Source organism: Agromyces kandeliae, from assembly GCF_009674665.1.
GTDB classification, from domain to species: Bacteria; Actinomycetota; Actinomycetes; order Actinomycetales; family Microbacteriaceae; genus Agromyces; species Agromyces kandeliae.
This window is the reverse complement of sequence record NZ_WKJD01000016.1, coordinates 170,193-281,379: the sequence shown is the minus strand read 5'-3', so window position 1 is coordinate 281,379 and position 111,187 is coordinate 170,193. Positions and strand designations below refer to the sequence as shown.

The following is a 111,187-nucleotide window of genomic DNA, read 5'->3' as shown; positions in this document are numbered from 1 at the left end:
TGTTCATCAAGCGGCTCAGCGAGCGCATGCTCGACCGTGACATGACCGTCGAGCTGACCGTCCCGGCCAAGGAGCGGCTGATCGAGGTCGGGTTCGACCCGGCGCTCGGCGCCCGGCCGCTGCGCCGCGCGGTGCAGCACGAGGTCGAGGACCGCCTGTCGGAGAAGATCCTGCACGGCGAGCTCAACTCGGGCGACCACGTGCACGTCGACTTCAAGGACGGCGAGTTCGTCTTCACGACCACGCAGCGGGCACTGCCCGTCGGCGTCGGGGTGAACACGGGCGCCGCGATCGGCACCGGGCCGGCGACGCCCGACCTGGCCGCCGGCCAGTAACCCCGAACCACGACGAGGGGCGGATGCTGCGGCATCCGCCCCTTCGTCGTCTCGGGCGCGCTACGGCGATATCGTCGAATGGTCGTTCCCCGGACCTGGACTGCGAGGCGAGCCGTCATGAGACATCCGTTGCTGGACTGGGCCGATGCGAGCCTGGCCGAGATCCTCCACGACCTCGAGCGACTGGTGAGGGTCGAGTCGCCGTCCGCCGACCACGCCGCGGTCGCACGATCGGCCGACGTCGTCGCCGAGATCGGCGAGCAGCGGATCGGCTTCGCCCCCGAACGCATCGTCGTCGACGGATGCACCCACCTCCGTTGGCATCTCGGCTCCCCTGAGCCCGATGCCCCGCGCGTGCTCCTGCTCGCCCACCACGACACCGTCTGGCCGATCGGCTCGCTCGAGACCCACCCGTTCTCCCTCCAGGACGGCGTGGTCCGCGGGCCCGGGTGCTTCGACATGCTGACCGGGCTGGTCATGGCCGTCCACGCCGCGGCCCACCTCGGGCATCTCCCCGATGCCGCCGTGACCCTGCTGGTCACCGGCGACGAGGAGCTCGGGTCGCAGACGTCGCGCGCGCTGATCGAGCAGGAGGCCGACGGATGCGTCGCCGCCCTCGTGCTCGAGGCGAGCGGGGACGGTGGCGCGCTGAAGATCGGACGCAAGGGCACGTCGACCTACCGCGTCGAGATCGCGGGCCGGGCCGCGCACGCGGGCCTCGAACCCGAGAAGGGCCTCAACGCGACCCTCGAGCTCGCGCACCAGGTCGGCGTCGTCGCCGGGTTCGCGGATGCCTCGGTCGGCACGTCGGTCACGCCGACCGTCGCCCGCAGCGGCACGACCATCAACACGGTGCCCGCGCACGCCTCGTTCGACGTCGACGTGCGCGCCCTCACGGTGGAGGAGCAGGAACGCGTCGACGCGGCGTTCCGCTCGCTCGTCTCGTCGACCGGGGCACGCATCGCGGTGCACGGCGGCGTGGGGCGCCCGCCGCTCGAGATCGCCGCCACCGAGGGCGTCTGGCGTCGGGCGCGCGCCGTCGCCGACGAGCTCGGGATGTCGCTGCCCGACGCGATCGTCGTCGGCGGCGCATCCGACGGCAACTTCACCGCCGGGATCGGCGTGCCCACCCTCGACGGGCTCGGCGCCGTCGGCGGGGGAGCGCACGCCGACCACGAGCACGTCATGGTCGAGGACATCCCCGCGCGTACCGCGCTGCTCACCGGGCTCATCGTCGACCTGCTCGGCGTGGACGGGCCGGGCTCGTCCGGCGCAATACGATGAGCGGATGACGCAACCGCCCATCACCGTGCGCCGGGCGCGCACGCCCGACGTGCCGAAGATCGTGGACCTCGTCGAGCCGCTCGTCGCCCGACGCATCCTGCTCGGCAAGGAGCGCGTCGACCTCTACGGCGCGGTGCAGGAGTTCCGCGTCGCCGAGACGTCCGACGGCACGGTCGTCGGCTGCGGAGCGCTGCATGTCATGTGGGAGGACCTCGGCGAGATCCGGACGCTCGCCGTGGGCGAGGAGTGGCTCGGCCACGGGGTCGGCCACGCGCTCCTCGCCGCGCTCGAGTCCGATGCCCGCGAACTCGGCCTGAGTCGCCTGTTCTGCCTGACGTTCGAGGTGTCGTTCTTCGGTCGGCACGGCTTCGAGGACATGGGTGCGGAGAGCGTCGATCCGGAACTGTACGCCGAGCTCGTGCGGTCGCACGACGAGGGTGTCGCGGAGTTCCTCGACCTCGCGCGGGTCAAGCAGAACACGCTCGGCAACACGCGGATGCTGAAAGTCCTCTGAGCGTTCCTCATCGGCGTCGGGGCACGCCGCGCGCCCGCGCGTCCCGCTTCGCCGCGCGGCCGTAGCCTGAGCCCATGTCGACCAACCGTCCCGCGTCAGGGCGCCTGCCCGCTGCCGTGTACCGGCGCCGTCGGCTCATGGTGCTCCTGGGCCTCGTCGCGGTGATCGTCGCGGTCGTGCTCGTCTTCGTGCGCCCGGGCGCGAGCCAGGGCGACACCGTCGGCGCGACCACGCCCGCGAGCGCGCCGCCGACGGCTCCGACGACCGACGGCGCGACCGCGACGGATGCCGCCGAGCCGCCGGCGAGCGAACCCGCGGCCGAGCCCGCCGCCGATGGCGATCCCTGCAGGGCGGACCAGATCACGGTGGAGGCCGTCACCGATGCGGCCGTCTATGCGGCGGGCGAACAGCCGAAGCTCTCGGTCACGATCACGAACACGGGCTCCAACTCGTGCGTCATGAACGTCGGCACGGCGGCGCAGGTGTTCACCGTCACGAGCGGGGCGGACACGTACTGGACCTCGACCGACTGCCAGGTCGACCCGGTCGACGCCGAGGTCTCGATCGAGCCCGGCACGCCGGTCTCCTCGAGCGAACCCATCACGTGGGACCGCACGCGGTCGAGCGCCGACACCTGCGGCGGCGAGCGGACGAGCGTCCCCGCCGGTGGCGCGTCGTACCACCTGAACGTCAGCATGAGCGGGTTCGAGTCGTCGACGTCGAAGCAGTTCCTGCTCTACTGACCTGCGTGATTCGCACGCCCGTCGACGCAGGTCGCCGCTGCGCGGATGTGTCCGCGTGTGACGGCCTTCCGTTGATCTCGCGAGGATTGCTCAGCAGGATCGGACGTGGACTAACCATCCTGCGGTCCAAGGGGTCCGCGGCGTTACCTCGCGCCGCGGACCTCCGCTGCGGGTCTGTGCTGCGGCTCGCGCCGCGGACCTCCGCTGCGGGGCCGGCCCCTGCACCCGCGGCCGTTCGAGTGCACCGGCCTCGGTAGGCTGGGAGGATGGCCGGTGCGAAGCGTTCGAAGCCCAAGCAGCCCGTCGAGTTCCGCTCGCAGGCGCTCGCCGAGGCCCTCGAGCGGCAGGACATGGCGGCGGTCGCGCTGGCCCTCCGCAACGGCAACACGGTCGTTCCGCTCATCAAGCCCGGACCCCGCGACACGCCGCTCGACGGCGGCGAGGTGTGGACGTACCGTGATCCGAATTCGGGCGAGGTCGCGCTGCTGCTTTTCAGCGACGCCGCGCACAAGCCGGCGAACCTCCCGCCGGCCGTCGGGTTGCAGAGCCCGGCGTGGCTGAAGTCGTTCCTCACCCGGTACGAGTCGACGATCACCACGGTGTTCCTCGACATCGCCGGCCCGCACCCGATGCAGGCGTCGCCGGCCGAGCTGCTGAAGGCGCTCTCGGTCTAGAACGCCGCGTCGAGCTCGCGCTCGCGCGCCCCGGATGCCACCAGCATCGCCCGTTCGACGGCGGCACGCACGCTGCCGAGGTCGTCGTCGAGCAGCGCCCGGTAGCCGAGACGCGCCGCCTCCGCGGCGCGCTGCCGGGCCGACGCGACCGGTCGCACCTCGCCGGCGAGGCTGATCTCGCCGACCGCGGCGAGGTCGTGCGGCACGGCACGGTCGCGCATCGCGCTCGCGATCGCGACGGCGATCGCGAGGTCGGCCGCCGGCTCGATGAGGCGCACGCCGCCGACCGTGGAGACGTACACGTCGTGCTCGCCGAGCTGGCGGAGGCCCGCGCGTCGCTCGAGCACCGCGATGATCATGGCGACGCGCGACGGGTCGACGCCGTTCACGACGCGTCGCGGCTGCGGCGCCTTCGTGCCGACGACGAGCGCCTGCACCTCGACGGGCAGCGCTCGTCGGCCCTCGAGTGCGACGGTCACGCACGTGCCGCTCACGGCGTTCCGTGAGCGGCTCAGGAAGAGCCCGGACGGGTCGGGCACCTCGGCGATGCCGTCGCCCGTCATCTCGAAGCAGCCGACCTCGTCGGTCGGCCCGAATCGGTTCTTCAACGCCCGCACGAACCGCAGCGCGGTCTGCCGGTCGCCCTCGAACTGGCAGACGACGTCGACGAGGTGCTCGAGCAGGCGCGGGCCCGCGATCGTGCCGTCCTTCGTGACGTGCCCGACGAGCAGCACGGGGAGCTGTCGCTCCTTGGCGACGCGGATGAGGGTCGAGGCGACTTCGCGGACCTGGCTCGGCTGCCCGGGCAGCCCGTCGGAGAGCGCGCTCGACACGGTCTGGACCGAATCGACGATGAGCAGCTCAGGGGAGACCTGGTCGACCTGGCCGAGGATCGTGGCGAGGTCGGTGTCGGACGCGAGGTACAGCTCGTCGTGGAGGGCGCCCGTGCGCCCGGCCCGCAGGCGGACCTGCGCAGTCGACTCCTCGGCGCTCACGTAGAGCACGCGGCGGCCCGCCGCGGCGACCCTCGCCGCGACCTCGAGCAGCAGCGTCGACTTGCCGACGCCCGGCTCGCCCGAGAGCAGGATCGCGGCGCCCGCGACGATGCCCCCGCCGAGGACCCGGTCGAACTCGCCCACCCCGCTCGGACGATGGGCCGCGTCTTCGCTCTCGACGATCGCCGAGATGGGCCGCGCGGCACGACCCGCGCTCGGCGCCACGGGCTGCAGGCTGCGGACGATGCCGGTCTCGACGCCCGCCTCGACGACGGTGCCCCACTGCTGGCACTCGGCGCACCTGCCGACCCACTTGACGGTGCTCCACCCGCACTCGGTGCAACGGAACGCGGTCGTGGGCTTCGGCATGCTCCGAGACTAGGTCCGGCCCCCGACATCCGTCGGGACCCTCGCCGCGGCGACCGGCCCCGGGGCATCCGCCACCGCTCGACCCGTCGCCGTCGGCGCGACCTCGTCATCGGCGGGGAACCGCGCCGTGAGCGACGCCAGCATCGCGGGCCGGAAGGCGTCGGCCCAGACCTGGTACCCGTGGTCGTTGGGGTGGAACCAGTCGTTCGCGAAGTGGGTGAAGATGCGCCGCCACCCGCGGACGCGCGTCTCCCGGTGCAGCCGGACGACCTCGAGCCCGCGTTCGGCGGCCACCCGGCGGAGGATGAGGTTCGCCACCGCGACCCTCCGCTCGTTGTGGGGGAAGTAGAAGAAGGGCAGGTCGGCGACGAGCGCGTGCGACGGCACGGCGTCGAAGATGGTGCGGAGGTTCTGCTCGAAGGCCTCCGGATCCCACTTCGCGATGTCGTTCGCGCCGATCGAGACCGTCATGACGTCCGGACGGTACTTGGCGAGCTTCGGCAGTTGGTCCTGGACGGCGAGCGACGTCGTCGCGCCCGAGACGCTGAGGTTCACGACGCGGACGGTCCGCCCGGTGGTGTCGCGGATGAGTCGCGCGAGCAGGCCGACGTAGCTGTGGTCGGGACGGCTCGCCCCGATGCCCTGCGCCGCGCTGTCGCCGAGCGCGACGTAGAGGATCTCGCCCCGGACCTTCGCGTGGTCGCGCCACCACTTCGAGTGCACGGGAAGGGTCTCGTTCAGGATCAGGCTGTTCTCGGTGATCCGTGCGCGGAACCACCGCCAGGTCGCGCGGACCGCGAGCACGACCCCGGCGACGAGTGCGATCGGCACCAGCGCCGCGATGACGGATGCCCCGGGCGGACGTTCCTCGACCATGGCGCGACGCTAGGGCCGGTGTCTGAACGGTCGCTGAACGGACGCGGTCGTGGGGCCGTCGCGCGGCGGGCAGCCGGGGCATCCGCTCGTTTTGGCGCCTCGCGCGGAGGCCGCTATCATCGTTCTCGGTACCGTGTCCGAGCGGCCGAAGGTGCAACTCTCGAAAAGTTGTGTGCGTGAAAGCGCACCGTGGGTTCAAATCCCACCGGTACCGCCATCCTGAACCCCCGTTCCTCTTGGAGCGGGGGTTCAGTCGTTTCCGCGGTCCTCCGGAGGCCGCGTCGCCCCGAACTCGATCCCGGGCCGAGACGTTCGGGAGGACGAATCCGCCGCTCCCCGGCGTGTCGGCCAGGGACACGCCGAGAGACGCGCGGAAGTTCCTCCCGTGGGATCCGGGCCGGGCCGGGCCGGGCGGGGTGGAGTGGGGGATGGGAATCGGCCGAGCGTGGGCGTGGCGTGGCGTGGGCGTGGCGTGGGCGTCGGGCGAGCGTGGGCAGGTCGGAGCGGCAGGGCCCGCGGGAGCGGAGCGGCCGAGCGAACGCATCACCAGCCGCTGCGCGTCGGCGTGTGGCCGTCACGCGCCTCCTCGGGCATGGGCATCTCGGCGCGGACGCCGAGGAGGCGCACGGCCCGGCTCGCGTCGCGCTTGGCCGCGAGGTCGAGCACGTGGGCGAGCACTTCGGCCGGGTCGGCCGTCGGCGGCGCGATGCGGCGGCTGAACGTCTTCGTCGTGAACGGGACGTAGCGCACCTTGAGCGTGAGCCCGATGACGGGTCTGCCCTCGGCGGCGACATCGGCCATCACGTGCGCGACGAGGTCGCCGAGGGCCGCGTCGATCTCCGCCGGCTCGGTGAGGTCCTGTTGGTACGTGGTCTCGCGGCTGTGCCCTCGGGCCACCCACGGCGTGTCGTCGACGACGCGCGTGCCCTCCCCGCGCCCGACCTGGCGGTACCACGGCCCCATGCGCGGCCCGAACTCGCCGACCAGCACGTCGAGGTCGGCGTCGGCGAGCTGGGCCACGGTCTCGATGCCGTGCCCGGCGAGCCTGCGAGCGACGCGGGGCCCGACGCCCCAGAGCGCCGTCGTCGGGCGCTCGCCCATCACGGTCATCCAGTTCGCGGCGGTGAGCCGGAACACCCCGCCGGGCTTGCCGAAGCCCGTGGCGACCTTCGCGCGCAGCAGCGTGTCGCCGATGCCGACGCTGCAGTGCAGGCCCGTGCGCGCGAGCACGGCGCGCTGCAGGTCGCGGGCAGTGGCCTCGGGGAAGGCGGCGTCCACGCCGACGAACGCCTCGTCCCAGCCGAGCACCTGCACCACGGTGCCGGGGTGGGCCCGCAGCGTCTCCATGACCTCGGCGGACGCCGCGATGTAGGCGGGCGCGTCGACGGGCAGGATCACGGCGTCCGGCGCCTTCCGCGCGGCGAGGCGCAACGGCATCCCCGATCCCACGCCGAACTCGCGGGCCTCGTACGACGCGGTCGACACGACGGCGCGCTCGGTCGGGTCGCCCCGGCCGCCGACGATCACCGGCCGCCCGGCGAGCTCCGGATGCCGCAGCACCTCGACCGCGGCGATGAACTGGTCGAGGTCGACGTGCAGCACCCAGGAGTGCGCGCGTGCCCCCATGCAGCCAGACTCGCGCCGCTCGGGCACGGCCCGCAAGTACCGGAGATCGACACACCCGCACAACCTCTTGCACTCAGGAAGCATTCAGGAGGACAGTTGGCACCAACGGAAGGAGAATCGATGAGTTTCCTCGCATTCCTGCTCCTCGGCCTCATCGCCGGAGCGATCGCCAAGCTGATCCTGCCCGGTAAGCAGGGCGGCGGCTGGTTCATCACCCTCCTGCTCGGCGTCATCGGCGCCCTGCTCGGCGGGTGGCTCGGGAGCGTGCTGTTCGGCGTCGGCCTCGAGGAGTTCTGGGACCTCAGCACCTGGCTGCTCGCCATCGGCGGCGCCATCATCGTGCTGCTGATCTACGGGCTCATCGTCGGTCGCAGGAAGGCCTGACCCGCGAAGCTCCACCGGACGGCCCGGTCGACCTCGCGTCGACCGGGCCGTCGGACGTCCGGGGCGCCGGTTCGGCGCGACGGACCGCTCAGCCGGCGGGCGACCGGGATCCGTGCGTCGGCGGCACGACGATCGTCGGGCAGCGCGCGTTCGTGACCAGTGCGTGACTGACCGACCCCAGGAACAGCCGCCGCACGGGGCCGAGCCGGCGCGAGCCCACGATCACGGTGTCGTGATCCTGCGCCCGTTGGAGGAGCATCGCCGCGACGGGCCCGGATTCGACGTGCGTCACGATCTCGAGGTCGGGGTACTCGTGCCGGGCGGGGGCGAGTGCGTCCTCGAGCTCCTCGACGTCGTCGCCGACCGTGTGCGATCGGGAGCCGACGTGCATGGCGTGCAGCGCGTCGCCGACGGAGGCGGCGAACGCCGCAGCGAACCGGCACAGGTCCTGGGCGGCCGGCCCGTGGTCGACGGCAACGAGGACCCCCGAGCGGGGCAGCACGTCGCCGGTCGGGATCACCGCGACGGGGCCGTCGGCCATGCCGCAGAGCCGGACCCCGAGGCGCGAACTGTGCCAGAACTCGTCCGTCCGGCCGTTCTCGGCACCGACGACGACGAGCCTGTCGACGCCCGTGCGATCGCAGAGCGCGTCGCCCGGCTCCTCACGCAGCACCTCGAACCGGACGTCGAGCGAGGGATGCTCCGACCTGACCCGCTCGGCTGCCGCCTCGCCCTCCGTCTCGGCGATGCCGACGAGCTCCGCGGTCTCGCGATCATCGCCCGCGATGGAGTTCGGGTCGATCGCGCGCAGGAGCTCGAGCGACCGCGCCCCCTCCGGTTGCCGCTCCGCCCGGGCGATGGCCCAGGCGAGCGCCGCCTCGGACGTCCCGCTTCCGTCCCACCCGACGACCGTCGTCTCGTGCATGTCGCGCCTCCGATCCGCGTTCCACTCCGAGACTGCCCGATCCGTCCCGCCGCCGGAGAGCCGAAGGTCCGCCGGGTCGGGGGGAGCGTTCAGCCCGCCGTGCGGGCGTCGGCGAGTTCGACGAAGCGGCGGAGCATCCGCTGCGGTTCGGTGACGGATGCCGAGTTCACGCGGTCCCGCAGGGCCTCGAGTTCGTGCGCCGGGAAGTACCCGTGATGCCGGTACACCCGGGCGCGGGCGATGAAGTCGGCCGCGGAGACCTCCGGATGGAACTGCGTGGCGTACACGCTGGAACCGGCGCGGTAGACCTGCACCGGGCAACCCGCGGAGCGGGCGAGGTGGACGACGTCGTCGGGCAGGCGGCTCGTGGCCTCCTTGTGGCCGACGAGGGCGTCGAATCGCGCGGGCAGCACCCCCACGACCGGGTCGCTCCGGCCGGCTTCGGTGAGCGTGACCTCGACGGGCGCCGCCTCCTCGCCGTAGAGCGTCCCGACCTCGCCGCCGAGGACCCGGGTCAGGATGCCGATGCCGTAGCACGTGAACAGCACCGGGTGGTCGGTGGCCAGCGCGCGTTCGGCGAGGCGGGCCAGGTCGGCCTCGACGCGGCGCTGCGTCGGGTGCTTGCCGTCCTCCGGGGTCGTCACGTTGTACGGGCTGCCGCCCACGATGACGCCCGAGTACCGGCGCGGATCGAGGTCGCCGATCGACTCGACGTCGAGTCGCACGTGGTCGAGCCGGCCGGCATCGAGACCCGACGCGCGGCGCACCGACTCGTACTCGGGGCCGACCGCCTCGACCTCGGGCCGTGCCGAGAGGAACAGGAAGTCGCGCGTGTCGGTCATCGGCGCTTGCCGCCCTTCCGTCGACCCTGACCGCCGGCCCGGCGGGCGCCGCCGGCTCCGGCGCCGCGCCGCCCATGGGACGTCCGTCCCGAGCCGCCGCCTGCGCCGCGAGCATCGCGGGCGCGGCGGTCTGCGCGCGCGTCGCCGCCGGAGCCCGTGGCATCCGCCTGCCCACCGCTCCGCGAGCTGCGCGCGGTGCGGCCGCGGACGACGCCCACGAACTCCTGGATGTCCTCGTCGTCGCGGGCGACCCGCCAGACGAGCGCGATGCGCGTGGTCGGGGCATCCGCCACCGGGACCGCGACGACGTCGCGCCGATGGTGGAGGCGCGCGACGCCGTGCGGCATCATCGCCCAACCCGTCCCGGCCGCGACGAGCTCGATCGTCATCGCCGGGTCCTCCTGCTCGGGGGCCCGCGGCTCGTCGGCGAGGTCGGCCAGCGCGAGCGACTCCGCGTCGGCGAACGCGTGGTCCTTGGGGAGCACCGCGACCGCGACCTCCTCCCACAGCGGGATGACGTGCAGCTCGTCGTCGTCGACGGGCAGGCGCACGAACGCGAGGTCGGCGTCGCCGGCGCGCACCTCGACGAGCTGGGAATCCTCGTTCACGCGCGTCGCCTCGAGCGGCAGGTCGGGTCGCCGGTCGGCCCAGGCCCGGAGCCACTTCGCGGGGCTCACCCCCGCGACGTACCTCAGCCGCAGCGACACGTCCGACCTCGTTCCCGCCGCGCGCGCGGCCCTCTCAGGCTAGCGCCGGGCGGGCCGGCGCGAGGTCCGATGCACGGCGGGACGCCGACGCGACTACCGTGGAGGGGTGAACGCCGACCAGCCCCGCCAGTCCCAGTCGATGAAGCCGGAGACGGCGGCCAAGAAGCTCGGCGTCCTGCTCGATGCGACGCCCGATGACTTCCGCGCCTCGCCGGTCACGCGCGACGAGCTCGCCGCGATGCAGGCCGACCCGCCCGAGTGGCTCGCGACCCTGCGACGGGAGGGCCCGCACCCGCGGGGCGTCGTCGCCGCGAAGCTGGGCGTCTCCAACTCGGGTCTCGCCCGCGCCGGCATCACCGACCCGCTCACGACCGCCGAGATCAAGGCGCTGCTCGAGGCGCCGCCCGCGTGGCTCGTCGAGGAGCGCGCCCGCCAGGCCGGCGTGCGCGCCGAGAAGCGGCGCATCGCCGAGCGCGACGCGGAGCGTGCGGCGCGCGGCGACGAGGGTCGCGGCGGCGGCGGAGGCGGCGCCGGCGTCTGAGCCCGCGGTCCGAGGCGCGGGGCCGCGACGTGACGTGCCGCTACGCGGTCAGGCGGCGTATCGCGCCGCGAGGAAGGCCCGGACGTCGCCGATCTCGCGGTCGGACACCGAGTGGCCGAGCCCCTCGTACACGCGCTGGTCCAGCGACGCGTGCGCGGGGAGCCACTCCTGCGTGCGCACGACCGAGGTCGAGGGGATCACCTCGTCGACCGTGCCGCGCCCCCAGAAGACGGGCGGCGCGAGTTCCGCCATCCGCTCGTCGCCCTCGCGCGTGCCCGGCAGCGCGAACCCGGCGAGGCTCACGGCGAACGCGAACCGCTCCGGCGCCCGGCGCAGCAGCTCGAGCGCCATCGCCCCGCCCTGCGAGAAGCCGAGCAGGCCGATGGATGCCTCGCCCGGCGCGACGCGGTCGAGCCACTCGATCACGGCGGTCGTCGCCTCCTCGGCACCGGTCATCGCGAACTCCTCGCCCTGCGCGAGGAGCGGGAACCAGGCGTGGCCGTAGCCGGTCGAGATCGGTGCGCGGAGCGAGGCGATCGCGGGCTCGAGCGGCAGGTACGGGCTCAGGCCGAACAGGTCGCCCTCGTGCGAGTTGTAGCCGTGGAGGAGCACCAGGAGGGGCCGTCCGGCCCGGTCGGCCGGTGACGCCGACCACATCACCGCCTCGTCGTCGATCCGCATCCGGGCATCGTACCCCGGCGCGGGGATCCCGACCGTCGTCGGCCGGACGCCGCGGTTCACGGCACTCGCCGGACACGTGGGGCAGAATCGACCCATGGCCGTACGCACCCCGGACCCGGACTGGAATCCCGACGACGAACCGGTCGTCCAGCCTCCCGCCAACCCCGGCTGGCTCTCCGACCTCGAGCTCGCGGAGATCCGCGGCCGACTGCCGCTGCTCTACGTCGAGGCGGTGCCCGTGCGCGTCGACGGCGTCGGGCAGGTCACCGAGGTGGGCGTCCTCCTCCGGGCGAACGCGGTCGGCGAGATGACGCGCACGCTCGTCTCCGGGCGCGTGATGTACGGCGAGACCATCCGCGACGCGCTGTTCCGCCACCTCGAGAAGGACCTCGGTCCGATGGCGTTCCCGCTGCTGCCGGCGAGCCCGGTGCCCGCGACGGTCGCCGAGTACTTCCCGATGCCGGGCATCTCGCCGTTCACCGACGAGCGCCAGCACGCCGTCTCGCTCGCCTACGTCGTGCCCGTGACCGGCACGTGCGAGCCGCGCCAGGACGCGCTCGAGGTCACGTGGGTCTCGCCCGCCGAGGCGGCGAGCGACGCGTTCGGTGACGAGATGGAGGGCGGACGCGGCGCACTGCTGCGGCGCGCGCTCGCCGCGGTCGGCGCCCTCGACTGAGCGGATGCCGCGGGCCGGATGCCGCGGGCCGGATGCCGGCGCCGCCTCCCTGGTCGGGCTGCGCGTCAGCGCACCATCCGCACCTCGTGGATGCTCTCGCCGAGGAACGGCTCGTCGTGGGCGACGCCGTCGGCCGTGAAGCCGTTCCGCTCGTAGAAGTGGACCGCGCGCTCGTTCGCCGACGGCACCCAGAGGTAGACCGAGCCCTCGCCGACCGTCGCGTCGAACAGCTTCTGCCCGATGCCCTTGCCGTGGTGCGCGTCGAGCAGGTGGATGAAGAACAGCTCGCGCTCGCGCGGCGCATCCTCGTCGCGCGCGGGGCCCGAACCGGCGAACCCGACGATCTCGCCCTCGACCAGTGCGGCCACGTGCGTGAACTCGTCGCCCTGGCTCATCCAGTGCGTCCAGAGCTCGGCCATCCGGCGCGGCGAGAGGTTCTCGAGCGTCGCGGCGCTCACCAGCTGGTCGTAGTCCTCGTGCCAGCACTGCGCGTGGACCCGGCCGAGCGCCTCGGCGTCGGAATCACGGATCGGACGGATGACGACTTCGGCAACGACATCGGTGCTCATGGGGCTCAGGCTAACCCGGGCCGCCACCACGGGCGAAATCGACGACGGCCCCGCCACCCGAGCCGGGTGCGGGGCCGTCGAGCGCGCGGAGGGACTCAGCCCTGCGCGCGACGGTTCGTGCGCGTGTTGCGGTTCGGCGAGACGAGGCTGCCGACCCGGAGCGGCTGCTTCTGCGAACCGTGGGCGGATGCTCCGCGCTGCGCGCCGGCCGACTGGCCGCCGCGGGACTGGCCGGAGCCCTGCTTCGGTGCGTGGGCCTTCGCCTCGGCGGGGCGGCCCGAGCGGTCGCGGCGCGGTGCGGCGGGCGCGACATCCGACTGCCCCGCACGGCCTCGCCCGCGGCTCCGGCGGCCCTGGCCGGCAGGCTGCCCGCCGCCCGCTGCCCGCTCGTCGCGTGCGGCCCGCTTGCGCTGGGCGTTCGCGCCCTGCGATCGGCCGCCGCCCTGCTGCGGCTTCGCCTCGCGCGGCGCGGGCGTGACGTACGGGGCGACGTCGCCGACGAGCGCGACGACCTTGGGCGTGGTCGGCACGACCTTCTCGGGCGTCACGCGGATCTCCGCCTTGCGGAGGAGCTTGCCGAGGTCGTCCATCTGGCCGGGCAGTGCGATCGTGACGACGTCGCCCTCGCTGCCGGCGCGCGCGGTGCGGCCCGAACGGTGCAGGTACGCCTTGTGCTCCATGGGCGGGTCGACGTGGATGACGAGCTCGATGTCGTCGACGTGCACGCCGCGCGCGGCGACATCCGTCGCGACCATGACCTTGACCGAGCCGTCGCCGAACGCGGCGAGGTTGCGGTCGCGCTGGGGCTGCGAGAGGTTGCCGTGCAGGTCGACCGCGGGGATGCCCTGCTCGGTCAGCTTCTTCGCGAGCTTCTTCGCGTGGTGCTTGGTGCGCATGAAGAGGATGCGGCGGCCGGTGCCCGACGCGAGGGTCTTCACGAGCTCGTGCTTGGCGTCGGTGTCGGCGACCTGGAACACGTGGTGGGTCATCGCGGCGACCGGCGAGTGCGCCTCGTCGACCGAGTGGAGCACCTCGTTCTGCAGGTAGCGCTTCACGAGCCGGTCCACGCCGTTGTCGAGCGTCGCCGAGAACAGCAGGCGCTGGCCGCCGGAGGGGGTCTTGTCGAGGATGCGCGTCACGACGGGCAGGAAGCCGAGGTCGGCCATGTGGTCGGCCTCGTCGAGCACCGTGATCTCGACCGCGTCGAGGTGGGCGAAGCCCTGCTTCATGAGGTCCTCGAGGCGGCCCGGCGTGGCGACGACGATGTCGACGCCGGCGCGGAGCGCGTCGACCTGGCGCTTCTGGTTGATGCCGCCGAAGATCGTGGTCGCCTTCAGCCCGTAGGCGGCGGCGAGGGGCTCGATGGTCGCGGTGATCTGGGTGGCGAGCTCGCGGGTGGGGGCGAGCACGAGGCCGAGCGGCCGACCGGCGCGGCGGCGGCCGCCGGCGAGGGTCGTGCCGAGGCGCGCGACCATGGGCAGCGCGAACGCGATGGTCTTGCCCGAGCCGGTCTTGCCGCGGCCCAGGACGTCGCGTCCGGCGAGCGTGTCGGGCAGGGTGTCGGCCTGGATGGGGAACGCGGTGGTCTTCCCGTCGGCGGCGAGGGCGGCGACGAGGGGTGCGGGCACGCCGAGCGCGCCGAAGGTGATGTCGGTCAAGGGGGTCCGTTTCGGGAGGGCACGGCCGGGGCGCACCGGTGCGCGATGCGGCAGCGGCGGATGGACCCGGCGGTGGGTGGTGGCGAAGACGCCGGGCGGCGAATCCGTTCGCCGTATGAAGTCAACGGGCTCGAGGCCCGGAAGCGTGTCTACGACGCAGGCGGCGCGTTCGTCGCGCACACCGCCGCCAACCATAGCAGGAGACGGATCCGGAAGGCTGTGCGAGCACTCAGCGCGGCATCCGCTCGCCCACCGGGACGGGCTCGCGGAGCGTGTTCCCCGGGGGTGCGAGCGGGCACGACCACGACGGGTCGTAGGCGCACGACGGGTTGTACGCGAAGTTGAAGTCGACCACGAGGCTGTCGTCGTTGCCGCTCGAGCCGAGGTCGGCGCCCTTGACGGTGTCGAGCAGGTAGCGGCCGCCGCCGTACGTGCCGCCGGGGGCCCCAGCGAGGCCGTCCTTGACGGGCAGGAACAGCCCGCCGCCGTACGAGGCGAGCCGCCACACGTCGAGCGTGCCGAGGTACGGCACCCGCACCGTGCCGACGAGGGAGAACGGGATCTTCCCGTCGTTCGAGCTGTCGACCACCAGCCGCTGCGGTTCGTCCGGCCGGCGCACCTCGAGCTCGAACCGCCAGTCGGGGTCGTACGGCGCGATGTCGAGGCCGGTGAAGCCCGCCCGGTCGTCGGGCAGCAGCGGCGACTGCGGATGCCCCGCGAACAGCTCGTCGCGACCCGAGCGCCACAGCTCGTGCCCCGCCGCCGGGTCGTGCACGCTGAGGTGCCGGACGCCCGCGTACAGCGCGAACACGTGCCGGCGCCAGTCGGAGAGCTGCAGCGCTCCGATCGAGGCGGTCACGATCCGGTGCCCCGCGCGGCCCGCGCGGCCTCGGCACGCTCCGCATCCGCCGTGCCCGGCGGGTCGTACGCCCACGTCGGCGCGAGCTGTCGCAGCCGCCGGCCCCGGTACTGCCAGAACGCCCAGGTCGGGTACCAGTAGAGCGCGTCGAGGGCTCCGGCGCTCGCACGCAGCTGGTCGCGGTAGAGCGTGCGCCCGTCGGGAAGCGGCGAGATCGCCATGCGGTGGTCCCAATGCCGGAACGCCGACAGCGGCCCGGTCACCGCACCGCCCCCGTCGCGGAGCATCCGCACGCCGGCGGGCAGTCCGCCCGGGTACGACACGTCGACGTACTCCTCGCCGCTCGGCGCGACGCCGAACGCGAGCGCGCGCATCCGATGCGGCCCCTCGGGCCACGTCGCCGGGAAGCCCTCGGCCTCCAGCGACTCGAAGTCGAGCCACGGCGCGACCACCTCGCGCAGCACGGCCGGGCTGCGGATCGCGCGCCACGCGGCATCCGCATCGCAGTCCAGGGTCAGCTTCAGCAGCACCCGCATGGCACGACCATAGGGGCGACGGATGGCAGGTCCAAGCGGCCGCGCCGGATTCACGGGCGCCGTACGGCGACCGCCCGGTGGGGTCTCGGACGGCCCCGGTAGGCTCCCGACCATGGCCGACGCCGCCGACTGGCTGCCCTCCCTCGTCGTGTTCGGCACCGCTGCGCTCGCGTTCGCCGCCGGCGTGGTCGGGTTCCGCCGGCTCGGCACCCGGCGCGAGGCGCGCGACGCCGAGGCGGCGCGCGAACTCGAGACCACCGCCATGGCGCGACTGGTCGGCGCCGACGAGGCCGTGCGCGACGCGATGCAGGAGATCCGCTTCGCGGAGGCGCAGTTCGGGCCCGAGACGGCCCGCGGACTGGGCGAGACGGTCGATCGTGCGCGCGGATGGCTGCGCGAGGCCTTCCTGCTGCAGCAGCGCCTCGACGACGCCGATCCCGCCACGGCGGCGGAGCGCCGCACCTGGAGTTCCCGCATCGCCTCGCTGTGCGACTCGGTCGAGCGCGCACTCGACGACGCCGAGGCGGAGCTCTCCGCGCGGCGTGCCGCCGAACGCGGGGCGGCCGACGACACCCCGGCGCTCCGCGAGCGCGAGCGGCGGCTCGTCGCCAGGCGCGCGGATGCCGCATCCGCCCTCGAACGCCTGGGCACGCGGTTCTCGGCGTCGGCGCTCGCCGGAGCCCACGGATCGTTCGCGCGCGCCGACCACGACCTGGCCGCGGCCGCCACCGCGCTCGCCGAGGGCGCACGGAGGATCGCGGATGCCCCAGGAGAACCCGTCGCCGACCTCCTCGACCGGGCCGCCCACGCGCTGCGGCGCGCCGAGGGCGAGCTCGATCGGGTGGAGCACGTGGAACTCGACCTCGCCGGTGCGGCGCACGATGCCGGTGTCGAGGCGGCCGGCCTCGACGAGGAGCTCATCGCCGCGCGCCGCGAGCGCGACGGTGCCGCGGATCCGGAGGCGGGTGCCGCGCTCGCCGCGGCGATCGGCGACCTGTCGCCGCTGCTCGTCGGAAGGGAGCGCCGTGCGGACGACCCGTTCGCCGAGCGCGACCGGCTGCGGACGGCCCGCGACCGGTTGGAGGCGGCGCGCGCGACGGCCCGACGCGCCCAGGACCGGCTCGCCGGCGCTCGCGGCGCGCTGCCCGGTGCGATCGCCATCGCCGAGAGCCAGATCCGCATCGCGGGGGAGGCGCTGGAGCGGGCCCGCGCGTTCGCAGGGGCGGACGCGCGCACCCGGCTCGCGGAGGCGGAACGGCAGCTCGGCATCGCCCGGCGCGAGTCCGACCCGGTCGCCGCGCTCGACGCGGCTCGCCGCGCGGCGTCCAGGGCGAGCGACGCCGAGGCGCTCGCGCAGTACGCGGCGCTCCACCGCTGACGGTCGCGGGACGCCGACCCGCCTACTTGCCGCCGGCGATCAGGATGTCGGCACCCGAGGTGTAGGACGCGTCGTCGGACAGCAGGTACGCGACGGCGCCCGCGATCTCGTGCGGCTCTCCCGGGCGGCCCATCGGGATGTTGCCCGCGCGCTCGTCGGGCGCGTTCGGCCGGCCCGCGGCCGCGTGGATCTCGGTCCGGGTGGTGCCCGGCGAGACCGTGTTCACGCGCACGCCGACGGCCGCGAACTCCTTGGCGAGGCCGGTGGTCATCGCGTTGAGCGCGGCCTTGCTCGCGGCGTACGGGATGTAGGTGTTCGGCGCGCCGTGCGTCGCGGCGCCCGAGGAGATGTTCACGATCGAGCCGCCGACGCCGCCGACGGCGGTCGACATGTGCGCGATCGCCGACCGGCAGAGCACCATCGGCGCGAGCACGTTGATGCGGAACACGAGCTCCGACTCCTCGATCGATCCATCCAGGAACGGCCCGATCAGGCCCGTGATGCCCGCGTTGTTGACGAGCCCCGTCACGCGCCCGAACAGGCGGACCGCCTCGGGCACGATCTCGGCCGCACGGGCGAGGTCGGCGAGGTCGAGCTGCAGGAGCTCGACGCGGGCGCCCGCGGCGCGGCATCCGTCGGCCGCCGACTCGGCCTCGTCGCGGCGCTCGCGGTACGTCAGCACCAGGTCGTGGCCATCGGCCGCGAGCCGCTCGGCGATCGCCCGCCCGATGCCCCGGCCGCCGCCGGTGACGATCGTGACGGGCCGGGTGACGACATCCGAGGTCATGCATCCACCTTACGAGTGGGCGGTCCCGCGGCCATCGCGTAGCCTGACGCGGTGAGCGAGACGACCACGACCGACTCCGCGCCCGCGAGCGCCGCCGCGCCGCCGGCCGCGCAGTCGAAGTACCAGGTGCGATTCGACCTCGGGACCGACGGCGTGCGCCGGATCGCCGGCGAGGCCGACGTCCTCGTCTGGGTCGACCAGGTGGCGGATGCCCCGGGTGTCGCGCAGGCGGCCGAGGACCTCGTTCCGCGGGACGTGCTGGCCGGCACCCCCGCCGCAGTGCTCGTCGCGGGGCTCGCCGACGCCGCGGCCACCGCAGCGTGGATCCTCGCGGAGCAGGAGCGACTGGGGCGCCGCGCCTACCTCGCGATCGTCGCCGCCGGCCGCGCCGACGGCGGCTTCGCAGCCGACGACGTGCTCGCCGCGGGCGCCGTGATCGATGCGCTCGCCGAACTCGGCATCGACGACACGTCGCCGGAGGCGGCCGTCGCGTGCGCGTCGTACACGGGGCTCCGTCGCGCCGTCGCGCACCTCGCGACCGCGTCGGTCGCCGGGCGCGAGGCGATCTCGGCGGGCATCGACCCCGCGGTGCTCCGGCGGGCCGCCACCCGGGACTCGGGTGCGACCGCGCGGGTCGTCAGGCGGCGCTGAGCGCGACCTTGCCCGACTTCCGAGCGCGGTGCGCGCGGACCTTGGCGCGGTTGCCGCAGCGCTGCATCGAGCACCACCGCCGGCTCGCCGCACGCGAGGTGTCGAGGTAGACGATGCCGCAGTCGCCGGCGCAGATGCGCACGCGACCGTGATTCGACTCGCCGAAGCAGTCGACCGCGTCGCGTGCGATCGTCGAGAGCGCCTGGCCGACGGTCTGCACCGACCGACCGGCCTGCCGCGAGCCGCCGTCGAGCGTCGGTGGGATGTCGGGCGTCGCGGCGTACAGGTTCACGATGTCGATGTCGGCCGTCGCCGGTGTCTCGCCACGGCCGGCCGCGAGCGCGAGACGTGCGATCGCGTCTCGGAGCGACGTCGCGTCGAACAGGTCGCGCGAACGCGCGGGAGCGACGGGCATCGGGAAGCGGTCGCGCATCCACGCGGTGAGGTCGTCGGGGGAGTTCAGCCGCGCGGGGGCGACGGCGACGGCGACGGGGATCCCTCCGGTGTAGGCGAAGTCGAGCGCGAACGAACCGGAGTCGAACCACCACCGCCCGCTGTCGTCGGTGAACCACTGGCCGACGGGGATCGAGACGGTCGAGACGGGCACCGGACCAAACTACCGGCTGCACGCGGTCGCGATCGCCACGATCGGGTCACGGTCCGCGGGCGTCCCGCCCGGCTCCGGGGATCGAGCGCAGCTCAGTCGGCCGCCGCGCTCGCGGCCGCGCGCCGCATGGCGGCGGTGATCTCGCGCCGGTGCCACACGATGAGGTTCCGCCGGTCGAACCCCCTGCGGCAGAGTCCGCAGCTGAGGGGCCGGCTCGGCTCGCGGTAGCGGTAGTGCTCATGCCCCACCGGGCATCGACCGACCCAGGGCGCGAGCTCGTCGGCGACCGCGCCGTCGTGCGTGCGCCGGCCGACGTAGCCGATGTCGGCGGCGATCGTCGCCCAGCGCGGCCCGTGGCCCGCGCGCGGACCCGCCATGGCGTGCGCGACCTCGTGCAGCAGGATCTGGTGGATCTCGTCGTCGTCGTACCTGGAGGCGAGGTAGCGCGAGACCGAGATCCGCTTGGCGGTGTAGTTGCAGAGGCCCGCGCGCTTCTTGGCGTTGTCGAAGGCGAAGCTCCACACGGCGGGGTCCAGGTGCAGGGCGATGAGCGCCTCAGCCCAGATCCGAACCCTCGCGAGATCCGCCATGCGATCGAGGATATCCCCGGGAGTACTGCCGGGGGTCGAATCCGGGGTCCCCCGAACGGGGGACCGAGTCAGTCGGCGTCCGCGAGCGGGATCCGCACGAGGCGGTCGTCGCCGTCGCGCGGCGACCCGCGACCGTCGGTGTTGTTGGTGATCGCCCACAGTTCGCCGTCGGGCCCCGGGACCACGTCGCGCATGCGCCCGAGTTCGCCCTCGAACGCGGCGTCGACCTCGGTCGGGGAGGTCAGCGCCGGCGAGGCGAACCAGAGTCGCTCGCCTCGGAGCGCCGCGAGCACGACCGTGTCGCCGACGATCGCGATGCCGCTCGGGCTCGCCTCGGAGGTCGGCCACTGCACGGCGGGGTCGCGGAACCGGTCGTCGTCCGCGCGACCCTCGACGATCGGCCAACCGTAGTTCTCGCCGGGCTCGATGCGATTGAGTTCGTCCCACGTGTTCTGGCCGAACTCCGCCGCCCACATGCCGCCGGCGGCATCCCATGCCAGACCCTGGGGGTTGCGGTGCCCGAGGCTCCAGACGAGGGTGCCCGACGGGTTCCCCGGCGCAGGCTCGCCCTCGGCCGTCATCCGCAGGATCTTGCCGCCGAGCGAGTCCGGATCCTGCGACAGGTCGCCGTCGCCCGCGTCGCCCGTCGTCGCGTACAGGAAGTCGTCGGGGCCGACGGCGAGGCGTCCGCCGTTGTGGCGTCCGCCGCGCGGGATGCCGTCGAGGACGACGTCCGGTTCGCCGAGCCCGAGCTCGCCGGGTTCGCCGGTGAGCGGCATCCGCACGATGCGGTTGTCCGAGTCGGTCGAGAAGTACGCGAAGACGGATGCCCCGTCGTCGCCGTCGCCGGGGAGGAACGCCAGCCCGAGCAGTCCGCCCTCGCCGCCCGCGACCACGTCGGGGAGCACGGCGACCTCGCGGAGTGCGCCGTCGGCGAGCACCTCGACGATCCGCCCGGGATCGCGCTCGCTCACGAGCACGCCGCCGTCCGGCAGGCGGAGGATCGACCACGGCGACTCGAGCCCGGTCGCCAGCGTCTCGACGTCGCCCACCGGCCGCACGGCCGGAGGCGCCGAGACGGCGGGCGTCGTGGTCGGAGCGTCGGACGGCGCGTTCATGACCGGACCGGAGCCCGCATCGGGCGTGCAGCCGGCGAGCAGGGCGCCCGAGCCGGCGAGCATCGTCGTGGCTGCGGCCAGCAGCGCGACCCGGGCTCGGGCCAGCCGTCTCCGTCGGCGCACGAGCGACCTCCCCTGGCCTGTTCGTCGTTCTCCTCCTGCCCAGTCTGCGGGAGGGCGCGGGAGAATGGGAGCATGCAGCGCGCGATCGACCTGAACGCCGACCTCGGCGAATCGTACGGCGCCTGGAGCATGGGCGACGACGAGGCGATGTTCGAGGTCGTCTCGAGCGCGAACGTCGCGTGCGGGTTCCATGCCGGCGACCCGCTGACGATGCTGCGCAGCGCCCGCCTCGCCGTCACCCACGGGGTGGTGCTCGGCGCGCACCCGGGGTACCGCGATCGCGCCGGGTTCGGACGGCGTGCGCTCGACGTCTCCGTCGACGAGTTGGCGGCCGAGGTCGTGTACCAGCTCGGCGCGCTCGACGGCCTCGCTCGGACCGTCGGTGCGACCGTGGCCTACGTGAAGGCGCACGGCGCGCTCTACCACCGGCTCGGTGCCGACGCCGACGCCGCGTCGGCGGTCGCCGATGCGCTCGCCGCGGCCGTTCCGGGCATGGTCGTGCTCGGGCCCCCCGAGAGCGAGCTCGAGCGCGCGGCGGCGGGCGCCGGCATCCGCTACGCGCGTGAGGCCTTCATCGACCGCGGCTACCTCGCCGACGGCCGCCTCGTGCCGCGCGAGCACCCGGACGCGCTCGTGCACGACCCCGCCCGCGCGGCCGACCGCGCGCTCGAGCTGGTCGAGACGGGCGGCATCTCCGCCGCCGACGGCGCCCGGGTGGAGCTCGCGCCCGACTCGCTCTGCCTGCACGGCGACACCCCCGGCTCGGTCGGCATCGCCCGCGCCGTCCGGGCGGCGCTCGCGAGGGCGGGCCACGACGTGCGGCCGTTCGCATGAGCCGTCCCGAGCCGCGGCTGCTGCCCTCGGGGCGTTCGGCCATCCTCGTCGAGTGCGACGGCCTCGACGACGTGCTCGCGCTGCACGACGCGCTCTCCGCCGACCCGCCCGACGGCGTGGTCGAGCTGGTCCCCGCGGCCCGGACGCTCCTCGTCGCCGTCGACCCGGACCGGTTCCCGCTCGAGTCGGCGGCGAGCTGGATCCGGCGTGCGGTGCGCGACGCACTCCCGGCCGTCGCGCCCGCGACCGGCGAGACACCGTCCGACGACCTCGTCATCGAGGTCGACTACCGGGGAGAGGACCTCGCCGACCTCGCCGACCACCTCGGCGTGAGCCCGGGGGACCTCGTCGCCCGCCACGTCGCAACGAGGTGGCGCGTCGCGTTCATCGGCTTCGCGCCGGGATTCGGCTACCTCGTGGCCGACGACTGGCCCTTCGACGTGCCGCGCCTCGACGTCGCGCGCACGCGCGTGCCGCCCGGCGCGGTCGGCCTCGCCGGCGCGTTCTCCGGCGCGTACCCGCGCGAGAGCCCCGGCGGGTGGCGCCTCATCGGGCGCACGGACGCCGCGCTCTGGGACCCGCACGCCGACCCGCCCGCGCTCCTCGTCCCCGGCCGCGTCGTCCGCTTCCGGGAGGCGCGCGCATGACGTCGCTCCGCGTCGAGGCCACCGGCGGACTGGTCCTGGTGCAGGACCTCGGGCGCCCGGGCCACGCCCACCTCGGCGTCGCCCCCTCCGGTGCGCTCGACCGGGGCGCGCTCGCGCTCGCGAACCGGCTCGTCGGCAATCCCGACGGGGTCGCGGGGCTCGAGGTCGTGCTCGGCGGCCTCAGGTTCGCACCCGACCGCGACCTCTGGTTCTCGGTGACCGGCGCCTGGGGGTCGGTGCGGGTCGCCGGCCGCGAGGTCGGGCCCTACCGCGCAGCGCGCGTGCGTGCCGGCGAGTCCGTCGAGATCGGCACCGCCGAACGCGGGCTGCGCTACCTCGTCGCCGTGCGCGGCGGGATCGACGAACCCGTCGTCCTCGGTTCCCGGAGCCGCGACACGCTCGCCGGGATCGGACCCGAGCCCGTCGGCGCGGGGCGCGTGCTCGCGGTGGGGCGCGAGCCCGCGGCATCCGTGCCCCTGCTCGACGACGACGCCGCGTACCCGCCGCCGGTCGGGTCCGTCACGCTCGGGCTGCTGCCCGGGCCGCGGGCCGACTGGGTGACGGATGCCGCGCTCGCCGCGTTGCACGAATCGCGCTGGCGGGTCTCCGCTTCGGCCGATCGCGTCGGGGCCCGCCTCGAGGGCCCGTCGCTCGAGCGCCGCGTGCCGGGCGAGCTGGTCAGCGAGCCGACCGTCGCGGGCTCGATCCAGGTCACCGGTGCGGGCGTGCCGACCGTGCTCCTCGCTGACCGGCCGGTGACCGGGGGGTATCCGGTCGTCGCGATCGTCGAACCCGGCTCCCTCGACCTGCTGGCACAGGTGCGGCCCGGCCAGGAGGTCCGGTTCCGGCACGCCTGAACCGCGGGCGCGTCGTCGGTCGCCGGCCGCTCGCCGCCTCGGGTGCCCGGTCTCGCGGGCCTACGGCCTGGACAGGAACACCGACCGCGCCGGCGGCGGCGACGGCACGGCCGTGGCATCCGTCACGACCGGCGCGCCGGCGATGAAGCGCGCCAGCTCGTCCCCGTCCACGAGCTTCGCGGGCGCCGGGTCGCTCGCGAGGCGACGCGGCAGCCCGGCGAACGGCAGCGGGTCGTGCGAGGCGTACATCACGACGTTGCCGAATCGCCGGCCCTTCAGCATGCCGGTGTCGGCCGCGAGCGCGACGTGCGCGTACACGTGCGAGAGGGTCGCCGCCTGCGACCGGGCGAACGCGAGCCCGGCGCCGTCGGCGACGTTGACCACGACGATGCCGCCCGGGGCGAGCCGCGGCGAGACGAGTCCGTGGAACTCGGCGCTCGTGACGTGGGCGGGCGTGCGCGCTCCCGAGAAGATGTCGACGACCGCGATGTCGACCGCTCCGTCGAGGCCCGCCGGGAGCTTCGCGAGGACCTCGCGGGCGTCGCCGTGGCGCACGCGCACCTGCGCGCCGCGAGGGAACGGCAGGTTGGCTCGCACCAGGTCGACGAGGTCGGACTCCAGCTCGATCACCTGCTGGCGGGACCCTGGCCTCGTCGCGATCACGTACCGGGGCAGCGTGAACGCGCCGCCGCCGAGGTGCAGCGCGGTGATCGGACGCCCCTCCTCGCGCACGAGGTCGATCGCATGGCCGATGCGGCGCACGTACTCGAAGCCCAGCCATTCGGGCTGCTCGAGGTCGACGTGCGACTGCGGGGTCCCGTCGACGGTGAGGGTCCACGAACCCGGGCGCGTGCGCGACTCCTCGAGTCTGGCGAGGTGTCCGCTCACGGCGAGGCGACGTTCGAGTTCCGGCACGGATGCCACGCTACCCGCGCCGGCTCAGCACGCGCCCCACAGCACGGCGTCGAGCCGGGCGCCCTGCAGCACCTCGGCGGGGAACGGGCCCGCATCGCGCAGTCGTTCGACCACGCGCGGCGGGATCGCGGGTCCGGCGACGATCACGGCGTTGCCCTCCTCGGCGCCGGCGAGCACCGCGGGCGAGCCGGCCACCAGGAGGTCGGCCGCGGGGTCGGCGCGCGCGATGCCTCGCGCCTGCGCGGCGAGGCGCGGGCCGCCAGGCTCGTCCGCCACGTTCACGACCATCACGCCCGCCGGGGCGAGCCGCGCGAGGCACGCGCCGAGGAAGGCGGGTTCGTCGACGAACGCGGGGGCCTCGAGCCGCGAGTACAGGTCGACGATCACGAGGTCGAACCGGGGTTCCGGATCGAGGCCCGCGAGCGCGTCGCGCGCGTCGGCGACCATGACCGAGACGCCCGAGGCCTCGGGCAGCGAGAGTCGCTCGGTGACGAGCGCCACGAGCCGGGCGTCGGCCTCGACGACGAGCTGTCGCGAGTCGGGGCGCGTCGCCGCGACGTACCGCGCGAGGCTCATCGCGCCGCCGCCGAGGTGCAGCACCGTGATCGGAGCGCCGGGAGCGGCCAACGCGTCGATGACGTTGCCGATCCGGCGCACGTACTCGAAGAACAGCCGGGTCGGGTCGTCCGCATCGACGTGCGACTGGGCGGCGCCGTCGACGAGCAGCGTCCACCCGGTCGACGAGAAGACGTCGCGCTCGAACTCGATGCGGGGGGCCATGGTGGCATCGTCGCACGCCGAGGGCGGTCCGACCCGTGGATCCTCGACGAGGCGCTCGCCCCGAGGCGGTGCGGTCGGCCTAGGATCGCAGGGACGAGGGAGGCGGGATGACCGAGCTGTACGACGAGGTCGGCGGACCGGACGGCGTGCGCACGGCGGTCGCACTCCTCTACCGGCGGGTCGTCGCCGACGACGAGCTCGGACCCTGGTTCCGGGAGGTCGACCTCGACCGGCTCCGCGCGCACCAGCGCGCCTTCCTCGCCGCGGCGTTCGGCGGGCCCCAGGCGTTCTCGGGTCGCAGCCTCGCCGAGGCGCACGACGGCCTCCAGATCACGGATGCCGCGTTCGACCGCATCGTCGAGACGCTGCTCACGAGCCTCGCCGACCTGGGCGTCGCGCACGATGCCGTGGCGCGGGTCGGCGAACGCCTCGAACTGGTGCGCGGCGACGTCGTCACCGCCTGAGCCGGGTCAGTTCCGGCCGACCATCGGATCGGACGGCAGGTGCAGCTCGCGACGACCGCGGATGCCGAGCTTCGCGTACGTCGACTGCAGGTGGTTGTCCACGGTGCGGGTCGAGAGGAACAGCCGCCCGGCGATCTCGTTCGAGCTCAGGCCCTGCGCCGCGAGCGAGGCGACCTCGCGCTCTCGGGGCGTGAGCGGTTCGGCGCCCTCGGAGAAGCGGAGCAGGGGCGTCCTCGCGCCCTCGCAGGCCGCCGACAGCTCCGCGGCGCGCCGGAGGTCGGCAGCCGACTCACGTCCGCGGCCGCTCGCCCGCGCAGCTTGGCCCGCGGAGGCGTGGGCCTCGGCCGCGTAGAGGAGCGAACCCACGCGCTCCCACTCGGCGGCCGCCGCACGCAGGCCGGCCGGATCGGCTTCGGCCTGGGCGCGGGCGTGCGCCGCCCGCCGTGCGACATCCGGAGCACCGGTCCGCGTGGCCAGCGACTCGAGCCGGTCGGCCGACGACGCGGTGTGAGTCCGCGAGCCGAACCTCGTGACGTGGTGCAGCAGCGAGCTCGCGACGTTCAGCGCGCCGCGCGCCTGCACGAGCTCGGCGCGCTCGAGCACCCGGATCGCGGCGCGGTCGGCGGCACCCTCCGCCGCCTCGATCCAGGCATCGGCCAGCGTCACGACCGAGCTGTCCTGCTCGAGGCCGGCCACGACCCGATCACGGTGATCGCGCGCGATCGCGGGGTCGCCCTGCTCGGCCGCGACGATGGCGAGGAAGCAGCGCGCGAACTCGCGCAACGACGTCGGCCCGTGCACCTCTGCGCCGCCGATCGTGTCGCGGAACCACCGGGCGGCGGTGTCGAGGCGCCCGAGCTGCCAGAAGATCCTGCCCATCGTCAGCTCCGCGATGCGCGCGGTCGGCTCGTCGTCGTCGCGGATCGCATCGTGCAGTGCGTCGACCAGCGTGCCACGGGCATCCCCGAGGCGGTCGGCCGCGACGAGCACGTTCGCGAGGACCACCTCGGCACGGCGCGGCGGCACGGGGGAACCCGCTCGGGCGGCGGCCGAGACGGCGCGCTCGGCACTCGCGACGGCCTCCTCGGTGCGCCCGACGAGGGAGAGCGGAGTCGCACGCGCCAGGTCCAGCATCGCGCGTTCCGGCCCGTCGCCGAGGCGACGACCCGCCTCCTCGACGGCGGCGAGCGCGGCATCGCCGTACTCGAGGTTCGCCTGCAGCGCGGACTTGCCGAGCCCGATCGCCGCGGACTGCCCCGGGAGCTCGCCCTCGAGGCGTTCCAGCAGGTCGAGGGCGCGGACCGTGCCGAGCGGATCACCGCCCAGCACGTCGGCCTGCACCCGCCCGATCGCGGCGAGCAGCGCCTCGTCGGCGCCGTCCGCGGCCGAGGCGCGACGGGCCGCCTCGAGCGCGGTCAGGGCCTCGTCGCCCCGCCCGAGGGACCACAGGATCTCGCCGTGCAGGAGCAGCGTCGGCGCGTCGGCGGCTCCTGCTGCCACCGCCGCTGCGGCGAGCCGCTCCGCCGTGCGGCGATCGTACGCCGAGCGCGCGAGCACGGCGCATCGGGCGAGCAGGGCGGGGTCGCTCGGTCGACCCGCGTCGAGTCGCCACACCGCGACCCGCAGTTCGTCGCCCGGATCCATCGGGCGGGACGCGACGAGGTCGGCCTGCTCGGCGAGGAGCGAGAGCGCGCGGATGCGCGGCATCGCCTCGCGGACGGCGGCCGCGTACTGCGGGTGCGCGAGCCCGACGCGGACCCGCGGCCCCGACTCGTCGACGCGGATGAGTCCACGCAGCTCGAGTGCGGCGAGCGCCTCGGCGGCGCCGGGACGCGCGAGCTCGTCGAAGGCGAGCGGTTCGCACAGCGCGAGGCGTTCGACCGCGTCGCGCTCCGCCTCGTGGAGGCCCCGGAGGCGAGCGCGGATCAGGTCGCGCAGGGCGGGGGTGCCGACGGGGTCCCCGGCCAGGTGCCAGAGCCCTTCGTGCGCGACGAGCGAGCCGGCGTCCCAGGCGCCGATCGCGAGTTCCCTGAGGAATAGCGGATTGCCGTGCGCCGCCCGGTGCAGCTCCACGACGTCGCGATGCGCGATGGCGCCGCCGAGCACCCTGGTGAGCAGTTCCGCGACCTCGTCGACGCCGAGCGGACCGAGGTCGAGCCGGATCGAGTCCGGCGCCGTCGCCACCGGGACCAGCGCGTCGGGGACCGGCTCGGACTCGCGGACCGTGGCTGCCAGCCGGAGCACGGAGGCCTCCACGAGCTGGGCCACGAGGGTCACCGAGACCGGGTCCGCGACCGAGATGTCGTCGAACGCGAGCAGCACGGAGCGGTCGCCGGCGAGCCGGGCGATCGCTGCGTGGGCGACGGCGAACAGCTCCGCCGCGTCGGCGGCGGAGGTGAGCGGGGAACCCGTCTCCCTCGCGAACACGGGTGCCAGGGCCGACAGCGGCACCGCGCTCAGCGCGGGGTTCCCGGTCGCGGTGAGGACCAGCCACCCGTCGTCGTCCAGGTGCTCGGCGACGCCCTGGACCACCCGCGACTTGCCGATCCCCGAGGCGCCGTAGGCGAACACGGCCCTCGTCGCGCCCGCGAGCCCGTCGAGGGCACGACGGACGTCGGCGCCGCGTCCGACGAGCGGCCAGCTCTCGTCGAGCGCGAGGGGCGGCCGGGCCGTCCCCCCGGTGTCCAACGCCACCATCTCGGCCCTTCAGGTTCACCGGCGTGGCCGGTCGTCTCACTGTATTCCGCGACGACGTGAACGTGGTTGCGTCGGCGTGGCCCCCGTACGGGGGATTCGGCCCCGCGATGCGGGTGGGCTCTGGGTAGTCGGGCCGGCGAGGTGAGCAGTCGTCGCCGGCGAATGAGCAGCGCCTGCCCATCCGCCGTGCCGCGGCCCCGGGCAGGCTCGTCATCGGCGGGTGGGACCCGCCCCGCGGATCGGGGATCCGCGCCACCGACTCACCAGGAGACACGAGATGACGCAGGACGACCGGGCCGGCTCGACGAAGCGGGCCGCGCGGGCCAGACGGCTGAGGGGGACGGCCGTCGCGGCGGCCGCGCTGATGACCTCGGCGGGGGCGGTCCTCGTCGCTGCACCCGCGTCGGCCGTGGACAACGCGCCGCCGATCGCCGTGGACGACGTGTTCACCTTCGTGCAGGGCACGACGATGTTCGTGCCGGCGCCCGGCTTCCTCGCGAACGACAGCGACCCCGACGGCGACGCGTTCGTCGGGCACGTCACCGACATCTCCGGATCCGCGTACGGCGTCTCCTGGGGTCCGAACAACGGCAGCATCGTCTACGAACCCGCCCCCGACTTCGTCGGCTCGCTGAGCTTCGGCTACCGACTGCGCGACGAGCACGGCGCCGTCGGCAACTGGGCGACGATCACCCTCGAGGTGCTCCCGAGCGCCGAGCCGGAGCCGAGCGAGCCCGGGGAGCCGAGCGAGCCCGGGGAGCCGGGGGAGCCGGGGGAGCCGGGGGAGTCCGGAGACCCGGGCGAGCCCGGAGACCCGGGCGAGCCGGCAGAGCCCGCAGCGCCGGGGGAGTCCGGAGACCCGGGGGAGTCCGGAGACCCGGGCGAGCCCGCAGCGCCGGGGGAGTCCGGAGACCCGGGGGGGTCCGGAGACCCTGGCGAGCCCGCAGCGCCCGCAGAGCCGGGGGAGCCCGGGGGGCCCGGAGAGCCGAACGAGCCGGGAGCGCCGGAGGAGCCGACCGAGCCGACCGGGCACGGGGAGCCGGAAGGGACCGACGAGCCGACCGAGCCCGTCCCGCACGAGGAGCCCGGGCCGGCCGACGTGGACGAGCCCGCCGAGCCCGCCCGCTCCGCATCCGCCGACGGGCTCGTGACGGCCGCACCCGTCGCCGGCCTCGCCCGCACGGGGGCCGACCCCCGACCGTCGCTCGCGATCGCCGCGATCCTCGCTGCGATCGGGCTCCTCTTCGTCGCCGCCGGGCCGCGCTCGACGCGATGAGCCCCGGGCCGCGGCGGGCGGGGGACCCGCCGCGGCATCCGCTCGGATCCCCCTCGACCGACACGAACACCGAACCAGCACCGGCAACCGGAACAGAAGGAGCAGGACCCATGATGATGTTCAGCCAACTCGGCGACATGGTGAAGACGGTGAAGGCCGCGCCCGGCCTCATCGACCGCGCGAACGCGCTCGCCGACCGGACCCAGGCGTACCGGCAGCAGATGGATGCAATGGCGGCCCAGGCCCTGCACGCGGAGCCCGCAGCGGGGGCGCTCGAGCCCATCGCCGGCGTCGACCTCGATCGCTACGCCCGAATCGTGAAGGGCATCGCCGCCTACGGCTACGACGAGACGAAGCTGCCCGTCGTGGCCCGCATGTTCGGCGTCGATCCCGAGGCGTGGGCGCAGGCCCAGGCCGGCTGGGGCGCCCGGATCCAGGCCGACCGCGGCGTCGGCCGCCGGTTCAACGAGATCTACGCGGCGGTGTGACATGGGCTTCCTCGCAGACCTCCGCACGCTGAATGCGCAGGCGACGGCCGTCAGGGAGCGGATGGACGTCGGTGCGACGCTCGCCGCCGCGCAGCAGTCCCTCGAGCAGGCCGACCGCGTGATGGCCGCGGCCGTCGCCGCGAACGACCCCGCGTCCGATGCCGCGCGCGTCCGCACCACCGCCACGGTGGTATCGGCCCGCCAGCTGCCCATGGCGATCGGCATGGACCTCCTGGTCGAGCTCGAGCTCGTGGCACAGCTCCCGGGCGGCATCCCGGTGCCGGCGTCCCGCACCCAGCCGCTCGCGCCGATCCAGCTCGCTCGCGTGACCCCCGGTTCGATCGTCGACGTGAGCCTCGTTCCGGGTCGACCCGACTCCGTCCGGCTCGAGCTCGGAGCCTGAGCCGGCGGCCGCTCCGGCCGCGACGACGGATGCCGCGTGGGGTGGGCCCACGCGGCATCCGTCGTCGTGCTCACGGGCGCCACCGGGCGGGCGTCGGCCGGTCGCCGGAGCGCGTTCGCGCGGGTTATACCGGAGATGCGCAGACAAATCAAGAATCCGACTGGACACGGCGCGCCATCCGGTCTATGCTTGACCTTTGCGCTCCCAGACCCACTATGCCTTCATATTGCGGTCGGCTTCTGCGTGTCGGGTCTCCCGGCATCCGCACCACGTCTGAGGGGTCAACTCCACCACCACCGACAGTGAACCGGCCCCCGACGGGGCCATGGAGGTCATTTCCTTGGCTGCTGCGCGCAACGCATCCACGCCCACCCCCAAGAACGGACGCGGTGCAAGCCGCCTCTCGTTCGCGAAGGTCACCGACACCCTCACCGTACCCGATCTGCTCGCCCTCCAGACCGAGAGCTTCGACTGGCTCGTCGGCAACGAGGCGTGGCGGGCCCGCGTCGAGGACGCGATCGAGAACGGTCGTCAGGACCTTCCCGAGGCCACCGGCCTCGAGGAGATCTTCGAGGAGATCTCGCCCATCGAGGACCTCGGCGAGACCATGCAGCTCTCGTTCTCGAACCCGGAGCTCGAGCCGCCGAAGTACACGATCGACGAGTGCAAGGAGAAGGGCAAGACCTACTCCGCTCCGCTGTACGTCAACGCGGAGTTCATGAACCACCTCACCGGTGAGATCAAGACCCAGACGGTCTTCATGGGCGACTTCCCGCTCATGACCCCGAAGGGCACGTTCGTCATCAACGGCACCGAGCGCGTCGTCGTCTCGCAGCTCGTCCGCTCGCCCGGCGTCTACTTCGAGCGCACGCCCGACAAGACCTCCGACAAGGACATCTACTCGGCCCGCGTCATCCCCAGCCGTGGCGCCTGGCTCGAGTTCGAGGTCGACAAGCGCGACCAGGTCGGCGTCCGCATCGACCGCAAGCGCAAGCAGTCGGTCACCGTCTTCCTGAAGGCCCTCGGCCTCACCTCCGAGGAGATCCTCGAGGAGTTCGCCGGCTACGAGTCGATCGCGCTGACCCTCGAGAAGGACAACATCCTCACGAAGGAGGAGGCGCTCAAGGACATCTACCGCAAGCTCCGTCCGGGCGAGCAGGTCGCCGCGGAGGCCGCGCGTGCGCTCCTCGACAACTTCTACTTCAACCCGAAGCGCTACGACCTCGCGAAGGTCGGCCGGTACAAGATCAACAACAAGCTCGGGCTCGAGGCGCCGCTCACCGACTCGGTGCTGACGGTCCAGGACATCGTCGCCACGATCAAGTACCTCGTCGCGCTGCACGAGGACCGTCCGACGCTGCCCGGCCGCCGCGGCGGCAAGGCGGTCGACATCCGCCTCGACGTCGACGACATCGACAACTTCGGCAACCGTCGCATCCGCGCGGTGGGCGAGCTGATCCAGAACCAGGTCCGCACGGGCCTGTCCCGCATGGAGCGCGTGGTCCGCGAGCGCATGACCACGCAGGACATCGAGGCGATCACGCCGCAGACCCTGATCAACGTCCGCCCCGTCGTGGCCGCGATCAAGGAGTTCTTCGGAACCTCGCAGCTCTCGCAGTTCATGGACCAGAACAACCCGCTGGCCGGCCTCACGCACAAGCGCCGCCTCTCGGCGCTCGGCCCCGGCGGCCTCTCCCGCGACCGCGCGGGCGTCGAGGTCCGCGACGTCCACCCCTCGCACTACGGCCGCATGTGCCCGATCGAGACCCCGGAAGGCCCGAACATCGGCCTCATCGGCTCGCTCGCGTCGTTCGCGCGCATCAACTCGTTCGGCTTCATCGAGACGCCGTACCGCCGGGTCGAGGACGGCAAGGTCACCGACCGGATCGACTACCTCACCGCGATGGAGGAGGACGACTACATCGTCGCCCAGGCCAACGCGCCGCTCGACGGCAAGGGCCACTTCGTCGAGGAGCGCGTCCTCGCACGTCGCAAGGGCGGCGAGGTCGACCTGTTCCCTGCCGAGGAGATCGGCTACATGGACGTCTCGCCGCGCCAGATGGTGTCGGTGGGCACGTCGCTCATCCCGTTCCTCGAGCACGACGACGCGAACCGCGCCCTCATGGGCGCGAACATGCAGCGCCAGGCGGTGCCGCTGCTGCGCAGCGACTCGCCGTTCGTCGGCACGGGCATGGAGGGCTACGCCGCGATCGACGCAGGTGACGTGATCACCGCCGACCGCGCGGGCGTCGTCGCCGAGGTCTCGGCCGACTCGGTCACGCTGCAGCTCGACGAGGGCGGCACGCAGACCTACTACCTGCGCAAGTTCGACCGCTCGAACCAGGGCACGTCGTACAACAACCGCGTCGTCGTCTCCGCGGGCGACCGCGTCGAGGTCGGCGAGGTCATCGCCGACGGTCCCGCGACCGACGACGGCGAGCTCGCGCTCGGCAAGAACCTCCTCGTGGCGTTCATGCCGTGGGAGGGCCACAACTTCGAGGACGCGATCATCCTCAGCCAGAACCTGGTGAAGGACGACGTCCTCTCCTCGATCCACATCGAGGAGTACGAGGTCGACGCCCGCGACACCAAGCTCGGCAAGGAGGAGATCACCCGCGACCTCCCGAACGTGAGCCCCGACCTGCTGGCCGACCTCGACGAGCGCGGCATCATCCGCATCGGCGCCGAGGTCCGTCCCGGCGACATCCTCGTCGGCAAGGTCACGCCGAAGGGCGAGACCGAGCTGTCGGCCGAGGAGCGCCTGCTCCGCGCGATCTTCAACGAGAAGAGCCGCGAGGTCCGCGACACCTCGCTGAAGGTCCCCCACGGCGAGCAGGGCACGATCATCGGCGTCAAGGTGTTCGACGCGCAGGACGGCGACGACGAGCTCGGCTCGGGCGTCAACCAGCGCGTGATCGTCTACATCGCCCAGAAGCGCAAGATCACCGAGGGCGACAAGCTCGCCGGCCGCCACGGCAACAAGGGCGTCATCTCGAAGATCCTGCCGGTCGAGGACATGCCGTTCCTCGCCGACGGCACGCCGGTCGACGTCATCCTGAACCCGCTCGGCATCCCCGGTCGAATGAACTTCGGCCAGGTGCTCGAGACCCACCTCGGCTGGGTCGCCAAGCAGGGCTGGAAGGTCGAGGGCAACCCGGAGTGGGCCAAGCGCCTGCCCGAGGGCGCCCGCGAGGCCGAGCCCGGCACCAAGGTGGCCACGCCCGTGTTCGACGGCGCGCTCGAGGAGGAGATCGCGGGTCTGCTCGACTCGACCCTCCCGAACCGCGACGGCGAGCGGCTGATCGACTCCAGCGGCAAGACGCAGCTGTTCGACGGCCGTTCGGGCGAGCCGTTCCCGTACCCCGTCTCCGTGGGCTACATGTACATCCTGAAGCTCCACCACCTCGTCGACGACAAGATCCACGCGCGTTCGACCGGACCGTACTCGATGATCACCCAGCAGCCGCTCGGTGGGAAGGCGCAGTTCGGCGGCCAGCGCTTCGGCGAGATGGAGGTGTGGGCGCTCGAGGCCTACGGCGCCGCATACGCGCTGCAGGAGCTCCTCACGATCAAGTCCGACGACATCCTCGGCCGCGTCAAGGTGTACGAGGCCATCGTCAAGGGCGAGAACATCCAGGAGCCCGGCATCCCCGAGTCCTTCAAGGTGCTCATGAAGGAGATGCAGTCGCTGTGCCTGAACGTCGAGGTCCTCTCGGCCGACGGCACCGCGGTGAGCCTCCGCGACACCGATGATGAGGCCTTCCGCGCAGCGGAGGAGCTCGGCATCAACATCTCCGCGCGCTTCGAGTCGTCGAACATCGACGAGATCTGATCCGCCAGGCATACGAGAACGACTTCAGGAATCTAGGAGAGAAATTGCTCGACGCAACGACGTTCGATGAGCTCCGTATCGGCCTGGCGACCGCCGAGGACATCCGCAAGTGGTCCTACGGCGAGGTCAAGAAGCCCGAGACCATCAACTACCGCACGCTGAAGCCCGAGAAGGACGGGCTCTTCGGCGAGCAGATCTTCGGACCCAGCCGCGACTGGGAGTGCGCCTGCGGCAAGTACAAGCGCGTCCGCTTCAAGGGCATCGTCTGCGAGCGATGCGGTGTCGAGGTCACCAAGTCCTCGGTCCGCCGCGAGCGGATGGGCCACATCGAGCTGGCCGCGCCCGTGACGCACATCTGGTACTTCAAGGGCGTGCCCTCGCGCCTCGGGTACCTGCTCGACATGGCGCCGAAGGACCTCGAGAAGGTCATCTACTTCGCCGCGTACATGGTGATCGACGTCGACGACGAGGGTCGTCACGCCGACATGCCCGGCCTCGAGAACGAGCTCCGGCTCGAGATCAAGGCCATCGGCGACGCCCGTGACGCTCGCATCGCCGAGCTCATGCAGCGCAAGGAGGAGGAGCTCGCGGCACTCGAGGCCGAGGGCGCCAAGTCCGACCAGAAGAAGCGCGCCGAGGCCGCGGCCGACAAGGAGATGGCCGGCGTCCGCAAGTCGGGCGACGAGCAGATCGCGCACCTCGAGCGCGTGTGGGAGGACTTCCGCACGCTCAAGGTCGGCGACCTGAAGCCCGAGGACTCGGTCTTCCAGGAGCTCCAGGACCGCTTCGGCATGTACTTCGAGGCCTACATGGGCGCCGAGGCGATCAAGAAGCGCCTCGAGTCGTTCGACCTGGCCGCCGAGGCGCAGGACCTGCACCTGCAGATCGCCGAGGGCAAGGGCCAGAAGAAGATCCGCGCGATCAAGCGTCTCAAGGTCGTCAACTCGTTCCTGCAGACCGGCAACTCGCCGGCCGCGATGGTCCTCGACGTCGTCCCGGTGATCCCGCCGGAGCTGCGCCCGATGGTCCAGCTCGACGGTGGCCGCTTCGCGACCTCCGACCTGAACGACCTCTACCGTCGCGTGATCAACCGCAACAACCGCCTGCGTCGCCTGCTCGACCTCGGCGCGCCCGAGATCATCGTGAACAACGAGAAGCGGATGCTCCAGGAGGCCGTCGACGCGCTGTTCGACAACGGCCGCCGCGGGCGTCCCGTCACGGGCACCGGCAACCGCGCCCTGAAGTCCCTGAGCGACATGCTCAAGGGAAAGCAGGGTCGGTTCCGCCAGAACCTGCTCGGAAAGCGCGTGGACTACTCGGGCCGTTCGGTCATCGTCGTCGGTCCGCAGCTCAAGCTGCACCAGTGCGGCCTGCCGAAGCAGATGGCGCTCGAGCTGTTCAAGCCGTTCGTCATCAAGCGCCTGATCGACCTCAGCCACGCGCAGAACATCAAGGCCGCCAAGCGCATGGTCGAGCGTTCGCGCCCGCAGGTGTGGGACGTGCTCGAGGAGATCATCCGCGAGCGCCCCGTGCTGCTGAACCGCGCGCCCACGCTGCACCGCCTCGGCATCCAGGCCTTCGAGCCGCAGCTGGTCGAGGGCAAGGCCATCCAGCTCCACCCGCTCGTCTGCGCCGCGTTCAACGCGGACTTCGACGGCGACCAGATGGCCGTGCACCTTCCGCTGTCCGTCGAGGCGCAGGCCGAGGCCCGCATCCTCATGCTGGCGTCGAACAACATCCTCAAGCCGTCGGACGGCCGTCCGGTGACCCTGCCCTCGCAGGACATGATCATCGGCCTCCACCACCTGACGACGGTCATCGAGGGCGGTGCCGGTGAGGGCCGTGCGTTCTCGTCGATCGCCGAGGCGGTCCTCGCGTTCGACCAGAACCGACCCGGCGAGCCGGTGCTCGACCTCGGTGCCATGGTGAAGATCCGCCTCGAGGGGCTGCACTTCGCCGAGGGCCAGGAGCCCGAGGGCTTCGTGTCGGGCGAGCCGTTCCTGATGGAGACGACCCTCGGTCGCGCGCTCTTCAACGAGGCGCTCCCGGCGGACTACCCGTTCTTCAACGCGCAGGCGGGCAAGTCGCAGATCTCGCAGATCGTCAACGACCTCGCCGAGCGCTACCCGAAGACCGAGGTGGCTGCGACGCTCGACCGCATCAAGGACGCCGGCTTCCGCTGGGCGACCCGTTCGGGCGTGACCGTCGCACTCTCCGACATCGTCGAGCTGCCGCAGAAGCGGGAGATCGTCTCGAAGTACGAGAAGCAGGCGGCGAAGGTCCAGTCGCAGTTCGAGAAGGGTCTCACGACCGACCTCGAGCGTCGTCAGGAGCTCATCCAGATCTGGACCAAGGCGACCGACGAGGTCGCGAAGGCCATGCAGGAGGAGTTCGCCGCGAACCAGGGCAACACCATCAACCGCATGGTGACCTCGGGTGCTCGTGGTAACTGGCTGCAGGTGCGCAACATCGCCGGCATGCGAGGCCTCGTGAACAACCCGAAGGGTGAGATCATCCCCCGTCCGATCATCTCCTCGTACCGCGAGGGGCTGTCGGTGGCGGAGTACTTCATCGCCACGCACGGTGCCCGCAAGGGCCTGGCCGACACGGCCCTCCGTACGGCCGACTCGGGCTACCTCACGCGTCGTCTGGTCGACGTCTCGCAGGACGTCATCATCCGCGAGGACGACTGCGGCACCTCGAAGGGCCTCGAGCTCCCGATCGCCGCCGTCGACTCGACGGGCGCGCTCGTGCGCGACCCGAACGTCGAGAACTCGGTGTTCGCCCGGTCGCTCGCGACCGACGCCGTGAACGCGAAGGGCGAGGTCGTGGCCGCCGGCGGCGACGACGTCGGCGACGTGCTCATCGACAAGCTCGTCGCGGCGGGCGTCGAGTCGATCAAGGTCCGCTCGGTGCTCACCTGCGAGTCCGCGGTCGGCGTGTGCGCGAAGTGCTACGGCCGTTCGCTCGCGACGGGCAAGCTCGTCGACATCGGCGAGGCCGTCGGCATCATCGCGGCCCAGTCGATCGGCGAGCCGGGCACCCAGCTCACGATGCGCACCTTCCACACCGGTGGTTCGGCCTCGGCCGACGACATCACGCAGGGTCTGCCCCGCGTGCAGGAGCTCTTCGAGGCTCGCACCCCCAAGGGTGCGTCGCCCATCGTCGAGGCCCCCGGTCGGATCACGATCGACGAGACCGAGAAGCAGCGCAAGGTCATCCTCACGCCCGACAACGGCGACGAGCCGATCGCGTACAACGTGCTCAAGCGTTCGACGCTGCTCGTCGAGGACGGCCAGCACGTCGAGCTCGGCCAGCAGCTGATCGTCGGCACCGTCGACCCGAAGGAGGTCCTCCGGGTCAAGGGCGTGCGCGAGGTGCAGAAGCACCTCGTGAACGGCGTGCAGGACGTGTACCGCTCGCAGGGCGTTCCGATCCACGACAAGCACATCGAGGTCATCGTCCGGCAGATGCTCCGCAAGGTGACCGTGGTCGACCACGGCGACACCGACCTGCTGCCGGGTGAGCTCGTCGACCGCTCGCGGTACAACGAGATCAACCGGTCCGCGCTCACGGAGGGCAGGAAGACGGCGTCGGCTCGCCAGGAGGTCATGGGCATCACCAAGGCCTCGCTCGCGACCGAGTCGTGGCTGTCGGCCGCGTCCTTCCAGGAGACGACCCGCGTGCTCACGCAGGCCGCCATGGAGGGCAAGTCCGATCCGCTCGTCGGCCTCAAGGAGAACGTGATCATCGGCAAGCTGATCCCGGCCGGTACGGGCCTCGCCAAGTACCGGAACGTCACCGTCGAGGCGACCGAGGAGGCGAAGGCGGAGCGCTACCCGAACCGCATCTTCTCCGACGACGCGTCGTTCACCGAGGGCGACCTCAGCTTCGTCGACTTCGACTCGTTCTCGAGCGACGACTTCACCCCCGGCAACTACAGCTGATCCCCGCGGGCGGCGGCCCGGCCGCCGCCCGCGCACACGATGGGCCCCGGAGCGATCCGGGGCCCATCGTCGTTCCATCGGGGACCGCCTGATGACGGCACTCAGGTGCGCGGGCTAGTATCTCGGGCGGTCGTCCCCATCCGAATCCGACCCGGAGCCCACATGCCAGACGCTGCCCCCGCCTCCCGCCGATCGAGGACGCTGCTCATCGTCGCCGCGTCCGCGCTGGTGATCGCGGTCGTCGCGCTCGTCGTGGTCCTGGCGCTGCCCGCACCGGGCAGCCAGTCCGCCGAGCCGACGTCGCAGTCCCGTCCCGCGCCGACCGCCGAGGCGGCGCCGGCACCGATCGCCGTCCCGACACCTGAGCCGGTGCGTGACGAGCGGATCCCGACCGACTGCGCGGGCATCTACACGTTCGACTGGTCGAGCACGTTCGCGCCCGGCTACGTGCTGAACCCGGAGTGGTCGACCGCCGATGGTGCTCCGGCGCTGTTCGGCACGGACGACGCGGGCGCGCTGCCGGTGCTGCAGGAGACCTCGCAGCTCACCTGCGCCTGGCTCCCCCCGGAGGGCGGCGACGGACGCGTCGGCCTCGTGACGAACGTCGCGAGCGTGGACGAGGCCCAGACCGCGGCCGCGATCGCGGCGTTCCAGGCGGCCGGCCAGGAGTGCTACCAAGAGGAGGGCGGCACGCGCTGCATCCTCGAATTCGACGGGGTCGCGGGTTCGGCAGGCGAGTCGCACTTCATCCGCGAGGGCCTGTGGATCGCCACGCGCTGGGACGGCCCGGCCGTGAGCGGCTACACGCTCGACATCGTCTCGCAGCTCTTCGCCTGACCTGCGGCCGGGGGCGCGACCGGCACCGCGACGCGCGGGCGACCTCCCGCGCGTGCCTCCCGATCGCACGCCGACGCGTTGCTAGAGTGAGCCGCACCACGGGCGGCCGGTGCTGCCCGGAAGGAGCGGACGATGAGCAGCACGACACCCGGATCCGAGCCCGACCAGCCGGCCGCCGACGACTGGTCCGCGGCCGATGCCACCGACCCGTCGACGGATGACGCGTCGTCCGACGATGTCGCGGCGGAGCAGGCGCGGGTCGACCCGACGGCTCCCGATGCGGAGCACGTCGACCGCGTCGAGCCCCCGGCTGCCGCGCCCGATCCGACCACGTCCGAGGAGGAGCACGACTTCACCGGGACGGAGGGGGCCGAGGAGCCAACGTCCGCCGAGCCGACGTCGGCCGCGGCATCCGAGCCGGTCGCGCCGGCGCAGGCCGATGCCGTCGACGATCGGTCCGAACTCGACGCCGCGGTCGAGCGGGCACGCACCGACCACCCGCCCGTCGCCGACGAGACCGCGATGATCGACGAGCACCCCGAGCCGGTACGCGCCGAGGCCGTCCGCCGTGAGACCGGCGTGCCGGAGACGGTCGGCGCAGCCGGTGTCGGCGCCGCCGCGGGAGCCGGTGCGGCCACGGCGGCCCCGGAGACGCCGGCGCCCCCGATGCCGCAGACGATCTACGTCCAGGCACCCACCCCGCCGAAGGCGAAGGGCAACCGGGGCTTCGGCGTGCTCGTCGGCCTGATCGCGACCGTCGGCTTCGCACTGCTCTACGCGGGGATCTCGTACCTCGTGATCACCTGGTACGGCGCCGGTCGCGGTGACGGCATCCGCGTGTACACCGAGTTCCTCGCGCAGCCGGTGTTCTGGATCCCGGTCGTGTTCTTCTTCCTCTCGTTCGCGCTGCTCGCCGCGATCCTCAACCGCTCCGCGTGGTGGACCTGGGCCGTGTTCGGCCTCGCGGTCGGGATCATCGTGTACTTCTCCTACATCGCGGGTTCGCTCCTCACGGTCGCGGCGTGGCAGTTCACCCCGCAGCAGGCCGCGGACTTCGTCGCCGAGCGCTGGGTCGACCCGTTCGCGATCATCGCGTTCATCGTCGCCCGCGAACTGCCCATCTGGTTCGGCGGGTGGATCGCCGCGCGCGGGCGCACGGTGACGGAGCGGAACGCCCGGGCGCGCGAGGAGTACGACCGCCAGCTCGCGGCCGGACCGCAGCCGGCGACGTCCTCGCGCTAGCGGAGGGAATCGCCCGGCCGCCGACTCCGACGTCCTGCGCGCGACCCGGCGTAGGCTCGGAGCATGGCGTCGAACCCGACCTCCGCGTGGGCCGTCGCCGGCTTCGCGGCGGCACTGGACGTCGCGCTGATCGTGGCGGCGTTCGGGTTCACGAGCCTGCTCGCCGACCTCGAGCCGATCGCCGACCCCGCAGCCGGCCGGCTCGTCGGGCCGATCACGATCGGCGTCGCCGTCGGCGCCCTGCTGCTGCTCCTCGGGGCGTCCCTGACGCGCGGCATGCGCGCCTGGTCGCTCGCCAGCCTCGCGTTCCTCGTCACGTGGGCGACCGGCGTCGTCGCCGGGACGATCGCGTACGCGGCGGCCACCGGCACCATCCTCGCCGCGTTCCTCTTCGCGCTCTCGTTCATGTCGGTCGGATTCGGGCTCATCATCCCGCTCGCGAGCGCGCTCGTCGCCCTCCTCGCCGCGGTCACGGTGCGCGCGGAGGAGGGCGGGGTGGAACGGCCCAGGTGGCCGTGGGAGCGCGACGACGATGAGTGACGCGCGCGCCCGCTGCGGGACATCCGTTCACCGCTTCGCCGGCGCACCCGGCCGCCGGCAGTAGGGTGAACCGCGTGGAGGGATCGGTCGAGGCCCGGGTGAGCCACGAGGTCGACCGCTGGCTGGCGTGGCTGCCGCGGTGGCGACCGGGGACGCACCGCGGTCGCGTGCGCCTCTGCACGCGCTGCTTCGGTTCGCCGATCCTGGCCGCGGCCGGGCTCGACGTCGACGTGCCGCACCCGGTGCAGCACGCGTTCTCGATGCGCATGAAGGGCATCATCGACGTCGCGGTCGACGACTACACGGCGCGCAACCTCCCGATGCTGCATCGCGAGATCCGCCTCGCCGAGGAGCGCAAGGCCAGGCGGCCGTATCGCGCCGGGGAGGGGCTGGACCCGGAGTTCCTCGGGCTCGACCTCGACCCCGACCCGACGCCCGGCGAGCCGTTCCTCTTCACGCTGCAGGGGCTCGAGGCGGATGCCGCGGCCGAGGCCGCCGAGCCGGCGCCGCGTCCGTTCACCCCGCAGGAGAAGGAGGCGCTCCGAGAGGAGGTTCGCCTCGCCGACGACTTCGCCAAGCAGCTCGGGCGACGGATCTGCGCCGAACTCGCGCGGCACCGCCAGCGCATCGCGAACGCGGTCGAGCGACTCGTCGAACCGCAGGTGGCCGAGCTCCTCGCCGACCTCGACCGCGAGCTCGACGCACCCGGATGGAGCAGCTGAGCGCGCGGTCGACGCCGACCGACGTTCGCCGAGGGCGTGCAGGCGCCATTTGACCCCATCGTGACGCCGGATTACCATTGGTCGGGTGTGCGCGTTGCCGCGCGCTCGTGCCGTGCCCGCGGATCCACCGGATCCACGGAGGCGGAGCGGGTTCTCACAGTGCGCACACCAGGGCGCCGGCCCCCGGCCGGAACGCCCCCACGGCATACCCACCACTGAAAAGGCAGCGCCGCTCGGCGGTGCCGGTGGGTCGTGATGTGAAATCCATCAACGCTGTCACCGTGCAGCACAACAAGGAGAAGCAGTGCCAACCATTCAGCAGTTGGTCCGCAAGGGTCGCTCGCCGAAGGTCACCAAGACCAAGGCTCCCGCCCTGAAGGCCAACCCCCAGCAGCGCGGCGTGTGCACGCGTGTGTACACCACCACCCCCAAGAAGCCGAACTCGGCGCTCCGCAAGGTCGCCCGCGTCAAGCTCTCGAACGGCACCGAGGTCACCGCCTACATCCCCGGTGAGGGCCACAACCTGCAGGAGCACTCGATGGTGCTCGTCCGCGGCGGTCGTGTGAAGGACCTCCCGGGTGTCCGCTACAAGATCATCCGCGGTGCGCTCGACACGCAGGCCGTGAAGAACCGCAAGCAGGCTCGCAGCCGCTACGGCGCGAAGATGGAGAAGAAGTAATGCCTCGCAAGGGACCCGCTCCGAAGCGCCCCGTCGTCGCAGACCCCGTCTACGGCTCGCCGGTCGTCAGCCAGCTCGTCAACAAGATCCTCGTCGACGGCAAGAAGGACCTCGCGCAGCGCATCGTCTACGAGGCGCTCGAGAACGTCGCGAACAAGTCCGGCCAGGACGCCGTCGCGGTCCTGAAGAAGGCCCTCGACAACGTGCGCCCGACCCTCGAGGTCCGGTCGCGCCGCGTCGGCGGCTCGACCTACCAGGTCCCCGTCGAGGTCAAGCCGCACCGTGCGAACACCCTGGCGCTGCGCTGGCTCACCAGCTACGCCAAGGCCCGCCGCGAGAAGACCATGACCGAGCGTCTCACCAACGAGATCCTCGACGCCTCGAACGGCCTGGGTGCCGCGGTCAAGCGCCGCGAGGACACCCACAAGATGGCCGAGTCGAACCGCGCCTTCGCCCACTACCGCTGGTAGCGGGCCGAGCGGATGCCGCGGGCCTCGCGCTCGCGGCGGCCACGCGGCATCCGCTCACCCCCCACCCTTCCCTTCCTGAACATCCGGAGGAACCCCGTGGCACTTGACGTGCTCACCGACCTGAACAAGGTCCGCAACATCGGCATCATGGCGCACATCGATGCCGGCAAGACCACCACGACCGAGCGCATCCTGTTCTACACGGGCGTCAACCACAAGATCGGCGAGACGCACGACGGCGCGTCGACCACCGACTGGATGGAGCAGGAGAAGGAGCGCGGCATCACGATCACGTCCGCCGCGGTCACCTGTTTCTGGAACAAGAACCAGATCAACATCATCGACACGCCCGGCCACGTCGACTTCACGGTCGAGGTGGAGCGTTCGCTGCGCGTGCTCGACGGCGCGGTCGCCGTCTTCGACGGCAAGGAGGGCGTCGAGCCCCAGTCCGAGACCGTCTGGCGCCAGGCCGACAAGTACAACGTCCCCCGCATCTGCTTCGTCAACAAGATGGACAAGCTCGGCGCGGACTTCTACTTCACCGTCGACACCATCGTCAAGCGCCTCGGCGCGAAGCCGCTCGTGCTCCAGCTCCCGATCGGCGCCGAGAGCGACTTCGTCGGCGTCATCGACCTGATCGAGATGCGCGCGCTCGTGTGGCCCGGCGACGCCAAGGGCGACGTGACCATGGGCGCCAAGTACGAGGTGCAGGAGATCCCGGCCGACCTCAAGGACAAGGCCGACGAGTACCGCCAGCAGCTGCTCGAGACCGTCGCCGAGACCAGCGACGAGCTGCTCGAGAAGTTCTTCGGCGGCGAGGAGCTCACGGTCGACGAGATCAAGGGCGCGATCCGCAAGCTCACGGTCAACTCCGAGATCTACCCCGTCCTGTGCGGCTCGGCGTTCAAGAACCGCGGCGTGCAGCCGATGCTCGACGCGGTCATCGACTACCTGCCGTCGCCGCTCGACGTGCCCGCGGTCCAGGGCCACGACGTGCGCGACGAGGAGAAGATCATCGAGCGCCACGCCGACGCGACCGAGCCGTTCTCGGCGCTCGCGTTCAAGGTCGCGGTCCACCCGTTCTTCGGTCGCCTCACCTACGTCCGCGTCTACTCCGGCCGTCTCGACTCCGGTGCCCAGGTCATCAACTCGACCAAGGGCAAGAAGGAGCGCATCGGGAAGATCTTCCAGATGCACGCCAACAAGGAGAACCCGGTCGACTCGGTCACGGCGGGCAACATCTACGCCGTCATCGGCCTGAAGGACACCACCACCGGCGACACCCTGTGCGACCCGGACAACCAGGTCGTCCTCGAGTCGATGACCTTCCCGGAGCCCGTCATCGAGGTCGCCATCGAGCCGAAGACCAAGGCCGACCAGGAGAAGCTCGGCACGGCCATCCAGAAGCTCGCCGAGGAGGACCCGACCTTCCGCACCGAGCTCAACCAGGAGACCGGCCAGACGGTCATCAAGGGCATGGGCGAGCTGCACCTCGACATCCTCGTGGACCGCATGAAGCGCGAGTTCAAGGTCGAGGCCAACGTCGGCAAGCCGCAGGTGGCCTACCGCGAGACGATCCGCCGTACGGTGGACCGCCACGACTACACCCACAAGAAGCAGACGGGTGGATCGGGGCAGTTCGCGAAGATCCAGTTCAAGCTCGAGCCGCTCGAGGTCGAGGGCGACAAGACCTACGAGTTCGAGAACGCCGTCACCGGTGGTCGCGTCCCGCGCGAGTACATCCCGTCGGTGGACGCGGGCTTCCAGGACGCGATGCAGGTCGGCATCCTGGCGGGCTACCCGATGGTGGGCGTCAAGGCGACCCTCACCGACGGTGCCGCCCACGACGTCGACTCCTCGGAGATGGCGTTCAAGATCGCCGGTTCGATGGGCTTCAAGGAGGCCGCTCGGAAGGCGAACCCCGTCCTGCTCGAGCCGCTGATGGCCGTCGAGGTCCGTACTCCCGAGGAGTACATGGGCGACGTCATCGGCGACCTGAACTCGCGCCGCGGCCAGATCCAGTCCATGGAGGACGCCGCCGGTGTGAAGGTCGTGCGTGCGCACGTCCCGCTCTCGGAGATGTTCGGCTACATCGGCGACCTGCGGTCCAAGACCTCGGGCCGCGCGGTGTACTCGATGGAGTTCGAGAGCTACGCGGAGGTCCCGAAGGCCGTGGCCGAGGAGATCGTCCAGAAGAACAAGGGCGAGTAGCGCCCGAACGCACGGACCGACAGGTTCGCGTAACATAACAACACAACCCCGTAGCACACCGGTCGCAATCCGGCGCCCGGTGCTGCTACACGGATCCTGAGGAGGACCCACAGTGGCTAAGGCCAAGTTCGAGCGGACCAAGCCGCACGTCAACATCGGAACGATCGGTCACGTCGACCACGGCAAGACCACGCTCACCGCAGCGATCTCCAAGGTGCTCGCCGACAAGTACCCGTCGGCCACCAACGTGCAGCGCGACTTCGCGTCGATCGACTCCGCTCCCGAGGAGCGCCAGCGCGGCATCACGATCAACATCTCGCACGTCGAGTACGAGACGCCGAAGCGCCACTACGCGCACGTCGACGCCCCGGGTCACGCCGACTACATCAAGAACATGATCACCGGCGCGGCCCAGATGGACGGCGCGATCCTCGTGGTCGCGGCGACCGACGGCCCGATGGCCCAGACGCGCGAGCACGTGCTGCTCGCCAAGCAGGTCGGCGTGCCCTACCTGCTCGTCGCGCTGAACAAGGCCGACATGGTCGACGACGAGGAGATCCTGGAGCTCGTCGAGCTCGAGGTCCGCGAGCTGCTCTCGTCGCAGGGCTTCCCCGGCGACGACGCCCCGGTCATCCGCGTCTCGGGCCTCAAGGCGCTCGAGGGCGACGAGAAGTGGGTCAACTCGGTCCTCGAGCTCATGGAGGCCGTCGACGACTCGATCCCCGACCCCGTGCGTGACAAGGACAAGCCGTTCCTCATGCCGATCGAGGACGTCTTCACCATCACCGGTCGTGGCACGGTCGTCACGGGCCGCGCCGAGCGCGGCACGCTGAAGATCAACTCCGAGGTCGAGATCGTCGGCATCCGCCCGACGCAGAAGACCACGGTCACGGGCATCGAGATGTTCCACAAGCAGCTCGACGAGGCATGGGCCGGCGAGAACTGCGGTCTCCTGCTCCGCGGCACCAAGCGCGAGGACGTCGAGCGCGGCCAGGTCGTCGTGGCCCCGGGCTCGGTCACCCCGCACACGAACTTCGAGGGCACTGCCTACATCCTCTCGAAGGACGAGGGCGGCCGTCACAACCCGTTCTACGCGAACTACCGTCCGCAGTTCTACTTCCGCACCACCGACGTCACCGGCGTCATCACGCTGCCCGAGGGCACCGAGATGGTCATGCCCGGCGACACCACCGACATGACGGTCGAGCTCATCCAGCCGATCGCCATGGAGGAGGGCCTCGGCTTCGCCATCCGCGAGGGTGGCCGCACGGTCGGCGCCGGTACCGTCACGAAGATCATCAAGTAATCTTCGCGATCGCGACCTGCAAGGGGTCGGGCCTTCGGGCCCGGCCCCTTCGTCGTGTCGCTACCACATCCGCGCACGGGCGTCCAGATCCGGGAAGGGCGTCCCTCGTCGAGGAGACCTCGGGTTAGCCTTGACCGGATGGTTCCCCCGTCGATCCGAACGCGGGCCGCAGTGCGACCCGAGATCCAGGCCCTCCGTGCGATCGCGGTGTGCGCCGTCGTGCTGCACCACGGGTGGCCCGCGGTCGCGCCCGCCGGCTACATGGGCGTCGACGTCTTCTTCGTCGTCTCGGGGTTCCTCATCACCGCGCTGCTGCTGCGCGAGTCGGCCCGGACGGGGCGCATCTCGCTCAGGGACTTCTACCTCCGCCGCGCACGGCGGATCCTGCCGGCGGCCATGGCCGTGCTCGTCGCCGTCACCGTGCTCACCTACCTGGTCGTTCCGAGGGTGGAATGGCGCTCGTACTTCCGCGAGGTCATCGCGAGCGCGCTCTACTTCGAGAACTGGCTGCTCGCGGCCGACTCGCAGGACCCCGCACGCGACGACCTCGCTTCCACGCCGGTCCAGCACTTCTGGTCGCTCTCGGTCGAGGAGCAGTTCTACCTCGCGTGGCCGCTGCTGATCATCGCCGCCATCGCCTTCGCCGCCCGCCGGTCGCAGGACCCGCGACGCGCGCTGCTCGTCGTGCTCGGCGCCGCGACGATCGCCTCGTTCGCCTGGAACGTCGTCCTCACCGTGCAGGACCACAACCTCGCCTACTTCTCCACGTTCACGCGAGTGTGGGAGTTCGGCGTCGGCGGCATCCTCGCCATCCTCGTCCCGGAGGTCGCGCCCGGTCGGGCACGACTCCGCGCCGCCGTCGGATGGCTCGGGCTCGCGCTCATCGCCGTGCCGATCCTCCTCTTCCGCAGCCCCGAGGTGTTCCCCGGGGTCGTGGTCCTCGTGCCCGTCGCCGGCGCCCTCGCGGTCATCTGGTCGGGCATGCCGGCCGTCGGATGGTCGCCGGCGCGCGTCACCGGGACCTCGGCGGTCCAGTGGACGGGCGACATCTCGTACTCGCTCTACCTCTGGCACTGGCCGATCTTCATGTTCGCGCCGTTCATCACGGGCGTGCCGAGTCCGTCGTGGCTGATGGTCCTGCTCGTGATCGCCGCATTCGCGGTCGCCGCGGCGTCGAAGCGCTGGATCGAGGATCCGGGGAGGTTCGGCGCGGCCGGGGCGCGTCGGCCGCGGTCCGCGCTGCTGCTCGGCTCGGTCGCAACGCTCGCGGCGCTCGTCGTGGCCGCGGGGATCGTCGGACCGAGCGCGGCGGGCGCCGAGGCCTGCGAGCCTCCGGCGCGGACGGGGGAGTGACCCTCCTCGGCAGCGGGGCGGCGCCTCAGATCTCGATGCCGTCGACGGTCGTCCGGAGGTCGATGGACCCCTCCACGCTCCGCGCCACCGTGCACGCCTTCGCGATCGCGCGCGCCATGATCGCCGCCAGCTGCTCGCGATCGGCGGGCTCGAGTGCGGAGAGGTCGACGACGATCTCCTCGTCGATCTCCCGGTACCGGTTGTCGTCCTTCGACGTGCCGTGCGCCCAGACCGTGATCGCGACGTCGTCGCCGAGGCGACGCGCCGCGACCGAGTCCGCGCTCATGCCCGCGCAGCCGGCCAGCGCGAGCTTGAGGAGCTCGCCCGGCGTGAAGTGGCCCGGTGCCTCGACGGGTCCGATGAGCACGGTCGAGCCGCGCTCGTTCAGGCCCTCGTAGGTGCGCCGGCCGGTGCGGGTCACCGAGACGCTGCCCGGTCCGATCCGTTCTCCGACCGCGTGCGCATGCTCCGTCATCGAGTCCTCCCTCGGCTTGCCGTGCACCGATTCCACCACGACGACGGATGCCGCGGCATCCGCTTGACTGGGAGGATGCGGTGAGCCTCGCCACCGCGACACGCCCGGGTTGCACGGGAGTGCCCGCATGTGGCAAACTCGTTGAGTTCAACATTTCGAACGGCGTGCCTTGCTGCGCTCCGTTCGAATCACTGCCAGGCAGTGCATAGCCACCGGAAGCTCCACGGAGTCCCACGGGTCAGGCTAGGCCGCGGGCAGCAGGACACCACAACCGACACCCTCAGATTCGAGCATGGGCTCTGCCTGCGTGCAAACGGCCCATGCCCGTTTTCGCGAGTGCGACACGCCCGAGCGCGGGGGTCGGTTGGGGCTCGAGGTCGAGCGTGTCGAGGCCACCGCACCGCGGGGTGGCTTCGACAGGCTCGATCACCGGCCTTTGACAGAAGAACAGTGGTGCTTCACACGGAGTAGCTACGCGGCGTCCGATGCCCTCGGAAGGGGTAAGACGCCTTGACAGAGAGAGAGTCAGCAATGGCGGGACAGAAGATCCGCATTCGACTGAAGTCGTATGACCACGAGGTCATCGACACCTCGGCGCGCAAGATCGTCGACACGGTGACCCGCGCGGGCGCCACGGTCGTCGGCCCCGTGCCGCTTCCGACCGAGAAGAACGTGGTGTGCGTCATCCGTTCGCCCCACAAGTACAAGGACAGCCGCGAGCACTTCGAGATGCGCACCCACAAGCGCCTGATCGACATCGTGGACCCGACGCCCAAGGCCGTCGACTCGCTCATGCGTCTCGACCTCCCGGCCGACGTCAACATCGAGATCAAGCTCTGAGGTACGACATGTCCACCACTGCAAAGAACGTGAAGGGCCTGCTCGGCACGAAGCTCGGCATGACCCAGGTGTGGGACGAGAACAACAAGCTCATCCCGGTCACCGTCATCGAGATCGCCCCCAACGTGGTCACCCAGCTCCGCACGCAGGAGCGCGACGGCTACGCGGCCGTCCAGATCGCCGCCGGCGCCATCGACCCCCGCAAGGTCACCCAGCCCCTGACCGGTCACTTCGAGGCCGCCGGCGTCACGCCGCGCCGCCACGTGACCGAGGTGCGCACCGCCGACGCCGCGGATTACGCGCTCGGCCAGGAGCTCACCGTCGACGGCACCTTCGAGGCCGGCCAGCTGGTCGACGTCGTCGGCACGTCGAAGGGCAAGGGCTTCGCCGGTGTCATGAAGCGCCACAACTTCGCGGGCGTCTCCGCGTCGCACGGTGCCCACCGCAACCACCGCAAGCCCGGTTCGATCGGCGCCTCGTCGACCCCGAGCCGTGTCTTCAAGGGCATGCGCATGGCCGGCCGAATGGGTGGCGAGCGCGTCACCGTCCTGAACCTCCGCGTGCACGCCGTCGACGCCGAGAAGGGCCTGCTGCTCGTCAAGGGCGCGGTCCCCGGTGCTCGCGGTCGTCTCGTGTTCGTCCGCAACGCTGTGAAGGGAGCCTGAGATGGCTACCGCTGCCACCATCGACGTCCTCGACGTCACCGGCAAGAAGTCCGGCTCGATCGAGCTGCCCGCCGAGCTCTTCGACGTGCAGACCAACGTCCCGCTGATCCACCAGGTCGTCGTCGCCCAGCTCGCCGCCGCGCGTCAGGGCACGCACAAGACCAAGACCCGCGGCGAGGTCTCCGGCGCCGGTCGCAAGCCCTTCAAGCAGAAGGGCACGGGCCGCGCCCGCCAGGGCTCGATCCGCGCGCCGCACATGACCGGCGGCGGCGTCGTCCACGGCCCGCAGCCGCGCGACTACTCGCAGCGCACCCCCAAGAAGATGATCGCCGCAGCCCTGCTCGGCGCCCTCTCCGACCGCGCTCGCGGCGGCCGCATCCACGCGGTCGAGTCGCTCGCCAACGGTGAGACCCCGAAGACGAAGGACGCCGTCGCGCTCCTCGCCGGGATCGCGCCGTCGAAGCACCAGCTCGTCGTGCTCACCCGCGACGAGGAGCTCTCGGAGCGTGCGGTCCGCAACATCCCGACCGTGCACGTCCTGCCGGTCGACCAGCTGAACGCCTACGACGTGCTCGTCTCGGACGACATCGTCTTCAGCAAGGCCGCGCTCGAGGCGTTCGTCGCCGCGAAGCAGGCGAAGAAGGAAGAGGTCTCCGCATGAGCGCCGCGCAGAACAAGGACCCCCGCGACATCATCATCGCGCCGGTGGTCTCGGAGAAGAGCTACAACCTGATCGACGAGGGCAAGTACACGTTCATCGTGGACCCCCGCTCGAACAAGACCGAGATCAAGCTCGCCATCGAGAAGATCTTCAACGTCCAGGTCGCGTCGATCAACACCCTCAACCGTCAGGGCAAGACGCGTCGCACCCGCTTCGGCATGGGCAAGCGCAAGGACACCAAGCGCGCGATCGTCACCCTCAAGTCCGGCTCGATCGACATCTTCACGAACGTCGGCTAAGGAGCAGAGGAACCTCACTATGGCTATTCGCAAGTACAAGCCCACGACCCCGGGTCGTCGCGGTTCGTCGGTCGCCGACTTCGCCGAGATCACGCGCTCGACGCCCGAGAAGTCGCTGCTCCGCCCGCTGTCGAAGTCCGGTGGTCGCAACAACCAGGGCCGCATCACCACCCGCCACGTCGGCGGTGGCCACAAGCGCCAGTACCGCGTCATCGACTTCCGTCGCAACGACAAGGACGGCGTGCCCGCCAAGGTCGCGCACATCGAGTACGACCCGAACCGCACCGCGCGCATCGCGCTGCTGCACTTCGTGGACGGCACCAAGCGCTACATCATCGCTCCCGACAAGCTCAAGCAGGGCGACCTCGTGGAGTCGGGCCCGGCCGCCGACATCAAGCCCGGCAACAACCTGCCGCTGCGCAACATCCCGACCGGTACCGTCATCCACGCCATCGAGCTCCGCCCCGGCGGCGGCGCGAAGATGGCCCGTTCGGCCGGCGCCTCAGTGCGCCTGGTCGCGAAGGACGGCCCCTACGCGCAGCTCCGCCTCCCGTCGGGCGAGATCCGCAACGTCGACGCGCGCTGCCGCGCGACCGTCGGCGAGGTCGGCAACGCCGAGCAGTCGAACATCAACTGGGGCAAGGCCGGCCGCAAGCGCTGGAAGGGCGTCCGCCCGACCGTCCGCGGTGTCGCGATGAACCCGGTCGACCACCCGCACGGTGGTGGCGAGGGCAAGACCTCCGGTGGCCGCCACCCGGTCAGCCCGTGGGGTCAGCCCGAGGGACGCACCCGTCGCCCCAACAAGGAGAGCGACAAGCTCATCGTCCGTCGTCGCACCGTCGGCAAGAAGCGCAAGTAGGAGTAAGAGAAGATGCCTCGCAGCCTCAAGAAGGGCCCCTTCGTCGACGAGCACCTGCTTCGCAAGGTCGCCTCGCAGAACGACGCGGGTTCCAAGAACGTCATCAAGACGTGGTCGCGTCGCTCGATGATCGTCCCGGCCATGCTCGGCCACACGATCGCCGTGCACGACGGCCGCAAGCACATCCCGGTGTTCGTCACCGAGACCATGGTGGGTCACAAGCTCGGCGAGTTCGCGCCCACCCGCACCTTCCGTGGACACGTGAAGGACGACAAGAAGGGCCGCCGCCGCTGACGCGGTGGCGTGAAGGAGGAGAGAAATGGTGGAGTCGATCGCACGCGTGCGTCACATCCGCGTGACCCCCATGAAGGCCCGCCGCGTCGTCAACCTGATCCGCGGCAAGCAGGCACAGGAGGCCCTGGCCATCCTGAAGTTCGCCCCGCAGGGTGCGAGCGAGCCCGTGTACAAGCTCGTCGCCTCGGCCATCGCGAACGCTCGCGTCAAGGCCGATGCCACGAACACCTACCTGGACGAGCAGGACCTCTACGTGAAGACGGCGTACGTCGATGAGGGCACCACCCTCAAGCGTTTCCAGCCGCGCGCGCAGGGTCGTGCCTTCCGCATCAACAAGCGCACGAGCCACATCACCATCGTGCTCGGCACGCCCGAGGAGGGTACGAAGTAATGGGTCAGAAGGTCAACCCGTACGGCTTCCGTCTCGGCATCACCACCGACCACGTGTCGCGGTGGTTCTCAGACTCGACCAAGCCCGGACAGCGCTACGCCGACTACCTCGCCGAGGACGTCAAGATCCGTCGCCTGCTCCAGACGTCGCTCGACCGTGCCGGCGTGAGCCGCATCGAGATCGAGCGCACCCGCGACCGCGTCCGCGTGGACATCCACACGGCTCGCCCGGGTATCGTGATCGGCCGCCGCGGCGCCGAGGCCGAGCGCATCCGCGCCGACCTCGAGAAGCTCACCGGCAAGCAGATCCAGCTCAACATCCTCGAGGTGAAGAACCCCGAGGCCGACGCCCAGCTCGTCGCGCAGGGCATCGCCGAGCAGCTCTCCGCCCGCGTGGCCTTCCGCCGCGCGATGCGCAAGGGCCTGCAGGGCGCGCAGCGCGCCGGCGCCAAGGGTGTCCGCATCCAGGTGTCGGGCCGCCTCGGCGGCGCCGAGATGAGCCGCTCGGAGTTCTACCGCGAGGGTCGCGTGCCGCTGCACACGCTCCGCGCGAACATCGACTACGGCTTCTACGAGGCCAAGACCACCTTCGGTCGCATCGGCGTGAAGGTCTGGATCTACAAGGGCGACATCACCAACAAGGAGCTCGCCCGCGAGCAGGCCTCCCAGAAGCCGTCGCGTGACCGTAACGACCGTCGCCGTGCGCCCCGCGCACAGGAGGCGGCCGCAGCAGGAGTTGAGGCATAACCATGTTGATTCCCCGTCGAGTCAAGTACCGCAAGCAGCACCACCCCGGCCGTTCGGGCCAGGCCACCGGCGGCACGAAGGTCTCCTTCGGCGAGTACGGCATCCAGGCCCTGAGCCCCGCCTACGTGACGAACCGTCAGATCGAGTCCGCTCGTATCGCCATGACGCGTCACATCAAGCGTGGCGGCAAGGTGTGGATCAACATCTACCCCGACCGTCCGCTCACGAAGAAGCCGGCCGAGACCCGCATGGGTTCCGGTAAGGGTTCGCCCGAGTGGTGGGTCGCAAACGTCAAGCCGGGTCGCGTCCTCTTCGAGGTCTCGGGCGTCTCCGAGGAACTCGCTCGCGAGGCCATGACCCGTGCAATCCACAAGCTGCCCCTCAAGGCACGCATCATCAAGCGCGAGGAGGGCGACGCATAATGGCCGTCGGTTCCAAGGAGCTCGCTGTGACCGAGCTCGACACCTTCGAGGACGAGCGTCTCGTCGACGAGCTGAAGAAGGCCAAGGAGGAGCTGTTCAACCTCCGCTTCCAGGCCGCCACCGGCCAGCTCGAGAGCCACGGCCGCCTGCGTGCCGTGAAGCGCGACATCGCCCGCATCTACACGGTCATCCGTGAGCGCGAGCTCGGCATCCGTGCCACGCCCGCGCCGGTCGAGGCGCCCGCAGCGCCCGCGAAGAAGACGAAGAAGGCCAAGGCCGAGGCATCCGCCGACGCCGAGGCCGAGACGAAGGAGGCCTGATCATGGCTGAGACCAAGAAGGCTGCGGCCGAGGTCGCCGAGACGGCCGAGCTCGTCCGCGGCTACCGCAAGGTCCGTCGCGGCTACGTCGTCAGCGACAAGATGGACAAGACCATCGTCGTCGAGGTCGAGGACCGCGTGAAGCACCCGCTGTACGGCAAGGTCATGCGCCGTACGTCGAAGGTCAAGGCGCACGACGAGCAGAACACCGCCGGCATCGGCGACCTCGTCGTGATCTCCGAGACCCGCCCGCTGAGCGCCACCAAGCGCTGGCGCCTGGTCGAGATCGTCGAGAAGGCCAAGTAAGCCCCAGGGCTTGCTTCCCAGAAGGAGTACGAAGTGATTCAGCAGGAATCCCGGCTCAAGGTCGCCGACAACACGGGCGCCAAGGAGCTGCTCACCATCCGCGTGCTCGGCGGTTCCAGCCGCCGCTACGCGGGCCTGGGCGACGTCATCGTCGCCACCGTCAAGGACGCGATCCCTGGCGGCAACGTGAAGAAGGGCGACGTGGTCAAGGCCGTCATCGTCCGCACCGTGAAGGAGACCCGTCGTCCCGACGGCTCCTACATCAAGTTCGACGAGAACGCCGCGGTGATCCTCAAGAACGACGGTGACCCCCGTGGCACCCGCATCTTCGGGCCGGTCGGCCGGGAGCTTCGCGACAAGAAGTTCATGAAGATCATCTCGCTGGCGCCGGAGGTGCTGTAACCATGGCCAAGATCAAGAAGGGCGACCTCGTCGAGGTCATCTCGGGCCGCAGCCAGGCCCGCGGCGGCGACCGCGGCAAGCAGGGTCGCGTCATCGAGGTCCTGGTCGACCAGAACCGCGTCGTCGTCGAGGGCGTGAACTACGTCACGAAGCACGTGCGCGTCGGCCAGACCCAGCGCGGCTCCAAGACCGGTGGCATCGAGACCCACGAGGCGCCGATCCACGTGTCGAACGTCGCGATCGTCGACCCGGAGACCAAGAAGCCGACCCGCGTCGGCTTCCGCACCGAGACGGTCACCAAGGACGGCGTCGAGAAGACGGTCCGCGTCCGCTACGCCAAGAAGTCAGGTAAGGACCTCTAATGACTGACACCGCGACTGCTGCGCCGGCTGGCAAGATCCAGCCGCGCCTCAAGCAGAAGTACAAGACCGACATCACGAAGGCCCTGACCGAGGCGAACGGGTACACCAACCCGCACCAGGTCCCGGGCCTGACGAAGATCGTCGTCAACATGGGTGTCGGCGAGGCCGCGCGCGATGGCAAGGTCATCGACGGCGCGATCGCCGACCTCACGAAGATCACCGGCCAGAAGCCGCAGGTCACCAAGGCCCGCAAGTCCATCGCGCAGTTCAAGCTGCGCGAGGGCCAGCCGATCGGTGCGCACGTCACGCTGCGCGGCGACCGGATGTGGGAGTTCCTCGACCGCCTGCTCTCGCTCGCGCTGCCCCGTATCCGCGACTTCCGCGGCCTCTCGGACCAGCAGTTCGACGGCACCGGCAACTACACGTTCGGTCTCACGGAGCAGTCCGTGTTCCACGAGATCGACCAGGACAAGATCGACCGCGTCCGCGGCATGGACATCACCGTGGTGACCACCGCCAAGACCGACGACGAGGGTCGCGCGCTGCTCAAGGCGCTCGGCTTCCCGTTCAAGTCGAACGAGTCCGCCCAGTAGTTCGTAGTAGACTCTATGAGTTTGTGCCTGCGCCGGCGGGTCTCGGAGCCATCCGAGGCCCCGCCGGCACCGGCATACGGCGGTTCGCAACCGCGTGCCGCCACCACCACAGGTCAGTCCCCGTGTAACGGGTCCTGAAACCTGGTGAACGTAAGGAAACCAGTGTCATGACGATGACCGACCCGGTCGCTGACATGCTGACGCGCCTGCGCAACGCCAACTCCGCGCACCACGACACCGTGTCGATGCCGCACTCCAAGCTCAAGGGGCACATCGCCGAGATCCTCAAGTCCGAGGGCTACATCTCCGGCTTCGAGGTCGCCGACGCGCGCGTGGGCAAGACGCTCACGCTGCAGCTCAAGTTCGGCCCGAACCGCGAGCGCTCGATCGCGGGCATCAAGCGCGTGTCGAAGCCCGGCCTCCGCGTGTACGCGAAGTCGACCGAGATCCCCAAGGTGCTCGGCGGCCTCGGCGTCGCGATCCTGTCCACTTCCAGCGGTCTGCTGACGGACCGCCAGGCCGAGAAGAAGGGCGTGGGTGGGGAAGTCCTCGCCTACGTGTGGTAGATCCATGTCACGAATCGGACGACTTCCCATCGACATCCCCGCCGGTGTCGACGTCAAGGTCGACGGCCGCGCCGTCACCGTGAAGGGCCCGAAGGGCGAGCTCGCACTCACCGTGGCGCAGCCCATCGAGGTCAAGGTCGAGGACAACCAGGTCCTCGTCACCCGCCCCGACGACGAGCGCGAGTCGCGCTCGCTGCACGGTCTCACCCGGAGCCTCATCGCCAACGACATCGTCGGCGTCACCCAGGGCTACTCCAAGGGCCTCGAGATCGTCGGCACCGGGTACCGCGTCGCGCAGAAGGGCAGCGCGGTCGAGTTCGCGCTCGGCTTCTCGCACCCGGTCACCGTCGAGCCGCCCGCCGGCATCACGCTGACGGTCGAGGGCAACAACAAGATCACCGTCTCGGGCATCTCGAAGCAGGCCGTCGGTGAGACCGCCGCCAACATCCGCAAGATCAAGAAGCCCGAGCCCTACAAGGGCAAGGGCATCCGCTACGCCGGCGAGGTCGTGCGTCGCAAGGCCGGAAAGGCTGGTAAGTAATCATGGCCGTCAAGAGCAAGTCGGCTGCGCGTTCGCGCCGCCACACCCGGCTTCGCAAGAAGATCGTCGGCACCGAGCTGCGTCCCCGTCTCGTGGTGACGCGTTCGGCCCGCCACGTCTTCGTGCAGGTCGTCGACGACAGCAAGGGCCACACCGTGGCCTCCGCCTCGACCATGGAGGCAGACCTCCGTGCGTTCGAGGGTGACAAGACCGCCAAGGCGAAGAAGGTCGGCGAGCTCGTCGCCGAGCGCGCGAAGCAGGCCGGCGTCGACGCGGTCGTGTTCGACCGCGGCGGCAACAAGTACGCCGGTCGCGTCGCAGCGATCGCCGACGGAGCGCGAGAGGCAGGACTGAGCCTGTGAGCGAGAACACTGTGAAGGAGACCGAGGTGGCCGCAGAGGCACCCGTCGAGACGGCAGCTTCCTCGGAGCCGCCGCGCAACGAGCGCGAGGGTCGCCGCGGCGGCCGCGATCGCGGCCAGGGCCGCGACCGTCGCGAGCGCGACGCCGAGAAGAGCCAGTTCCTCGAGCGCGTCGTCACCATCAACCGCGTGTCGAAGGTCGTCAAGGGCGGCCGTCGCTTCAGCTTCACGGCGCTCGTCGTCGTGGGTGACGGCAACGGTCTCGTCGGCGTCGGCTACGGCAAGGCGCGCGAGGTGCCGACCGCGATCTCGAAGGGCGTCGAGGAGGCGAAGAAGAACTTCTTCCGCGTCCCGCGCGTCGGCGCGTCGATCCCGCACCCCGTCCAGGGCGAGGCGGCCGCCGGTGTGGTGCTCCTGCGCCCGGCCGGCCCCGGTACCGGTGTCATCGCCGGTGGCCCGGTCCGCGCCGTGCTCGAGTGCGCGGGCATCCACGACGTCCTGAGCAAGTCGCTCGGTTCGTCGAACACCATCAACATCGTGCACGCCACGGTCGAGGCGCTCAAGCAGCTCGAGGAGCCGCGCGCCGTCGCCGCGCGTCGTGGTCTCGACTACGACGAGGTCGCGCCCGCCCGCCTGCTGCGTGCCGAGGCCCAGGCGGCCGAGGCCGCCGCAGCAGCGAAGGCAGGTGCCTGATGGCCAAGCAGCTCAAGGTGACCCAGATCAAGTCCAAGGTGAGCGAGAAGCAGAACCAGCGCGACACGCTGCGCAGCCTCGGTCTCAAGAAGATCGGCCAGAGCGTCGTTCGCGAGGACACCCCCCAGGTGCGCGGCTACGTGAACACGGTCGCCCACCTCGTGACGGTTGAGGAGATCGACTAATGGCTGACGAGACGAAGGACGTCGCCGCCGAGGAGACCCCGAAGAAGGCTCCCGCGAAGAAGGCCGCCGCCAAGCCGGCCGCCGAGAAGAAGGCTCCGGCCAAGCCGGCCGCCGAGAAGAAGGCTCCGGCCAAGGCCGCCGCCAAGTCCGACGACGCGAAGGCCGAGAAGGCCCCCGCGAAGAAGGCTCCGGCGAAGAAGGCCCCGGCCAAGAAGGAGTCGGAGGACGTCGTGCGCGAGCCGGTCCTCAAGGTGCACCACCTGCGCCCGGCGCCCGGCGCCAAGAAGGACCGCACCCGTGTGGGTCGCGGTGAGGGCTCGAAGGGCAAGACCGCCGGTCGCGGCACGAAGGGCACCAAGGCCCGCAACACCGTGCGCCCCGGCTTCGAGGGCGGCCAGCTTCCGTACCACATGCGTGCGCCGAAGCTCCGCGGCTTCAAGAACCCGTTCCGCGTCGAGTACCAGGTGGTCAACCTGGACAAGCTCGCCGAGCTCTACCCGAAGGGCGGCGACGTCACCGTCGACGACCTGGTGGCCAAGGGTGCCGTCCGGAAGAACGAGCGCGTCAAGGTGCTCGGCAACGGCGACATCCAGGTGAAGCTCAACGTCGCGGTCGACAAGGTCTCCGGCTCCGCAGAGCAGAAGATCGTCGCTGCGGGCGGCTCGGTCAAGTAAGGCCGCTGCACCACACACGGAATTCGAGCCTGTCGGGACCTCGCGTATGATTCACGGGGGTCTCGACAGGCTCGAGCCGCATTCATACTGGCTGCGGCGTCAGTAACAGGAGGACGAGTGTTCAACGCCATCGGGCGGATCTTCCGCACCCCCGACCTTCGCCGGAAGATCGGTTTCACGCTGGGCATCATCGCCCTGTTCCGCCTCGGCTCGTTCATCCCGGCGCCGTTCGTGGACTTCGGCAACGTCCAGCAGTGCCTGGCGGCGAACCAGGGGGCGTCCGGCCTCTACGAGCTCGTCAACCTCTTCTCCGGCGGCGCGCTCCTCCAGCTGTCGATCTTCGCGCTGGGCATCATGCCGTACATCACGGCGTCGATCATCGTGCAGCTGCTGCGCGTGGTCATCCCCCACTTCGAGACCCTCTACAAGGAGGGCCAGTCCGGCCAGGCGCGCCTCACGCAGTACACGCGCTACCTGACGATCGCGCTCGGCGTCCTGCAGTCCACGACGCTCATCACGGTGGCCCGCTCGGGCGCGCTGTTCCCGGCGAACTCCGACCCCGCGTGCTCGCAGCTCATCACGAACGACGCCTGGTACGCGATCCTGCTCATGGTCGTCACGATGACCGCCGGCACCGGACTCATCATGTGGATGGGCGAGCTCGTCACCGAGCGCGGCGTCGGCAACGGCATGTCGCTGCTCATCTTCACCTCGATCGCCGCGACGTTCCCGACCTCGCTCTGGGCGATCGGCGTCGCACGCGGCTGGGACGTCTTCGCGCTCGTGCTCGCGATCGGCCTGCTCGTCGTCGTGGCCGTCGTGTTCGTCGAGCAGTCGCAACGGCGAGTCCCGGTCCAGTACGCCAAGCGCATGGTCGGGCGTCGCACGTACGGCGGCAACAACACCTACATCCCGATCAAGGTGAACATGGCCGGCGTCGTGCCCGTCATCTTCGCCTCGTCGCTGCTCTACCTGCCTGCGCTCATCGCGCAGTTCAACCAGCCCGCCGCCGGCGAGGAGCCGCAGGCCTGGGTCGTGTGGATCACGAACTACCTGACGCAGGGCGATCACCCGCTCTACATGCTCCTGTACTTCCTGCTCATCGTCGGCTTCACGTACTTCTACGTGGCGATCACGTTCAACCCCGACGACGTCGCCGAGAACATGAAGAAGTACGGCGGCTTCATCCCCGGCATCCGCGCGGGCCGCCCGACCGCCGAGTACCTCGACTACGTCCTCACGCGCATCACGCTGCCGGGTTCGATCTACCTCGGCCTCATCGCACTGCTGCCGCTCGTCGCGTTCTCGTGGTTCGGCGCGAACCAGAACTTCCCGTTCGGCGGCGCGTCGATCCTGATCATCGTGGGCGTCGGCCTCGAGACCGTGAAGCAGATCGACGCCCAGCTCCAGCAGCGCCACTACGAAGGACTCCTCCGATGACGCAGACCCCCTCAGCCCGCTTCCTCATCGTCGGCCCGCAGGGGTCCGGCAAGGGCACGCAGGGCGTGCTCGTGGCCGAGGCCTTCGGCGTCCCGCAGGTCGCCACCGGCGACATCTTCCGCGAGAACGTCAAGGGCGGCACCGAGCTCGGCAAGCGGGTCCAGGCGATCATCGAGGCCGGCGACCTCGTCCCCGACGAGCTGACCAGCGAGCTGGTCCGCGATCGCCTCGAGCAGGCGGATGCCGCCGACGGCTTCCTCCTCGACGGGTACCCGCGCAACCGCGGCCAGGTCGACGACCTCGGGGCGTTCCTCACGGGCCGGGGCGAGTCGCTCGACGCGGTCATCGAGCTCGTGGTGCCGCGCGAGGAGTCGATCACCCGTCTCCGTCAGCGCGCCCTCGACCAGGGCCGGACGGATGACACGGAGGAGGTCATCGCGAATCGCCTCGCGATCTACGAGCGCGAGACCGCTCCGATCCTCGACGTGTACCGCGAGCACGACCTCGTCGTGCGCATCGACGGCGTCGGAACGCTCGACGAGGTCACGGAGCGCATCTTCGCCGCACTGGCGCAGCGCGGGCTCGAGCCGAACGGCAGCGACGCGCACGGTCGCAGCGCCGGCGCAGCCTGACGGCGCGCCGCGTGTTCGGCCGACTGAAGCTCAAGACGCCGGCCGAGCTGCGCGCCATGGTGCCCGCAGGTGAGGCGACCGCGGCCCTGCTCTCCGCAGCGCGTGAGCGACTCGTCGCAGGCGCCACCCCGCTCGACCTCGACGCCGCGGCCGACGACGTGATCCAGGCGCGCGGCGGCCGCTCGAACTTCCGGCTCGTCCCGGGGTACCGGCACACGCTCTGCGTGTCGGTCGATGACGACGTCGTGCACGGGATCCCCGGCGCGCGGCCGTTCCGGCCCGGCGACATCGTGTCCGTCGACGGCGGCGCGGAGATCGGCGGATGGAACGGCGACGCCGCGTTCACGGTGGTGCTGCCCGACCCCGCCCGGCCCGACGTGGTGCTCGCCCGCGAGCGGCTCGCGGCGGCGGCCGAGCGGTCGCTGTGGGCCGGGATCGCCGCGCTCGCCTCGGCCCGCCACCTGAACGAGGTCGGCGAGGCGATCGAGGCGTCCGTCGAGGCGTCGGGCGACTTCGGCATCCTCGAGGGCTACGGCGGCCACGGCATCGGCCGTTCCATGCACGAGGACCCGTCGGTCTACAACCACGCGGTCCGCGGCCGCGGGCCCCGGGTGCGCCCTGGACTCGTCGTGGCGATCGAGCCGATGATCACGTCGGGCGACCCCGCGACGTTCGTCCGCGAGGACGGCTGGACCGTCGCGACCGCGGACGGCGGGGACGGCGCGCACGTCGAGCACAGCGTCGCCGTGCATGCCGACGGGATCTGGGTGCTCACGGCGCCCGACGGCGGCGCGGCCGGGCTCGCAGAACTGGGCGTGCGGCCGGTGCCGATCGGCTGATCGGCCGCGGCGCGGCATCCGTCAGGTCGCCATGAGGCCGGACAGCTCGGCGAGGAGCCCCGGATAGTCCGTCGCCCCTCGGACCAGCCGGCGGACGTTCTCGGGCTCCGAGAACGCCTCGACGAACTGGTCGAACACCGACTGGAACTCGGCGCGGCCGTCCTCGGCGAACGCGATCAGCGCGACGACGTGCACGTTCGCGTCGCCCCATTCGATCGCCCGCTCGTCGATCGCGATCGCGATGGCGCTCCGGCTGGCCGTCATCGTCATGGCGTGGGGCACGGCGAGCAGGTCGGTGAACGCGGTCGACGACATGCGTTCGCGTTCGAGGGCGCCCTGCACGTACGCGTCGTCGATGACGCCCGCGTCGATGAGGCGCTCGCCGAGCAGGCGGATCACCGCTTCACGATCGCGTCCGCCGACCCCCCGCACGAAGAGCTCGGGCCCGATCGAGTGCGACAGCGTCGAGGCCAGCCGGGCTCGGCGTCGGCCGCGCCGGAGGCGCGCGACCTCCGTGCGCACGCGATCGACGTCGTCGTCCGTCGGGAAGGGCGCGACCGTGACGACCGCCGGCATCGGCGAATCCGGCGGGAGCACCGCGACCACGAGGTCGGCCTCGTCGGGTTCGTCGTCGACGAGGTCGGCCTCGTCGCCCAGTGCGTTCCGCAGCCGCTCGACGAGCAGTGCGCGGGCGTCGTGGTACTCGGGGACGTCGACGGCCACGCGCACGACGTCACCCCTCGATCGGGTGCGCTCGAGCTGCGCGCCGAGGTGCATCGCGAGGTACGCGATCTCGTCGTCGTTGACCGTGATGCCCTCGAGTCGGGCGAGCTCGCTGGCGAGGTAGACCGCGAGGTCGTAGATCAGCGGGTAGGCCGACTTGATGGAGGCGGTGAGCGGGTTGCGCGAGTAGCTCTGCTCGGCGGCCCGGGCTGCCAGGTTCTCGACGTGCAGCGCGAGGCGCTCGATGAACCGGTCGTCGCCGAGTTCGACGAGCCACTCCCGCGAGATGCGCGCGACGATCTCGCGGACGACGGCCTCGCGGGCGGGCCCGTGCTGGGACGTCGCGACGCGCGTGCCGACGAGCCGTGCCAGGTGGTCGAGCTCCGCTCGCGGGAGGCGCACGTCGAACTCCGTGCGCACGAGGCGGTCGAGGAGGCCGGAGAGCGCCGCGGGCGCGGCGGCGGTCGATGCGGCCGCGGCTCCGTCCGCCGCTCCGGCACCCGGCGTCCCGGCGGCGGCGGGAGTCGTCTCGGTGGTCTCAGTGTCCTCCGCATCGACGAGCACGCGATCCCGGCCGACCCGGTCGAGTGCGATCGCGACGTGCAGCAGCACGTCGTCGAGCGCGTACTCGTTCGGCGCGTAGCCGGCCTCGCGGAGGCCCGAGACGAGCGAGGAGCGGAAGCCCTCCATGGACGGGAACCCGGCGCGCAGCGACGACAGGTCGCGGATGCCGCGTCGCCCCTCCTCGCGCACGAGCGAGCCCAGGAGCCGGCGCATGGCCGTCTCGGGGCCCGCGAGTCGGACCCGGCTGCCGTCGCGCACGAGGCTGAGGCCGGAGCCCTGCAGGCGCGCGCGGACCCGGCCGAGGTCGGCCTCGACCGTGGACTCGCTCACGTGCGCCGCCGACGCCACGTCGTGCACGTCGAGCCCGTCGCGGGCGTCGACGAGGTCGCGGATGAGGCGGGCCCGCCGGCCGTCCGGCGTGGCCGCCTCCTCGGCTTCGGAGCGTGCGTGGAGGACCCGCGCCCAGGCCGTGCGGTCCAGGCGGTAGCCGTCGGGTCCGGACTCGACGACCATCTCGCCGGTGCGGTTCGCCTGCGCGACGTAGGACCGGACGGTGCGGTCGGAGACCCCGAGTCGGTCGGCGAGGCGTGCTGCGGTCACCGCGGCGTCGTCGTCGGCGAGGGCCTCGACGAGACGCTCCCAGTTCTCCGACACCTTCGACCTGCTCCGATCATCGCCGCCGCGGCGCGCACGTTCGTCGGGCGGGTGCAGCCCAGTCAACCACCTGCGGGGCGGCCGGGGGAGCGGATGCGACGCATCTTCCGGGGGTGCGGAAGCGGATCTGTTGGCGGCGCTCGCCGGCCGGGGAGCAGACTCTGTGGTGTTCGCGGCATCCGCCGTGACCGATCGAAGAGGACCGGGCCGGGCTCGGCGAGGAGGCCGATGATGCGGATCGTCGTGGTGTGCGGAGCAGGTGCGTCGAGCACCTTCGCCGCGCTGCGCATCCGCCGGGCCGCCGAGGCGCGGGGCATCGCCGCCGACGTCCGAGCGGCCGGCGAGCAGAACCTCGCCGACGCGCTCGAGGGCGCCGATGCGCTGCTCGTGGGCGTGCACCTCGTGCCGCGGCTCGGTTCGCTCGAGCAGCTGGCGATCGAGGCATCCGTGCCCGTCGCCGTGCTGCCCGACGAGACGCGCGCCCTGGACGGCGATGCAGCGCTCGACCTCGCGATCGCGATCATCGGAGCCCGAGCATGAACACGCCCACGCCGCGCAACCCTGTTCCCACAGCGCAGGCACGGGTCTATGGTGAACACGGGAACGGACGCCAGCGACGGAGGCCGGAGACATGGTGGAGCGCACTGTTCGAGTCGGATCGAGCCACGGACTGCACGCCAGGCCGGCGAAGCTCTTCACGCAGGCCGCCGCTGCATCCGGGGCGAGCGTCACGATCGCGAAGGCAGGAGGCGCTCCCGTCAACGCGGCGAGCATCCTCGCCGTCATCGCGCAGGGCATCGACCACGGCGACGAGGTCACCGTGGCCGTCGACGGCGGCGACGAGCAGCGTGTGCTCGACGAGCTCGTCGAGCTGCTCAGCACCGATCACGACGAGTAGCCCGAGGCGTCCGTCGCCCATCGAACCGAACGGGGAGGGCGAGTGATGGAGTTCAGAGGCACCGGCATCGGCCAGGGAGTGGCCGTCGGTCCAGTCGTACGGATGGCCGAGCGGCTGCCGGAACCGGTGGATCGACCGAGCCACCTGGACCCGGCCCGCGAGGAGGAGCGTGCCCGCGCGTCAGTCTCGGTCGTCGCGGACGACCTGCAGCGCAAGGGCGCGCAGGCCGGCGGCGCCGCACAGGACGTGCTCGAGGCGCAGGCCATGATGGCCGAGGACCCGACGCTCATGGACGACGTCGTGAAGCGGCTCGCCGACGGCAAGACCGCCGAGCGCGCCGTGTTCGAGGCGTTCGCGGCGTTCCGCGACCTGCTGACGTCCATGGGCGGCTACATGGGCGAGCGCGCCGCCGACCTCGACGACGTGTCGCAGCGCGTGGTGGCGCACCTGCTCAAGGTGCCGGCGCCGGGCGTGCCCAATCCGGGCCATCCGTTCGTGCTCGTCGCCCGCGACCTCGCGCCGGCCGACACGGCGCTCCTCGACCTGGGCCAGGTGCTGGGACTCGTCACGATCGACGGTGGGCCGACCTCGCATACGGCGATCCTCGCCCGCGAGAAGTCCATCGTCGCGGTGGTCGGGGCAGCGGATGCCGCGAGCCTCGCCGACGGCGACACGGTGATCGTCGACGCCGAGAACGACCTGGTCGTCCAAGCGCCCGCACCCGAAGCCGTCGCGGCGGCGAAGGAGCGGATCGCGGAGCGCGCGGCGCGCGCCGCGGCGCCGATCACGCCGGGCGCGCTCGCCGACGGCACTGCGGTGCCACTGCTGGCGAACCTCGGCTCGGCCGACGGCGCGGCCGGTGCGGTCGAGCTCGGCGCCGAGGGCGTCGGCCTCTTCCGCACCGAGTTCCTCTTCCTCGACGCCGACCGCGCGCCGAGCGTCAGCGAGCAGCAGGAGCAGTACACGCGCATGCTGTCGGCGTTCGCCGGGAAGAAGGTGGTCGTGCGCGTGCTCGACGCCGGTGCGGACAAGCCGCTCGCCTTCCTGAACGACGCCGAGGAGGAGAACCCGGCACTCGGGCTCCGCGGCATCCGTGCCCTTCGCCACGCCGAGGTGATCCTGCGCGAGCAGCTCACCGCGCTCGCTGCGGCCGACGCCGCGACCGACGCCGACCTGTGGGTCATGGCACCGATGATCGCGACCGTCGACGAGACCCGGTACTTCGTCGAGCTCTGCCGCGAGCTCGGCCTGAAGACCGCCGGCGTGATGGTCGAGACGCCGTCCGCGGCGCTCATCGCCGACCGCGTCCTCGGCGTCGCCGACTTCGCGTCGATCGGCACCAACGACCTGACCCAGTACACGATGGCCGCCGACCGGCTGCTCGGCACGGTCGCGAACCTGCAGGACCCGTGGGCACCGGCCGTGCTGCGGCTGGTCGCCGAGGTCGGCGCCGCCGGCGGCCGGCTCGGCAAGCCCGTCGGCATCTGCGGCGAGGCCGCCGCCGATCCGCTCCTCGCCGTGGTCCTCGTCGGACTCGGCGCCACCACCCTGTCGATGTCCCCATCGGCACTCGCAGACGTCCGCGCCTCCCTCGCGCGGTACACCCGGGAGGATGCCGAGCGCATCGCCCGGGCAGCCCTGGCCGCAGAGGGAGCGGTCGAGGCGAAGCAGGCGGCGAAACTGGCCGCCGAATCCGCACCCACCCCCACCGGCACGACCGTGCCGTGACCCAGCACTGGAGGCATCATGACGACGACGTCAGCTGAGGCGAAGCGACCCGGGGGAGCCCGAGTAGCCGTCCAGCGATTCGGAACCTTCCTCAGCGGCATGATCATGCCGAACATCGCGGCGTTCATCGCCTGGGGATTCATCACCGCGCTGTTCATCCAGGTCGGGCCCTTCCCGATCCCGGAGATCGGCGGGTTCCCGAGCCCCGACGGTACGGAGAACATCGGCCTCGTCGGTCCGATGATCACCTACCTGCTGCCGCTCCTCATCGCGAACATGGGCGGCCGGATGGTCTACGACACCCGTGGCGGCGTCGTCGGCACCATCGCGACCGTGGGCGTGATCGTGGGCGCCGGCATCCCGATGTTCATCGGCGCCATGATCATGGGACCGCTCGCGGCCTGGGTCATGAAGCAGGTCGACCGCATCTGGGAGGGCAAGATCAAGGCCGGCTTCGAGATGCTGGTCAACAACTTCTCCGCAGGCATCGTCGGCATGCTGCTCGCGCTCGTCGGCTTCTACGCGTTCGCGCCGGCCGTCACCGCGGTCAGCAACGGCCTCGAGGCCGCGGTGAACTGGCTGGTCCTCGCGGGCCTCCTGCCGCTCGTCTCGATCCTCGTCGAGCCCGGCAAGGTGCTCTTCCTCAACAACGCCATCAACCACGGCGTCTTCACGCCGCTCGGCGTGCAGCAGTCCGAGGAGACCGGCAAGTCGATCCTGTTCCTCATCGAGGCCAACCCCGGCCCCGGTCTCGGCATCCTGCTCGCGTTCGCGATCTTCGGAGTGGGCCTCGCCAGGGCGAGCGCGCCGGGCGCCATCATCATCCAGTTCCTGGGTGGCATCCACGAGATCTACTTCCCGTACGTGCTGATGAAGCCGATGCTCATCATCGCGGCCATCGCGGGCGGCATGACCGGTGTGGCGACGAACGTCCTGTTCTCGAGCGGCCTCCGCGCCCCTGCGGCGCCGGGCAGCATCTTCGCGGTGCTGATCCAGACCGCGTCGGACAGCTACGTCGGCGTCATCCTCTCGGTGGTCCTCGCCGCGACGGTGTCGTTCGTGATCTCCGCGATCATCCTCCGGGCCAGCCGAAAGCGCGACCTCGAGAAGGAGGGCGCCGGCGACCTCTCGGCGGCGATCGCGCAGACCCAGGCCAACAAGGGCAAGGAGTCGAGCGTGCTCTCCGGCCTCCAGTCGGAGGGTGTCGAGGCCGGTGCCGGCCTCATCGCCGAGGGCGAGCAGGCGGCGTTCGAGCACAAGCCGATCCACTCGATCATCTTCGCCTGCGACGCGGGCATGGGTTCGAGCGCGATGGGCGCGACGGTCCTGCGGAACAAGATCAAGAAGGCCGGCATCGACAGCGTCACGGTGACGAACAAGGCGATCGCCAATCTCTCCGACGACGTCGACCTGGTCATCACGCACCAGGACCTCACGGAGCGGGCCAAGCTGCAGTCGCCGAGTGCCCTGCACGTGTCCGTCGAGAACTTCATGAACTCGCCGAAGTACGACGAGATCGTGAACCTCCTCGAGTCGGAGGGCGTCCGCTGACGACCCCGCCCGACGGATGACGCGGCGCCCGAGGCGCGGCCCCACCCCCGGGTGGCGGTCGCGGCTCGGGCGGTCGCGTCGTCCGGCCCGCGGCTCGTGAGCCGCACACCACGCCAGACCTCGACCACGACCACGAAGCCCCGAGGAAGAAGGAGCCACCCATGACCGACCAGATCCTCTCGCCCGGCGACGTCCGCCTGGCCCCCGGCTCGGCGACTCGCGACGAGGCCATCCGGGCCGCCGGCGCGATCCTCGTCGACGCCGGCGCGGTGCGCCCCGAGTACATCGACTCGATGCTCGAGCGCGAGGGCAGCGTCTCGACCTACATGGGCAACTGGCTCGCCATCCCGCACGGCACGAACGAGGCGAAGGACCAGATCCTGCGCTCGGCGCTCTCCTTCATCCGGTACGACGAGCCCGTCGACTGGGGCGGCGAGCAGGCGCGGTTCGTGGTCGGCATCGCCGGGATCGGCGACGAGCACCTCGAGATCCTGTCGAAGATCGCGATGATCTTCTCCGACGAGGACGAGGTCGGCAAGCTCCTGGCCGCCGGCTCATCCGACGAACTCGTCGCGCTCCTCTCCGAGGTGAACGACTCGTGAAGGCGGTCCACTTCGGCGCCGGCAACATCGGCCGCGGCTTCATCGGCCTGCTCCTCCACGATGCCGGCTACGAGGTCGTCTTCGCCGACGTGAACGCCGAGCTGATCGACGCGCTCGCGGCATCCGACCACTACACCGTGCACGAGGTCGGCGTCGGGGCACGCGACCTCGTCGTCGACCGCTATCGGGCGGTCAACAGCCAGACGGATGCCGCGGCCCTCGCCGCCGAACTCGCCGACGCCGACGTGCTCACCACGGCCGTCGGACCGAACATCCTGCGCTTCATCGCTCCGCACGTGCTGCAGGCGCTGCGCGATCGTTCGCCCGACGCGCCACCGCTCGCCGTCATGGCGTGCGAGAACGCGATCGACGCGACGAGCATGCTGCGCGAGGAGACCCGCCACCTGGCCGGACCGGACGAGTGGCTCGAGCTCGAGCGCCGCGCGGTCTTCGCGAACACCGCCGTCGATCGCATCGTGCCCGGCCAGCCCGAGGGCGCCGGTCTCGACGTGACCGTCGAGACGTTCTCGGAGTGGGCGATCGAGGAGCCGCCGTTCGGCGACGCGCCGCCCGTGATCCCGGGCGCGCACTTCGTCGACCGCCTCGGGCCGTACATCGAGCGGAAGCTGTTCACCGTCAACACGGGGCACGCCTCGACGGCGTACTTCGGGTTCCTCGCCGGTCACGAGCGCATCGCCGAGGCGCTCGCCGACGCCTCGGTCGCCGAGCGCGTCGAGCGGGTGCTGCACGAGACGTCCGCCCTCATCGTCGCCAAGCACGGCTTCGGCGAGGGGGAGATGGCCGAGTACCGCGAGGTCATCCTGGCGCGCTTCCGCAATGAGGGGCTGCCCGACACGGTCGAACGAGTGGGGCGCCAGCCGCTTCGGAAGCTCTCGCGACGGGAGCGGTTCATCGCGCCCGCGGCGGAGCTCGCCGAGCGGGGGCTCCCGGTCGACGCGCTGCTCGCCGCCGTCGAGGCGGCGTTGGGCTTCGACGTGCCGGCCGACCCGGAGAGCGTGGAACTGCAGGAGCGGCTGGCGACGGATGCCGCGCCGACGTTCGTGCGCGAGGTGTGCGGGATCGAGCCGGGGCATCCGCTGCACGACCGCCTCGTGGAGGTCGTCGGGCGCCGCACCGCAAGCTGACACGCGGCCCGACTGGCGAATCGCGACCGATTCGCCTATAGTTGACCCTTGGTGTTTTGCACACCCGCTTCGGCATGCCCGATGGGTCCTGCCGAGGTCGTGCATCATCATCGCACGACCGACAACCCAAACTCCAAGCGATAGTGAGGCTATGGCCAAGAAAGACGGCGTCATCGAGATCGAAGGCTCGGTCATCGAGGCACTCCCGAACGCGATGTTCCGGGTGGAGCTGACCAACGGGCACAAGGTGCTCGCCCACATCTCCGGAAAGATGCGCCAGCATTACATCCGCATCCTCCCCGAGGACCGCGTGATCGTGGAGCTGAGCCCGTACGACCTGACCCGCGGCCGCATCGTCTACCGCTACAAGTAAGGGCTGTTCGGAAAGTAACGACCCGCGGCACCCCGCGGGTACGAGGACAGCGAAAAAAGGAACAACGACTGTGAAGGTCAACCCCAGCGTCAAGCGCATCTGCGACAAGTGCAAGGTCATCCGCCGCCACGGCCGCGTCATGGTGATCTGCGAGAACCCGCGCCACAAGCAGCGCCAGGGCTAGTCCCGCGCCGACGCAACCGAACACCGGCACACCCACGAACCCGCGCTGAGGCGCGGGGGACACCCTCGGACGGAGGCCGAGGCACCGGGAGTGCTCCACACCTCCGACTCATCCAACAGGAGAAGCCACCATGGCACGTCTGGCAGGAGTCGACATCCCGCGCGAGAAGCGCGTGGAGATCGCACTGACCTACATCTACGGCGTCGGCCGTACCCGCGCGCTGGAGACGCTCGCGGCGACCGGCATCGACGGGAACATCCGCGTCAAGGACCTCAGCGACGACCAGCTCGTCGCGCTCCGCGACCACATCGAGGGGACCTACAAGGTCGAGGGCGACCTCCGCCGCGAGGTCGCCGCCGACATCCGCCGCAAGGTCGAGATCGGCTCCTACGAGGGCATCCGCCACCGCCGCGGTCTTCCGGTCCGCGGTCAGCGCACCAAGACCAACGCTCGTACCCGCAAGGGTCCGAAGCGCACCGTCGCCGGCAAGAAGAAGCCCGGCCGCAAGTAACCGCTCGCGCCAAGATCTAGGAGATTTCGACAATGGCAGCACCCAAGGCGGCGACTCGCAAGCCGCGCAAGAAGGAAAAGAAGAACATCGCCGTGGGCCAGGCCCACATCAAGTCGACGTTCAACAACACCATCGTGTCGATCACCGACACGAACGGTGCCGTGATCAGCTGGGCCTCCTCCGGTGGCGTCGGCTTCAAGGGTTCGCGCAAGTCGACCCCGTTCGCCGCACAGCTCGCCGCCGAGTCGGCCGCCCGCCAGGCGCAGGAGCACGGCATGAAGAAGGTCGACGTCTTCGTCAAGGGCCCGGGCTCGGGACGCGAGACCGCGATCCGCTCGCTCCAGGCCGCAGGCCTCGAGGTCGGCAGCATCAACGACGTGACGCCCCAGGCGCACAACGGCTGCCGCCCCCCGAAGCGCCGCCGCGTCTAGTTCCTCGAGCCGTCGATCGGAGGGCGCTGCATCGCGCGCGCCCTCCGGTCGGCGGGTTCCGTTCCCTCTACAACTCAAGATCCTCGAACTCGCAGGTGTCATATAGCGGACACCCTGCCGAAAGGAATCACCAGTGCTGATCGCACAGCGTCCGACGCTCACCGAAGAGAACATCTCGGAGTTCCGTTCGCGTTTCGTGATCGAGCCCCTCGAGCCGGGCTTCGGTTACACCCTGGGGAACTCGCTCCGTCGCACCCTCCTCTCCTCGATCCCCGGCGCCGCCGTGACGAGCATCCGCATCGACGGCGTGCTCCACGAGTTCTCGACCGTCCCGGGCGTGAAGGAGGATGTCACCGAGATCATCCTCAACATCAAGAACCTGGTCGTCTCCAGCGAGCACGACGAGCCCATCACGGCGTACCTGCGCAAGCAGGGCTCCGGTGAGGTCACCGCCGCCGACATCTCCGCTCCGGCGGGCGTCGAGGTGCACAACCCCGAGCTGGTCATCGCGACGCTCAACGACTCGGCGAAGTTCGAGCTCGAGCTCACGATCGAGCGCGGCCGCGGCTACGTCTCGGCCAGCCAGAACCGCAACGAGTACTCCGAGGCCGGCCAGATCCCGGTCGACTCGATCTACTCGCCGGTCCTCAAGGTCACCTACCGCGTCGAGGCCACCCGCGCCGGCGAGCGCACCGACTTCGACCGCCTCGTGGTCGACGTCGAGTCGAAGCCGGCGATCTCGCCGCGCGACGCGATCGCCTCGGCGGGCCGCACGCTCGTCGAGCTGTTCGGCCTCGCCCGCGAGCTCAACAGCGCCGCCGAGGGCATCGAGATCGGCCCCGCGCCGGTCGACGCCGTGCTCTCGAGCGAGCTGTCGATCCCGATCGAGGACCTCGACCTGTCGGTCCGCTCGTACAACTGCCTCAAGCGCGAGGGCATCAACACGGTGTCGGAGCTCGTGGCCCTGTCGGAGTCGCAGCTGATGAACATCCGCAACTTCGGCCAGAAGTCGGTCGACGAGGTCAAGGACAAGCTCACCGAGATGGGCCTCTCGCTCAAGGACTCGGTCCCCGGCTTCGACGGCGCCCACTTCTACACGGGCTTCGACGACGAGAACTAGCAGGCCACGGGCCGCACCAACCCCACACCACTGGAGATAACGAACCATGCCGAAGCCCACGAAGGGCCCCCGCCTCGGAGGCGGACCCGCGCACGAGCGCCTGCTGCTCGCCAACCTCGCCGCCGCGCTGTTCACGCACAAGCGGATCACCACGACCGAGACCAAGGCCAAGCGCCTGCGTCCGTTCGCCGAGCGCCTGGTGACCTTCGCCAAGCGGGGCGACCTGCACGCGCGCCGTCGCGTGCTCGCCGTGATCGGCGACAAGTCGGTCGTCCACGAGCTGTTCGCGGTCATCGCCCCGCAGGTCGCCGACCGTGAAGGCGGCTACACCCGCATCACCAAGATCGGCAACCGCAAGGGCGACAACGCCCCCATGGCCGTCATCGAGCTCGTGCTCGAGCCGGTCGAGCCGAAGCAGCGCGCCGCGAAGCCGGCCGCCGCCGAGGCGCCCGCCGAGGAGACCCCGGCCGAGACGCCCGAGGCCGAGGTGACCGAGGCCGAGGCCGCGGTCGACGAGGCCGCCGGCGCCGAGGCGTCGGAGGAGTCGGCCGAGGCGCCCGCCGAGGAGACCGAGGCGGCCGAGGCGAAGTAGCCCCGCGCACCACGCACCCGGAGCCCCCGCAGCGATCGCTGCGGGGGCTCCGTGCGTTCGCGGCGCGCGACGACACGCCCGTAGGCTTGAGGGCGTGGGAGCACACGGATGACGCTGCGGATCCGGCTCGACCTCGCCTACCAGGGCACGGGATTCGCGGGATGGAGCCGGCAGCCCTCGCTGCGCACGGTGCAGGGCGTGCTCGAAGGGGCGCTCGCGACGCTGTTCCGGCGCCAGGGGTCCGCGCCTCGCCTCGTCGTGGCCGGTCGCACCGACGCCGGAGTGCACGCGGCCGGGCAGGTGGCCCACATCGACGTCGATCCCGACGCGTTCGAGGACGTGACGCGCCCGAAGCGCGGCGGATCGGGGGGCCGGCCCGCCCCGGATCCGTACGGCGTCCTCGTGCGTCGGCTCACGGGCATCCTCGGCTCGTCGGACGACGACCTCGTCGTCCGCGCCGCGCGGCGGGCGCCCGACGGGTTCGACGCACGCTTCTCCGCGGTCTGGCGTCGCTACGCGTACCGGATCGCAGACCTCGGAGCCGAGCACGATCCACTGCAGCGGCACCGCACCGTCTGGTATCCGCGGTCCCTCGACGCGGAGTCGATGGACGTCGCGGCCCAGACGCTGCTCGGCCTCGGTGACTTCGCGGCGTTCTGCAAGCCCCGGGAGGAGGCGACGACGATCCGCACGCTCCAGTCGTACCGGTGGCGCCGCGACGACGACGGCGTGCTCGTCGCCGCCCTGCAGGCCGACGCGTTCTGCCACTCGATGGTCCGTGCGCTCGTCGGGGCGTGCCTCGCGGTGGGCGAGGGGCGGCTGGATGTCTCGGGGCCGGCGGAGCTCATGCAGGCGGGAGAGCGCACGAGCGCCTTCAAGGTCCTCCCCGCCAAGGGGCTCACGCTCACCGAGGTCGGATACCCGGCCGACGAGGAGCTCGCCGATCGCGCGGAGCAGACCCGGGCACGTCGGGAATTGCACGCCGACGGTGTCGTCGGCTAGAGTATCCCTTTGGTGCCGTCGACTGCGTCGGTACCCGATGTTGAGCCCTCCACCGGAGCGTTCCACCCGCATCGCGGGAGAACCCCCACCGGAGTGGGATTCACGAACCCCTCACTCGATCAGAAAGCAGCACTACTGTGACGCGCACCTACACCCCGAAGGCGAACGAGATCCAGCGCGACTGGGTCGTCATCGACGCCACCGACATCGTGCTCGGCCGCCTCGCGAGCCACGCCGCCTCGATCCTCCGCGGCAAGCACAAGGCGATCTTCGCCAACCACGTCGACACCGGTGACTTCGTCATCATCGTCAACGCCGGCAAGGTGGCCCTCACCGGCCAGAAGCTCGAGCAGAAGAAGGCCTACCGCCACTCCGGCTACCCGGGCGGCCTGAAGGCCGTCGGCTACGCCGAGCTCCTCGAGAAGAACCCGGTCCGCGCCGTCGAGAAGGCGATCCGCGGCATGCTGCCGAAGAACTCGCTCGGTCGCGCCCAGATCAAGAAGCTGAAGGTCTACGCCGGCCCGGAGCACCCGCACGCGGCCCAGCAGCCGAAGCCGTACACCCTCACCCAGGTCGCCCAGTAAGCCCGGCGCCGAGCGAAAAAGGACTCAGACACCACCATGGCGAAGATCGCAGACCAGATCGACCAGGCTCCTGAGAGCTACACCACCGAGTCGGCTCCGGCCGCCGCACCCGCGGCGCGTCCCGTGCTGAACGTCTCGGGCGCGGCCGTCGGCCGCCGCAAGCAGGCCATCGCGCGCGTGCGCGTCGTGCCCGGTGCGGGCAGCATCACGGTCAACGGCCGTGAGTTCGCGGACTACTTCCCGAACAAGCTCCACCAGCAGCTCATCACCGACCCGTTCACCGTGCTCGAGCTCTCCGGCTCGTACGACGTGGTCGCGCGCATCACCGGCGGCGGCCCCTCGGGCCAGGCCGGTGCGCTCCGCCTCGCGATCGCCCGTGCGCTCAACGAGATCGACCGCGAGAACAACCGTCCGACCCTCAAGAAGGCCGGCTTCCTCACGCGTGACGCCCGCGTCATCGAGCGCAAGAAGGCCGGTCTCAAGAAGGCCCGCAAGGCGCCCCAGTTCTCGAAGCGCTAGTCTTCGGATCCCTGGATGCCTCGGCTCTTCGGAACCGACGGGGTCCGGGGCCTGGCCAACCGTGAACTCACGGCTGACCTGGCCCTGGGCCTCGCCCAGGCGGCTGCGGCCGTCCTCACGCAGGGTCGTCACGCCGACGAACTGCGCGCCGCCGGCCGTCGGCCGGTGGCCATCGTCGCGCGCGATCCGCGCGTGTCCGGCGAGTTCCTGACGGCCGCCGTCTCGGCCGGCCTCGCCAGCTCGGGCGTCGACGTGCTCGACGCCGGCGTCATCCCGACGCCCGCGACCGCATTCCTCATCGACAGCATCGCCGCCGACTTCGGCGTGATGATCTCCGCGTCGCACAACCCCGCTCCCGACAACGGGATCAAGTTCTTCTCGTTCGGCGGCACGAAGCTCCCCGACGAGGTCGAGGACCGCATCGAGTCCTACCTCGGCAAGCAGAAGCTCGCCCCGACCGGCGACGGCGTCGGTCGCATCCGCCGCTTCGCCGACGCGGAGGACCGCTACGTCGTCCACCTGCTCGGCACCCTCCCCGCTCGCCTCGACGGGCTGAAGGTCGTGCTCGACTGCGCGCACGGCGCCGCCGCCGGAGTGTCGCCCGAGACCTTCCGCGACGCCGGCGCGGAGGTGATCGTGATCGGCGCCGACCCCGACGGCATGAACATCAACGACGGCGTCGGATCGACGCACCTCGAGCCCCTCCAGCGGGCCGTGCTCGAGCACGGCGCCGACATCGGCATCGCGCACGACGGCGACGCCGACCGGTGCCTCGCGGTCGACGCCGACGGCAACGTCATCGACGGCGACCGGATCATGGCGATCCTCGCGGTGTCGATGCACGACCGTGGAACGCTCACCGACGACACGCTCGTGGTGACCGTGATGTCGAACCTCGGCCTGAAGCGTGCGATGGCCGATCGCGGCATCCGCGTGATCGAGACGAAGGTCGGCGACCGGTACGTGCTCGAGGCGCTCGCGGCGGGCGGCTACGCCCTCGGCGGCGAGCAGTCCGGCCACGTCATCATGACCGAGTTCGCCACCACCGGCGACGGCGTGCTCACCGGACTGCACCTCGTGGCGGAGATGGCCCGCACGGGCAAGACGCTGGCCGAGCTCGCCTCGGTCATGACGGTCTACCCGCAGGTGCTCGTGAACGTGCGCGACGTCGACCACCACGGCCTCGCCGACGACGCGGTCATCGCCGGGACGGTGCGCGAGGTCGAGGCGGAGCTCGGCGACACCGGCCGTGTGCTGCTCCGGCCGTCGGGGACCGAGCCGATGGTGCGCGTCATGGTCGAGGCCGCGGACCAGGAGGCCGCAGAGGCCCACGCGGACCGGCTCGCCGAGGTCGTGCGGGAGCGGCTCTCCCGCTGACGCGGGCTCGCGGCATCCGCCTCGGTCGCCGGCTCGGACCGCGGCTCAGAGCTTGCGGAGCAGGACGCTCGAGACTGTGTGGTCGGCGTCCTTCCGCAGCACGAGGGAGGCGCGCGACCGCGTCGGCCGGATGTTCTGCAGCAGGTTCGGTTCGTTGATCGACTGCCAGATCGAGCGTGCTCGCGACCGGGCCTCGTCCTCGGTGAGGCTCGCGTAGCGGTGGAAGTAGGAGCGCGGGTTCGAGAACGCGCCGCGCTGGAGCTTCAGGAAGCGCTCCTCGTACCACCGCGCGATGTCGCGCGTGCGCGCATCGACGTAGATCGTGAAGTCGAACAGGTCGCTCACCGCGAGGCGGTGCCCCGGCCCGGGCGGCTGGAGGACGTTGAGCCCCTCGATGATCAGCACGTCGGGCCGGCGCACCGTGATGTGGGCGTCGGGGACGATGTCGTAGGCGAGGTGCGAGTAGAACGGGGAACGCACCTCGGGTGCGCCGGCCTTGACGTCGCTCACGAACCGGAGGAGCGCGCGCCGGTCGTAGGACTCGGGGAAGCCCTTGCGCGCCATCAGCCCGCGGCGCTCGAGTTCGGCGTTCGGGAAGAGGAAGCCGTCGGTCGTCACCAGCTCGACGCGGGGAGTGTGCTCCCAGCGCGCGAGGAGCTCGCGGAGCAGGCGCGCGATCGTCGACTTGCCGACCGCGACGGAGCCGGCGACCCCGATGACGAACGGCGTCGACTCGAAGCGCTCGCGGAGGAACGTGCTCGTGACCTCGTGCAGCGCCTTGGTGCCGCCGACGTAGAGGTTCAGCAGCCGGCTGAGCGGCAGGTAGACCTCGGACACCTCGCGAGGGTCGAGCGGTTCGCCGAGGCCTCGGAGCTGCACGATCTCGGTCTCGCGGAGGGGTGACGGCATGGACGGCGCGAGCGCCGCCCATGTGGCGCGGTCGAGTTCGACGAACGGGGAGATCTGCGGCGTGTGCGTCGACGGGCTCTGCGGATCGGGCACCGGCACAGTCTAGTGCGACGCGCGAGCCGCGATCCGGCATCCTCCGGCCGGGGACGGTCCGCCTCGGGCGGCCCAGGTGCACCCGGCGGTCGCCCAGTCGCGCGTGGCTACAATCGAGCCCATGTGTGGAATCGTCGGATACGTCGGAGAGCGCAACAGCCTCGACGTCCTCATGGGCGGTCTCCGCCGTCTCGAATACCGCGGCTACGACTCGGCCGGAGTCGCCGTCGTCGGAGACGAGGGCGACATGGAGTTCGCCAAGCGCGCCGGCAAGCTCCAGGTGCTCGCCGACGAGCTCGAGCGCCACCCCGTGCACCGGGGCGGCACCGGCATCGGTCACACCCGCTGGGCGACGCACGGCGGGCCGACGGACCGCAACGCGCATCCGCACCTCGGCGACGAGGGCCGGCTCGCGCTGATCCACAACGGCATCATCGAGAACTTCTCCGAGCTGAAGGAGTCCCTCCTCGGCCGCGGCGCCACGTTCGAGTCCGAGACCGACACCGAGGTCGCCGCCGTGCTCCTCGGCGAGCTCTACCGCGAGACGGGCGACCTGCGCGAGGCGTTCCGCCTGACGGTCGCCCAGCTCGAGGGGGCGTTCACGCTGCTCGCCGTGCACCGCGACGAGCCCGGCCTCGTGGTCGGCGCCCGCCGGAACTCCCCGCTCGTGATCGGGCTCGGCGACGGCGAGAACTTCCTGGGGTCGGATGTCGCGGCCTTCGTCGAGTACACCAAGCGGGCCGTGGCGATCGGCCAGGACCAGATCGTGGCGATCACGGCCGACGGCGTCACGGTCACCGACTTCGACGGCGCGGCCGTCGAGGTCGAGCCGTTCGACGTCGCATGGGACGCCTCGGCCGCCGAGAAGGGCGGCTGGTCCTCGTTCATGCGCAAGGAGGTCTCCGAGCAGCCCGAGGCGGTCGCGAACACGATCCGCGGGCGCGTCGTGGACGGCGTCGTCTCGATCCCCGAGCTCGAGGGCTTCGGGGACGACGAGCTCAGGGACATCCGCCGGATCACGGTCATCGCGTGCGGAACGGCCGCCTACGCGGGCATGGTCGCGAAGTACGCCATCGAGCAGTGGGCGCGCGTCCCGGTCGAGGTCGAGCTGAGCCACGAGTTCCGCTACCGCGACCCGGTCATCGACGAGCACACGCTGGTCGTGTCGATCAGCCAGTCCGGCGAGACGATGGACACGCTCATGGCGGTCAAGTACGCGCGCGAGCAGGGTGCGCGGACCATCTCGGTCTGCAACACCCAGGGCGCGACCATCCCGCGCGAGTCGGACGCGGTCGTCTACACGCACGCCGGCCCCGAGGTCGCGGTCGCATCGACCAAGGCCTTCGTGGCGCAGATCACGGCGCTCTACCTGTTCGGCCTGCACCTCGCGCGCGTGCGCGGCACGCTCGCCGAGGGGGAGCTGGCCGGTCACCTCGCGGAACTGCAGGCGATCCCCGCGAAGATCGAGACCGTCCTCGAGCAGGGCGAGCGGGTCGGGGAGCTCGCGCACTGGATGAGCGACACCCGCTCGGTGCTCTTCCTCGGCCGCCACGTGGGCTACCCGATCGCGCTCGAGGGCGCGCTGAAGCTCAAGGAGCTCGCCTACATCCACGCCGAGGGCTTCGCCGCGGGCGAGCTGAAGCACGGCCCGATCGCGCTCATCGAGCCGGGGCAGCCCGTGTTCGTGGTGGTGCCGAGCCCGCGCGGTTCGGCGACCCTGCACCCGAAGGTCGTGTCGAACATCCAGGAGATCCGCGCACGCGGCGCTCGCATCATCGCCATCGCAGAGGCCGGGGATGCCGCGGTGCTGCCGTTCGCCGACGAGGTGATCCGGATCCCGCTCGCGGGCCCGCTGTTCGAACCGCTGCTCGCGGTCGTGCCGCTGCAGATCTTCGCGATGGAGCTCTCGCAGGCGAAGGGCCTCGATGTCGACCAGCCGCGGAACCTGGCGAAGTCGGTCACGGTCGAGTGAGCGTCGGGCGGGCGCCGGCACGTTCCGGCGCCCGCCCGCTCCATCGGTGCGGCAGACTCGAACCGTGAGGACGGAGAGGGACGGGTGATCGCGGGCATCGGGATCGACGTGGTCGACATCGCGCGCTTCGCGCGATCGCTCGAGCGCACACCGGCGCTGCGCGAGCGCCTGTTCGCCGAGAGCGAACGCGAGCGTCCGGCCAGGTCGCTGGCCGCCAGGTTCGCCGCCAAGGAGGCACTGATCAAGGCACTCGGCGGCCACGCCGTGATCCGCTGGCACGACATGCGCATCGTGCAGGACGCCGACGGCAATCCCGACTTCGCCCTCTCAGGTGCGCTCTCCGCGCACGTCGAGGCGCTCGGGATCGACCGGGTCCACCTGTCGATGAGCCACGACGCGGGCATCGCGAGCGCGTTCGTCGTGCTCGAGCGCGGCGTCGGGCGCGCCGCCACCTCCCGCGAAGCCCTCGCCCCGAATCCCGACCAGGAGCTCGAGTGAACCCCCGTCACGTCCGCTCGCCGTTCCGTGAGGCCGTCATCGACCTCGACGCCCTCCGCGCGAACGTCGCCGCGCTCGCCGCGACGGTCGCCCCGGCCCGCGTCATGGCCGTGGTCAAGGCCGACGCGTACGGCCACGGCGCGGTGCACGTCGCCCGCGCCGCGCTCGATGGGGGCGCGGATCACCTCGGCGTCGCCGACCTCGACGAGGCGCTCGCGCTGCGCGACGCCGGGATCGAGGCCCCGGTGCTCGCCTGGCTGCACGATCCCGCCGCGCGCTTCGACGCCGCGATCGCCCACGACATCGACCTGGGCGCCTCATCGGCGGCCCAGCTCGAGGCGATGGCGGATGCCGCGGCATCCGCCGGTCGCATCGCGAACGTGCACCTCAAGCTCGACACGGGCCTCAGCCGGAACGGCATCCTCCGCGCCGATTGGGACGACGTCGTCGCGCGCGCGGCCGCGCTCGAGTCGGAGGGTCGCGTGCGGGTTCGCGGCCTCTTCAGCCACCTCGCGAACACGTCGCCCGACGACGACGCCGCGCAGCTCGCCGCGTTCCTCGACGGCGCCGCCGCCGCCGAGAATGCAGGGCTCTCGCCGGAGCTCCGCCACCTCGCGTCCACCGCCGCGGCGCTGCGCCTGCCCGAGGCGCGCCTGGACATGGTGCGGATCGGCATCGGGATCTACGGCGTGCCGCCCTTCGGCGACGGCACGACCGCCGCGGAGCTCGGCCTGACGCCCGTGATGACCCTCCGCGGGCGCGTCGCCGCCGTGCGGCGCGTCGAGCCCGGCACGGGCGCCTCGTACGGCTACACGTGGCGCGCCCCGCACCCGACGACGCTCGCGCTCGTCCCGCTCGGCTACGCCGACGGCGTGCCGCGGCAGGCATCCGGGCGTGCCGAGGTCGTGATCCACGGGGCCCGCCATCGGATCGCCGGGCGCATCGCGATGGACCAGTTCCTCGTCGACGTGGGAGAGGCCGAGGTCGCCGTCGGCGACGAGGTCGTGCTCTTCGGCGACCCCGTCACCGGGGCCCCGTCGGCCGACGAGTGGGGGGACGCCGCCGACACGATCGGCTACGAGATCGTCACGCGCATCGGGCCGCGGGTCCCGCGCACCCACGTCGGAGGGGCATGATGCGCAGGTCGGTCGCCGATGCGGAGGCGATGGAGTCGCTCGGCCGCGAGCTCGGTCGCACGTTCCGGGCGGGCGACCTCGTCGTGCTCACCGGCCCGCTCGGCGCCGGGAAGACGACGCTCGCCCGCGGCATCGGCGCAGGACTCGGCGTCCGCGGCCCGGTGCAGAGTCCGACCTTCGTGCTCGCGCGGACCCATCCCAGCCTCGTGGGCGGCGCGCCCCTCGTGCACGTCGACGCCTACCGCCTCGGCGGAGCGGCGGAGCTCGAGGACCTCGACCTCGACTTCGCGAACTCCGTGGTCGTGGTGGAGTGGGGCGCCGGCCTGCTCGACGACGTCAGCGAGTCCTGGCTCGAGGTGGTCATCGCCCGGCGTCGCGGTCACGACGGTGCCGGCGACCACGTCGGCGGGCCGGGGTCGGAGACCGGTCCCGAGCGGGACGCGGAGCTCGATGCAGACGAGCCCAGGACCGTCGAGCTCCTCGGCCACGGCCCGCGATGGGCCGGCACGCCGTTCGCCGTGCAGCCGCAGCTCGACGACTGACCCGACGGCGCCGACCCGTTCCCGGCCGGCGCTCGGCGACGCGCCTCTAGGCTTGATGCCATGCTCCTCGCGATCGACACGTCCACCGGGACGAGCGTCGCCGTGGTCGACCTCGACGGCGGGATCCTCGCCGAGACCGGCACGAACGACACCATGCGCCATGCCGAGCTCATCGGCGACCGCATCCGCGACGCCATGGCCCGCGCCGGCGTACGACCGTCCGACCTCTCGGGTGTCGCGGCGGGGATGGGTCCAGGTCCGTTCACGGGCCTCCGGGTGGGCATCGCCGCCGCGCGCGCCTTCGCCCTCGGCATCGGCCGCCCCGTCGTGCCCGTCGTGAGCCACGACGCGATCGCGCACGCCTGGTACGCGTCCGGCGGCGCCGGTCCGCTCCAGGTCGTCACGGACGCCCGGAGGCGCGAGTCCGCGGTCAGCGACTACGACGGCCTCGACGCGGACGGGCTGCCCGTGCGGCTCGCCGCCCCGCGACTCGAGCCGCGCGACGCGGTGCCCGAGTCCCGCGGCATCCGCCTCGACGCCGACACCGTCTCGGCCGGTTCCCTCGGCCTCGTCGCCGAGCTCGCCCACGCGAGCGGGCGTCTCCCCGTCGCCGACGACGAGGCGCTCTACCTCCGAGCCCCCGACGTGACGCCGTCGGCCGGCAAGCGGGTACTCCGATGAGCCTCATGCTGCGCCGAGCCGGTCTCGGCGACCTCGACGCGATCATGCGGCTGGAGCGCGCCACGTTCGTCACCGACGCCTGGCCCGAGTCCGCCATGCGGAGCGAGCTGGAGTCGCCGCACGGCTACTACCTCGTCGCCGTCGACGACTCGCGGCCCGACGACCCCGTCGCGTACGCCGGGCTGCTCGCGCCCCGCGGTTCCGGGCAGGGCGACATCCAGACCATCGCGGTCGACGCATCCCATCGCGGAGCCGGCCTCGGCCGCGCGCTCATGCAGGCGCTGATCGGCGAGGCCCGCCGACGCGCCGTGGCCGAGGTGTTCCTCGAGGTCCGCGCCGACAACACGACCGCGCGCCAGCTCTACGCCTCGCTCGGGTTCATCGAGATCGGCGTGCGACGCGGCTACTACCGGCCGGACGACGTCGACGCCATCACCATGAGGCTCGACGTTCCGCCGGCGGTGACGCGCCCGGCGTCCGAGGCGGCCGGGCCGACGGAACCGGGTTCGGGCGGCCCGGGCGATGCCCCCGCAGGAGGAATCCAGTGAACCGCGACGCGCCCCTCGTGCTCGGCATCGAGACCTCGTGCGACGAGACCGGCATCGGCATCGTCCGCGGCACCGAGCTCCTCGCCAACGCCATCGCCTCGTCGATGGACGAGCACGCCCGCTACGGCGGGGTCGTGCCCGAGGTCGCCGCGCGGGCGCACCTTGAAGCGCTCGGTCCCACCATCCGCGCTGCGCTCGACGAGGCATCCGTCGACCTCGCCGACCTCGACGCGGTCGCCGTGACGAACGGCCCCGGCCTCGCGGGCGCGCTCATGGTCGGCGTCGGCGCCGCGAAGGCGCTCGCGCTCTCGCTCGAGACGCCCGTGTACGCGGTGAACCACCTCGTCGGGCACGTCGGCGCCGACCTCATCGGCGACCGCCCGCTCGAGACGCCGAGCGTCGCCCTGCTCGTCTCCGGCGGGCACACCTCGCTCCTGCTCGTCCGCGACCTGGACTCCGACGTCGAGCTGCTCGGCGAGACCATCGACGACGCGGCCGGCGAGGCCTTCGACAAGGTGGCACGGCTCCTCGGGCTGCCCTACCCCGGTGGTCCCGAGATCGATCGCGCCGCCGTCGGCGGCGACCCCGACGCGATCCGGTTCCCGCGCGGGCTCACCCGGCCGAAGGACCTCGAGCGCCATCGCTACGACTTCTCGTTCTCCGGGCTCAAGACCGCGGTCGCCCGCTGGGTCGAGCAGCGCGAGGCCGCGGGCGAGCCCGTGCCGCTCGCCGACGTCGCCGCGAGCTTCCGCGAGGCGGTCGTCGACGTGCTCGTGTCGAAGGCGATCGCCGCGTGCACCGACCTCGGCGTGCCCCGCCTGCTGCTGGGCGGCGGCGTCGTGGCGAACCGGCGGCTCCGCGAGGTCGCCGAGGCGAGGGCGGATGCCGCGGGCATCGCCCTGCGCATCCCGCCGCTGTCCCTCTGCACCGACAACGGCGCGATGATCGCCGCGCTCGGCGCGCGACTCATCATGGCCGGACACGAGCCGTCGTCGCTGGAGTTCGGCGCCGACTCGACGCTCCCGGTGACGGACATCCAGAGCTGATCCCGGCCGACTTCGCCATGGGCACTTGGGCCCGCGCGCGGCGTCTGCGCTGCGCGCTAGGGTGAGCGAAGAATCCCGCGATCGCGGGGGAAGACGACCCGCGCCGCGAGCGTTGACAGCACCCCGCGGCGCTGCCAGCATGGCCGGGTCCGCGCTTGCACGAGAGGAAACCGCACCATGACCGACCCCAACACGCCCGATCCGAACGCGTCGAACGTCCCGCCGCCTCCGCCCGCGCCGCCGGCCCAGCCGGCGCCGTCGTACGGTGCGTCGCCGTCGTACGGCGCGCCGGCGCCGCAGAAGACCAACGTCCTCGCCATCGTCTCGCTGGTCTCGGCGTTCTTCATCTCGCTCGTCGCCATCATCACCGGTCACATCGCCCTGAGCCAGATCAAGAAGACCGGTGAGCAGGGTCGCGGTCTCGCGATCGCAGGCCTCATCATCGGGTACGTCGGACTGGTCGTCGGCCTCATCATCGCGATCGTGTGGTTCGCGATCATCGGCGCCGCGATCAGCAGCGGCTCGTACACGTACACGAACTGATCCATCCGCAGCACGGAAGGGGCTCGGCATGAGCGATCCGACCAACCCGGACCAGCCGACGGAGCCGGCACCGCCGAACCCGTCGGAACCGACGGTCCCGGTGGAGCCTGCCGAGCCCGCCGTGCCGGCGGAACCGACCGTGCCGGCCGTTCCCGCGGAACCGCAGCCCGAGCCGCCGGCGGCGCCCGAGCCTCCCGTCAGCCCTGAACCTCCCGTCGCACCGGAGCCGGCGAGTCCGCCGGAGGTTCCCGGTGCGCCCGTTCCGCCGCCGGCTCCGCCCGCTCCTCCCGCGCCGCCCTCGGCCCCCGGCTCCCCGGCGACGCCGTACGGCGCGCCGTCGGCGGCCGCGCCGACCGTCGGGGGGCCGTTCGACGCCGCGCCTCCGGGCGCCGGCGCTCCGGTACCTCCGTACGGCGGGTACGGCGCCTCGGCCCCGACGCCGGCGCCCGCCAGGCCGACGCCCGTGCTCAGCCTCATCTCGCTCATCGCCGGCATCATCGGGGTCATCGGCTCACCGGTCGTGTTCATCCCACTCGTCGGCGGCGTGCTGCAGCTCTTCGTCCCGGCCGCGGCGATCGTCCTCGGCTTCCTCGGGCGCAGCAAGGAGCCCGCCGCGAAGGGGATGTGGCTGACGGGGCTCATCCTGGGCTTCGTCGGGGTCGGCATCGCACTCCTCTCGTTCCTCCTGTGGGGGATGCTGTTCTCGATCGGCAGCGGCTACGGCTACGGCTACTGAGGCGACCACGTGACCGACGAGCGTCCTTCGCGACCACGCGATCCGGGAACCGACGGTGCGCCGGGTGCGGCGCTGCCGGCGTACGGTCCGGCGGAGCGTCCGCCGCCGACGGATCCCGAGCGCCCGCCCGCAGCGGACGCCCAGTCGGCTTCTTCGGCTCGTGAGTTCGACGTCCCCTACGACACCGGGGCGCTGCACGGCCTCCCGACCGGCCAACTCCTCGCCGTCGGACGGCCCCTTCCGGAACCGCTCGAGACGGAGTACGAGGACGAGGAGGAGCAGCGTCGGGTCTACAGCCAGGTCGGCGCGGTCATCGGAACGATCGGCGCCGTCGCGTCGCTCTTCGTCGGCTGGATGTTCCCCCTGTCGCTCGCGGCGATCGTCTTCGGCGTGCTCGGGCTGCGACGCGAGGAACACGGCCGGATCCTCGCCTTCGTCGGCATCGGGACCGGCGTCACCGGTCTCGTCTTCTCCGGCGTGTGGCTCGGGTACTACGCGATCGTCTTCGGCGCGCTCTCGACCGGCTGAGGTCGCCTGCGCCGCTCAGAGCCGCTCGACGAGGATCGCGACGTGGCGGCCTTCCTCGCGCGTGAGCACGATGGTCGCCGAGCCGTCGCCCTTGAGCTTCAGGCGGGTCCGCAGCTCGGCCGGATCGACGTCCACCCCGCGCTTCTTGATCTCGAGCGTGCCGACGCCGCGCTCCTGCAGCGCCCGCCGGAGACTGCGTTCGTCCGCGGGGAGGCGCTCGATCACGCGGAATCCCCTCGCGAACGGGGTGTCGACCTCGCGGTCCCCGGTCAGGTAGGCGATGCCCTCGCTCAGCATCCATGCGCCCATCGATCGGGCGAGATCGCCGATGAGGCGCGCGCGGATGACGGCCCCGTCGGGCTCGTAGAGGAAGTCGCCGAGCGGGCCCGCGGGGGCGTCCTCGGCGTCCGACGGCGCGACGAGCTCATGCGCGGCGTCGCCCCGGATCACGAGCGCCGCCCGGCCGATGCCCGCCCGTGCGAGCGCACCCGTCCAGACGACGAGTTCGACGACGTCGCCGTCGACCGACACCCACTGCGCCTCGGCGCCGTCGGGGACGACGTCGCGATCGGTGCCGGGTCCGAGCTTCACGCCGACCGGCATCCGCTCGGCGAGGCCGAACGCGAAGTCGAGCGCGGGGGAGTAGTCCCCGGCATCCGCGAGCCTGGTCGTCGTGCCGCCCGAGGTGGTGCGCCGTGCGGGATCGAGCCACGCGGCGTCGATGCCGCCGAGGGAGACGTCCTCGGCCAGGGCGTGGAGGACGTGCACCCTCGGGAACGGAGTGAGGTTGAACGCGGCGACGGCAGCGGTCACCTCATCGGCCTCGGCCGCGGTCACCTCCAGGTCGACCGCGGCCATGGCGAGCGCGTCGCCGCCGATGCCGCACCCGAGGTCGGCCACGTGCCGGAGCCCGGCACGTGCGAACCGCCCGGCGTGCAGCGCGGCGACCCGCAGCCGGGTGGCCTGCTCGAGCCCGGGCTCGGTGAAGAGCATCCGGTCCGCGAACTCGCCGAACTTCGCGCGCGCCTTCGAGCGCAGCCGGGACTGGCTGAGCACGGCCGCGACGAGGCCGGGATCGTGGCCCTGCTTGCGCAGGTCGGCGACGGTCTTCACGACGTCGGCCTTGGAGGAGTAGGGCGGCAGCGAGTCGAGCAGCGCGAGCCCCTCGGTAGAGAGCAGCCTCACCAGCTCGTCGCGTTCCACGCCGACACGCTAGCACCGCGGCATCCGCTGGCACTCACGTTGCACGAGTGCCAGAACCGCCATAGACTCCCTTTAGCACTCTCACTCAGAGGCTGCTAACCCCAGTCTTCGTCAAGAAAGAGGTCAACCGTGTCGGTTTCCATCAAGCCGCTCGAGGATCGAATCGTCATCAAGCAGGTCGAGGCCGAGCAGACCACCGCCTCCGGCCTGGTCATCCCCGACACCGCCAAGGAGAAGCCCCAGGAGGGCGAGGTCGTGGCGGTCGGCCCGGGTCGGATCGACGACAACGGCAACCGTGTCCCGCTCGACGTGGCCGTCGGCGACAAGGTGATCTACTCCAAGTACGGCGGCACCGAGGTGAAGTTCGGCGGCGAGGACTTCCTCGTGCTGTCGGCGCGCGACGTCCTCGCGGTCGTCGTCCGCTAGTCGACGCCGACATCCTCGCGGCCCGGATGCCTCTGGCATCCGGGCCGCGTCGTCGTTCGGCCTCGTCCGCCTCGGTGCCTCACCTGAGGGGCCGCGTCGTCGGGGCGGGATCTCGACGGAGGTCGGCAGTCGGCGCGCGCCGGTGCATCGGGGGTCGCGCGTAGGCTGACACGGTGTCATCCGCTCCATCCACCGACGCACCGGCCCGCGTCGGGCCAGACGGCGTGAGTCGCGCCGGCATCGCCTACGCCGTCTCCGCCTACGCGCTCTGGGGATTCCTCCCCGTCTACTTCATCGCCCTCGCGCCGAGCGGGCCGGTCGAGATCGTCGCGATGCGCATCCTGCTCTCGCTCGTCTTCTGCGCCGTCCTGATCGCGGTCACGCGAACCTGGCGCGCGTTCCGCGCACTCGTACGGGATCGCCGCGTCGTGCTCATCATGGGCCTGGCCGGCGTGCTCATCTTCGTGAACTGGCTCACGTACGTCTTCGCCGCGCTCACCGGGCAGGTCGTCGAGGCCGCGCTGGGCTACTTCATCAACCCGATCGTGACCGTGTTCCTCGGCGTCATCGTGCTCCGCGAACGGCTGAACGCCGTGCAGTGGACGGCCGTCGGGATCTCCATCGTCGCCGTGGTCGTGCTCACCCTCGGGTACGGGCAGATGCCGTGGATCGCGCTCATCCTGGCCTTCAGCTTCGGCTTCTACGGTCTCATCAAGAAGCGGGTCGGCCACCGCGTCGACGCGGTCTCCGGCCTCACCCTCGAGACCGCCTGGCTCGCACCGCTCGCCGCGATCCTCCTCGTGGTCGTCGCGTCGACGACCGGGCTCACGATCGGCTCCGTGAGCGGATGGCACACCGTGCTGCTGCTCTCGGCCGGCGCCGTGACCGCGATCCCGCTCCTGCTGTTCGCCGCAGCATCGCGACGCCTCCCGCTGATCTACATGGGGTTCATCCAGTACTTCGCCCCGTTCATCCAGTTCGTCGTCGGCGTCGTGGTCCTCGGCGAGCCGATGCCGCCGGAACGCTGGGCCGGGTTCGGCCTCGTCTGGCTGGCGCTCGTCGTGCTCACCTTCGACCTCGTGCGCGGGGCGCGGGCCGCTCGGCGGGCCGCGAACCTCGAGCCCGTCTGACCGCCGCCGGGGCCCCCGTACTGGGGCTGGATGCCGGGAGTCCGAACCCCGGCCCGATGGCGGATTTCGTGGCGGAATCGCCGGAATCGTGCGGAGAATCGCGCGTCAGTGTCGCTCAGGTAACGATTCCGTGTGCGTTACCGGGTTGTGATCGAGGCAATCTTGTTTCCACTGTGGGCGGGCAATACGGTCGATACATCGGCGTCGCCAGACGCTGTTTCTGTACCGATCCTTCAGTCCCAAGGAGCATCATGAGCGTATTCGCGAGGGCCACCGGCTCGCGCTCGGCTCGCGCGGCTTGGACGGGCATCGCCATTGCTGGCGTTTCCGCCCTCCTCCTCACCGCGTGCAGCACGGGCGGCACCACCCCGGAAGAGTCCGAGGAGCCGGCCGACACCGGCGACGCCCTGCCCATCGAGGCTGGTGAGCGCGACCTCACCCTGAAGGTCGGCACCATCCTGCCGCAGTCCGGCACCCTCGCCTTCCTCGGCCCGCCCGAGGAAGCCGGTGTCGCACTCGCCGCCGAGGAGATCAACGAGGCCGACGCCGGAATCCAGGTCGAGGTCGTCTACCGCGACTCCGGCGACACCACCACCGACATCGCCACCGTCTCGGTCACCGACCTCCTCTCGCAGGACGTCTCGGCGATCATCGGTGCCGCCTCGTCGGGCGTGTCGTTCACGGTCATCGACCAGATCACCTCGGCCGGTGTCGTGCACTTCTCGCCGGCCAACACGTCGCCCGACTTCACGGACTACGACGACAACGGCCTCTACTTCCGCACCGCGCCGTCCGACCTGCTCCAGGGCGAGGTCCTCGGCAACCTGATCGCGGAGGACGGCGCCTCGACGCTCGGCCTCCTGGTCCTCAACGACCCGTACGGCACGGGTCTCGCGGCAGCGACGACGGAGGCCTTCGAGGCCGCCGGCGGCGAGGTCGTCGCCGAGGAGCTCTTCAACACGGGTGACTCCAACTTCGACGCGCAGCTCTCGGCGATCAACGCCGCGAACCCCGACGCCGTCGCGGTCATCACGTTCGACGAGGCCAAGGTCGTCGTGCCGGCGCTCGTCGGCGCGGGCTACCCGGGCAACCAGCTGTACTTCGTCGACGGCAACCTGGCCGACTACAGCGCGGACTTCGCGCCCGGCCTCGTCGCCGGTGCGAAGGGCACGCTCCCCGGCCCCATGCTCGAGGCCGACTTCGAGGAGCGGCTGCTCGGGATCGACCCGAACCTCGACAGCTTCAGCTACGGCCCGGAGTCGTACGACTCGCTCATGCTGATCGCGCTCGCGGCCTACGCCGCGAACAGCACGGCCGGCGAGGACATCGGCGCCTACCTCCAGCAGGTGTCCGGCGGTTCGGGTGACGGCGAGGTCGTGACCACGTTCGCCGATGCCGCAGCGCTGCTCGCCGAGGGTTCGCAGATCGACTTCGACGGCGCGTCGGGTCCGATCACCCTCGACGAGAACGGTGACCCGACCGAGGCCACCATCGGCATCTACGAGTACGAGGACGACAACACCATCACGCGCATCGGCTGATCTGCCGACACGCAGCGAAGGGCCCCGGCTTCGGCCGGGGCCCTTTCGCGTGCGCCCGAGGCGTATCCGGTCGGGCGCTTCATCGGCACGGTCCGGCGCGACCGAGCGGAGGCTCGAGGGTCGTCGTCGCGCTCATCGCGGGGGATTGCCGGACAGGCCGGTGCCGTGAGCCGCGTCGGCTGCCGAGTGAGAGGGTGGATGCCGAACGGCACGCTGCGCGCCCGACGGGCCCGCTGCGCGGCCGCAGGGGCCCCCGCAAGCGCCTCGTGGGTCGCAGGCGGGCTTGCGGGCCGCAGGGTGGGTACCCGCAGGGACCTGGGGCGGAGGCCGGTCGCGGCGTCCGTGCAGGCGTCGCCGCCCGAAGTCGGGCACGAGGCGGGTCGGCCCCGGCCGGAACCTTCGGGGAGCCCCGATGGAGTCGTCGGATCGAGCTCCGTCGGCCCGACAGGCCTTCGTTCGCGTGGTCGGCAACGTTCACTCGGGTCGGGCGGTCGTACGGCCACGCGGCGCTTCCGTCGCATCCGAGCGCCGCACGAGCACCCCACGACGCCGCGAATGGCGGACATCGGTCGTGGGCACGACGAAGGGGGCGGATGCCGTGGCATCCGCCCCCTTCGGGGTCGAGCGGGAACTCAGTCCTGTCCGAGCGTACCCAGGTAGAGGCCGATGACCTTCGGGTCGTTCAGCAACTCGCGGCCGGGACCCTCGTAGGCGTCACGGCCCTGGTCGAGGACGTATCCGCGGTCGCAGATCTGGAGGCAGCGGCGGGCGTTCTGCTCGACCATGATGGTCGTCACGCCCGCACGGTTGATCTCCTTCACCCGCAGGAACGCCTCGTCCTGCCGGACGGGGGACAGGCCGGCGCTGGGCTCATCGAGGAGCAGGACGTGCGGACCCATCATGAGCGCGCGCGACATCGCCACCATCTGGCGCTCGCCGCCGGAGAGCGATCCCGCTCGCTGCGTGAGGCGCTTGCCGAGCTCGGGGAAGATGTCGACCACGAACTCGAGGCGATGCTTGAGATCCTTGGGCTTCTGGAAGATGCCCATCTCGAGGTTCTCCTGGATGGTCAGCGACGGGAAGACGTTGTTCGTCTGCGGGACGAACCCGACGCCCTTCGAGACCAGCTTGTTCGCCTTCTGGTTGGTGATCTCGTCGCCCTGGAGGTAGATGCCGCCCTCGCGGACCTTCACGAGCCCGAAGATCGCCTTCAGCAGCGTCGACTTGCCGGCGCCGTTCGGCCCGATGATGCCGATCAGCTCGCCGTCGCGCGCCGTGAGCGAGCAACCGTTCAGGATGTTCACGCCGGGAAGGTACCCCGCCGTGACGTCTCGGACCTCGACGACGAGATCGCGCGTGTCGACCGTGGCAGTGCCGCCGGTCGCCTCGGCGCTCGCCGCTGATTCACTGTTCGTCATCGATGAGCTCCTTCAAGGCGTGGATGTGCTCGGCGGTCTCCGGATCGTCGTCGTCGCCGAGATCCGTGTCGTGATGCGCGCCGAGGTAGGCGTCGATCACGGCGGGGTCCCGCATGACCTCGTGCGGGTCGCCCTCGGCGACGATCTTGCCCTCGGCCATCACGATCACCCAGTCGGCGATGTGACGGACCATGTGCATGTCGTGCTCGACGAACAGGACCGTCATGCCCTGCGACTTGAGGTCGAGGATGTGGTCGAGCAGCGACTGCGTGAGCGCGGGGTTCACACCCGCCATCGGCTCGTCGAGCATCACCAGCGTCGGGTCGCTCATGAGCGCCCGGGCCATCTCCAGCAGCTTGCGCTGCCCGCCCGAGAGGCTGGCGGCGTAGTCCTCCTGCTTCGCGTCGAGCTTGAAGCGGGAGAGGATCTCCTTGGCCTTCGCCTCGATGTCGTCCTCCTGCTTGCGCCAGAAGAACGGGAACACGGAGCGGAACAGGTTCTCCCCGCTCTGGCCCTTCGCCCCGAGCTTCATGTTGTCGAGCACGGTGAGCAGGCCCAGCGCCTTGGTCAACTGGAAGGTCCGGATGAGCCCCATGCGGGCGACCCGGTACGCCGGGACGTGCGCCAGCGAGCGGCCGTCGAACTCCCACTTGCCCTCGTCCGGCTTGTCGAAGCCGGTGAGCAGGTTGAAGAACGTGGTCTTGCCGGCACCGTTCGGCCCGATGAGCGCCGTGATCGCGCCGCGCGGGATCTCGACGTGAGCGACGTCGACGGCCGTCAGGCCGCCGAACGTGCGCTTGACGCCGTCGGCGATGATGATCGGGTCGACCTTCTTGCAGCCCGGACCCGCGTCGCCGACGTGGAGGCCGGTCGTCTTGACCGGCGTCGTGGGAGTGGCGTTATCGGACAAAGGACAGCTCCTTCTTGTTGCCGAAGATGCCCTGTGGCCTGAATACCACGAGGAGCATGATCGCGATGCCGACCAGGATGAATCGGAGCTGGCCGGCCTGGACCTGCGTCATGAACGGGAACCAGCCCGCCTCGACCGCCCGGGCCATGAAGCCCGAGAAGAACGAGAGCAGCACCCAGAAGATCATCGAGCCCACGATCGGCCCGAGGATCGTCGCGGCGCCGCCGAGCAGCAGGATCGCGTAGATGAAGAAGGTGAGCGACGTCTGGTAGTTCGCCGGCACGACCGCGCGCGGCATGATGAAGATCATTCCGCCGAGGGTGCCGAAGGCACCACCCAGGATCAGGCTCTGCATCTTGTACGAGTAGACGTTCTTGCCGAGGGCGCGCACGGCGTCCTCGTCCTCGCGGATGCCCTTGATCACGCGGCCCCACGGGCTTCGCATGATCGACCACGTGAACAGCGCGGCGAGGATGACGACGGTCCATCCGAGGATCCGGATCCACCAGTCGTATGCGTTGTAGGTGAACGGGCCGAAGCCGTACGTGCCCGGGGGGATCGGGTTCAGCGCGGCCAGGCCGCCCTTGTACCCCTGGAGGCCGCTCGCCGAGCCGGTCACGTCGTCGAACGTGTTCGTCGTGAAGATGAGCCGCAGGATCTCCGCGGCCGCGATCGTCACGATGGCGAGGTAGTCGGCTCGCAGCCGGAGGGTCGGGATGCCCAGGATGAGGGCGAACACGATGGACGCGCCGATGCCGACGAGCACCGAGGCCCACACGGGGAACCCGAACGTCAGCGTGGAGATGGCGAATCCGTACGCACCGAGGGCCATGAAGCCCGCCTGGCCGAAGTTCAGCAGGCCGGTGTACCCGAAGTGGATCGCCAGGCCGAGCGCGGCCAGGGCGTACGCGGCGGTCGTCGGGCTGATGAGCTCCTGCGCCGCGTTCGAGAAGATCTGAATCCAGTCGATCATTGTCGGCCCCTTATCCGATTCTCTCTCGGCGACCCAGGATTCCCTGCGGTCGGAACAGCAGCACGAGGATCAGCACGAGCAGCGCGCCGACGTACTTCATGTCACTCGGAAGCCACAGCGTGGAGACCTCGATGAAGAGACCCACGATGAGGGAGCCGACGAGTGCGCCGAAGGCCGTGCCGAGACCGCCGAGGGTGACCGCGGCGAAGACGAGCAGCAGGATCTGGAAGCCCATGTCCCAGCTCACGCCGGGGCGGAAGTACGCCCACAGGATGCCGGCGAGGCCGGCGAGGCCGCCGCCGAGCACCCAGACGATGCGGATGACCCGGTCGACGTCGATGCCGCTGGCTGCTGCGAGCGGCGCGTTGTCGGAGACCGCGCGGGTCGCCTTGCCGATGCGGGTCCGGAGGAGGAAGTAGGCCACCGCGAGCAGCACGACGACGGAGGTCGCCATGCTGGCCACGTCGATCCACGAGAGCAGGATCGGTCCGAGGCTGATCTCGCGCGGGAGGGTCGCCCCCGGCAGCTGCCTCGTCGATCCGCCGTAGAAGAACTGGAAGGTGTAGCGCAGCGCCAGCGAGAGGCCGATGCTGACGATCATCAGCGGGATCAACCCCACCCCTCGCTTGCGCAGGGGCTTCCAGAGGCCCGCGTCGAGCGTCCAGCCGAGCCCGGCGGCGAGTACGACCGCGATCAGGATCGCGAGCCACACGGGGAACGCGAGGGTGGTGCTGAACGTCAGCATCATCAACGCGCCGAAGGTGATCATCTCGGCGTGCGCGAAGTTGGAGAGCCCGGTCGTGCCGAAGATCAGCGACAGGCCGATCGCGGCGAGCGCGAGCAGCAGGCCGAAGTTCAGGCCGTTCACGACGCGGATCAGCACCTGGGCGCCGTAGTCGGTCGTGACGCGCTGGCCCTCGCCGAGGAAGAAGTTCACGGCCTTCCGGCTCGTGAGTCCGAACTCGGCATCGACGGTCGACTGGCCGTCCTCGACGATCACGCCCTCCGGGAGGGTGTCCTCGTCGAGCGTCACCTCGTAGGCGTCCTTCTCGGGGACGCCGATCGTCCATTGGCCGTTCTCATCGGTCTCGGTCTCCGCTTCGTAGCCGTTGCCCGAGACGGAGATGGACACCCCCTCGAGCGGCTCGTCGTTGTACTTCACGTTCCCGCTGAAGAAGTACTCGAACTCCTCGGCCTGGCTGTCCGTACCCCCTTCGTCCGCCATCGCAGGGGACGCTGCGATGCCGGACAGAGTGAGTGCGGACACCAGGAGTCCGAGGAGGATGAGCCACCTCCCGCGGGAATGCGGGCGGACTGATTGCGTGGATTCCACTGCACCTCCAAAGGTCCCGGTATGGGGGTCGACCGGGTACGCCTTTCCTGCGACGACGTCGTCACAGTACGTGCCGATTATGTCCCAGGTGTTTCGCAGCCGGGCACAAACGGCCCTCGATTGTTATCCGGGGAATGGCGGCGGCGCAAACTCGCTTAAACTCTTCTGTACCGCGACGATGCGCCCGTGCCCGCGACCCGCGGTGCGCGGGCGGTCGAGCACGACTCGAGACGAAGGGGCGACATGGATCAGGCCGATCCGTTCGGATTCACTGGATTGACGTACGACGACGTCCTGCTGCTGCCGGGGCACACCGACGTGATCCCGAGCGAGGCCGACACGAGTTCGCGCCTGACGCGGCGCATCACGGTCGCGACGCCGCTGCTGTCGGCGGCGATGGACACCGTCACCGAGGCGAGGATGGCGATCGCCATGGCCCGCCAGGGCGGGATCGGCATCCTGCACCGCAACCTCTCGATCGCCGAGCAGGCCGAGATGGTCGACCGCGTGAAGCGGAGCGAGTCGGGCATGGTCTCCAACCCCGTGACCACCACCCCGGATGCCACGGTCGCCGAGGTCGACCAGCTGTGCGCCACGTACCGTGTCAGCGGCCTCCCCGTGATCGACGGCGACGGCGTGCTCGTCGGCATCATCACGAACCGCGACATGCGCTTCGTCTCGGACTTCGAGAAGTCCACGACCAAGGTCTCGGACGTGATGACGACGACGCCGCTGATCACCGGCCACGTGGGGATGGACCCCGACGAGGCCGTCGCGATCTTCGCGCAGCACAAGGTCGAGAAGCTGCCCCTCGTCGACGACGACGGTCGCCTCACCGGACTCATCACCGTGAAGGACTTCGACAAGTCCGAGCAGTATCCCAATGCCACGAAGGACGCCGAGGGGCGCCTGCGGGTCGGTGCCGCGATGGGCTTCTTCGGCGATGCCTGGGAGCGCGCCGAGGCCCTGCGCGACGCGGGCGTGGACGTGCTCGTGGTCGACACCGCGAACGGCGAGTCCGCGGGGGTGCTCGACATCATCCGTCGACTCAAGGCCGACCCCACGTTCGCGCACGTCGACGTGATCGGCGGGAACGTCGCCACCTACGAAGGCGCGAAGGCCCTCGTCGAGGCGGGTGCCGACGCGGTCAAGGTCGGCGTCGGGCCGGGCTCGATCTGCACGACCCGCGTCGTCGCAGGCGTCGGCGTGCCCCAGATCACGGCCGTGTACGAGGCCTCGAAGGCCACGAAGCCGGCCGGGGTGCCGCTCATCGCCGACGGCGGACTGCAGTACTCGGGCGACATCGCGAAGGCGCTGGTCGCCGGCGCCGACACCGTCATGCTCGGGTCGCTCCTCGCCGGCACCGCCGAGAGCCCCGGCGACCTCGTCTTCCAGAACGGCAAGCAGTACAAGACCTACCGCGGCATGGGCTCCCTCGGCGCGCTGCAGACCCGAGGCAAGAAGACCTCGTACTCGAAGGACCGCTACTTCCAGGCGGACGTGCCGAGCGACGAGAAGCTGATCCCCGAGGGCATCGAGGGCCAGGTCGCGTACCGCGGCCCCGTGTCGGCCGTCGCGTACCAGCTCGTCGGCGGCCTGCGGCAGTCGATGTTCTACGTCGGCGCGCGCACCGTCGCCGAACTCAAGTCGAAGGGCCGCTTCGTCCGGATCACGCCCGCGGGCCTGAAGGAGTCGCACCCGCACGACGTGCAGTTCGTCGTCGAGGCACCGAACTACACGCGCTGAGGCCCAGCGCGGCGCGACGGCGTCGCGACGCGCCCGTGAGGCGGGTCCGGCTGATCGCCGAGCCCGCCTCGCGCGTCTCAGCCCGCGTCGCGCGCGTCCGCGATGCGACTGATCGCCTCGGACAGCACCTCGGGTGAGCACGCGAGGTTCAGGCGTGCGTGCCCGCGGCCGACATCCGCCCCGAACGCGGGACCGCCGGCGAGCGCGACCCGGGCGCGCTCGAGCGCCGTCGCCGCGGGATCGTCGCCCCAGCCGAGCACCGACAGGTCGAGCCAGGCGAGGTAGGTCGCCTGCGGCATCCGGTAGCGCACGCCGGGCAGCTCGTCCTCGAGGAGGTCCGCGAGGAGTCGGCGGTTGTCATCGATCGACCCGAGGACGCCGTCGAGCCAGTACGCGCCGTGCCGGAACGCCGCGACCGACGCGATCGAGCCGAGCTGGCTCATGCGCCAGCCGACCTCGTACGGCATGCCGTCGCGGACGGCGTCGCCGCGCGCGCTCGCGGTGATCATCATCGCGGCCTTCAGCCCGGCGAGGTTGAACGCCTTGCTCGCGGCGGTCACGGCGACGCCGTGCTCCCGCGCGGCATCCGACACGGTGAGGAACGGGACGTACGGCGACTCGGGCTGCGAGAGCGGCCCGTGCACCTCGTCGGAGACGATCGTCGCGCCGAAGCGCGCGGCGACCTCGGCGAGCGCCTGGAGCTGCTCCCGCGCCGGAACGAGTCCGACCGGGTTGTGCGGGTTGCAGAGCACCATCGCCCGGGCACCGCCCGCGAACGCGGCCTCGATGCCGGGGAGGTCGAGCGACCAGCCCTCGTCGATGCCGCCCGCCAGCGGCACGGCGACGACGCGGCCGCCGGCCTCCGTCACGAGGTCGAAGAACGGGGGATAGATCGGCGGGCAGATCACGACGCCGTCATGGGGTGCGGTGACGCGGCGGAGCACCTCGACGATGCCCATCGAGACGTCGGCGGTGCAGGTCACCCGCGCGGGGTCGGGCTCCCAGCCCAGACGCGCTGCGGCGAAGGCGGAGAACGCCTCCGCGACGGGCAGGCTCCCCGAGCTGTAGCCGGTGTCGGAGCGGCGGATCGCCGCGTGGAGCGCCTCCGCGATCGGCTCGGCGAGCGGGTAGTCCATCTCGGCGACGGGGAGCGGAAGGACGTCCGCGTCGTACATGCGCCACTTGGCGCTGGTCCTGGTGCGGAGGACGTCGAGCGGGTCTGCGGCGATGCGGTGCATGGATCCAGACTGCCCCACGGAAGCCTGCCGCGGCAGTGCGGGGAGGATCGTGCCGGGGCATCCGTCATCGGCTAGTCTGGTCGGCTGCCCGCCGGGCGGTGCGGCGGATGCCGCGGACACGGATCGGATTCGGGCCCATGGGCTTCATCGACGTCAACGGCGTCTCCCTCTCGCTGCCGGACGGCCGGCCGCTCCTGGCCGACCTCGCGTTCCGGGTGGCCGAGGGCCGCACGACCGCGCTCGTCGGGCAGAACGGTGCGGGGAAGACGACCCTGCTGCGCATCATCCGTGGGGAACTCCGCCCCGATGAGGGCAGCGTGCAGGTCGTCGGCGGCCTCGGCGTGATGGACCAGTTCGTGGGGCGCGGCGAGGTCGCCGACGGCGTCGACCGGACGGTACACGGCCTGCTCGTGACGGTCGCGCCGGCGCGCGTGCGCGCCGCGGCGATCGAACTGGAGCGCGCCGAGAACGCCCTGATCGAGGCGGACGACACTGCCGCCCAGATGCGGTACGCGTCGGCGCTCGCCGAGTACGCGGAGGCCGGCGGCTACGACCAGGAGGTCGTGTGGGACCACTGCACGACGGCCGCGCTCGGCATCCCGTTCGAGCGCGCGAAGTGGCGCGAGCTCTCGTCCCTCTCGGGCGGTGAGCAGAAGCGGCTCGCCCTCGAGGCGCTGCTCCGCGGGCCCGAGGAGGTGCTGCTGCTCGACGAGCCCGACAACTCGCTCGACGTGCCGGGCAAGCGATGGCTCGAGCACCAGTTGCGTGCGACCGCCAAGACCGTCCTGCTCGTCTCGCACGACCGGGAGCTGCTCGCGCGCGCCGCCGACCGGGTCGTGACGCTCGAGGCGGGCGCCGCGGGCAGCACGGCCTGGGTGCACGGCGGCGGCTTCGGCGGCTACCACGCGGCGCGCGAGGAGCGTTTCGCCCGGCTCGACGAGTTGCGGCGGCGCTGGGACGAACAGCACGCGCAGCTGAAGCAGCTCGTGCAGTCCCTCAAGGTCAAGGCGACCTACAACGACGGCATGGCCTCCCGCTACCAGGCCGCGGTCACGCGGCTTCGGAAGTTCGAGGAGGCCGGCCCGCCCGAGGAACGTCCCCCGGCCCAGGCCGTGTCGATGCGCCTGCGGGGCTCGCGCACCGGCAAGCGCGCCGTGGTGTGCGAGCGGCTCGAGCTGGCGGGGCTCATGCGGCCGTTCGACCTCGAGGTCTGGTACGGGGACCGTGTCGCGGTGCTCGGCTCGAACGGCTCGGGCAAGTCGCACTTCCTCCGGCTGCTCGCCGCAGGCGGCAGCGACCCCGACCGGACGAAGGGCCACGTGACGGATGTCGGTGCGACCCTGGCCGCCGTCCCGCACGCCGGCACCGCGACGCTCGGCGCGCGGATCGTGCCGGGGTGGTTCGCGCAGGGACACGAGCTGCCGGGGCTCCGGGGCCGGACGCTCCTCGACATCCTGCATCGCGGCGACGCGAACCGCGAGGGCATGGCGCGCGAGGCGGCGAGCTCCGCGCTCGACCGCTACGGCCTCGCCGCCGCGGCGCAGCAGGAGTTCGACGCGCTCTCGGGCGGCCAGCAGGCGCGCCTGCAGATCCTGCTGCTCGAACTGTCGGGCGCGACGCTGCTGCTCCTCGACGAGCCGACCGACAACCTCGACCTCGTGTCGGCCGAGGCGCTCGAGGACGCGCTCTCGCGGTTCGACGGCACGGTGCTGGCGGTCACGCACGATCGCTGGTTCACCAGGTCGTTCGACCGGTTCGTCGTGTTCCGTTCCGACGGCGAGGTCGTCGAGGCGGACGAGCCCGTCTGGGACGAGGCGCGCGTGGCGCGGGCGCGCTGAGGGCGGGCCCGCGGCATCCGTGTCGCACGTCCGGGCCCTTCGGTAGGGTTGACGGGTGACCCAGGAGATCGAGATCGGCCGCTCCAAGCGGGGCCGTCGCGTCTACGCGTTCGACGACATCGCCATCGTGCCGAGCCGGCGCACCCGCGACCCGGAGGACGTCTCGATCGGCTGGTCGATCGACGCCTACCAGTTCGACATCCCGTTCCTCGCGGCTCCGATGGACTCGGTCGTCTCGCCGCAGACGGCGATCATGATGGGCCAGCTGGGCGGCCTCGGCGTGCTCGACCTCGAGGGCCTCTGGACCAGGTACGAGGATCCCGGGCCGGCGCTCGCCGAGATCCGGAACCTCACCGACGAGCAGGCCACGGCCCGCATGCAGGAGCTGTACTCCGAGCCGATCAAGCCCGACCTCGTCACGGCCCGCCTCGCCGAGGTCCGCGCCGCGGGCGTCACCGTCGCCGGCGCGCTCTCGCCGCAGCGCACGCAGGAGCTCTACGAGACCGTCGTCGCCGCGGGCGTCGACCTGTTCGTGATCCGCGGCACCACCGTCTCCGCCGAGCACGTCTCGAAGAACCAGGAGCCGCTGAACCTCAAGAAGTTCATCTACGAGCTCGACGTGCCGGTCATCGTGGGCGGCGCGGCGACCTACACCGCGGCACTGCACCTCATGCGCACGGGCGCGGCGGGCGTGCTCGTCGGCTTCGGCGGCGGCGCGGCGTCGACCACGCGTGCCACGCTCGGCATCCACGCACCCATGGCGACGGCCGTGGCGGATGTCGCGGGCGCGCGTCGCGACTACCTCGACGAGTCGGGCGGGCGCTACGTGCACGTCATCGCCGACGGCGGCGTCGGGGCGGCGGGCGACATCGTCAAGGCCGTCGCGTGCGGCGCCGACGCGGTCATGCTCGGCGCGGCGCTCGCACGGGCGACCGATGCGCCCGGCGGAGGATGGCACTGGGGCCCCGAGGCGCACCACTCGAAGCTGCCTCGCGGCCAGCGGGTGCAGGTCGGCCAGGTCGCCCCGCTCGAGGAGATCCTCTACGGGCCGGCGCCCGCCGCCGACGGCACGGCGAACCTCGTGGGGGCGCTGCGCAAGTCGATGGCCACGACCGGGTACTCCGACCTCAAGGAGTTCCAGCGCGTCGAGGTCGTCGTCGCTCCCTACCGCTCGGCGTAGCCCGGCGCTCCTGTCAACCCGCCCCCATCCCCAGCCGATTCCATGGCCGAGCGCTCGGCGCTCGGGTAGCGTGGGGACGGACGGGCGAGGCCGCCGCGGTCCGCCCGGGGATGGGGAGCGACGATGGCGAGACTGAAGTCGGTGACGCGTTCGAACAAGCTCGGACCCGAGGAACGCGAGGCGGCGATCGCCCGCCTCAAGGAGAAGGAACTCGACGTCCTCGTGGTCGGCGGCGGCATCGTCGGCACGGGGGCCGCGCTCGACGCCGTGACGAGAGGGCTCTCGACCGGGCTCCTCGAGGCCCGCGACTGGGCCTCGGGAACCTCGAGCCGATCGTCGAAGCTCGTGCACGGCGGCATCCGCTACCTCGAGCAGCTCGACTTCCGGCTCGTGCGCGAAGCGCTCATCGAACGCGGCCTCCTGCTGCAGCGCCTCGCGCCGCACCTCGTCAAGCCCGTGCGGTTCCTCTACCCGCTGCAGAAGCGGGTGTTCGAGCGGGTCTACATCGGCGCCGGCATGCTGCTCTACGACATCTTCAGCTACTCGGGCGGACGCCCTCCGGGCGTGCCGCACCACCGGCACCTGTCGAAGCGGCAGGTCATGCGCGCGATCCCGTCGCTCTCGAGCGACGCGCTCGTCGGGGGGCTGACGTACTACGACGCGCAGGTCGACGACGCCCGGTACGTGGCATCCCTCGCCAGGACCGCGTCGTTCTACGGCGCGCACGTCGCGAGCCGCGTCAAGGTCGAGGGCTTCGTGAAGGTGGGCGAGCGCGTGGTGGGCGTCAAGGCGCACGACCTGCAGACCGACGAGCACTTCGAGATCCGTGCGAAGCAGGTCGTGAACGCGACCGGGGTGTGGACGGACGACACCCAGCGCATGGTGGGCGAGCGCGGCACGTTCAAGGTGCGCGCGTCCAAGGGCATCCACCTCGTCGTGCCCCGCGATCGCATCCAGTCGGCCATGGGCATGATCTTCCGCACCGAGAAGAGCGTGCTGTTCGTCATCCCGTGGGGCCGGCACTGGCTGATCGGCACGACCGACACCGACTGGAACCTCGACAAGGCGCACCCGGCGGCCACGGCGGCCGACATCGACTACCTGCTCGAGCACGTGAACGCCGTCATGGCGATCCCGCTCACGCGGGAGGACGTCGAGGGCGTGTTCGCGGGGCTCAGGCCGCTGCTCGCCGGGGAGAGCGAGTCGACGTCGAAGCTCTCGCGCGAGCACGTCGTCGCGCACACCGTGCCCGGGCTCGTCGTCGTCGCGGGCGGCAAGTGGACCACCTACCGGGTCATGGCGAAGGACGCGATCGATGCGGCCGCCGACGCGATGGACGGCCGGGTGCCGAAGTCCACGACGCAGGACATCCCGCTCCTCGGCGCCGAGGGCTACCAGGCCGCATGGAACAAGCGCGGCAAGATCGCCCGCGCGTTCGGGGTCCACAAGGTCCGCATCGAGCACCTGCTGAACCGGTACGGCACGCTCACCGACGAGCTCCTCGACCTGATCCGCGAGACGCCCGAACTCGGCGAGCCGCTGCCCGGCGCCGACGACTACCTCGGCGCCGAGGTCGTGTACGCGGCGTCGCACGAGGGGGCGCTGCACCTCGACGACGTGCTCGCGAGGCGCACCCGCATCTCGATCGAGGCGTGGGACCGCGGGGTCTCCGCGGCGCCCGTCGCCGCGAAGCTCATGGCGGGCGTGCTCCGCTGGGACGCCGATCGCGAGGCGCTCGAGGTCGAGCGGTACCTCCAGCGCGTCGCCGCGGAACGGGCGTCGCAGGAGCAGCCGGACGACGAGTCGGCCGACCGGGAGCGGCTCGAGGCGCCCGACATCGTCAAGGTCGACTGATCGGCCGAGGGCGTTCGCAGGGGGTGCGCATCCCGCCCGGCTAGAATCTCGGGCGACATGCTCCGGATGATGCTGCGCCCCCGCTGGGTGCTCGCCCTGATCGCTGCGCTCGGCATCGCGGCGGCGTTCGCGCTCCTCGCGCAGTGGCAGGTCGACCGTGCGGTCGAGCAGGCGACCGTGGTCGAGCGGCCCACCGAGGACGTGCGTCCGTTCGGCGACGTGGTGCAGCCCGACGGCCCGACCGAGCAGGCCGCGACCGGCCAGCGCGTCTCGGTGACCGGCACGATCGTGCCGGGCGACACGGTGCTCGTGCAGGGTCGGCTCAACGACGGCGTCGCCGGGTGGTGGGTGGTCGCCCACCTCGAGGTGACGGATGCCGCGCCCGGCGGCCTCCCCGTCGCGCTCGGCTGGGCGGCCGACGAGGAGACGGCGCGTGCGGCGCTCGCCGAGGTCGACCGCGCGGCGGCATCCGGCAGCGAGGTCGAGGTCGTCGGCCGGTTCCTCCCGAGCGAGGCGCCCATGGCGCCCGATGAGGCGGATGACCCGCAGTCGATGACGACGGTCGCGGTCGCGCACCTGATCAACGTCTGGGCCGACTACGACGACCGGCCCGTGTACTTCGGCTACGTCACGGCGACCGAGCCCATGGCGGGTCTCGAGGCCATCCACTCGCCCCCGCCGCTGCAGGAGGCGGAGCTCAACTGGCTGAACGTCTTCTACGCCGTCGAGTGGGTCGTGTTCGCAGGATTCGCGGTCTTCCTCTGGTACCGGCTCGTCAAGGACGCCGTGCAGCGCGAGCGCGAGGAGGCCGAGCTCGCGGCGGAGGCCGAGGCGGCTTCCGCGACGCCGGCCGACGCGGCGCGCGACTGAGCGGGTTCAGCCGTCGGCGAACCGTGGACCCGGACCCCGTCCGCGGGGTGAAGATGCGTGTGTGAACGACCACGATCCCGTCCCCGTGCCCCAGGGCGATGACCCCCTCGACGCGTACTCGCGCGTCGTGACGGGCGTCGCGCACGGGTTGCTGCCGAGCATGGCGAGCCTCGCGGTGCGTTCGGCGCGCGGTGCCGGGTCCGGCTCCGCGAGCGTCGTGTCCGCCGACGGCGTCCTGCTCACGAGCGCGCACGTGGTCGCGGGGGCCGAGCGCGCCGAGGCGGCCTTCGGCGACGGCACGACGGTCGATGCCGAGGTGATCGGGCGCGATCCGCTGTCAGACCTCGCCGTGCTCCGCGCCGACGGGGCGGTCCCGCCGCCGGTCCCGCTCGGCGACGCCCGGACGCTCCGGGTCGGCCAGTTGGTCGTCGCACTCGGCACGCCGCTCGGCCTCGCCGGCAGCGTGACCGCCGGGATCGTCTCGAACCTCGGTCGAGCGCTGCCGACCGCCGCCGGTCGCGTCGTCGACGAGGTCATCCAGACCGACGCGGCGCTGAATCCGGGCAACAGCGGCGGCGCGCTCGCCGACGGGCGCGGACGGATGGTCGGCGTCAACACGGCCGTCGCGGGCGTCGGACTCGGGCTCGCGGTGCCGATCAATCCGGCGACCCGCGCGATCATCGACGCCCTCGTCGCGCACGGGCGGGTCCGGCGGGCGTGGCTCGGGATCGCCGGCGCGCAGGTCCGTCTCGCGCCGGGGCTGGCCGAACGGGTCGGGTCGCCGACCGGGCTCCAGGTCACCGGCGTGGTGGACGGAAGCCCCGCGGAGCTCGCCGGCATCCGGCGGGGCGACATCGCCGTGACCCTCGACGGAACCGGCATCGTGACGGCGACCGCCATCCAACGTCTCATGGTCGAGGACGCCATCGACCGCGAGGTCGAGATGACGCTCTGGCGCGGCGGCGCGCTCGTCGACGTGTTCGTGGTGCCGCGCGAGCTCGTCGGCTCGTAGGCGGCGCCGAACGCCTCGTGCGGTGCCGCTGCGCGGCATCCGTCACGGCCATCGCCCAGCCGTGCGCCCTTTAGACTGGACGCCATGCCCCTCGCGCCCAAACCGGCTGAATTCCCGCGCATCCGCGGGGCCCTGAAGTTCTACATGGTGGCCTCGGTCATCACGGGCGTCATGCTCCTCCTGCTCTGCGCGGAGATGCTGCTGAAGTACGTCTGGCACCTCGAGCTGTACGCGTTCGGGCCGAACGGCCTCCTCTCGCTCGAACCCGTCGCCGAGACGCCCGAGGGCCTCGAGTCGACCGGCACGGGCGTCAACCTCTCGACCGGCATCCTCATCGCGCACGGCTGGTTCTACGTCGTGTACCTCTTCAGCAACTTCCGGCTCTGGAGCCTCATGCGCTGGCCGTTCTGGCGCCTGCTCGTCCTCGCCTCGGGCGGCATCGTGCCGTTCCTCTCGTTCATCCTCGAGGCCCGCATCGGGCGCGAGGTCCGCGACTACCTCGCGATGCGTGAAGCGGATGCCGCGGCCGCCGCCGCACCCGCTGCGACCGATTCCGACTCCGACACCGATTCCGAGCCCGTGGAGGCCGCCCAGTGAGCGAGACCCAGCAGCGACCCGTCCTCGTCGTGGACTTCGGCGCGCAGTACGCGCAGCTGATCGCGCGACGCGTGCGCGAGGCATCCGTCTACTCCGAGATCGTGCCGCACACGATCACGGCCGACGAGGTCCGCGCGAAGGACCCGGTCGGGATCGTGCTCTCGGGCGGGCCGTCCTCGGTGTACGAGCCGGGTGCGCCGTCGCTCGATCCGGGCATCCTCGAGCTCGGCGTGCCGACCCTCGGCATCTGCTACGGCTTCCAGGTCATGGCGCAGCAGCTCGGGGGCGAGGTGGCCCACACCGGTCACCGCGAGTACGGATCGACCTCCGCCACCGTGCGGGTCGACGACCGCAACACCCTGCTCGGCGGCCAGCCCGAGCACCAGACTGTGTGGATGAGCCACGGCGACTCCGTCGCCGTCGCTCCCGAGGGGTTCGACGTGCTCGCGTCGACCGCGACCACCCCGGTCGCGGCGTTCGCGAGCGACGAGCAGGGCTTCTACGGCGTGCAGTGGCACCCCGAGGTCAAGCACTCGCCGTACGGACAGGACGTCATCGAGAACTTCCTGCACCGCGCCGCGGGCATCCCCGCCGACTGGAACTCGGGCAACGTGATCGCCGAGCAGGTCGAGCGCATCCGCGCGCAGGTCGGCTCGGCGCGCGTGATCTCGGCCCTCTCGGGCGGGGTCGACTCGGCGGTCTCGACCGCGCTCGTCCACGAGGCCGTCGGCGACCAGCTGACCGCCGTGTTCGTCGACCACGGGCTCCTCCGCAAGGGCGAGCGCGAGCAGGTCCAGGAGGACTACGTCGCCGCGACCGGCGTGCGCCTCGTGACCGTCGACGCGGCCGACACCTTCCTCGATGCGCTCGCCGGGGTCACCGACCCCGAGGAGAAGCGGAAGATCATCGGGCGGGAGTTCATCCGCGCCTTCGAGCAGGCCGAGCGCGACCTCGTCGCCGAGGCGGCGGCCGAGGGCGAGGCCGTGAAGTTCCTCGTGCAGGGCACGCTCTACCCCGACGTCGTCGAGTCGGGCGGCGGCACGGGCACGGCGAACATCAAGAGCCACCACAACGTCGGCGGCCTGCCGGAAGACCTGCAGTTCGAGCTCGTCGAACCGCTGCGCACCCTCTTCAAGGACGAGGTGCGCGCCATCGGTCGCGAGCTCGGCCTGCCCGAGGCGATCGTCGGTCGCCAGCCGTTCCCCGGCCCGGGCCTCGGCATCCGCATCGTCGGCGAGGTCACGCGCGACCGCCTCGAGGTGCTCCGCGAGGCCGACGCCATCGCCCGCGCCGAGCTGACCGCAGCGGGCCTCGACGACCAGATCTGGCAGTGCCCGGTCGTGCTGCTCGCCGACGTGCGCTCGGTCGGCGTGCAGGGCGACGGGCGCACCTACGGCCACCCGATCGTGCTGCGCCCGGTCTCGTCCGAGGACGCGATGACGGCGGACTGGACGCGCCTGCCCTACGACGTGCTGGCCAAGATCTCGAACCGCATCACCAACGAGGTGAGCGAGGTCAACCGCGTCGTGCTCGACGTCACGTCGAAGCCGCCGGGGACCATCGAGTGGGAGTGACGTCGCGCGATCGAGCGACGTGAGCGAACGGGCGCGGGCCGCAGGGTCCGCGCCCGTTCGCCGTTGGAGGTCCGTCTCAGCGGAAGTCGCTCGTCGCCGCGAGTTCGTTCTCGACGAATGTACTCACCGCGGCAGGCCCGCCGTAGGTGATGAATCGGTGCGGGATGGAGGCGATCCTGTGCCAGCAGGCATCGCCGTTCAGCACGCATGGAGGGGTGAGCACGATCCGTTCTCCCGCCGATCCGATGACCGGAGCTCCCGCGAGTGCGTCCGGATCAGTGGTGCCGTTCGCCGGGTACACGGTGTGAAGGCGTTGGCGAGTCGTGACATCCGTTCGGGTCTCTGGGAGCAGGGACCCGTCCCGACTCGCTCCGTAGCCCGATCAGCCGGACGTTCCGATGCGTTCCAGCTCAGCCTGAATACCGCGGCTGATGACGGACTCACCGCCGAGGATCACGATCTGCTCCGGACGCAGTCGTCGGAGCTCCTGCTCGACCACCGAGGGAAGCGAGTCTCTGGCGGTCAGCAGGATCGGAGCTCCGGTGCGCCCCGCGACCGCGGCGCCCGCGAGCGCGTCTGGGAAGTCGGAGCCGCTCGCGATGTAGGCGACCTCGATACCCGGCTGGAGATCGCTCGACTGCTGGACCGAGGTGTCGTAGCGATCCGCACCACCGCGATACAACGTGAGATCGACTCCACCGTCGCTCTGGATCGCGCCCATGACCTGGCTGTCGATGACCGCGGTCCCTCCGAGGAAGTATGCCCAGACCGGCTCGAGTCGCCTCGTCTCGCGCATGATCGCGGCCGGGACGCCGGTGCGACCGGTGAGGAGGATCGGACTGCCTTCGATCGCTGCCGCGGGCGCACCGGACAGGGCGTCCGGGAAGCTCGTGCCGCTTGCGAGGTAGACGTGCCTCGCCCCGCCCACCCACTGCTGGGCGATCACCGCGGAAGTCTCGTACCGATCGGAACCGGCCAGCCTCGTCACGCTGCCTCGGGTCAGGCGCGCGAGTTCGGTCTCGACGGACGAGGCGATCGCCACGGGCCCACCGAGCACGACGATCCGTTCCGGATTCAGGCGATCGAGTTCGGTCCGGACGGAGGACGGGATGGATGTCGGCGACGTCAGCAGGATGGGTCCGTCGCTCATCGCGGCGAGCGGCGCGCCCGACAATGCGTCGGCGTACCCGCGACCACTCGCGATGAATGCGACCGACGCCCCGTCCGGGAACGATGCCCGAGAGATCTCGACCGCGGTCGCATATCGGTCCGGACCGGCGATCCTCGAGACCACCCCGAACGGACCGGTCTGCGCGACCGTCGTGAGCTTCACGTCGATGCCCGTGACGTCCGACGCCCCGGACACCCGAACCTTGTCGCCCTCGGGGTAGTAGACCTTGTCGCTGTACGCCTCCTCACGAAGGCTCGAGCCTTCCTGGAGGCGAACACCCACCGCCCAGTCGCCGGGGGGCAGTTGCCTGATCGTGTAGCGACCATGCTCATCGGTCGTCGGCCATGGCAGGAGCACCGTGTCATCGTTCTCGAGTCCGAGCCGCCGATTCGCGGCGAACCGGAATTCCATCCACGCGCCCGCGACCGGCCCGTCGTCGGGCCCGGTGATGACTCCACTGATCGAGCCGGCTTCGGGGAGTACGCCGTCGATCCCCGTCTTGGACATGCCCTCGGACAGGACCAGCGCGGCTGCCTGCGACCGATACGGCGTCCCGCCCCAGAAGGTGCCGTGGCTGCCCTGATGGTCCAGGCGTTGCTGGTCGTTCGCGTAGGAGCGAAGCCTGGGGATGAACGCCACGACGTATTCCCCGGGCTCGATACCGGTCATCGAATAGGTGCCGTCGGCGCCGACCTGGCCTCCGAGATGCGACACGCCGTACCCCTCGCGGGTCTGGAGAGTCACGCTTCCACCCGTCGCCGGTCGGCCGTCGCCGAACGACACCGTGCCGGAGACGCTCGCGGAGCCTGATGCATGCGCCGGTTCCGAAGGCGCGATGAGCCCGGCCCACGACAACACCAGGGCCGCGGAGGCGAGCAGCCTCACCGTCATGGGTCGACGCCACGTCGATACGGACCCGACGGGCGAGCTCCTCCGGCGCAGCAGGGCGCGCTTCAGCATGATCACAGGGGTCTCCTGGTGGTCGGGTCGATGGCCGGGACGTCGGCGGACGCAGGGTGGCACCGGGATGATCGAACCACACGGCGCGGTTCGCCCGCGGCGTCGTTGCCGAGTCGTGACATCCGCTCGGCCCTCTGGAAGCATGAGCGGCATGGCGGTCATCGAGAACTCCAAGCTCAGCGTCATCGGTGCCGGAAGCGTGGGCGCGAGCCTCGTGTACGCGTCGCTCATCCGCGAATCGGCGAACCAGGTCGCGCTGTACGACATCGCCGCGGAGAAGGTCGAGGCCGAGGTGCTCGACCTCGCCCACGGCACGCAGTTCACGCGGTCGAACGTGATCGGCGGCGCCGACCTCGACGTCGTCGCCGACTCGCACGTCGTGGTGATCACGGCCGGCGCGAAGCAGCAGCCGGGGCAGAGTCGCATGGAGCTCGCGGGCACGAACGTCGGGATCCTGGAGCGGCTCCTGCCGCAGCTGCTCGAGCGCGCGCCCGACGCGATCTACGTGCTCGTCACGAACCCGGTCGACGTGCTGACCGTCGCGGCACGGCAGATCAGCGGACTTCCCGTCGAGCGGGTCATCGGGTCGGGAACGGTGCTCGACACCTCGCGCCTCCGCTGGCTGCTCGCCAAGCGAGCGGGCGTGATGACCTCGAGCGTGCACGCCGACATCGTCGGCGAGCACGGCGACACCGAGTTCCCGCTCTGGTCGAACGCGCGCATCGGACCGGTGCCGATCCTCGACTGGACGGGGGGCGAGCGGTTCTCGATCGACGAGCTCGACGGCATCGCGTCCGAGGTGCGCAACGCGGCCTACACCGTCATCCGCGGCAAGGGTGCGACCAACTACGCGATCGGCCTCTCGGGCGCGCGCATCGTCGAGGCGCTGCTCGACGACGAGCACGCGGTGCTCCCCGTGTCGACCGTCCACTCGGGGGCGTTCGGGCTCGATGGAATCGCGCTGTCGATGCCCTCGGTGGTCGGCGGGAGCGGCGCGTTCCCGATCGCCGAGACGCCCATGTCGGAGACCGAAGCGGGCCTGCTCGCGGCATCCGGGGATGCGATCCGGGCGACGATGCAGACCCTCGGTCTCTGAATCGGGGATTCCTCCGGCCGACCTGTCGATCGGGCGCCTTCCCGTTCGACGTCATCAGTGAGAGGGTCGAAACGCGACCCGGACGACGCGAGGAGCTTTCCACCATGCCGAAGTACATGCTGATCATGCGGGCCGACGACCGGGCGGTCGAGGCCTACCAGGACCTGCCGTTCGAGCAGGTCATCGAGGCCATGGGCCGGTACAACGAGGAGATGATGAAGGCCGGCGTCATGCTCGCCGGCGAGGGCCTCTCCGACGCGAGCGAGGGCTTCGTCGTCGACTTCGACGCCGAGCCGCCCCTCGTCACCGACGGCCCCTACGGCGAGACCAAGGAGCTGTTCAACGGGTTCTGGATCCTCGAGGTCGCCTCGAAGGAGGAGGCCGCCGAGTGGGCCAAGCGGTGCCCGCTCGGGCCCGGGTCGAAGCTCGAGGTGCGCCGGGTCACCGAGCTCGACGACTTCCCGCAGGACAACGAGTGGATCCAGAAGGAGGCGGGCTGGCGCGAGGAGCAGGCGCAGCGCGCCGCGAAGGCGTGAGCGGCGCCATCCGAACGTGACCGACGAGACACCGGATGCCACGGCGACGGCGCGCCCGACGGACCCCGAGTCCGCCCGGCGCGCCGTCGCCGCCGTGTGGCGCATCGAGTCGGCGCGCATCGTCGCGACGCTGACGCGCATGGTCGGGGACTTCGCGCTCGCCGAGGACCTCGCGCAGGACGCGCTCGCCGAGGCGCTCGCGCAGTGGCCGGCCTCCGGCATCCCCTCGAATCCGGGCGCGTGGCTCACCGCGGTCGCGAAGCGCCGCGCCATCGACGGCTGGCGTCGTCGCGAGCGCTACGACGAACGCCTCGCGGCGATCGCGCACGACCTCGAGCGCGAACAGGCAGAGGCGACGGATGCCGCGGCCGACCTGCCGTACGACCCTGACGCGATCGACGACGACGTGCTCCGACTCGTCTTCGTGTCGTGCCATCCGGTGCTCTCGCGCGAGGCGCGCGTCGCGCTGACGCTCCGCGTCGTGGGCGGCCTCACGACGGAGGAGATCGCGCGGGCGTTCCTGACGCCCGTCGCGACGGTGCAGCAGCGCATCGTGCGGGCGAAGAAGACGCTCGGCGCGGCCGGGGTGCCGTTCGAGGTGCCGCCGCGCTCCGAGTTCCCGGGGCGTCTCGGCACCGTGCTCGGCGTGCTCTACCTCATCTTCAACGAGGGCCATTCGGCGTCGGCGGGGGAGGACCTCATGCGGCCCGAGCTCAGCCGCGAGGCGCTGCGACTCGCGCGCGTGCTGGCCACGCTCGTGCCACGGGAGCCCGAGGCGCACGGGCTCGTCGCGCTCATGGAGCTCACGGCGGCACGCTTCCCGGCGCGGCTCGACGCGAAGGGCGACCCGGTGCTGCTCGGCGACCAGGACCGGCGACGGTGGGACCGATCGGCGATCACGCGGGGGCGCGCGGCGCTCGCTCGCGCCGACGCGATCGGCCGCGGACGTGGCGCCTACGCGCTGCAGGCGGCGATCGCCGAGCAGCACGACCTCGCGGCATCCGTCGACGACACCGACTGGGCCGCGATCGTCGCCCTCTACGCGGCGCTCGGACGGGTCGCACCTTCGCCCGTGGTCGAACTGAACCGGGCCGTCGCGATCTCGATGGCCGAGGGTCCGGCGGCCGGACTCGCGCTCGTCGACGAGCTGGCCGCCGACGGGCGGCTGGCTCGGTACCACCCGCTGCCCGCCGTTCGCGCGGAACTCCTCGAGCGACTCGGGCGCCCGGATGAGGCGCGCGAGGCGTTCGCCGAGGCCGCGCGCCTCACCGCGAACGAGCGCGAGCGCGCGGTCCTGCTCGCCCGCGCGTCGCGCCCCGGCGCGCGCTGACGCGCTCTGCGCCGGGCCACCCTGCCCGTCCGAGTGCGGTTTCTGCGGTGGAGAGCGGCGTGATGGCGCACTCCACCGCAGAAACCGCACTCGGGAGCGAAGACGGCGGGCGCGTCGGAGAATGCGGAACGGGCCGCCCCCGAAGGGAACGGCCCGTTCGCGTGTGCGATCGGTGGCGCTAGTCGCGCGCGATCGCGAGGATGCGCAGGATCTCGAGGTAGAGCCAGATGACGGTGACCATGATGCCGAAGGCGCCGGTCCAGCCGTACTTCTTGGGGGCGCGGTTGCGCACGCCCTGCTGGATGAAGTCGAAGTCGAGCACGAGCGAGTACGCGGCCATGATGACCA

121 protein-coding genes and 1 tRNA gene (2 of these 122 only partly in view) are annotated in these 111,187 nt (G+C 71.4%); 92 read left to right on the top strand and 30 right to left on the bottom strand.

The annotated features are described in order from the left end of the window. The 5 genes from GJR97_RS11545 to GJR97_RS11525 all read left to right on the top strand — a co-directional run. A protein-coding gene (locus GJR97_RS11545; protein WP_129234413.1) for an ATP-dependent Clp protease ATP-binding subunit crosses the window boundary here: on the top strand, positions 1-335 show its 3' end. The gene continues 2,188 nt to the left of window position 1, outside the view; 335 of the gene's 2,523 nt are visible here — the last part of the coding sequence; its start codon lies beyond the left edge, outside the window; its stop codon occupies positions 333-335. A gap of 117 nt (positions 336-452) precedes the next feature. Beyond that, positions 453-1,619, top strand: coding sequence for a M20 family metallopeptidase (locus GJR97_RS11540; RefSeq protein ID WP_229276226.1), 1,167 nt, complete (start codon positions 453-455; stop codon positions 1,617-1,619). Between the two features lie 4 nt (positions 1,620-1,623). Next, a complete protein-coding gene (locus GJR97_RS11535) occupies positions 1,624-2,133 on the top strand; it encodes an amino-acid N-acetyltransferase (RefSeq protein ID WP_154346577.1) in 510 nt (169 codons plus the stop codon). Between the two features lie 74 nt (positions 2,134-2,207). Further along, entirely contained in the window at positions 2,208-2,876 is a 669-nt protein-coding gene (locus GJR97_RS11530; protein ID WP_154346576.1) for a hypothetical protein, read from the top strand. Between the two features lie 266 nt (positions 2,877-3,142). Beyond that, positions 3,143-3,550: a dehydrogenase gene (locus GJR97_RS11525; protein ID WP_154346575.1), complete on the top strand. Its 408-nt coding sequence runs from the start codon at positions 3,143-3,145 to the stop codon at positions 3,548-3,550. Here the strand turns inward: GJR97_RS11525 and radA are convergent. Continuing rightward, complete coding sequence (gene radA / locus GJR97_RS11520; RefSeq protein WP_154346574.1) at positions 3,547-4,914, bottom strand: DNA repair protein RadA; 1,368 nt, start codon at positions 4,912-4,914, stop codon at positions 3,547-3,549. The genes GJR97_RS11525 and radA overlap by 4 nt on opposite strands. Positions 4,915-4,923: 9 nt before the next feature. Next, positions 4,924-5,790 (bottom strand): SGNH/GDSL hydrolase family protein, encoded by an 867-nt coding sequence (locus GJR97_RS11515; protein ID WP_154346573.1) that lies wholly within the window; start codon positions 5,788-5,790, stop codon positions 4,924-4,926. A 127-nt stretch (positions 5,791-5,917) separates the two neighbouring features. On the opposite strand from GJR97_RS11515, the gene GJR97_RS11510 reads away from it, so the two are divergent. Continuing rightward, positions 5,918-6,007: transfer RNA gene (locus tag GJR97_RS11510), tRNA-Ser, on the top strand. A 326-nt stretch (positions 6,008-6,333) separates the two neighbouring features. Here the strand turns inward: GJR97_RS11510 and GJR97_RS11505 are convergent. Next, positions 6,334-7,416, bottom strand: a complete 1,083-nt coding sequence (locus tag GJR97_RS11505; protein ID WP_154346572.1) for a DNA polymerase IV — start codon at positions 7,414-7,416, stop codon at positions 6,334-6,336. A 120-nt stretch (positions 7,417-7,536) separates the two neighbouring features. On the opposite strand from GJR97_RS11505, the gene GJR97_RS11500 reads away from it, so the two are divergent. Next, a complete protein-coding gene (locus GJR97_RS11500) occupies positions 7,537-7,800 on the top strand; it encodes a GlsB/YeaQ/YmgE family stress response membrane protein (protein ID WP_154346571.1) in 264 nt (87 codons plus the stop codon). Positions 7,801-7,888: 88 nt separating this feature from the next. On the opposite strand, the gene GJR97_RS11495 is transcribed toward GJR97_RS11500, so the two are convergent. From GJR97_RS11495 to GJR97_RS11485, 3 genes are all read right to left on the bottom strand, one after another. Continuing rightward, a complete protein-coding gene (locus GJR97_RS11495; RefSeq protein WP_154346570.1) occupies positions 7,889-8,725 on the bottom strand; it encodes a universal stress protein in 837 nt (278 codons plus the stop codon). Between the two features lie 89 nt (positions 8,726-8,814). Beyond that, positions 8,815-9,567: a glutamine amidotransferase gene (locus GJR97_RS11490; RefSeq protein WP_154346569.1), complete on the bottom strand. Its 753-nt coding sequence runs from the start codon at positions 9,565-9,567 to the stop codon at positions 8,815-8,817. Then, a complete protein-coding gene (locus GJR97_RS11485) occupies positions 9,564-10,274 on the bottom strand; it encodes a LysR family substrate-binding domain-containing protein (RefSeq protein WP_154346568.1) in 711 nt (236 codons plus the stop codon). Before GJR97_RS11485 ends, GJR97_RS11490 begins: the two co-directional genes overlap by 4 nt. A 139-nt stretch (positions 10,275-10,413) precedes the next feature. Here GJR97_RS11485 and GJR97_RS11480 point away from each other — a divergent pair, with 139 nt between their 5' ends. After that, positions 10,414-10,815 (top strand): DUF5997 family protein, encoded by a 402-nt coding sequence (locus GJR97_RS11480; protein ID WP_154346961.1) that lies wholly within the window; start codon positions 10,414-10,416, stop codon positions 10,813-10,815. 48 nt (positions 10,816-10,863) lie between these two features. On the opposite strand, the gene GJR97_RS11475 is transcribed toward GJR97_RS11480, so the two are convergent. Further along, a complete protein-coding gene (locus GJR97_RS11475; RefSeq protein WP_154346567.1) occupies positions 10,864-11,496 on the bottom strand; it encodes an alpha/beta hydrolase in 633 nt (210 codons plus the stop codon). A gap of 94 nt (positions 11,497-11,590) precedes the next feature. Between GJR97_RS11475 and GJR97_RS11470 the strand changes: the two genes are divergently transcribed. Then, a complete protein-coding gene (locus tag GJR97_RS11470; RefSeq protein WP_154346566.1) occupies positions 11,591-12,172 on the top strand; it encodes an NUDIX hydrolase family protein in 582 nt (193 codons plus the stop codon). Positions 12,173-12,237: 65 nt separating this feature from the next. Here GJR97_RS11470 and GJR97_RS11465 read toward each other — a convergent pair whose 3' ends face one another. From GJR97_RS11465 to GJR97_RS18290, 4 genes are all read right to left on the bottom strand, one after another. Then, a complete protein-coding gene (locus GJR97_RS11465; protein WP_154346565.1) occupies positions 12,238-12,741 on the bottom strand; it encodes a GNAT family N-acetyltransferase in 504 nt (167 codons plus the stop codon). 95 nt (positions 12,742-12,836) lie between these two features. Then, on the bottom strand, positions 12,837-14,399 hold the full coding sequence (locus tag GJR97_RS11460; RefSeq protein ID WP_154346564.1) for a DEAD/DEAH box helicase: 1,563 nt from the start codon (positions 14,397-14,399) through the stop codon (positions 12,837-12,839). Positions 14,400-14,628: 229 nt separating this feature from the next. Further along, the gene (locus tag GJR97_RS11455) at positions 14,629-15,261 is read right to left on the bottom strand and encodes a DUF1684 domain-containing protein (RefSeq protein ID WP_324613460.1); all 633 of its coding nucleotides are present in this window, start codon (positions 15,259-15,261) and stop codon (positions 14,629-14,631) included. Then, positions 15,255-15,794: a hypothetical protein gene (locus tag GJR97_RS18290; RefSeq protein WP_229276225.1), complete on the bottom strand. Its 540-nt coding sequence runs from the start codon at positions 15,792-15,794 to the stop codon at positions 15,255-15,257. The genes GJR97_RS11455 and GJR97_RS18290 overlap by 7 nt, the downstream gene beginning before the upstream one ends. A gap of 112 nt (positions 15,795-15,906) precedes the next feature. Here GJR97_RS18290 and GJR97_RS11445 point away from each other — a divergent pair, with 112 nt between their 5' ends. Beyond that, complete coding sequence (locus tag GJR97_RS11445; RefSeq protein ID WP_154346563.1) at positions 15,907-17,172, top strand: hypothetical protein; 1,266 nt, start codon at positions 15,907-15,909, stop codon at positions 17,170-17,172. A 22-nt stretch (positions 17,173-17,194) separates the two neighbouring features. Here GJR97_RS11445 and GJR97_RS11440 read toward each other — a convergent pair whose 3' ends face one another. Next, positions 17,195-17,959, bottom strand: coding sequence for an SDR family NAD(P)-dependent oxidoreductase (locus GJR97_RS11440; protein WP_154346562.1), 765 nt, complete (start codon positions 17,957-17,959; stop codon positions 17,195-17,197). A gap of 51 nt (positions 17,960-18,010) precedes the next feature. Between GJR97_RS11440 and GJR97_RS11435 the strand changes: the two genes are divergently transcribed. Next, positions 18,011-18,610, top strand: a complete 600-nt coding sequence (locus GJR97_RS11435) for a hypothetical protein (protein ID WP_324613435.1) — start codon at positions 18,011-18,013, stop codon at positions 18,608-18,610. On the opposite strand, the gene GJR97_RS11430 is transcribed toward GJR97_RS11435, so the two are convergent. The 3 genes from GJR97_RS11430 to GJR97_RS11420 all read right to left on the bottom strand — a co-directional run bounded on the left by GJR97_RS11430 (position 18,597) and on the right by GJR97_RS11420 (position 21,048). Beyond that, positions 18,597-19,217, bottom strand: coding sequence for a CGNR zinc finger domain-containing protein (locus GJR97_RS11430; RefSeq protein WP_324613434.1), 621 nt, complete (start codon positions 19,215-19,217; stop codon positions 18,597-18,599). The two genes, GJR97_RS11435 and GJR97_RS11430, sit on opposite strands and share 14 nt — an antisense overlap. Before the next feature lie 92 nt (positions 19,218-19,309). Continuing rightward, positions 19,310-19,807, bottom strand: a complete 498-nt coding sequence (locus GJR97_RS11425; RefSeq protein ID WP_154346561.1) for a SprT-like domain-containing protein — start codon at positions 19,805-19,807, stop codon at positions 19,310-19,312. Between the two features lie 68 nt (positions 19,808-19,875). Then, positions 19,876-21,048 (bottom strand): PQQ-dependent sugar dehydrogenase, encoded by a 1,173-nt coding sequence (locus GJR97_RS11420; RefSeq protein WP_324613433.1) that lies wholly within the window; start codon positions 21,046-21,048, stop codon positions 19,876-19,878. Positions 21,049-21,120: 72 nt separating this feature from the next. Between GJR97_RS11420 and GJR97_RS11415 the strand changes: the two genes are divergently transcribed. Genes GJR97_RS11415 through GJR97_RS11405 form a run of 3 tightly spaced genes read left to right on the top strand, consistent with a single transcriptional unit; the run spans position 21,121 to position 23,386 of the window. Then, positions 21,121-21,882, top strand: a complete 762-nt coding sequence (locus tag GJR97_RS11415) for a LamB/YcsF family protein (RefSeq protein WP_154346560.1) — start codon at positions 21,121-21,123, stop codon at positions 21,880-21,882. Further along, positions 21,879-22,529 (top strand): 5-oxoprolinase subunit B family protein, encoded by a 651-nt coding sequence (locus GJR97_RS11410; RefSeq protein ID WP_154346559.1) that lies wholly within the window; start codon positions 21,879-21,881, stop codon positions 22,527-22,529. Before GJR97_RS11415 ends, GJR97_RS11410 begins: the two co-directional genes overlap by 4 nt. Next, positions 22,526-23,386 carry a 5-oxoprolinase subunit C family protein gene (locus GJR97_RS11405; RefSeq protein WP_154346558.1) on the top strand — a complete coding sequence of 287 codons (861 nt, stop codon included), beginning with the start codon at positions 22,526-22,528 and terminating at the stop codon, positions 23,384-23,386. Before GJR97_RS11410 ends, GJR97_RS11405 begins: the two co-directional genes overlap by 4 nt. Before the next feature lie 60 nt (positions 23,387-23,446). Here the strand turns inward: GJR97_RS11405 and GJR97_RS11400 are convergent, their stop codons facing one another. Further along, complete coding sequence (locus tag GJR97_RS11400; RefSeq protein WP_324613432.1) at positions 23,447-24,301, bottom strand: spermidine synthase; 855 nt, start codon at positions 24,299-24,301, stop codon at positions 23,447-23,449. 24 nt (positions 24,302-24,325) lie between these two features. Continuing rightward, positions 24,326-25,081 carry a spermidine synthase gene (locus GJR97_RS11395; protein WP_154346557.1) on the bottom strand — a complete coding sequence of 252 codons (756 nt, stop codon included), beginning with the start codon at positions 25,079-25,081 and terminating at the stop codon, positions 24,326-24,328. Positions 25,082-25,188: 107 nt separating this feature from the next. Between GJR97_RS11395 and GJR97_RS11390 the strand changes: the two genes are divergently transcribed. After that, the gene (locus tag GJR97_RS11390; protein ID WP_154346556.1) at positions 25,189-25,545 is read left to right on the top strand and encodes a group I truncated hemoglobin; all 357 of its coding nucleotides are present in this window, start codon (positions 25,189-25,191) and stop codon (positions 25,543-25,545) included. Between the two features lie 6 nt (positions 25,546-25,551). On the opposite strand, the gene GJR97_RS11385 is transcribed toward GJR97_RS11390, so the two are convergent. Beyond that, entirely contained in the window at positions 25,552-28,233 is a 2,682-nt protein-coding gene (locus GJR97_RS11385; protein ID WP_195760678.1) for a helix-turn-helix transcriptional regulator, read from the bottom strand. A 286-nt stretch (positions 28,234-28,519) separates the two neighbouring features. Here GJR97_RS11385 and GJR97_RS18285 point away from each other — a divergent pair, with 286 nt between their 5' ends. The 14 genes from GJR97_RS18285 to GJR97_RS11315 all read left to right on the top strand — a co-directional run bounded on the left by GJR97_RS18285 (position 28,520) and on the right by GJR97_RS11315 (position 47,548). Then, the gene (locus GJR97_RS18285; RefSeq protein WP_154346554.1) at positions 28,520-29,518 is read left to right on the top strand and encodes an Ig-like domain-containing protein; all 999 of its coding nucleotides are present in this window, start codon (positions 28,520-28,522) and stop codon (positions 29,516-29,518) included. Between the two features lie 110 nt (positions 29,519-29,628). After that, the gene (locus GJR97_RS11375) at positions 29,629-30,006 is read left to right on the top strand and encodes a hypothetical protein (protein ID WP_154346553.1); all 378 of its coding nucleotides are present in this window, start codon (positions 29,629-29,631) and stop codon (positions 30,004-30,006) included. Position 30,007: 1 nt separating this feature from the next. Continuing rightward, positions 30,008-30,409, top strand: a complete 402-nt coding sequence (locus tag GJR97_RS11370; RefSeq protein ID WP_154346552.1) for a hypothetical protein — start codon at positions 30,008-30,010, stop codon at positions 30,407-30,409. A gap of 340 nt (positions 30,410-30,749) precedes the next feature. After that, entirely contained in the window at positions 30,750-34,241 is a 3,492-nt protein-coding gene (rpoB, locus tag GJR97_RS11365; protein WP_154346551.1) for a DNA-directed RNA polymerase subunit beta, read from the top strand. A 44-nt stretch (positions 34,242-34,285) separates the two neighbouring features. Further along, positions 34,286-38,188, top strand: a complete 3,903-nt coding sequence (rpoC, locus tag GJR97_RS11360) for a DNA-directed RNA polymerase subunit beta' (RefSeq protein ID WP_154346550.1) — start codon at positions 34,286-34,288, stop codon at positions 38,186-38,188. 162 nt (positions 38,189-38,350) lie between these two features. Next, a complete protein-coding gene (locus tag GJR97_RS11355) occupies positions 38,351-39,025 on the top strand; it encodes a hypothetical protein (RefSeq protein WP_154346549.1) in 675 nt (224 codons plus the stop codon). Positions 39,026-39,157: 132 nt separating this feature from the next. After that, a complete protein-coding gene (locus tag GJR97_RS11350; protein WP_154346548.1) occupies positions 39,158-40,267 on the top strand; it encodes a hypothetical protein in 1,110 nt (369 codons plus the stop codon). Between the two features lie 63 nt (positions 40,268-40,330). After that, positions 40,331-40,807, top strand: coding sequence for a DUF6121 family protein (locus tag GJR97_RS11345; protein WP_154346547.1), 477 nt, complete (start codon positions 40,331-40,333; stop codon positions 40,805-40,807). A 74-nt stretch (positions 40,808-40,881) separates the two neighbouring features. Next, positions 40,882-41,529: a spermidine/putrescine ABC transporter substrate-binding protein gene (locus GJR97_RS11340; RefSeq protein ID WP_324613430.1), complete on the top strand. Its 648-nt coding sequence runs from the start codon at positions 40,882-40,884 to the stop codon at positions 41,527-41,529. A 304-nt stretch (positions 41,530-41,833) separates the two neighbouring features. Next, a complete protein-coding gene (gene rpsL, locus GJR97_RS11335; protein WP_022889720.1) occupies positions 41,834-42,208 on the top strand; it encodes a 30S ribosomal protein S12 in 375 nt (124 codons plus the stop codon). Then, on the top strand, positions 42,208-42,678 hold the full coding sequence (gene rpsG / locus GJR97_RS11330) for a 30S ribosomal protein S7 (protein ID WP_067948599.1): 471 nt from the start codon (positions 42,208-42,210) through the stop codon (positions 42,676-42,678). Before rpsL ends, rpsG begins: the two co-directional genes overlap by 1 nt. A gap of 96 nt (positions 42,679-42,774) precedes the next feature. Beyond that, a complete protein-coding gene (fusA, locus tag GJR97_RS11325; protein ID WP_324613429.1) occupies positions 42,775-44,889 on the top strand; it encodes an elongation factor G in 2,115 nt (704 codons plus the stop codon). A 112-nt stretch (positions 44,890-45,001) separates the two neighbouring features. Further along, the gene (gene tuf / locus GJR97_RS11320) at positions 45,002-46,195 is read left to right on the top strand and encodes an elongation factor Tu (protein WP_129234361.1); all 1,194 of its coding nucleotides are present in this window, start codon (positions 45,002-45,004) and stop codon (positions 46,193-46,195) included. A 138-nt stretch (positions 46,196-46,333) separates the two neighbouring features. Then, the gene (locus GJR97_RS11315) at positions 46,334-47,548 is read left to right on the top strand and encodes an acyltransferase family protein (protein ID WP_154346546.1); all 1,215 of its coding nucleotides are present in this window, start codon (positions 46,334-46,336) and stop codon (positions 47,546-47,548) included. A gap of 25 nt (positions 47,549-47,573) precedes the next feature. On the opposite strand, the gene GJR97_RS11310 is transcribed toward GJR97_RS11315, so the two are convergent. Beyond that, positions 47,574-48,152 (bottom strand): OsmC family protein, encoded by a 579-nt coding sequence (locus tag GJR97_RS11310; RefSeq protein WP_229276224.1) that lies wholly within the window; start codon positions 48,150-48,152, stop codon positions 47,574-47,576. Between the two features lie 402 nt (positions 48,153-48,554). Here GJR97_RS11310 and rpsJ point away from each other — a divergent pair, with 402 nt between their 5' ends. The 23 genes from rpsJ to map all read left to right on the top strand — a co-directional run bounded on the left by rpsJ (position 48,555) and on the right by map (position 61,113). Next, positions 48,555-48,863, top strand: coding sequence for a 30S ribosomal protein S10 (gene rpsJ / locus GJR97_RS11305; protein ID WP_017201594.1), 309 nt, complete (start codon positions 48,555-48,557; stop codon positions 48,861-48,863). 8 nt (positions 48,864-48,871) lie between these two features. Continuing rightward, positions 48,872-49,528 (top strand): 50S ribosomal protein L3, encoded by a 657-nt coding sequence (rplC, locus tag GJR97_RS11300; protein ID WP_154346544.1) that lies wholly within the window; start codon positions 48,872-48,874, stop codon positions 49,526-49,528. Between the two features lies 1 nt (position 49,529). Then, positions 49,530-50,189 (top strand): 50S ribosomal protein L4, encoded by a 660-nt coding sequence (gene rplD, locus GJR97_RS11295; RefSeq protein ID WP_154346543.1) that lies wholly within the window; start codon positions 49,530-49,532, stop codon positions 50,187-50,189. Continuing rightward, on the top strand, positions 50,186-50,488 hold the full coding sequence (gene rplW, locus GJR97_RS11290; protein WP_154346542.1) for a 50S ribosomal protein L23: 303 nt from the start codon (positions 50,186-50,188) through the stop codon (positions 50,486-50,488). Before rplD ends, rplW begins: the two co-directional genes overlap by 4 nt. A 19-nt stretch (positions 50,489-50,507) precedes the next feature. After that, on the top strand, positions 50,508-51,347 hold the full coding sequence (gene rplB, locus GJR97_RS11285; protein WP_129233332.1) for a 50S ribosomal protein L2: 840 nt from the start codon (positions 50,508-50,510) through the stop codon (positions 51,345-51,347). A gap of 12 nt (positions 51,348-51,359) precedes the next feature. Beyond that, entirely contained in the window at positions 51,360-51,641 is a 282-nt protein-coding gene (gene rpsS, locus GJR97_RS11280) for a 30S ribosomal protein S19 (protein ID WP_129233333.1), read from the top strand. A 25-nt stretch (positions 51,642-51,666) separates the two neighbouring features. Next, positions 51,667-52,032 carry a 50S ribosomal protein L22 gene (rplV, locus tag GJR97_RS11275; RefSeq protein WP_154346541.1) on the top strand — a complete coding sequence of 122 codons (366 nt, stop codon included), beginning with the start codon at positions 51,667-51,669 and terminating at the stop codon, positions 52,030-52,032. After that, positions 52,032-52,778 carry a 30S ribosomal protein S3 gene (gene rpsC, locus GJR97_RS11270; protein WP_154346540.1) on the top strand — a complete coding sequence of 249 codons (747 nt, stop codon included), beginning with the start codon at positions 52,032-52,034 and terminating at the stop codon, positions 52,776-52,778. Before rplV ends, rpsC begins: the two co-directional genes overlap by 1 nt. Before the next feature lie 2 nt (positions 52,779-52,780). Next, positions 52,781-53,200 (top strand): 50S ribosomal protein L16, encoded by a 420-nt coding sequence (gene rplP, locus GJR97_RS11265; RefSeq protein ID WP_129233336.1) that lies wholly within the window; start codon positions 52,781-52,783, stop codon positions 53,198-53,200. After that, positions 53,200-53,520 carry a 50S ribosomal protein L29 gene (gene rpmC, locus GJR97_RS11260; protein WP_129233337.1) on the top strand — a complete coding sequence of 107 codons (321 nt, stop codon included), beginning with the start codon at positions 53,200-53,202 and terminating at the stop codon, positions 53,518-53,520. The genes rplP and rpmC overlap by 1 nt, the downstream gene beginning before the upstream one ends. Before the next feature lie 2 nt (positions 53,521-53,522). After that, positions 53,523-53,825 (top strand): 30S ribosomal protein S17, encoded by a 303-nt coding sequence (rpsQ, locus tag GJR97_RS11255; protein ID WP_129233338.1) that lies wholly within the window; start codon positions 53,523-53,525, stop codon positions 53,823-53,825. 33 nt (positions 53,826-53,858) lie between these two features. Further along, positions 53,859-54,227: a 50S ribosomal protein L14 gene (gene rplN, locus GJR97_RS11250; RefSeq protein WP_129233339.1), complete on the top strand. Its 369-nt coding sequence runs from the start codon at positions 53,859-53,861 to the stop codon at positions 54,225-54,227. 2 nt (positions 54,228-54,229) lie between these two features. Continuing rightward, entirely contained in the window at positions 54,230-54,589 is a 360-nt protein-coding gene (gene rplX, locus GJR97_RS11245; RefSeq protein ID WP_129233340.1) for a 50S ribosomal protein L24, read from the top strand. Continuing rightward, complete coding sequence (gene rplE, locus GJR97_RS11240) at positions 54,589-55,182, top strand: 50S ribosomal protein L5 (protein WP_154346539.1); 594 nt, start codon at positions 54,589-54,591, stop codon at positions 55,180-55,182. Before rplX ends, rplE begins: the two co-directional genes overlap by 1 nt. Positions 55,183-55,349: 167 nt before the next feature. Further along, entirely contained in the window at positions 55,350-55,748 is a 399-nt protein-coding gene (gene rpsH, locus GJR97_RS11235) for a 30S ribosomal protein S8 (protein ID WP_129233342.1), read from the top strand. A gap of 4 nt (positions 55,749-55,752) precedes the next feature. Beyond that, complete coding sequence (gene rplF / locus GJR97_RS11230) at positions 55,753-56,289, top strand: 50S ribosomal protein L6 (protein ID WP_154346538.1); 537 nt, start codon at positions 55,753-55,755, stop codon at positions 56,287-56,289. Between the two features lie 2 nt (positions 56,290-56,291). Beyond that, positions 56,292-56,651, top strand: a complete 360-nt coding sequence (gene rplR / locus GJR97_RS11225) for a 50S ribosomal protein L18 (protein ID WP_154346537.1) — start codon at positions 56,292-56,294, stop codon at positions 56,649-56,651. Next, entirely contained in the window at positions 56,648-57,343 is a 696-nt protein-coding gene (gene rpsE / locus GJR97_RS11220) for a 30S ribosomal protein S5 (RefSeq protein ID WP_324613423.1), read from the top strand. The genes rplR and rpsE overlap by 4 nt, the downstream gene beginning before the upstream one ends. Next, on the top strand, positions 57,343-57,528 hold the full coding sequence (gene rpmD / locus GJR97_RS11215) for a 50S ribosomal protein L30 (protein WP_129233346.1): 186 nt from the start codon (positions 57,343-57,345) through the stop codon (positions 57,526-57,528). Before rpsE ends, rpmD begins: the two co-directional genes overlap by 1 nt. Continuing rightward, positions 57,528-58,202, top strand: coding sequence for a 50S ribosomal protein L15 (rplO, locus tag GJR97_RS11210; RefSeq protein ID WP_154346536.1), 675 nt, complete (start codon positions 57,528-57,530; stop codon positions 58,200-58,202). The genes rpmD and rplO overlap by 1 nt, the downstream gene beginning before the upstream one ends. Before the next feature lie 117 nt (positions 58,203-58,319). Beyond that, positions 58,320-59,642 carry a preprotein translocase subunit SecY gene (gene secY, locus GJR97_RS11205; protein WP_324613422.1) on the top strand — a complete coding sequence of 441 codons (1,323 nt, stop codon included), beginning with the start codon at positions 58,320-58,322 and terminating at the stop codon, positions 59,640-59,642. Then, positions 59,639-60,274, top strand: a complete 636-nt coding sequence (locus tag GJR97_RS11200; protein WP_154346534.1) for an adenylate kinase — start codon at positions 59,639-59,641, stop codon at positions 60,272-60,274. The genes secY and GJR97_RS11200 overlap by 4 nt, the downstream gene beginning before the upstream one ends. An 11-nt stretch (positions 60,275-60,285) precedes the next feature. Further along, positions 60,286-61,113: a type I methionyl aminopeptidase gene (map, locus tag GJR97_RS11195; RefSeq protein ID WP_324613421.1), complete on the top strand. Its 828-nt coding sequence runs from the start codon at positions 60,286-60,288 to the stop codon at positions 61,111-61,113. A gap of 21 nt (positions 61,114-61,134) precedes the next feature. Here map and GJR97_RS11190 read toward each other — a convergent pair whose 3' ends face one another. Then, positions 61,135-63,054, bottom strand: a complete 1,920-nt coding sequence (locus GJR97_RS11190; protein ID WP_324613420.1) for a BglG family transcription antiterminator — start codon at positions 63,052-63,054, stop codon at positions 61,135-61,137. 228 nt (positions 63,055-63,282) lie between these two features. Between GJR97_RS11190 and GJR97_RS11185 the strand changes: the two genes are divergently transcribed. The 16 genes from GJR97_RS11185 to glmM all read left to right on the top strand — a co-directional run bounded on the left by GJR97_RS11185 (position 63,283) and on the right by glmM (position 75,671). Then, a complete protein-coding gene (locus GJR97_RS11185; protein WP_195760677.1) occupies positions 63,283-63,594 on the top strand; it encodes a PTS sugar transporter subunit IIB in 312 nt (103 codons plus the stop codon). A 91-nt stretch (positions 63,595-63,685) separates the two neighbouring features. Beyond that, the gene (locus GJR97_RS11180) at positions 63,686-63,952 is read left to right on the top strand and encodes an HPr family phosphocarrier protein (RefSeq protein WP_129233352.1); all 267 of its coding nucleotides are present in this window, start codon (positions 63,686-63,688) and stop codon (positions 63,950-63,952) included. 45 nt (positions 63,953-63,997) lie between these two features. Then, positions 63,998-65,680, top strand: a complete 1,683-nt coding sequence (gene ptsP, locus GJR97_RS11175; RefSeq protein ID WP_154346947.1) for a phosphoenolpyruvate--protein phosphotransferase — start codon at positions 63,998-64,000, stop codon at positions 65,678-65,680. Positions 65,681-65,779: 99 nt separating this feature from the next. Next, positions 65,780-67,231 carry a PTS mannitol transporter subunit IICB gene (locus GJR97_RS11170; protein ID WP_324613419.1) on the top strand — a complete coding sequence of 484 codons (1,452 nt, stop codon included), beginning with the start codon at positions 65,780-65,782 and terminating at the stop codon, positions 67,229-67,231. A gap of 161 nt (positions 67,232-67,392) precedes the next feature. Next, on the top strand, positions 67,393-67,833 hold the full coding sequence (locus tag GJR97_RS18280) for a PTS sugar transporter subunit IIA (protein ID WP_154346531.1): 441 nt from the start codon (positions 67,393-67,395) through the stop codon (positions 67,831-67,833). Further along, positions 67,830-68,978, top strand: coding sequence for a mannitol-1-phosphate 5-dehydrogenase (locus GJR97_RS11160; protein WP_324613418.1), 1,149 nt, complete (start codon positions 67,830-67,832; stop codon positions 68,976-68,978). Before GJR97_RS18280 ends, GJR97_RS11160 begins: the two co-directional genes overlap by 4 nt. A gap of 151 nt (positions 68,979-69,129) precedes the next feature. After that, on the top strand, positions 69,130-69,351 hold the full coding sequence (gene infA, locus GJR97_RS11155) for a translation initiation factor IF-1 (RefSeq protein ID WP_011186713.1): 222 nt from the start codon (positions 69,130-69,132) through the stop codon (positions 69,349-69,351). 70 nt (positions 69,352-69,421) lie between these two features. Continuing rightward, a complete protein-coding gene (gene rpmJ, locus GJR97_RS11150; protein ID WP_056734976.1) occupies positions 69,422-69,535 on the top strand; it encodes a 50S ribosomal protein L36 in 114 nt (37 codons plus the stop codon). A gap of 130 nt (positions 69,536-69,665) precedes the next feature. Next, positions 69,666-70,046, top strand: coding sequence for a 30S ribosomal protein S13 (gene rpsM / locus GJR97_RS11145; RefSeq protein ID WP_129234454.1), 381 nt, complete (start codon positions 69,666-69,668; stop codon positions 70,044-70,046). Between the two features lie 32 nt (positions 70,047-70,078). After that, positions 70,079-70,477, top strand: coding sequence for a 30S ribosomal protein S11 (rpsK, locus tag GJR97_RS11140; protein ID WP_022889749.1), 399 nt, complete (start codon positions 70,079-70,081; stop codon positions 70,475-70,477). 133 nt (positions 70,478-70,610) lie between these two features. Continuing rightward, on the top strand, positions 70,611-71,597 hold the full coding sequence (locus tag GJR97_RS11135) for a DNA-directed RNA polymerase subunit alpha (RefSeq protein WP_129234455.1): 987 nt from the start codon (positions 70,611-70,613) through the stop codon (positions 71,595-71,597). Positions 71,598-71,643: 46 nt separating this feature from the next. Continuing rightward, a complete protein-coding gene (gene rplQ, locus GJR97_RS11130) occupies positions 71,644-72,189 on the top strand; it encodes a 50S ribosomal protein L17 (protein ID WP_154346530.1) in 546 nt (181 codons plus the stop codon). A 108-nt stretch (positions 72,190-72,297) separates the two neighbouring features. Beyond that, positions 72,298-73,191: a tRNA pseudouridine synthase A gene (locus GJR97_RS11125; protein WP_154346529.1), complete on the top strand. Its 894-nt coding sequence runs from the start codon at positions 72,298-72,300 to the stop codon at positions 73,189-73,191. Between the two features lie 137 nt (positions 73,192-73,328). Next, on the top strand, positions 73,329-73,775 hold the full coding sequence (gene rplM, locus GJR97_RS11120) for a 50S ribosomal protein L13 (RefSeq protein WP_129234477.1): 447 nt from the start codon (positions 73,329-73,331) through the stop codon (positions 73,773-73,775). 36 nt (positions 73,776-73,811) lie between these two features. After that, positions 73,812-74,294, top strand: a complete 483-nt coding sequence (gene rpsI / locus GJR97_RS11115; RefSeq protein ID WP_154346528.1) for a 30S ribosomal protein S9 — start codon at positions 73,812-73,814, stop codon at positions 74,292-74,294. Positions 74,295-74,309: 15 nt separating this feature from the next. Next, positions 74,310-75,671 (top strand): phosphoglucosamine mutase, encoded by a 1,362-nt coding sequence (gene glmM / locus GJR97_RS11110; RefSeq protein ID WP_154346527.1) that lies wholly within the window; start codon positions 74,310-74,312, stop codon positions 75,669-75,671. A 45-nt stretch (positions 75,672-75,716) separates the two neighbouring features. On the opposite strand, the gene coaA is transcribed toward glmM, so the two are convergent. Further along, positions 75,717-76,673 (bottom strand): type I pantothenate kinase, encoded by a 957-nt coding sequence (gene coaA / locus GJR97_RS11105; protein ID WP_324613417.1) that lies wholly within the window; start codon positions 76,671-76,673, stop codon positions 75,717-75,719. Between the two features lie 121 nt (positions 76,674-76,794). On the opposite strand from coaA, the gene glmS reads away from it, so the two are divergent. The 10 genes from glmS to GJR97_RS11060 all read left to right on the top strand — a co-directional run bounded on the left by glmS (position 76,795) and on the right by GJR97_RS11060 (position 84,903). Further along, positions 76,795-78,645 carry a glutamine--fructose-6-phosphate transaminase (isomerizing) gene (gene glmS / locus GJR97_RS11100; RefSeq protein WP_154346526.1) on the top strand — a complete coding sequence of 617 codons (1,851 nt, stop codon included), beginning with the start codon at positions 76,795-76,797 and terminating at the stop codon, positions 78,643-78,645. Between the two features lie 84 nt (positions 78,646-78,729). Beyond that, a complete protein-coding gene (locus GJR97_RS11095; protein ID WP_324613416.1) occupies positions 78,730-79,143 on the top strand; it encodes a holo-ACP synthase in 414 nt (137 codons plus the stop codon). After that, the gene (gene alr, locus GJR97_RS11090) at positions 79,140-80,279 is read left to right on the top strand and encodes an alanine racemase (RefSeq protein ID WP_324613415.1); all 1,140 of its coding nucleotides are present in this window, start codon (positions 79,140-79,142) and stop codon (positions 80,277-80,279) included. Before GJR97_RS11095 ends, alr begins: the two co-directional genes overlap by 4 nt. Continuing rightward, a complete protein-coding gene (gene tsaE / locus GJR97_RS11085) occupies positions 80,276-80,821 on the top strand; it encodes a tRNA (adenosine(37)-N6)-threonylcarbamoyltransferase complex ATPase subunit type 1 TsaE (protein WP_407643593.1) in 546 nt (181 codons plus the stop codon). The genes alr and tsaE overlap by 4 nt, the downstream gene beginning before the upstream one ends. Before the next feature lie 60 nt (positions 80,822-80,881). Further along, positions 80,882-81,502: a tRNA (adenosine(37)-N6)-threonylcarbamoyltransferase complex dimerization subunit type 1 TsaB gene (tsaB, locus tag GJR97_RS11080; RefSeq protein ID WP_154346525.1), complete on the top strand. Its 621-nt coding sequence runs from the start codon at positions 80,882-80,884 to the stop codon at positions 81,500-81,502. Further along, the gene (rimI, locus tag GJR97_RS18275) at positions 81,499-82,050 is read left to right on the top strand and encodes a ribosomal protein S18-alanine N-acetyltransferase (protein WP_229276222.1); all 552 of its coding nucleotides are present in this window, start codon (positions 81,499-81,501) and stop codon (positions 82,048-82,050) included. Before tsaB ends, rimI begins: the two co-directional genes overlap by 4 nt. Beyond that, positions 82,047-83,096 (top strand): tRNA (adenosine(37)-N6)-threonylcarbamoyltransferase complex transferase subunit TsaD, encoded by a 1,050-nt coding sequence (tsaD, locus tag GJR97_RS18270; protein ID WP_129235760.1) that lies wholly within the window; start codon positions 82,047-82,049, stop codon positions 83,094-83,096. The genes rimI and tsaD overlap by 4 nt, the downstream gene beginning before the upstream one ends. A 177-nt stretch (positions 83,097-83,273) precedes the next feature. Then, on the top strand, positions 83,274-83,639 hold the full coding sequence (locus tag GJR97_RS11070) for a DUF4190 domain-containing protein (protein WP_154346524.1): 366 nt from the start codon (positions 83,274-83,276) through the stop codon (positions 83,637-83,639). Positions 83,640-84,102: 463 nt separating this feature from the next. After that, a complete protein-coding gene (locus GJR97_RS11065) occupies positions 84,103-84,375 on the top strand; it encodes a hypothetical protein (RefSeq protein WP_154346523.1) in 273 nt (90 codons plus the stop codon). Between the two features lie 9 nt (positions 84,376-84,384). Continuing rightward, positions 84,385-84,903, top strand: a complete 519-nt coding sequence (locus tag GJR97_RS11060) for a hypothetical protein (protein WP_154346522.1) — start codon at positions 84,385-84,387, stop codon at positions 84,901-84,903. 15 nt (positions 84,904-84,918) lie between these two features. Here the strand turns inward: GJR97_RS11060 and GJR97_RS11055 are convergent, their stop codons facing one another. Next, positions 84,919-86,106, bottom strand: coding sequence for a class I SAM-dependent methyltransferase (locus tag GJR97_RS11055; protein ID WP_324613414.1), 1,188 nt, complete (start codon positions 86,104-86,106; stop codon positions 84,919-84,921). Positions 86,107-86,235: 129 nt separating this feature from the next. On the opposite strand from GJR97_RS11055, the gene groES reads away from it, so the two are divergent. From groES to GJR97_RS11040, 3 genes are all read left to right on the top strand, one after another. Then, the gene (gene groES / locus GJR97_RS11050) at positions 86,236-86,532 is read left to right on the top strand and encodes a co-chaperone GroES (protein WP_022889766.1); all 297 of its coding nucleotides are present in this window, start codon (positions 86,236-86,238) and stop codon (positions 86,530-86,532) included. A gap of 173 nt (positions 86,533-86,705) precedes the next feature. Beyond that, positions 86,706-87,662: an EamA family transporter RarD gene (rarD, locus tag GJR97_RS11045; protein WP_324613413.1), complete on the top strand. Its 957-nt coding sequence runs from the start codon at positions 86,706-86,708 to the stop codon at positions 87,660-87,662. A 251-nt stretch (positions 87,663-87,913) separates the two neighbouring features. Beyond that, positions 87,914-89,203: an ABC transporter substrate-binding protein gene (locus GJR97_RS11040; protein WP_154346521.1), complete on the top strand. Its 1,290-nt coding sequence runs from the start codon at positions 87,914-87,916 to the stop codon at positions 89,201-89,203. Positions 89,204-89,835: 632 nt separating this feature from the next. On the opposite strand, the gene GJR97_RS11035 is transcribed toward GJR97_RS11040, so the two are convergent. The 4 genes from GJR97_RS11035 to GJR97_RS11020 are packed head-to-tail and all read right to left on the bottom strand — an operon-like array spanning position 89,836 to position 93,729. Continuing rightward, complete coding sequence (locus GJR97_RS11035) at positions 89,836-90,621, bottom strand: ABC transporter ATP-binding protein (protein ID WP_154346520.1); 786 nt, start codon at positions 90,619-90,621, stop codon at positions 89,836-89,838. Next, a complete protein-coding gene (locus GJR97_RS11030; protein WP_154346519.1) occupies positions 90,608-91,531 on the bottom strand; it encodes an ABC transporter ATP-binding protein in 924 nt (307 codons plus the stop codon). Before GJR97_RS11030 ends, GJR97_RS11035 begins: the two co-directional genes overlap by 14 nt. Continuing rightward, positions 91,521-92,501, bottom strand: a complete 981-nt coding sequence (locus GJR97_RS11025; protein WP_324613459.1) for a branched-chain amino acid ABC transporter permease — start codon at positions 92,499-92,501, stop codon at positions 91,521-91,523. Before GJR97_RS11025 ends, GJR97_RS11030 begins: the two co-directional genes overlap by 11 nt. A 13-nt stretch (positions 92,502-92,514) precedes the next feature. Continuing rightward, positions 92,515-93,729 carry a branched-chain amino acid ABC transporter permease gene (locus GJR97_RS11020; RefSeq protein ID WP_154346517.1) on the bottom strand — a complete coding sequence of 405 codons (1,215 nt, stop codon included), beginning with the start codon at positions 93,727-93,729 and terminating at the stop codon, positions 92,515-92,517. A gap of 351 nt (positions 93,730-94,080) precedes the next feature. On the opposite strand from GJR97_RS11020, the gene guaB reads away from it, so the two are divergent. Then, positions 94,081-95,583, top strand: coding sequence for an IMP dehydrogenase (guaB, locus tag GJR97_RS11015; RefSeq protein ID WP_154346516.1), 1,503 nt, complete (start codon positions 94,081-94,083; stop codon positions 95,581-95,583). A gap of 77 nt (positions 95,584-95,660) precedes the next feature. Here guaB and GJR97_RS11010 read toward each other — a convergent pair whose 3' ends face one another. After that, a complete protein-coding gene (locus tag GJR97_RS11010; protein ID WP_154346515.1) occupies positions 95,661-96,821 on the bottom strand; it encodes a MalY/PatB family protein in 1,161 nt (386 codons plus the stop codon). A gap of 137 nt (positions 96,822-96,958) precedes the next feature. On the opposite strand from GJR97_RS11010, the gene GJR97_RS11005 reads away from it, so the two are divergent. The 7 genes from GJR97_RS11005 (at position 96,959) to guaA (ending at position 105,746) form a co-directional block, all read left to right on the top strand. Next, complete coding sequence (locus tag GJR97_RS11005; RefSeq protein WP_154346514.1) at positions 96,959-98,659, top strand: ABC-F family ATP-binding cassette domain-containing protein; 1,701 nt, start codon at positions 96,959-96,961, stop codon at positions 98,657-98,659. Between the two features lie 55 nt (positions 98,660-98,714). After that, positions 98,715-99,839, top strand: a complete 1,125-nt coding sequence (locus GJR97_RS11000; RefSeq protein ID WP_324613412.1) for a GuaB3 family IMP dehydrogenase-related protein — start codon at positions 98,715-98,717, stop codon at positions 99,837-99,839. A gap of 123 nt (positions 99,840-99,962) precedes the next feature. Beyond that, a complete protein-coding gene (locus GJR97_RS10995) occupies positions 99,963-101,693 on the top strand; it encodes a glycerol-3-phosphate dehydrogenase/oxidase (RefSeq protein ID WP_154346513.1) in 1,731 nt (576 codons plus the stop codon). Positions 101,694-101,750: 57 nt separating this feature from the next. After that, a complete protein-coding gene (locus tag GJR97_RS10990) occupies positions 101,751-102,563 on the top strand; it encodes an SURF1 family protein (protein ID WP_154346512.1) in 813 nt (270 codons plus the stop codon). A gap of 61 nt (positions 102,564-102,624) precedes the next feature. Continuing rightward, positions 102,625-103,575: a S1C family serine protease gene (locus tag GJR97_RS10985; RefSeq protein WP_324613410.1), complete on the top strand. Its 951-nt coding sequence runs from the start codon at positions 102,625-102,627 to the stop codon at positions 103,573-103,575. 84 nt (positions 103,576-103,659) lie between these two features. Beyond that, positions 103,660-104,172 (top strand): DUF3817 domain-containing protein, encoded by a 513-nt coding sequence (locus GJR97_RS10980; RefSeq protein WP_154346511.1) that lies wholly within the window; start codon positions 103,660-103,662, stop codon positions 104,170-104,172. Further along, complete coding sequence (gene guaA, locus GJR97_RS10975) at positions 104,169-105,746, top strand: glutamine-hydrolyzing GMP synthase (RefSeq protein ID WP_324613409.1); 1,578 nt, start codon at positions 104,169-104,171, stop codon at positions 105,744-105,746. Before GJR97_RS10980 ends, guaA begins: the two co-directional genes overlap by 4 nt. Positions 105,747-105,822: 76 nt before the next feature. Here the strand turns inward: guaA and GJR97_RS10970 are convergent, their stop codons facing one another. Then, on the bottom strand, positions 105,823-105,969 hold the full coding sequence (locus GJR97_RS10970) for a hypothetical protein (protein ID WP_154346510.1): 147 nt from the start codon (positions 105,967-105,969) through the stop codon (positions 105,823-105,825). A gap of 159 nt (positions 105,970-106,128) precedes the next feature. After that, on the bottom strand, positions 106,129-107,661 hold the full coding sequence (locus GJR97_RS10965) for a cell wall-binding repeat-containing protein (protein ID WP_195760676.1): 1,533 nt from the start codon (positions 107,659-107,661) through the stop codon (positions 106,129-106,131). Between the two features lie 367 nt (positions 107,662-108,028). On the opposite strand from GJR97_RS10965, the gene GJR97_RS10960 reads away from it, so the two are divergent. The 3 genes from GJR97_RS10960 (at position 108,029) to GJR97_RS10950 (ending at position 110,839) form a co-directional block, all read left to right on the top strand. Beyond that, the gene (locus GJR97_RS10960) at positions 108,029-108,973 is read left to right on the top strand and encodes an L-lactate dehydrogenase (protein WP_154346508.1); all 945 of its coding nucleotides are present in this window, start codon (positions 108,029-108,031) and stop codon (positions 108,971-108,973) included. A gap of 104 nt (positions 108,974-109,077) precedes the next feature. Further along, entirely contained in the window at positions 109,078-109,509 is a 432-nt protein-coding gene (locus GJR97_RS10955) for a YciI family protein (RefSeq protein ID WP_154346507.1), read from the top strand. Positions 109,510-109,525: 16 nt separating this feature from the next. Continuing rightward, entirely contained in the window at positions 109,526-110,839 is a 1,314-nt protein-coding gene (locus GJR97_RS10950; protein WP_324613408.1) for an RNA polymerase sigma factor, read from the top strand. A 178-nt stretch (positions 110,840-111,017) separates the two neighbouring features. Here GJR97_RS10950 and GJR97_RS10945 read toward each other — a convergent pair whose 3' ends face one another. Then, a protein-coding gene (locus tag GJR97_RS10945) for a Bax inhibitor-1/YccA family protein (RefSeq protein WP_154346506.1) crosses the window boundary here: on the bottom strand, positions 111,018-111,187 show its final stretch. 640 nt of this gene lie beyond the right edge of the window; 170 of the gene's 810 nt are visible here — the last part of the coding sequence; its start codon lies beyond the right edge, outside the window — the gene reads right to left on this strand; it ends in the stop codon at positions 111,018-111,020.

Coding starts and splice junctions, on each gene's coding strand:
- GJR97_RS11540 (WP_229276226.1), top strand. CDS start 453: ATGAGACATCCGTTGCTGGACTGGGCCGATGCGAGCCTGGCCGAGATC.
- GJR97_RS11535 (WP_154346577.1), top strand. CDS start 1,624: ATGACGCAACCGCCCATCACCGTGCGCCGGGCGCGCACGCCCGACGTG.
- GJR97_RS11530 (WP_154346576.1), top strand. CDS start 2,208: ATGTCGACCAACCGTCCCGCGTCAGGGCGCCTGCCCGCTGCCGTGTAC.
- GJR97_RS11525 (WP_154346575.1), top strand. CDS start 3,143: ATGGCCGGTGCGAAGCGTTCGAAGCCCAAGCAGCCCGTCGAGTTCCGC.
- radA (WP_154346574.1), bottom strand. CDS start 4,914: ATGCCGAAGCCCACGACCGCGTTCCGTTGCACCGAGTGCGGGTGGAGC.
- GJR97_RS11515 (WP_154346573.1), bottom strand. CDS start 5,790: ATGGTCGAGGAACGTCCGCCCGGGGCATCCGTCATCGCGGCGCTGGTG.
- GJR97_RS11505 (WP_154346572.1), bottom strand. CDS start 7,416: ATGGGGGCACGCGCGCACTCCTGGGTGCTGCACGTCGACCTCGACCAG.
- GJR97_RS11500 (WP_154346571.1), top strand. CDS start 7,537: ATGAGTTTCCTCGCATTCCTGCTCCTCGGCCTCATCGCCGGAGCGATC.
- GJR97_RS11495 (WP_154346570.1), bottom strand. CDS start 8,725: ATGCACGAGACGACGGTCGTCGGGTGGGACGGAAGCGGGACGTCCGAG.
- GJR97_RS11490 (WP_154346569.1), bottom strand. CDS start 9,567: ATGACCGACACGCGCGACTTCCTGTTCCTCTCGGCACGGCCCGAGGTC.
- GJR97_RS11480 (WP_154346961.1), top strand. CDS start 10,414: ATGAAGCCGGAGACGGCGGCCAAGAAGCTCGGCGTCCTGCTCGATGCG.
- GJR97_RS11475 (WP_154346567.1), bottom strand. CDS start 11,496: ATGCGGATCGACGACGAGGCGGTGATGTGGTCGGCGTCACCGGCCGAC.
- GJR97_RS11470 (WP_154346566.1), top strand. CDS start 11,591: ATGGCCGTACGCACCCCGGACCCGGACTGGAATCCCGACGACGAACCG.
- GJR97_RS11465 (WP_154346565.1), bottom strand. CDS start 12,741: ATGAGCACCGATGTCGTTGCCGAAGTCGTCATCCGTCCGATCCGTGAT.
- GJR97_RS18290 (WP_229276225.1), bottom strand. CDS start 15,794: ATGCGGGTGCTGCTGAAGCTGACCCTGGACTGCGATGCGGATGCCGCG.
- GJR97_RS11445 (WP_154346563.1), top strand. CDS start 15,907: ATGGCCGACGCCGCCGACTGGCTGCCCTCCCTCGTCGTGTTCGGCACC.
- GJR97_RS11440 (WP_154346562.1), bottom strand. CDS start 17,959: ATGACCTCGGATGTCGTCACCCGGCCCGTCACGATCGTCACCGGCGGC.
- GJR97_RS11425 (WP_154346561.1), bottom strand. CDS start 19,807: ATGGCGGATCTCGCGAGGGTTCGGATCTGGGCTGAGGCGCTCATCGCC.
- GJR97_RS11415 (WP_154346560.1), top strand. CDS start 21,121: ATGCAGCGCGCGATCGACCTGAACGCCGACCTCGGCGAATCGTACGGC.
- GJR97_RS11410 (WP_154346559.1), top strand. CDS start 21,879: ATGAGCCGTCCCGAGCCGCGGCTGCTGCCCTCGGGGCGTTCGGCCATC.
- GJR97_RS11405 (WP_154346558.1), top strand. CDS start 22,526: ATGACGTCGCTCCGCGTCGAGGCCACCGGCGGACTGGTCCTGGTGCAG.
- GJR97_RS11395 (WP_154346557.1), bottom strand. CDS start 25,081: ATGGCCCCCCGCATCGAGTTCGAGCGCGACGTCTTCTCGTCGACCGGG.
- GJR97_RS11390 (WP_154346556.1), top strand. CDS start 25,189: ATGACCGAGCTGTACGACGAGGTCGGCGGACCGGACGGCGTGCGCACG.
- GJR97_RS18285 (WP_154346554.1), top strand. CDS start 28,520: ATGACGCAGGACGACCGGGCCGGCTCGACGAAGCGGGCCGCGCGGGCC.
- GJR97_RS11375 (WP_154346553.1), top strand. CDS start 29,629: ATGATGATGTTCAGCCAACTCGGCGACATGGTGAAGACGGTGAAGGCC.
- GJR97_RS11370 (WP_154346552.1), top strand. CDS start 30,008: ATGGGCTTCCTCGCAGACCTCCGCACGCTGAATGCGCAGGCGACGGCC.
- GJR97_RS11355 (WP_154346549.1), top strand. CDS start 38,351: ATGCCAGACGCTGCCCCCGCCTCCCGCCGATCGAGGACGCTGCTCATC.
- GJR97_RS11350 (WP_154346548.1), top strand. CDS start 39,158: ATGAGCAGCACGACACCCGGATCCGAGCCCGACCAGCCGGCCGCCGAC.
- GJR97_RS11345 (WP_154346547.1), top strand. CDS start 40,331: ATGGCGTCGAACCCGACCTCCGCGTGGGCCGTCGCCGGCTTCGCGGCG.
- rpsG (WP_067948599.1), top strand. CDS start 42,208: ATGCCTCGCAAGGGACCCGCTCCGAAGCGCCCCGTCGTCGCAGACCCC.
- GJR97_RS11315 (WP_154346546.1), top strand. CDS start 46,334: ATGGTTCCCCCGTCGATCCGAACGCGGGCCGCAGTGCGACCCGAGATC.
- GJR97_RS11310 (WP_229276224.1), bottom strand. CDS start 48,152: ATGCGGGCACTCCCGTGCAACCCGGGCGTGTCGCGGTGGCGAGGCTCA.
- rpsJ (WP_017201594.1), top strand. CDS start 48,555: ATGGCGGGACAGAAGATCCGCATTCGACTGAAGTCGTATGACCACGAG.
- rplC (WP_154346544.1), top strand. CDS start 48,872: ATGTCCACCACTGCAAAGAACGTGAAGGGCCTGCTCGGCACGAAGCTC.
- rplD (WP_154346543.1), top strand. CDS start 49,530: ATGGCTACCGCTGCCACCATCGACGTCCTCGACGTCACCGGCAAGAAG.
- rplW (WP_154346542.1), top strand. CDS start 50,186: ATGAGCGCCGCGCAGAACAAGGACCCCCGCGACATCATCATCGCGCCG.
- rplB (WP_129233332.1), top strand. CDS start 50,508: ATGGCTATTCGCAAGTACAAGCCCACGACCCCGGGTCGTCGCGGTTCG.
- rpsS (WP_129233333.1), top strand. CDS start 51,360: ATGCCTCGCAGCCTCAAGAAGGGCCCCTTCGTCGACGAGCACCTGCTT.
- rplV (WP_154346541.1), top strand. CDS start 51,667: ATGGTGGAGTCGATCGCACGCGTGCGTCACATCCGCGTGACCCCCATG.
- rpsC (WP_154346540.1), top strand. CDS start 52,032: ATGGGTCAGAAGGTCAACCCGTACGGCTTCCGTCTCGGCATCACCACC.
- rplP (WP_129233336.1), top strand. CDS start 52,781: ATGTTGATTCCCCGTCGAGTCAAGTACCGCAAGCAGCACCACCCCGGC.
- rpmC (WP_129233337.1), top strand. CDS start 53,200: ATGGCCGTCGGTTCCAAGGAGCTCGCTGTGACCGAGCTCGACACCTTC.
- rpsQ (WP_129233338.1), top strand. CDS start 53,523: ATGGCTGAGACCAAGAAGGCTGCGGCCGAGGTCGCCGAGACGGCCGAG.
- rplX (WP_129233340.1), top strand. CDS start 54,230: ATGGCCAAGATCAAGAAGGGCGACCTCGTCGAGGTCATCTCGGGCCGC.
- rplE (WP_154346539.1), top strand. CDS start 54,589: ATGACTGACACCGCGACTGCTGCGCCGGCTGGCAAGATCCAGCCGCGC.
- rpsH (WP_129233342.1), top strand. CDS start 55,350: ATGACGATGACCGACCCGGTCGCTGACATGCTGACGCGCCTGCGCAAC.
- rplF (WP_154346538.1), top strand. CDS start 55,753: ATGTCACGAATCGGACGACTTCCCATCGACATCCCCGCCGGTGTCGAC.
- rplR (WP_154346537.1), top strand. CDS start 56,292: ATGGCCGTCAAGAGCAAGTCGGCTGCGCGTTCGCGCCGCCACACCCGG.
- rpmD (WP_129233346.1), top strand. CDS start 57,343: ATGGCCAAGCAGCTCAAGGTGACCCAGATCAAGTCCAAGGTGAGCGAG.
- rplO (WP_154346536.1), top strand. CDS start 57,528: ATGGCTGACGAGACGAAGGACGTCGCCGCCGAGGAGACCCCGAAGAAG.
- GJR97_RS11200 (WP_154346534.1), top strand. CDS start 59,639: ATGACGCAGACCCCCTCAGCCCGCTTCCTCATCGTCGGCCCGCAGGGG.
- GJR97_RS11185 (WP_195760677.1), top strand. CDS start 63,283: ATGATGCGGATCGTCGTGGTGTGCGGAGCAGGTGCGTCGAGCACCTTC.
- GJR97_RS11180 (WP_129233352.1), top strand. CDS start 63,686: ATGGTGGAGCGCACTGTTCGAGTCGGATCGAGCCACGGACTGCACGCC.
- ptsP (WP_154346947.1), top strand. CDS start 63,998: ATGGAGTTCAGAGGCACCGGCATCGGCCAGGGAGTGGCCGTCGGTCCA.
- GJR97_RS11170 (WP_324613419.1), top strand. CDS start 65,780: ATGATCATGCCGAACATCGCGGCGTTCATCGCCTGGGGATTCATCACC.
- GJR97_RS18280 (WP_154346531.1), top strand. CDS start 67,393: ATGACCGACCAGATCCTCTCGCCCGGCGACGTCCGCCTGGCCCCCGGC.
- infA (WP_011186713.1), top strand. CDS start 69,130: ATGGCCAAGAAAGACGGCGTCATCGAGATCGAAGGCTCGGTCATCGAG.
- rpsM (WP_129234454.1), top strand. CDS start 69,666: ATGGCACGTCTGGCAGGAGTCGACATCCCGCGCGAGAAGCGCGTGGAG.
- rpsK (WP_022889749.1), top strand. CDS start 70,079: ATGGCAGCACCCAAGGCGGCGACTCGCAAGCCGCGCAAGAAGGAAAAG.
- rplQ (WP_154346530.1), top strand. CDS start 71,644: ATGCCGAAGCCCACGAAGGGCCCCCGCCTCGGAGGCGGACCCGCGCAC.
- GJR97_RS11125 (WP_154346529.1), top strand. CDS start 72,298: ATGACGCTGCGGATCCGGCTCGACCTCGCCTACCAGGGCACGGGATTC.
- rpsI (WP_154346528.1), top strand. CDS start 73,812: ATGGCGAAGATCGCAGACCAGATCGACCAGGCTCCTGAGAGCTACACC.
- glmM (WP_154346527.1), top strand. CDS start 74,310: ATGCCTCGGCTCTTCGGAACCGACGGGGTCCGGGGCCTGGCCAACCGT.
- glmS (WP_154346526.1), top strand. CDS start 76,795: ATGTGTGGAATCGTCGGATACGTCGGAGAGCGCAACAGCCTCGACGTC.
- tsaE (WP_407643593.1), top strand. CDS start 80,276: ATGATGCGCAGGTCGGTCGCCGATGCGGAGGCGATGGAGTCGCTCGGC.
- tsaB (WP_154346525.1), top strand. CDS start 80,882: ATGCTCCTCGCGATCGACACGTCCACCGGGACGAGCGTCGCCGTGGTC.
- rimI (WP_229276222.1), top strand. CDS start 81,499: ATGAGCCTCATGCTGCGCCGAGCCGGTCTCGGCGACCTCGACGCGATC.
- GJR97_RS11070 (WP_154346524.1), top strand. CDS start 83,274: ATGACCGACCCCAACACGCCCGATCCGAACGCGTCGAACGTCCCGCCG.
- GJR97_RS11040 (WP_154346521.1), top strand. CDS start 87,914: ATGAGCGTATTCGCGAGGGCCACCGGCTCGCGCTCGGCTCGCGCGGCT.
- GJR97_RS11035 (WP_154346520.1), bottom strand. CDS start 90,621: ATGACGAACAGTGAATCAGCGGCGAGCGCCGAGGCGACCGGCGGCACT.
- GJR97_RS11020 (WP_154346517.1), bottom strand. CDS start 93,729: ATGGCGGACGAAGGGGGTACGGACAGCCAGGCCGAGGAGTTCGAGTAC.
- guaB (WP_154346516.1), top strand. CDS start 94,081: ATGGATCAGGCCGATCCGTTCGGATTCACTGGATTGACGTACGACGAC.
- GJR97_RS11010 (WP_154346515.1), bottom strand. CDS start 96,821: ATGCACCGCATCGCCGCAGACCCGCTCGACGTCCTCCGCACCAGGACC.
- GJR97_RS11005 (WP_154346514.1), top strand. CDS start 96,959: ATGGGCTTCATCGACGTCAACGGCGTCTCCCTCTCGCTGCCGGACGGC.
- GJR97_RS10995 (WP_154346513.1), top strand. CDS start 99,963: ATGGCGAGACTGAAGTCGGTGACGCGTTCGAACAAGCTCGGACCCGAG.
- GJR97_RS10990 (WP_154346512.1), top strand. CDS start 101,751: ATGCTCCGGATGATGCTGCGCCCCCGCTGGGTGCTCGCCCTGATCGCT.
- GJR97_RS10980 (WP_154346511.1), top strand. CDS start 103,660: ATGCCCCTCGCGCCCAAACCGGCTGAATTCCCGCGCATCCGCGGGGCC.
- GJR97_RS10960 (WP_154346508.1), top strand. CDS start 108,029: ATGGCGGTCATCGAGAACTCCAAGCTCAGCGTCATCGGTGCCGGAAGC.
- GJR97_RS10955 (WP_154346507.1), top strand. CDS start 109,078: ATGCCGAAGTACATGCTGATCATGCGGGCCGACGACCGGGCGGTCGAG.